General features: G+C 62.1%; 98 protein-coding genes (1 of these 98 running past the window's edge). 63 read left to right on the forward strand and 35 right to left on the reverse strand.

What is annotated here, in order from left to right:
- Positions 1-384 precede the first annotated feature (384 nt).
- Together ACQRBV_RS05775 and ACQRBV_RS05780 are read right to left on the reverse strand one after the other, a co-directional pair.
- Entirely contained in the window at positions 385-1,878 is a 1,494-nt protein-coding gene (locus ACQRBV_RS05775) for a CoA-acylating methylmalonate-semialdehyde dehydrogenase (RefSeq protein WP_060755747.1), read from the reverse strand.
- A 39-nt stretch (positions 1,879-1,917) separates the two neighbouring features.
- Positions 1,918-3,267 (reverse strand): aspartate aminotransferase family protein, encoded by a 1,350-nt coding sequence (locus tag ACQRBV_RS05780; protein ID WP_060755746.1) that lies wholly within the window; start codon positions 3,265-3,267, stop codon positions 1,918-1,920.
- A 126-nt stretch (positions 3,268-3,393) separates the two neighbouring features.
- Between ACQRBV_RS05780 and ACQRBV_RS05785 the strand changes: the two genes are divergently transcribed.
- The 6 genes from ACQRBV_RS05785 (at position 3,394) to ACQRBV_RS05810 (ending at position 9,511) form a co-directional block, all read left to right on the forward strand.
- Positions 3,394-4,314: a LysR family transcriptional regulator gene (locus tag ACQRBV_RS05785; RefSeq protein ID WP_060755745.1), complete on the forward strand. Its 921-nt coding sequence runs from the start codon at positions 3,394-3,396 to the stop codon at positions 4,312-4,314.
- 89 nt (positions 4,315-4,403) lie between these two features.
- Positions 4,404-5,789, forward strand: coding sequence for a uracil-xanthine permease family protein (locus ACQRBV_RS05790; RefSeq protein WP_244697380.1), 1,386 nt, complete (start codon positions 4,404-4,406; stop codon positions 5,787-5,789).
- Between the two features lie 96 nt (positions 5,790-5,885).
- Positions 5,886-6,545: a TetR/AcrR family transcriptional regulator gene (locus ACQRBV_RS05795; protein ID WP_060755744.1), complete on the forward strand. Its 660-nt coding sequence runs from the start codon at positions 5,886-5,888 to the stop codon at positions 6,543-6,545.
- Between the two features lie 12 nt (positions 6,546-6,557).
- Complete coding sequence (locus tag ACQRBV_RS05800) at positions 6,558-7,139, forward strand: IMPACT family protein (protein WP_060755743.1); 582 nt, start codon at positions 6,558-6,560, stop codon at positions 7,137-7,139.
- A 185-nt stretch (positions 7,140-7,324) separates the two neighbouring features.
- Positions 7,325-8,011 (forward strand): SDR family oxidoreductase, encoded by a 687-nt coding sequence (locus ACQRBV_RS05805; RefSeq protein ID WP_060755742.1) that lies wholly within the window; start codon positions 7,325-7,327, stop codon positions 8,009-8,011.
- A gap of 144 nt (positions 8,012-8,155) precedes the next feature.
- Positions 8,156-9,511 (forward strand): 8-oxoguanine deaminase, encoded by a 1,356-nt coding sequence (locus ACQRBV_RS05810; protein ID WP_060755741.1) that lies wholly within the window; start codon positions 8,156-8,158, stop codon positions 9,509-9,511.
- Here ACQRBV_RS05810 and ACQRBV_RS05815 read toward each other — a convergent pair whose 3' ends face one another.
- A complete protein-coding gene (locus ACQRBV_RS05815) occupies positions 9,512-10,603 on the reverse strand; it encodes a calcium:proton antiporter (protein ID WP_060755740.1) in 1,092 nt (363 codons plus the stop codon).
- A gap of 192 nt (positions 10,604-10,795) precedes the next feature.
- On the opposite strand from ACQRBV_RS05815, the gene ACQRBV_RS05820 reads away from it, so the two are divergent.
- Complete coding sequence (locus tag ACQRBV_RS05820; RefSeq protein WP_411985127.1) at positions 10,796-11,749, forward strand: adenosine deaminase; 954 nt, start codon at positions 10,796-10,798, stop codon at positions 11,747-11,749.
- A gap of 65 nt (positions 11,750-11,814) precedes the next feature.
- Here the strand turns inward: ACQRBV_RS05820 and ACQRBV_RS05825 are convergent, their stop codons facing one another.
- From ACQRBV_RS05825 to ACQRBV_RS05835, 3 genes are all read right to left on the reverse strand, one after another.
- Positions 11,815-13,185, reverse strand: coding sequence for an MFS transporter (locus ACQRBV_RS05825; protein WP_411985126.1), 1,371 nt, complete (start codon positions 13,183-13,185; stop codon positions 11,815-11,817).
- Between the two features lie 109 nt (positions 13,186-13,294).
- Positions 13,295-13,990: an ArsR/SmtB family transcription factor gene (locus tag ACQRBV_RS05830; RefSeq protein ID WP_411985125.1), complete on the reverse strand. Its 696-nt coding sequence runs from the start codon at positions 13,988-13,990 to the stop codon at positions 13,295-13,297.
- 134 nt (positions 13,991-14,124) lie between these two features.
- A complete protein-coding gene (locus ACQRBV_RS05835; RefSeq protein ID WP_411985124.1) occupies positions 14,125-15,054 on the reverse strand; it encodes a LysR family transcriptional regulator in 930 nt (309 codons plus the stop codon).
- A 116-nt stretch (positions 15,055-15,170) separates the two neighbouring features.
- On the opposite strand from ACQRBV_RS05835, the gene ACQRBV_RS05840 reads away from it, so the two are divergent.
- The 3 genes from ACQRBV_RS05840 (at position 15,171) to ACQRBV_RS05850 (ending at position 16,821) form a co-directional block, all read left to right on the forward strand.
- Complete coding sequence (locus tag ACQRBV_RS05840) at positions 15,171-15,464, forward strand: putative quinol monooxygenase (RefSeq protein ID WP_060755735.1); 294 nt, start codon at positions 15,171-15,173, stop codon at positions 15,462-15,464.
- Positions 15,465-15,488: 24 nt separating this feature from the next.
- The gene (locus ACQRBV_RS05845) at positions 15,489-16,502 is read left to right on the forward strand and encodes a zinc-binding alcohol dehydrogenase family protein (RefSeq protein WP_060755734.1); all 1,014 of its coding nucleotides are present in this window, start codon (positions 15,489-15,491) and stop codon (positions 16,500-16,502) included.
- A 145-nt stretch (positions 16,503-16,647) separates the two neighbouring features.
- The gene (locus ACQRBV_RS05850; protein WP_162843517.1) at positions 16,648-16,821 is read left to right on the forward strand and encodes a hypothetical protein; all 174 of its coding nucleotides are present in this window, start codon (positions 16,648-16,650) and stop codon (positions 16,819-16,821) included.
- 7 nt (positions 16,822-16,828) lie between these two features.
- On the opposite strand, the gene ACQRBV_RS05855 is transcribed toward ACQRBV_RS05850, so the two are convergent.
- The gene (locus tag ACQRBV_RS05855; protein WP_090366998.1) at positions 16,829-18,022 is read right to left on the reverse strand and encodes a multidrug effflux MFS transporter; all 1,194 of its coding nucleotides are present in this window, start codon (positions 18,020-18,022) and stop codon (positions 16,829-16,831) included.
- An 87-nt stretch (positions 18,023-18,109) separates the two neighbouring features.
- Positions 18,110-18,307 (reverse strand): heavy-metal-associated domain-containing protein, encoded by a 198-nt coding sequence (locus ACQRBV_RS05860; protein WP_060755732.1) that lies wholly within the window; start codon positions 18,305-18,307, stop codon positions 18,110-18,112.
- Between the two features lie 289 nt (positions 18,308-18,596).
- Here ACQRBV_RS05860 and ACQRBV_RS05865 point away from each other — a divergent pair, with 289 nt between their 5' ends.
- From ACQRBV_RS05865 to cueR, 3 genes are all read left to right on the forward strand, one after another.
- Positions 18,597-18,977, forward strand: a complete 381-nt coding sequence (locus tag ACQRBV_RS05865) for a hypothetical protein (protein ID WP_411985123.1) — start codon at positions 18,597-18,599, stop codon at positions 18,975-18,977.
- 67 nt (positions 18,978-19,044) lie between these two features.
- A complete protein-coding gene (locus tag ACQRBV_RS05870; RefSeq protein ID WP_411985122.1) occupies positions 19,045-21,246 on the forward strand; it encodes a heavy metal translocating P-type ATPase in 2,202 nt (733 codons plus the stop codon).
- Positions 21,243-21,644, forward strand: coding sequence for a Cu(I)-responsive transcriptional regulator (cueR, locus tag ACQRBV_RS05875; RefSeq protein ID WP_060755729.1), 402 nt, complete (start codon positions 21,243-21,245; stop codon positions 21,642-21,644). The genes ACQRBV_RS05870 and cueR overlap by 4 nt, the downstream gene beginning before the upstream one ends.
- Before the next feature lie 142 nt (positions 21,645-21,786).
- Here cueR and ACQRBV_RS05880 read toward each other — a convergent pair whose 3' ends face one another.
- A complete protein-coding gene (locus ACQRBV_RS05880) occupies positions 21,787-22,686 on the reverse strand; it encodes a PA4780 family RIO1-like protein kinase (protein WP_060755728.1) in 900 nt (299 codons plus the stop codon).
- Between the two features lie 124 nt (positions 22,687-22,810).
- Positions 22,811-24,088, reverse strand: a complete 1,278-nt coding sequence (locus tag ACQRBV_RS05885; RefSeq protein ID WP_060755727.1) for an acetyl-CoA C-acetyltransferase — start codon at positions 24,086-24,088, stop codon at positions 22,811-22,813.
- Positions 24,089-24,202: 114 nt separating this feature from the next.
- Between ACQRBV_RS05885 and ACQRBV_RS05890 the strand changes: the two genes are divergently transcribed.
- From ACQRBV_RS05890 to ACQRBV_RS05905, 4 genes are all read left to right on the forward strand, one after another.
- Complete coding sequence (locus ACQRBV_RS05890; RefSeq protein ID WP_411985121.1) at positions 24,203-25,546, forward strand: 3-oxoacyl-ACP reductase; 1,344 nt, start codon at positions 24,203-24,205, stop codon at positions 25,544-25,546.
- 2 nt (positions 25,547-25,548) lie between these two features.
- Positions 25,549-26,397: a MaoC family dehydratase gene (locus ACQRBV_RS05895; RefSeq protein WP_104995415.1), complete on the forward strand. Its 849-nt coding sequence runs from the start codon at positions 25,549-25,551 to the stop codon at positions 26,395-26,397.
- A 300-nt stretch (positions 26,398-26,697) separates the two neighbouring features.
- Positions 26,698-28,425: a collagen-like triple helix repeat-containing protein gene (locus ACQRBV_RS05900; RefSeq protein ID WP_411985120.1), complete on the forward strand. Its 1,728-nt coding sequence runs from the start codon at positions 26,698-26,700 to the stop codon at positions 28,423-28,425.
- Positions 28,426-28,610: 185 nt separating this feature from the next.
- Positions 28,611-30,293, forward strand: a complete 1,683-nt coding sequence (locus ACQRBV_RS05905; protein WP_104995414.1) for a ShlB/FhaC/HecB family hemolysin secretion/activation protein — start codon at positions 28,611-28,613, stop codon at positions 30,291-30,293.
- A gap of 500 nt (positions 30,294-30,793) precedes the next feature.
- Here the strand turns inward: ACQRBV_RS05905 and ACQRBV_RS05910 are convergent, their stop codons facing one another.
- The 3 genes from ACQRBV_RS05910 to ACQRBV_RS05920 are packed head-to-tail and all read right to left on the reverse strand — an operon-like array spanning position 30,794 to position 31,673.
- Positions 30,794-31,201 (reverse strand): response regulator, encoded by a 408-nt coding sequence (locus ACQRBV_RS05910; RefSeq protein ID WP_060755723.1) that lies wholly within the window; start codon positions 31,199-31,201, stop codon positions 30,794-30,796.
- Between the two features lie 58 nt (positions 31,202-31,259).
- Entirely contained in the window at positions 31,260-31,448 is a 189-nt protein-coding gene (locus ACQRBV_RS05915) for a Flp family type IVb pilin (RefSeq protein ID WP_060755722.1), read from the reverse strand.
- Positions 31,449-31,484: 36 nt separating this feature from the next.
- Positions 31,485-31,673 carry a Flp family type IVb pilin gene (locus ACQRBV_RS05920; RefSeq protein WP_060755721.1) on the reverse strand — a complete coding sequence of 63 codons (189 nt, stop codon included), beginning with the start codon at positions 31,671-31,673 and terminating at the stop codon, positions 31,485-31,487.
- A gap of 333 nt (positions 31,674-32,006) precedes the next feature.
- On the opposite strand from ACQRBV_RS05920, the gene cpaB reads away from it, so the two are divergent.
- The 8 genes from cpaB to ACQRBV_RS05960 are packed head-to-tail and all read left to right on the forward strand — an operon-like array spanning position 32,007 to position 39,425.
- Positions 32,007-32,936, forward strand: a complete 930-nt coding sequence (gene cpaB, locus ACQRBV_RS05925) for a Flp pilus assembly protein CpaB (protein WP_411985119.1) — start codon at positions 32,007-32,009, stop codon at positions 32,934-32,936.
- A 15-nt stretch (positions 32,937-32,951) separates the two neighbouring features.
- Entirely contained in the window at positions 32,952-34,172 is a 1,221-nt protein-coding gene (locus tag ACQRBV_RS05930; RefSeq protein WP_411985118.1) for a type II and III secretion system protein family protein, read from the forward strand.
- Positions 34,169-35,362: a pilus assembly protein gene (locus tag ACQRBV_RS05935; protein WP_060755718.1), complete on the forward strand. Its 1,194-nt coding sequence runs from the start codon at positions 34,169-34,171 to the stop codon at positions 35,360-35,362. Before ACQRBV_RS05930 ends, ACQRBV_RS05935 begins: the two co-directional genes overlap by 4 nt.
- Positions 35,359-36,627 carry a CpaF family protein gene (locus ACQRBV_RS05940; protein WP_198760959.1) on the forward strand — a complete coding sequence of 423 codons (1,269 nt, stop codon included), beginning with the start codon at positions 35,359-35,361 and terminating at the stop codon, positions 36,625-36,627. The genes ACQRBV_RS05935 and ACQRBV_RS05940 overlap by 4 nt, the downstream gene beginning before the upstream one ends.
- 13 nt (positions 36,628-36,640) lie before the next feature.
- Positions 36,641-37,522 carry a type II secretion system F family protein gene (locus tag ACQRBV_RS05945; RefSeq protein WP_060755716.1) on the forward strand — a complete coding sequence of 294 codons (882 nt, stop codon included), beginning with the start codon at positions 36,641-36,643 and terminating at the stop codon, positions 37,520-37,522.
- Between the two features lies 1 nt (position 37,523).
- The gene (locus tag ACQRBV_RS05950) at positions 37,524-38,417 is read left to right on the forward strand and encodes a type II secretion system F family protein (RefSeq protein WP_081087050.1); all 894 of its coding nucleotides are present in this window, start codon (positions 37,524-37,526) and stop codon (positions 38,415-38,417) included.
- Positions 38,418-38,427: 10 nt separating this feature from the next.
- Positions 38,428-39,150: a tetratricopeptide repeat protein gene (locus ACQRBV_RS05955; RefSeq protein WP_411985117.1), complete on the forward strand. Its 723-nt coding sequence runs from the start codon at positions 38,428-38,430 to the stop codon at positions 39,148-39,150.
- Between the two features lie 2 nt (positions 39,151-39,152).
- Positions 39,153-39,425, forward strand: coding sequence for a DUF3613 domain-containing protein (locus ACQRBV_RS05960; protein WP_060755714.1), 273 nt, complete (start codon positions 39,153-39,155; stop codon positions 39,423-39,425).
- A gap of 27 nt (positions 39,426-39,452) precedes the next feature.
- Here the strand turns inward: ACQRBV_RS05960 and ACQRBV_RS05965 are convergent, their stop codons facing one another.
- Both ACQRBV_RS05965 and ACQRBV_RS05970 read right to left on the reverse strand, forming a co-directional pair.
- Positions 39,453-40,226 (reverse strand): response regulator transcription factor, encoded by a 774-nt coding sequence (locus ACQRBV_RS05965; RefSeq protein ID WP_060755713.1) that lies wholly within the window; start codon positions 40,224-40,226, stop codon positions 39,453-39,455.
- 143 nt (positions 40,227-40,369) lie between these two features.
- The gene (locus ACQRBV_RS05970; RefSeq protein ID WP_205344205.1) at positions 40,370-40,843 is read right to left on the reverse strand and encodes a prepilin peptidase; all 474 of its coding nucleotides are present in this window, start codon (positions 40,841-40,843) and stop codon (positions 40,370-40,372) included.
- Positions 40,844-40,915: 72 nt separating this feature from the next.
- Between ACQRBV_RS05970 and ACQRBV_RS05975 the strand changes: the two genes are divergently transcribed.
- Together ACQRBV_RS05975 and ACQRBV_RS05980 are read left to right on the forward strand one after the other, a co-directional pair.
- The gene (locus ACQRBV_RS05975; RefSeq protein WP_205344204.1) at positions 40,916-41,356 is read left to right on the forward strand and encodes a TadE/TadG family type IV pilus assembly protein; all 441 of its coding nucleotides are present in this window, start codon (positions 40,916-40,918) and stop codon (positions 41,354-41,356) included.
- A complete protein-coding gene (locus ACQRBV_RS05980; protein WP_411985116.1) occupies positions 41,353-44,073 on the forward strand; it encodes an ATP-binding protein in 2,721 nt (906 codons plus the stop codon). The genes ACQRBV_RS05975 and ACQRBV_RS05980 overlap by 4 nt, the downstream gene beginning before the upstream one ends.
- Here the strand turns inward: ACQRBV_RS05980 and ACQRBV_RS05985 are convergent.
- From ACQRBV_RS05985 to ACQRBV_RS06005, 5 genes are all read right to left on the reverse strand, one after another.
- Positions 44,070-46,046, reverse strand: coding sequence for a pilus assembly protein TadG-related protein (locus tag ACQRBV_RS05985; RefSeq protein WP_244384467.1), 1,977 nt, complete (start codon positions 46,044-46,046; stop codon positions 44,070-44,072). The two genes, ACQRBV_RS05980 and ACQRBV_RS05985, sit on opposite strands and share 4 nt — an antisense overlap.
- A gap of 213 nt (positions 46,047-46,259) precedes the next feature.
- Positions 46,260-46,817, reverse strand: coding sequence for a DUF4136 domain-containing protein (locus ACQRBV_RS05990; RefSeq protein ID WP_060755009.1), 558 nt, complete (start codon positions 46,815-46,817; stop codon positions 46,260-46,262).
- Positions 46,818-46,861: 44 nt separating this feature from the next.
- Positions 46,862-47,464 (reverse strand): DUF4136 domain-containing protein, encoded by a 603-nt coding sequence (locus tag ACQRBV_RS05995; RefSeq protein WP_161547816.1) that lies wholly within the window; start codon positions 47,462-47,464, stop codon positions 46,862-46,864.
- Positions 47,465-47,487: 23 nt separating this feature from the next.
- Entirely contained in the window at positions 47,488-48,237 is a 750-nt protein-coding gene (locus ACQRBV_RS06000) for a methyltransferase (protein ID WP_161547815.1), read from the reverse strand.
- On the reverse strand, positions 48,230-48,538 hold the full coding sequence (locus ACQRBV_RS06005) for a MazG-like family protein (RefSeq protein ID WP_003188211.1): 309 nt from the start codon (positions 48,536-48,538) through the stop codon (positions 48,230-48,232). Before ACQRBV_RS06005 ends, ACQRBV_RS06000 begins: the two co-directional genes overlap by 8 nt.
- Before the next feature lie 179 nt (positions 48,539-48,717).
- Between ACQRBV_RS06005 and ACQRBV_RS06010 the strand changes: the two genes are divergently transcribed.
- Both ACQRBV_RS06010 and ACQRBV_RS06015 read left to right on the forward strand, forming a co-directional pair.
- Complete coding sequence (locus tag ACQRBV_RS06010) at positions 48,718-49,011, forward strand: hypothetical protein (RefSeq protein ID WP_060755012.1); 294 nt, start codon at positions 48,718-48,720, stop codon at positions 49,009-49,011.
- Between the two features lie 3 nt (positions 49,012-49,014).
- Positions 49,015-50,358 carry an MATE family efflux transporter gene (locus ACQRBV_RS06015; protein WP_411985115.1) on the forward strand — a complete coding sequence of 448 codons (1,344 nt, stop codon included), beginning with the start codon at positions 49,015-49,017 and terminating at the stop codon, positions 50,356-50,358.
- Between the two features lie 48 nt (positions 50,359-50,406).
- Here the strand turns inward: ACQRBV_RS06015 and speA are convergent, their stop codons facing one another.
- The 4 genes from speA to ACQRBV_RS06035 all read right to left on the reverse strand — a co-directional run bounded on the left by speA (position 50,407) and on the right by ACQRBV_RS06035 (position 54,533).
- Positions 50,407-52,320 carry an arginine decarboxylase gene (gene speA, locus ACQRBV_RS06020; protein WP_060755014.1) on the reverse strand — a complete coding sequence of 638 codons (1,914 nt, stop codon included), beginning with the start codon at positions 52,318-52,320 and terminating at the stop codon, positions 50,407-50,409.
- A 142-nt stretch (positions 52,321-52,462) separates the two neighbouring features.
- Complete coding sequence (locus ACQRBV_RS06025) at positions 52,463-52,834, reverse strand: translation initiation factor Sui1 (protein WP_411985114.1); 372 nt, start codon at positions 52,832-52,834, stop codon at positions 52,463-52,465.
- 182 nt (positions 52,835-53,016) lie between these two features.
- Complete coding sequence (locus tag ACQRBV_RS06030) at positions 53,017-53,553, reverse strand: NUDIX hydrolase (RefSeq protein ID WP_161547813.1); 537 nt, start codon at positions 53,551-53,553, stop codon at positions 53,017-53,019.
- Between the two features lie 2 nt (positions 53,554-53,555).
- On the reverse strand, positions 53,556-54,533 hold the full coding sequence (locus ACQRBV_RS06035) for a DUF2333 family protein (RefSeq protein ID WP_372241630.1): 978 nt from the start codon (positions 54,531-54,533) through the stop codon (positions 53,556-53,558).
- Positions 54,534-54,921: 388 nt separating this feature from the next.
- On the opposite strand from ACQRBV_RS06035, the gene ACQRBV_RS06040 reads away from it, so the two are divergent.
- The 13 genes from ACQRBV_RS06040 to ACQRBV_RS06100 all read left to right on the forward strand — a co-directional run bounded on the left by ACQRBV_RS06040 (position 54,922) and on the right by ACQRBV_RS06100 (position 71,915).
- Positions 54,922-56,592 carry a response regulator gene (locus ACQRBV_RS06040; protein WP_060755018.1) on the forward strand — a complete coding sequence of 557 codons (1,671 nt, stop codon included), beginning with the start codon at positions 54,922-54,924 and terminating at the stop codon, positions 56,590-56,592.
- Positions 56,593-56,645: 53 nt separating this feature from the next.
- Entirely contained in the window at positions 56,646-58,607 is a 1,962-nt protein-coding gene (locus ACQRBV_RS06045; protein ID WP_411985113.1) for a methyl-accepting chemotaxis protein, read from the forward strand.
- A 293-nt stretch (positions 58,608-58,900) separates the two neighbouring features.
- Positions 58,901-59,356 (forward strand): type II 3-dehydroquinate dehydratase, encoded by a 456-nt coding sequence (gene aroQ, locus ACQRBV_RS06050; protein ID WP_411985112.1) that lies wholly within the window; start codon positions 58,901-58,903, stop codon positions 59,354-59,356.
- Positions 59,357-59,380: 24 nt separating this feature from the next.
- Positions 59,381-59,845, forward strand: a complete 465-nt coding sequence (gene accB / locus ACQRBV_RS06055) for an acetyl-CoA carboxylase biotin carboxyl carrier protein (RefSeq protein WP_060755020.1) — start codon at positions 59,381-59,383, stop codon at positions 59,843-59,845.
- Positions 59,846-59,862: 17 nt separating this feature from the next.
- Positions 59,863-61,224 (forward strand): acetyl-CoA carboxylase biotin carboxylase subunit, encoded by a 1,362-nt coding sequence (gene accC / locus ACQRBV_RS06060; protein ID WP_060755021.1) that lies wholly within the window; start codon positions 59,863-59,865, stop codon positions 61,222-61,224.
- A 219-nt stretch (positions 61,225-61,443) separates the two neighbouring features.
- Entirely contained in the window at positions 61,444-62,322 is an 879-nt protein-coding gene (gene prmA, locus ACQRBV_RS06065) for a 50S ribosomal protein L11 methyltransferase (protein WP_090367037.1), read from the forward strand.
- 30 nt (positions 62,323-62,352) lie between these two features.
- Entirely contained in the window at positions 62,353-63,588 is a 1,236-nt protein-coding gene (locus ACQRBV_RS06070; RefSeq protein WP_411985111.1) for a DUF3426 domain-containing protein, read from the forward strand.
- 185 nt (positions 63,589-63,773) lie between these two features.
- Positions 63,774-64,787, forward strand: a complete 1,014-nt coding sequence (gene dusB / locus ACQRBV_RS06075) for a tRNA dihydrouridine synthase DusB (RefSeq protein ID WP_161547810.1) — start codon at positions 63,774-63,776, stop codon at positions 64,785-64,787.
- The gene (gene fis / locus ACQRBV_RS06080; protein WP_002555375.1) at positions 64,784-65,104 is read left to right on the forward strand and encodes a DNA-binding transcriptional regulator Fis; all 321 of its coding nucleotides are present in this window, start codon (positions 64,784-64,786) and stop codon (positions 65,102-65,104) included. Before dusB ends, fis begins: the two co-directional genes overlap by 4 nt.
- A gap of 81 nt (positions 65,105-65,185) precedes the next feature.
- Positions 65,186-66,793, forward strand: a complete 1,608-nt coding sequence (purH, locus tag ACQRBV_RS06085; RefSeq protein WP_060755025.1) for a bifunctional phosphoribosylaminoimidazolecarboxamide formyltransferase/IMP cyclohydrolase — start codon at positions 65,186-65,188, stop codon at positions 66,791-66,793.
- 129 nt (positions 66,794-66,922) lie between these two features.
- Positions 66,923-68,215, forward strand: coding sequence for a phosphoribosylamine--glycine ligase (purD, locus tag ACQRBV_RS06090; RefSeq protein ID WP_060755026.1), 1,293 nt, complete (start codon positions 66,923-66,925; stop codon positions 68,213-68,215).
- 124 nt (positions 68,216-68,339) lie between these two features.
- Positions 68,340-71,111 carry a hybrid sensor histidine kinase/response regulator gene (locus tag ACQRBV_RS06095; protein ID WP_060755027.1) on the forward strand — a complete coding sequence of 924 codons (2,772 nt, stop codon included), beginning with the start codon at positions 68,340-68,342 and terminating at the stop codon, positions 71,109-71,111.
- A gap of 207 nt (positions 71,112-71,318) precedes the next feature.
- Positions 71,319-71,915, forward strand: a complete 597-nt coding sequence (locus tag ACQRBV_RS06100) for a MarC family protein (protein ID WP_060755028.1) — start codon at positions 71,319-71,321, stop codon at positions 71,913-71,915.
- Here ACQRBV_RS06100 and ACQRBV_RS06105 read toward each other — a convergent pair.
- From ACQRBV_RS06105 to cobG, 5 genes are all read right to left on the reverse strand, one after another.
- The gene (locus tag ACQRBV_RS06105; protein WP_161547809.1) at positions 71,912-72,691 is read right to left on the reverse strand and encodes a hypothetical protein; all 780 of its coding nucleotides are present in this window, start codon (positions 72,689-72,691) and stop codon (positions 71,912-71,914) included. The genes ACQRBV_RS06100 and ACQRBV_RS06105 overlap by 4 nt on opposite strands.
- A gap of 236 nt (positions 72,692-72,927) precedes the next feature.
- Positions 72,928-74,565 (reverse strand): precorrin-3B C(17)-methyltransferase, encoded by a 1,638-nt coding sequence (gene cobJ, locus ACQRBV_RS06110; protein ID WP_060755030.1) that lies wholly within the window; start codon positions 74,563-74,565, stop codon positions 72,928-72,930.
- Positions 74,565-75,296, reverse strand: a complete 732-nt coding sequence (locus tag ACQRBV_RS06115; RefSeq protein WP_205344195.1) for a precorrin-2 C(20)-methyltransferase — start codon at positions 75,294-75,296, stop codon at positions 74,565-74,567. Before ACQRBV_RS06115 ends, cobJ begins: the two co-directional genes overlap by 1 nt.
- On the reverse strand, positions 75,296-75,922 hold the full coding sequence (locus ACQRBV_RS06120) for a precorrin-8X methylmutase (protein ID WP_090367047.1): 627 nt from the start codon (positions 75,920-75,922) through the stop codon (positions 75,296-75,298). The genes ACQRBV_RS06115 and ACQRBV_RS06120 overlap by 1 nt, the downstream gene beginning before the upstream one ends.
- A complete protein-coding gene (cobG, locus tag ACQRBV_RS06125; RefSeq protein ID WP_411985110.1) occupies positions 75,915-77,261 on the reverse strand; it encodes a precorrin-3B synthase in 1,347 nt (448 codons plus the stop codon). Before cobG ends, ACQRBV_RS06120 begins: the two co-directional genes overlap by 8 nt.
- Before the next feature lie 38 nt (positions 77,262-77,299).
- Between cobG and cbiE the strand changes: the two genes are divergently transcribed.
- Genes cbiE through ACQRBV_RS06145 form a run of 4 tightly spaced genes read left to right on the forward strand, consistent with a single transcriptional unit; the run spans position 77,300 to position 79,945 of the window.
- Complete coding sequence (gene cbiE, locus ACQRBV_RS06130; protein ID WP_411985109.1) at positions 77,300-78,505, forward strand: precorrin-6y C5,15-methyltransferase (decarboxylating) subunit CbiE; 1,206 nt, start codon at positions 77,300-77,302, stop codon at positions 78,503-78,505.
- Positions 78,502-79,227, forward strand: a complete 726-nt coding sequence (locus ACQRBV_RS06135) for a cobalt-precorrin-6A reductase (protein WP_411985108.1) — start codon at positions 78,502-78,504, stop codon at positions 79,225-79,227. The genes cbiE and ACQRBV_RS06135 overlap by 4 nt, the downstream gene beginning before the upstream one ends.
- A gap of 56 nt (positions 79,228-79,283) precedes the next feature.
- Positions 79,284-79,616, forward strand: a complete 333-nt coding sequence (locus ACQRBV_RS06140; protein ID WP_104995393.1) for a type II toxin-antitoxin system RelE/ParE family toxin — start codon at positions 79,284-79,286, stop codon at positions 79,614-79,616.
- Positions 79,617-79,621: 5 nt separating this feature from the next.
- Positions 79,622-79,945 (forward strand): DNA-binding protein, encoded by a 324-nt coding sequence (locus tag ACQRBV_RS06145; RefSeq protein ID WP_046485680.1) that lies wholly within the window; start codon positions 79,622-79,624, stop codon positions 79,943-79,945.
- 64 nt (positions 79,946-80,009) lie between these two features.
- On the opposite strand, the gene ACQRBV_RS06150 is transcribed toward ACQRBV_RS06145, so the two are convergent.
- Positions 80,010-80,261 (reverse strand): DUF6124 family protein, encoded by a 252-nt coding sequence (locus tag ACQRBV_RS06150; protein ID WP_104995392.1) that lies wholly within the window; start codon positions 80,259-80,261, stop codon positions 80,010-80,012.
- A 515-nt stretch (positions 80,262-80,776) separates the two neighbouring features.
- Between ACQRBV_RS06150 and ACQRBV_RS06155 the strand changes: the two genes are divergently transcribed.
- The 5 genes from ACQRBV_RS06155 (at position 80,777) to ACQRBV_RS06175 (ending at position 85,747) form a co-directional block, all read left to right on the forward strand.
- The gene (locus tag ACQRBV_RS06155) at positions 80,777-81,172 is read left to right on the forward strand and encodes a DUF2946 domain-containing protein (protein ID WP_244701804.1); all 396 of its coding nucleotides are present in this window, start codon (positions 80,777-80,779) and stop codon (positions 81,170-81,172) included.
- Positions 81,173-81,218: 46 nt separating this feature from the next.
- A complete protein-coding gene (locus ACQRBV_RS06160) occupies positions 81,219-81,701 on the forward strand; it encodes a copper chaperone PCu(A)C (RefSeq protein WP_060755042.1) in 483 nt (160 codons plus the stop codon).
- An 11-nt stretch (positions 81,702-81,712) separates the two neighbouring features.
- Complete coding sequence (locus ACQRBV_RS06165) at positions 81,713-82,102, forward strand: DUF2946 domain-containing protein (protein ID WP_411985107.1); 390 nt, start codon at positions 81,713-81,715, stop codon at positions 82,100-82,102.
- Between the two features lie 95 nt (positions 82,103-82,197).
- A complete protein-coding gene (locus ACQRBV_RS06170; protein WP_411985106.1) occupies positions 82,198-84,258 on the forward strand; it encodes a TonB-dependent copper receptor in 2,061 nt (686 codons plus the stop codon).
- A gap of 115 nt (positions 84,259-84,373) precedes the next feature.
- Positions 84,374-85,747 carry a PepSY-associated TM helix domain-containing protein gene (locus ACQRBV_RS06175; RefSeq protein ID WP_411985105.1) on the forward strand — a complete coding sequence of 458 codons (1,374 nt, stop codon included), beginning with the start codon at positions 84,374-84,376 and terminating at the stop codon, positions 85,745-85,747.
- Here ACQRBV_RS06175 and ACQRBV_RS06180 read toward each other — a convergent pair.
- Complete coding sequence (locus ACQRBV_RS06180; protein WP_411985104.1) at positions 85,742-90,328, reverse strand: DUF4329 domain-containing protein; 4,587 nt, start codon at positions 90,326-90,328, stop codon at positions 85,742-85,744. The genes ACQRBV_RS06175 and ACQRBV_RS06180 overlap by 6 nt on opposite strands.
- A 260-nt stretch (positions 90,329-90,588) precedes the next feature.
- Here ACQRBV_RS06180 and urtA point away from each other — a divergent pair, with 260 nt between their 5' ends.
- The 11 genes from urtA to ureC all read left to right on the forward strand — a co-directional run bounded on the left by urtA (position 90,589) and on the right by ureC (position 100,613).
- Positions 90,589-91,854 carry an urea ABC transporter substrate-binding protein gene (gene urtA, locus ACQRBV_RS06185; RefSeq protein WP_104995386.1) on the forward strand — a complete coding sequence of 422 codons (1,266 nt, stop codon included), beginning with the start codon at positions 90,589-90,591 and terminating at the stop codon, positions 91,852-91,854.
- A 134-nt stretch (positions 91,855-91,988) separates the two neighbouring features.
- A complete protein-coding gene (urtB, locus tag ACQRBV_RS06190; protein WP_411985103.1) occupies positions 91,989-93,491 on the forward strand; it encodes an urea ABC transporter permease subunit UrtB in 1,503 nt (500 codons plus the stop codon).
- Positions 93,491-94,558 (forward strand): urea ABC transporter permease subunit UrtC, encoded by a 1,068-nt coding sequence (gene urtC / locus ACQRBV_RS06195; protein ID WP_161547795.1) that lies wholly within the window; start codon positions 93,491-93,493, stop codon positions 94,556-94,558. The genes urtB and urtC overlap by 1 nt, the downstream gene beginning before the upstream one ends.
- Positions 94,555-95,388, forward strand: a complete 834-nt coding sequence (gene urtD / locus ACQRBV_RS06200; RefSeq protein WP_411985102.1) for an urea ABC transporter ATP-binding protein UrtD — start codon at positions 94,555-94,557, stop codon at positions 95,386-95,388. Before urtC ends, urtD begins: the two co-directional genes overlap by 4 nt.
- A 149-nt stretch (positions 95,389-95,537) precedes the next feature.
- Complete coding sequence (gene urtE, locus ACQRBV_RS06205) at positions 95,538-96,236, forward strand: urea ABC transporter ATP-binding subunit UrtE (protein ID WP_411985101.1); 699 nt, start codon at positions 95,538-95,540, stop codon at positions 96,234-96,236.
- Positions 96,237-96,267: 31 nt separating this feature from the next.
- Positions 96,268-97,107 (forward strand): urease accessory protein UreD, encoded by an 840-nt coding sequence (locus ACQRBV_RS06210; protein ID WP_060755052.1) that lies wholly within the window; start codon positions 96,268-96,270, stop codon positions 97,105-97,107.
- 3 nt (positions 97,108-97,110) lie between these two features.
- Positions 97,111-97,413: an urease subunit gamma gene (gene ureA, locus ACQRBV_RS06215; RefSeq protein WP_003171437.1), complete on the forward strand. Its 303-nt coding sequence runs from the start codon at positions 97,111-97,113 to the stop codon at positions 97,411-97,413.
- Between the two features lie 8 nt (positions 97,414-97,421).
- A complete protein-coding gene (locus tag ACQRBV_RS06220; protein ID WP_090367084.1) occupies positions 97,422-97,934 on the forward strand; it encodes a GNAT family N-acetyltransferase in 513 nt (170 codons plus the stop codon).
- Positions 97,935-97,939: 5 nt separating this feature from the next.
- Positions 97,940-98,473, forward strand: a complete 534-nt coding sequence (locus tag ACQRBV_RS06225; RefSeq protein ID WP_060755054.1) for a GNAT family N-acetyltransferase — start codon at positions 97,940-97,942, stop codon at positions 98,471-98,473.
- The gene (locus ACQRBV_RS06230; RefSeq protein ID WP_060755055.1) at positions 98,470-98,775 is read left to right on the forward strand and encodes an urease subunit beta; all 306 of its coding nucleotides are present in this window, start codon (positions 98,470-98,472) and stop codon (positions 98,773-98,775) included. Before ACQRBV_RS06225 ends, ACQRBV_RS06230 begins: the two co-directional genes overlap by 4 nt.
- 137 nt (positions 98,776-98,912) lie before the next feature.
- Positions 98,913-100,613, forward strand: coding sequence for an urease subunit alpha (gene ureC / locus ACQRBV_RS06235; RefSeq protein ID WP_411985100.1), 1,701 nt, complete (start codon positions 98,913-98,915; stop codon positions 100,611-100,613).
- Here ureC and ACQRBV_RS06240 read toward each other — a convergent pair.
- The 3 genes from ACQRBV_RS06240 to ACQRBV_RS06250 all read right to left on the reverse strand — a co-directional run bounded on the left by ACQRBV_RS06240 (position 100,610) and on the right by ACQRBV_RS06250 (position 113,195).
- Entirely contained in the window at positions 100,610-106,498 is a 5,889-nt protein-coding gene (locus tag ACQRBV_RS06240; RefSeq protein WP_411985099.1) for an NEL-type E3 ubiquitin ligase domain-containing protein, read from the reverse strand. The genes ureC and ACQRBV_RS06240 overlap by 4 nt on opposite strands.
- Before the next feature lie 97 nt (positions 106,499-106,595).
- The gene (locus ACQRBV_RS06245) at positions 106,596-112,148 is read right to left on the reverse strand and encodes an NEL-type E3 ubiquitin ligase domain-containing protein (RefSeq protein ID WP_411985098.1); all 5,553 of its coding nucleotides are present in this window, start codon (positions 112,146-112,148) and stop codon (positions 106,596-106,598) included.
- Between the two features lie 108 nt (positions 112,149-112,256).
- The gene (locus tag ACQRBV_RS06250) at positions 112,257-113,195 is read right to left on the reverse strand and encodes a DnaJ C-terminal domain-containing protein (RefSeq protein ID WP_090367094.1); all 939 of its coding nucleotides are present in this window, start codon (positions 113,193-113,195) and stop codon (positions 112,257-112,259) included.
- A 239-nt stretch (positions 113,196-113,434) separates the two neighbouring features.
- On the opposite strand from ACQRBV_RS06250, the gene ACQRBV_RS06255 reads away from it, so the two are divergent.
- On the forward strand, positions 113,435-114,703 hold the full coding sequence (locus ACQRBV_RS06255; RefSeq protein WP_161547790.1) for an Hsp70 family protein: 1,269 nt from the start codon (positions 113,435-113,437) through the stop codon (positions 114,701-114,703).
- Between the two features lie 125 nt (positions 114,704-114,828).
- On the opposite strand, the gene ACQRBV_RS06260 is transcribed toward ACQRBV_RS06255, so the two are convergent.
- Positions 114,829-115,343, reverse strand: partial view of an AI-2E family transporter gene (locus ACQRBV_RS06260; RefSeq protein ID WP_090367095.1) — the 3' portion only. Its footprint extends 499 nt past the window's final position; 515 of the gene's 1,014 nt are visible here — the last part of the coding sequence; its start codon lies beyond the right edge, outside the window — the gene reads right to left on this strand; its stop codon occupies positions 114,829-114,831.

The raw sequence follows: 115,343 nt of genomic DNA on the forward strand, positions 1-115,343 counted from the left end.
AAGCTTTCGAAGATTTCTTCAACAACTTCAACCACTTGCGCTTCCGATCTCTCGTTAGCGGGAGGCGAATTCTACAGCGTTACACGCTGCTGTCAACACCTCTTTTTCTCCGCTTTCGACCGAGAAGATCGAACCGTTGATAGAGCCAAACAACACCGCCCTATCAACTCCTTCTGGGCTTCGATGAACTGAAGCTATTCGCTGCCTGAATCTTCGTAACTTCTTGTTTACCAAGGAGTTTTCAGTTTCGACTGCGCCGGAAGTGGGGCGAATTATAGACAGATACAATTTGCCGTCAACCGCTTTTTTTCACATTTCTGTCATATCAGCCAAAAAAGCCCCAAAAACACAAAGCCGGCCCAAAGGGCCGGCTTTCCGTTCACCTTACAAACTAGGGAAGGCAAACTGCGACGCTTCATGGCTGGCACGTTGCGGCCAACGCTGGGTGATCGCCTTGCGACGGGTATAGAAACGCACCCCGTCCGGCCCATAGGCATGCAAGTCGCCAAACAGCGAACGCTTCCAGCCTCCGAAGCTGTGATAGGCCACCGGCACCGGCAGTGGAACGTTTACGCCAACCATACCCACTTCAATCTCATCACAGAACAAGCGTGCTGCTTCCCCGTCACGGGTGAAGATGCAGGTGCCATTACCGTATTCGTGATCGTTGATCAGTTGCATCGCGGCTTCCAGGCTGTTCACCCGGACCACACACAACACAGGCCCAAAGATCTCTTCTTTATAGATCCGCATCTCGGGGGTCACACGGTCAAACAGGCTGCCGCCCAGGAAGAAGCCTTCTTCATGCCCGGAAACACTCAGGCCACGACCATCCACCACCAGCTCGGCACCCGACGCCACACCGTCTTCTATATAACCACTGACCTTATCCCGTGCCTGGCCTGTCACCAACGGCCCCATATCCAGGCCACAAGAAGTGCCCGCACCAATCTTCAGCGCCTTGACCTGCGGCACCAACTTGGCAATCAACGCGTCCGCCACCTGGTCGCCCACGCATACGGCCACCGAGATAGCCATGCAACGCTCGCCACAGGAACCATACGCCGCTCCCATCAAAGCACTGACGGCGTTGTCCAGATCGGCATCCGGCATCAGAACCGCATGGTTCTTCGCCCCACCCAGCGCTTGCACGCGCTTGCCACGCTTGGTGGCTTCGGCATAGATGTACTCGGCAATCGGAGTCGAGCCAACAAAGCTCAGGGCTTTTACTTCGGGTGCTTCGATCAGCGCATCCACTGCCCCCTTGTCCCCGTGCACCACGTTCAGCACGCCTTTTGGCAGACCCGCTTCTTGCAGCAGTTGCGCGATCAGCAACGTTGAACTCGGATCACGCTCCGACGGTTTCAGGATAAAACAGTTACCGCAGACGATCGCCAGCGGATACATCCACAATGGCACCATCGCAGGGAAGTTGAACGGGGTGATACCCGCGACCACACCCAGCGGCTGGAAGTCCGACCATGCATCAATGTTCGGCCCCACGTTGCGGCTGTATTCACCCTTGAGAATCTCCGGCGCCGAGCAGGCGTACTCGACGTTCTCGATCCCGCGCTTCAGCTCACCTGCGGCGTCCTCCAGAGTCTTGCCGTGCTCTTCACTGATCAACTGCGAGATACGCGCCTCGTTCTGCTCCAGCAATTGCTTGAAACGAAACATCACCTGGGCACGCCTGGCTGGCGGGGTATTACGCCAGGCCGGAAACGCAGCCTTGGCCGAGTCGATCGCCTGTTGAATGGTTTCGCGACTGGCCAATGGCACTTGGTGGATCACCTGGCCGGTAGACGGGTTGTACACATCGGCGCTACGACCGCTGTCATTGACCAGTTCACCGTTGATCAAGTGTTGGATAAGGCTCATGCAAGGCTCCTGAAACGTTGTTCTATATAGAAGGAGAAATCAGTCGATCTTGTTCAGCACTTCGCCGACCGCGTCGAACAAGCGATCCAGATCCTGCGGCTTACTGTTGAAGGTTGGCCCGAACTGCAGGGTGTCCCCGCCAAAGCGCACATAGAAACCAGCCTTCCACAAGGCCATACCGGCTTCGAATGGACGCACGATCGCATCACCGTCACGCGCGGCAATCTGGATAGCGCCGGCCAGGCCATAGTTGCGAATATCGATCACATTCTTGCTGCCCTTCAAACCATGCAGCGCATTCTCAAAGTGCGGGGCGACTTCAGCCACGCTCTGCACCAGGTTTTCCTTCTGCAACAAGTCCAGTGCCGCCAGGCCGGCTGCACAAGCCACCGGGTGCGCCGAGTAGGTGTAGCCGTGCGGGAACTCCACGGCGTACTCAGGCGTCGCCTGATTCATGAAGGTCTGATAGATCTCGCTGCTGGCAATCACTGCGCCCATCGGGATTGCGCCGTTGGTGACCTGTTTGGCGATGCACATCAGGTCCGGGGTCACTCCAAAGCTCTGCGCACCGAACATCGAGCCGGTACGACCGAAACCGGTGATCACTTCATCGAACACCAACAGGATGTTGTGCTGATCACAGATTTCACGCAGACGCTTCAGATACCCCTGAGGCGGCACCAGTACGCCAGCGGAGCCAGCCATCGGCTCGACAAATACAGCAGCGATGTTCGAGGCGTCGTGCAACTCGATCAATTTGAGCAGCTCATCGGCCAGCGCAATCCCACCCTGCTCCGGCATGCCACGGGAAAAAGCATTGCTCGCCAGCAAGGTGTGCGGCAGATGGTCAACATCCATCATTGCCTGGCCAAACATCTTACGGTTGCCGTTGACACCACCCAGGCTGGTGCCGGCGATGTTCACACCGTGATAGCCACGGGCGCGGCCGATCATCTTGGTCTTGGTCGCCTGGCCCTTCAGGCGCCAGTAGGCGCGCACCATCTTCACCGCCGTATCGGCACACTCGGAGCCGGAGTCGGTGAAGAACACGTGGTTCAGGTTGCCCGGGGTCAGATCGGTGATCTTTTCCGCCAACTGAAAGGACAGTGGATGACCATATTGGAAGCCTGGGGAGTAATCAAGGGTACTCAATTGCTTGGCGACCGCCTCCTGAATCTCCTTGCGGGTGTGCCCTGCGCCGCAGGTCCACAAGCCCGACAACGAGTCGTACACCTTGCGGCCCTTGTCATCGGTCAACCAACTGCCTTCGGCAGCCACGATCAGGCGCGGGTCACGCTGGAAGTTACGGTTGGCGGTGTAAGGCATCCAGTGGGCATCCAACTTCAGTTGGCTGGCCAGGGACGAAGGGGCGTTTTCGGGCATGTTCATCAGCAAAACCTCGCAGGGCAAAAGGCAGCGTCGGGATTGGAAAGCACAGGTTGCAGCTAAGTTGCCACGGCGATAAAGTCGGTGAAATCCAACTCTTCTAACCTTCAGTCAGGCTTTTACTAAACTATGAGCAGCCGTCGCCCCGATCCCCTGGCCCAAGTCAGCGACTTCGATATTCGCCTGCTGCGCATTTTTCGCAGCGTGGTGGAATGCGGTGGCTTCTCGGCAGCTGAAACCGTGCTGGGCATTGGGCGCTCAGCCATCAGCCAACAAATGAGCGACCTGGAGCAACGCCTCGGCTTGAGGTTGTGCCAGCGCGGACGTGCCGGTTTTTCCCTGACGGAAGAAGGCCGCGAGGTTTATCAGTCGGCCCTGCAACTTTTGAGTGCCCTGGAAAGTTTCCGCACCGAGGTCAACGGCCTGCACCAGCATTTGCGCGGCGAGCTGATCATCGGTCTCACCGACAACCTGGTCACCCTGCCGCACATGCGCATCACCCATGCCCTGGCGCAGTTGAAAGAACGCGGCCCGGACGTGCAGATCCAGATCCGCATGATCGCGCCCAATGAGGTCGAACAAGGCGTGCTCGACGGCCGCCTGCATGTCGGCGTAGTCCCCCAGGCCAGCGCCCTCTCGGGGCTTGAATACCAACCGCTGTACAGCGAACGGTCGCTGCTTTACTGCGCGGTCGGCCACCCGCTGTTTTATGCCGACGACACGCTGCTGGACGACGCCCGCATCGACAGCCAGGACGCCATCGCCCCCACCTTCCGCCTGCCCGCCGAGATCCAGGCCCATTATCAGGCCCTCAACTGCACCGCCAGCGCATCGGACCGCGAAGGCATGGCGTTCCTGATCCTCACCGGGCGTTACATCGGTTATCTGCCCGACCACTACGCCAGCCTCTGGGTACAACAAGGCCGACTACGTGCGCTGAAACCGGCTACACGCTTTTACGATTTAAGCCTGGCATCGGTCACGCGCAAGGGCCGGCGCCCTCATTTGGTGCTCGAAAGCTTCCTCGAAAGCCTGGCCGCAACGCGCTAACTCGGGCCTCGCACAAAAAAGCTGAGCAACTGGACAGCTTTTTGCAAGAGAGCCAGGACCTTGAACCGTCCGCCTTGAGTTTGCCCGCCATGCCACCAGATTCCGCCAACACCAATGACCTGATCTACGGCCTCAACGACCGGCCAAAACCCGCCGCCGCCTGCCTGGCCGCCTTGCAACACGTGCTGGCCGCCTTCGTCGGCATCATTACCCCGCCGCTGATCATCGGTTCCACATTGGGCCTGACCGCCCATTTGCCCTACCTGATCAGCATGGCGCTCATGGTCTCCGGTGTAGGGACCTTCATCCAGGCGCGTAGGCCGTTTGGGATAGGCGCCGGCATGATCTGCCTGCAAGGCACCAGTTTTGCGTTTCTCGGTGCGGTGCTGTCGGCGGGTTTCCTGGTCAAACAACGCGGCGGCAGCCCGGAGGACATCATGGCGATGATCTTCGGCGTGTGCTTTTTCGGCGCCGCGGTGCAGATTCTGTTGAGCCGTTTCATCGGCCAGTTGCGCCGGGTAATCACGCCGTTGGTGACCGGGATTGTCATCACGCTGATCGGCATCAGCCTGATCAAAGTGGGCATCACCGACCTGGGCGGAGGTTTCAACGCGCCGGACTTCGGCGCTCCCGGCAATCTGGCCCTGGGCCTGTTCGTGGTACTGACGATCATCCTGCTCAATCGCTCGAACACGCCGTGGGTGCGTCTCTCGGCGATCATCATCGGCCTGGCCCTCGGCAGCCTTGCGGCGTGGCTGAGCGGCAAACTGGTCCCTCAAGCCCTGCCCGACTTGCCCGTAATCAGCTTGCCGATCCCGTTTCGCTTTGGTTTCAATTTCGACTGGAGCGCTTTCCTGCCGATCGCGCTGATTTACCTGATCAGCAGCATCGAAACCGTTGGCGACCTCACCGCCAATTGCATGATTGCCCGTCAACCTATCAGCGGCCCTTCTTACATAAGCCGACTCAAGGGCGGCGTCCTGGGCGATGGTGTCAGTTGCATGATCGCCGCCACGTTCAGCGCCTTTCCCAACACCACCTTTGCGCAGAACAACGGCGTCATCCAGCTCACCGGCGTGGCCAGCCGCTACGTCGGTTTATACATAGGCGTCTTGCTGTTCTGTCTCGGTTTGTTTCCGCTGGTGGGTGCCATCCTGCAGCAAATCCCCAAGCCGGTGCTGGGCGGTGCAACCCTGGTGATGTTCGGCAGCGTGGCCGCCGCCGGCGTGCGCATCCTCGCCCAGGCGCCGCTGGACCGGCGCAGCATGCTGATCATCGCCACCTCGTTTGGCGTGGGCCTGGGTATCGCCGCCCAACCCAACCTGCTGCATTTGATGCCACCCCTGGTGCAGAACCTGTTCGACTCGGCCATCACCAGCGGCGGCCTGACCGCCATCCTGTTGTGCCTGTTATTGCCCGAAGCCAAAGCCACGCACATTGCCGCAAATCACACGGCGCAAAGCGACACGCTGTAACCGCTTTAAGGGTTTTATTGCATCGGGACTTGTCTGAGGCTTGAGGGTGGGTTATCTGTGCACACGTCGCCTCTATCGATCAGCACGGAAACCTCCATGAGCCTCGAAGTTCCTGCCCACAGCCACCACGCCGGCAAGCCCGCCAGCCGCATTCGACAAAAGAACGAACAAGCGATTCTTCAAGCAGCTGAAGATGAGTTCGCGCGCCACGGCTACAAAGGCACCAGCATGAACACCATCGCCTCGAGTGCCGGGCTGCCCAAGGCCAACCTGCATTACTACTTCACCAACAAACTGGGCCTGTATATCGCCGTGCTCAGCAACATCCTCGAACTGTGGGACAGCACCTTCAACGCGCTGACCGCCGAGGACGACCCAGCGGTGGCCCTTACCCGCTACATCCGCACCAAGATGGAGTTTTCCCGGCGACACCCACAAGCTTCGCGGATCTTCGCCATGGAGATCATCAGCGGCGGTGAATGCCTGACCGAATACTTCAGCCAAGACTACCGCGCCTGGTTCAGCGGCCGGGCGGCGGTGTTCCAGGCCTGGATCGAGGCTGGCAAGATGGACCCCATCGACCCCGTGCACCTGATCTTCCTGCTATGGGGCAGCACCCAGCACTATGCCGACTTCGCAACGCAAATCTGCCGCGTCACCGGCCGTACCAAGCTGACCAAACAGGATATGGAAGACGCCGGTACCAACCTGATCCATATCATTCTCAAAGGCTGTGGCATCAAGCCGGCCCTCTGAACGAAGCGACTTATGCCTTTCACGCTCACCGGCCTTTGCGAATTTCGTGAAGAAATCCGCAAAAGCCGCTTCATCACTCTCGCCGCGCCGATCACCAGCCCGCAGGACGCCCAGGCGTTCTTCGAGCAACACAGCGACCTCAACGCCACGCACAACTGTTGGGCCTGGAAGCTCGCCGATCAGTACCGTAGCAATGACGATGGCGAACCAGGCGGCACGGCCGGGCGGCCGATCCTGGCGGCTATCGAAGCCCAGGGGTTTGATCAGGTCGCCGTGCTGGTGATTCGCTGGTACGGCGGTATCCAGCTGGGTACGGGCGGTTTGGCCCGTGCCTATGGGGGTGGCGCGAACAAATGCCTGCAGAATGCCGAGCGTATCGAACTGATCAGCCGTGTACCGCTGAGCTGTGCCTGCGGGTTCTCCGAGTTGAACCTGGTGAAACTACGCGTCGCCGAACTGGGCGGCTTGGTGGTGGACGAACACTTCACCGCCAATGGCGTCGAACTACAACTCGCACTGGGCGAGGCTCACATCGATACCCTGCAAACCCAACTCGCCGACCTCAGCCGTGGGCGCATCCTGCTACAACGTTGAAACTGCCCACATGTACTGTGCACCTGCCTGTGGATAACCTGAGCACATCGGTCTGTAACCCTTCTGTCACAAGGGGTTGCGAGCACTGTTCGTTTTTTGCTCAACAACACTTGACCCCATTTGCCCAAGCCTGGGGTAATGTGGTCAGCCGAATTCACTGAACCGCGACTCCAAAGGAAGCCTTCATGTCTACGCCAAAAACCGCATTGATCATCGGCGCCTCGCGCGGGCTGGGCCTTGGCCTGGTCAAGCAATTGCTTCAGGACGGCTGGGACGTGACCGCCACCGTGCGTGATCCGAACAAGGCCGATGCCCTGAAAGCATTGGGCCCGGTGCATATCGAGAAGCTGGATATGGATGATCAACAAGCCGTGATCGCCTTGAGCCAGCGCCTCAAGGACCGCACTTTCGACCTGCTGTTCGTCAATGCCGGCGTCAAGGGCCCGGCCAATCAGGAGCCGGGCCACGCCACACTGGCGGAAGTCGGCCAATTGTTCTTCACCAACGCGGTGGCGCCGATCAACCTGGCCCAACGCTTCGTGGGGCGGATCCGTCAGGACAGTGGCGTATTGGCGTTCATGAGTTCGGTGCTGGGCAGCGTGACCATTCCCGACGGCTCGGACCTGGCGCTGTACAAGGCCAGCAAAGCCGCGCTCAACTCCATGACCAACAGCTTCATCACTCAACTCGGCGATCACAAGCTCACCGTGCTGTCGCTGCACCCGGGCTGGGTGAAGACCGACATGGGCGGGGAAGAAGCGCACATCGATGTCGACACCAGCGTACGCGGCCTGGTGGACCAGGTGAACGCCTACACCGGCAAAGGCGGCCATCACTTCATCGACTACAAGGGCGATACCATCGCCTGGTAAACCCTGTGGAGCGTTATCGATCGATTGCGGTCGATAACGCCCCACGCGTAGACTGCCCCCTCGCCTTCACCGGCGACCCTGGATCAGCAGACAGGGCAACACTGAGCTGGCAAACCTGAACCCATCATTCAGAGGAGCCGGCCAATGCCTGCGACCCGTATCTGGTTAAAAAACCCCCTCGCAATTTTCACTGCCAACGGCCTCGACGCCCGTGGCGGCCTGGTGCTGCAAGACGGCGTGATTGCCGAACTGCTGGCCCCAGGGCAAGAACCCGCGCAGCCCTGTGCACAGGTGTTCGATGCTCGCGAACATGTCGTTCTTCCCGGGTTGATCAACACCCACCACCACTTCTACCAGACCCTGACCCGCGCCTGGGCGCCCGTGGTCAACCAGCCGTTGTTCCCGTGGCTGAAAACCCTCTACCCGGTCTGGGCGCGACTGACCCCGGAAAAACTCGCGCTGGCGTCCAAGGTGGCGCTGGCCGAATTGCTGCTCTCGGGCTGCACCACGGCAGCGGATCACCACTACCTGTTCCCCGACGGCCTGGAAAACGCCATCGACGTGCAAGTGCAGAGCGTGCGTGAACTGGGGATGCGCGCCATGCTGACCCGCGGCTCCATGAGCCTGGGCGAAGCCGACGGTGGGCTGCCACCGCAGCAGACCGTCCAACAAGGCCAAGTGATTCTCGAAGACAGCCAACGCCTGATCCACACCTACCACGAGCGTGGCGAGGGCGCGCAGATCCAGATAGCCCTGGCGCCCTGCTCGCCGTTTTCCGTCACCCCGCAAATCATGCAAGCCAGCGCCGAACTGGCCGACACGCTCGACGTCCGCCTGCATACGCACCTGGCGGAAACCCTCGATGAAGAAGACTTCTGCCTGCAACGTTTCGGCCTGCGCACCGTGGACTATCTCGACAGTGTCGGTTGGCTCGGCCCGCGCACGTGGCTGGCCCACGGCATCCATTTCAACCCCGACGAGATCGCACGCCTGGGTGCCGCCGGCACCGGTATTTGCCATTGCCCCAGTTCGAATATGCGCCTGGCCTCGGGTATCTGCCCCACCCTGGACCTGCTCGCCGCCGGCGCGCCCATTGGCCTGGGCGTGGACGGTTCTGCGTCCAACGATGCGTCGAACATGATCCTTGAGGCCCGTCAGGCCCTGTATATCCAACGCCTGCGTTATGGTGCGGAAAAAATCACCCCTGAAGGCGTGCTGGGCTGGGCCACCAAAGGCTCGGCGCAATTGCTTGGGCGTACGGATATCGGTGAGTTGGCGGTCGGGAAGCAGGCCGACCTGGCGCTGTTCAAGCTCGATGAACTGCGTTTTTCCGGCAGCCACGACCCGATCTCGGCGCTGCTGTTGTGCGGCGCGGATCGTGCGGATCGGGTCATGGTCGGCGGCCAATGGCGGGTCATCGACGGCCAGGTCGAGGGCCTGGATCTGAAAGGCTTGATTGCCGATCACACCCAGGCGGCACGGCAGTTGATCGCCGGCTGATTACAAACCCAACAGCGACAACATGATAAAGGTCGCGAACAACACGAAATGGGTCATCCCTTCGATGGCGTTGGTTTCGCCATCGTTGAGGTTGATCGCGCTGACGATCAGCGTGATAAACACCATCACCGTTTGCACCGGCGTCATCGCCATCTGAAACGGCTGGCCGGTGTAGAGCGCCATGGCCTCCATCACCGGCACGGTCAGGATCACCGTCGATAACGAAGCGCCCAACGCGATGTTCACCACCGACTGCATGCGGTTGGCCAAGGCGGCGCGCAACGCGGTGAGGATTTCCGGTGCGGCCGAAATGGCCGCGACCACGATCGCCGTAATCACCGGCGGCGCGCCCGTGCCTTCCAGGCCCAGGTCGAGGGTCTTGGACATCACCTCGGCCAATGCGCCAATCACAATCACCCCAAACACCAACGTCGCGATGGAAAACGCCAGGTTGATCGGCGGCTCCTGGTGTTCTTCCGGCTGTTTCTTACGACGCTTTTCCGGGTAGCTGTAGCTGAAGAAATAACTGTGCGGCCCCACCTGCATGCGCAGGAACAAGGTGTAGAGCAACACCATCGCACCGATGGTAAACGCCGAGTAGATTTTCCAGTCAGCTTCAGGGATAAATTCCGGCACCACCATCGACACCCCCATGGCGGTGAGGATCATCACGCTGTAGGTGCGCGCCGAATCGTCATTGTAGGACTGTTCCCCATGCTTGATACCGCCCATCAGCGCGGCCAGGCCGAGGATGCCGTTGATATCGAGCATCACCGCCGAATAGATGGTGTCGCGCACCAGGGTGGGCGACGGCTCATTGCTCATCATGATCGCCAGGATCACCACTTCCACCAGCACGGCGGCCAGGGTCAGGATCATGGTGCCGTAGGGGTCGCCGACCTTTTCCGCCAATTGTTCGGCGTGATGGGCCACGCGCATCGAAGCCATCACGATAAAAACGATCAGCGCCAGGCCGGCGAGCAACGCGACCATTTGTCCGCTGTGGAGCATCCAGTGCTCCAGCGGGTAGGCGGCGATGGCGGCAACCAGCGCCAGGAGCATGAATTTTTCTTGCTTGAGGGATGTGAGCATTCCGGGCCTTATCAAACAGCTAATCAGTCATTGATGGGGTACAGACTACGGCACATCGCTAACGTTTCGTTACACCTTAGTTCACGCTGCTCTCGCGTGAACCAAGCAAAACTCTCCTGCTGGTCAGGTTTTGCCAAATATTTCGTCCATGGCCTGTAGAATGCCGCCATTGCACCTGATGAGAAACTAGACATGTACGATTGGCTCAACGCCCTGCCCAAGGCTGAACTGCACCTGCACCTGGAAGGCTCGCTGGAGCCTGAGTTGCTGTTCGCCCTGGCCGAGCGCAACAAGATTGCGCTGCCGTGGAACGACGTCGAAACCCTGCGCAAGGCTTACGCCTTCAACAACCTGCAGGAATTTCTCGACCTGTATTACAAGGGCGCCGACGTGCTGCGCACCTCCCAGGACTTCTACGACCTGACCTGGGCCTACCTGCTGCGCTGCAAAGCACAGAACGTGATCCACACCGAACCCTTCTTCGACCCGCAAACTCATACCGACCGTGGTGTGCCGTTCGAAGTGGTGCTCAACGGCATCGCCGCCGCACTGAAAGATGGCGAGCAGCAACTGGGGATCACCAGCGGTTTGATCTTGAGTTTCCTGCGCCACCTGAGCGAAGCCGAGGCCGAGAAAACCCTCGACCAGGCCCTGCCGTTCCGTGATGCATTCGTGGCTGTGGGCCTGGACAGTTCGGAGATGGGTCACCCGCCGAGCAAGTTCCAGCGCGTGTTCGACCGTGCCCGCCACGAAGGCTTCCTCACCGTGGCCCACGCGGGTGAAGAAGGCCCGCCCGAGTACATCTGGGAAGCCATCGACCTGCTGAAAATCCAGCGTATCGACCATGGCGTGCGGGCCATCGAAGACGAGCGCCTGATGCAGCGCATCATCGACGAGCAGATCCCATTGACCGTGTGCCCGCTGTCCAACACCAAACTGTGCGTGTTCGACGACATGGCCCAGCACAACATCCTCGACATGCTTGAGCGTGGCGTGAAGGTGACGGTGAACTCGGATGACCCGGCGTACTTCGGCGGTTATGTCACCGAGAACTTCCACGCGCTGTACACCTCGCTGGACATGACCCAGGACCAGGCCAAGCGCCTGGCGCAGAACAGCCTGGATGCGCGCCTGGTAAAGCCATAACGCAATAAATGCAGCTCGACAGGTGAGAGGGGGGCTGACCCCCTCTCACACTGTGCTCGTCAACTTCAGGCTTGCGTCAGTTCTTCCAGAGTCTTGCCCTTCGTCTCCATCCCGAATACCCACACCACTAGTGCCGCCACTGCAAAGCACAGCGCGCCCAAGGCAAACACCCCGCCCTGCCCGGTAACCGGGAACACCAACCCCGTCACCAACGGCCCCAGCAATGAGCCGACCCGACCAATCGCCGAGGCGAACCCCGAGCCGGTCGCCCGTGCCGAGGTGGGATACAACTCCGGCGTGTAGGTGTACAGCACCGCCCACATGCCAAACAGAAAGAACTGCATCAATAAACCCGAGGTGATCAGCAAACCGACATTGCCGCCGAACACCGCGCTCTGCCCATACACAAACGCCATCACCCCGCCGCCGAGCAAGGTCACCACGCACACCGGCTTACGCCCCCAGCGCTCCACCAACCAGGCGGCCATCAGGAACCCGGGGATGCCACCCAGGGAAATGATCACGGTGTAATACACCGACTGGGTCACCGCAAAACCTGACTGCTGCAGCAATGCACTCAGCCACGAAGTCAGGCCGTAAAAACCGAGCAAGGCAAAGAACCAGACGCACCAGATCATCATCGTGCGCTGGCGATACTGCGCCGACCACAATTGCTGGAATGCCGAAAAAAACGTCCCCGGCGTGCCTTCCACCCGTGGCAGGCGGATCGGCTCCGGCAAATCGACGCGGCCCAATGAAGCACGCACCTTCTGTTCGATACCCTGCAAGACCTGGTCGGCAGCCGCATGCCGCCCGGCCTGCTCCAGCCAGCGCGGCGACTCCGGGATAAAAAACCGAATCGCCAATACAAACACCGCCGGCACCGCCAGCACCAGGAAGATGTCACGCCAGCCAATCACCGGCAGCAGGAAGTAAGACAGCACACCCGCCGCCACAAACCCCAGCGGCCAGAAGCCATCCATCAACGCAATGTACCGACCACGCCCCTTGGCCGGAATCAGTTCCGACAGCATCGACTGGGCAATCGGGAACTCCATGCCCATGCCGATCCCCAGCAAGATACGAAACAACGTCAGCATCTCCAGCGTCTGCGCCGTGGAACACAGGTAGCTGGCAATGCCCCATAACACGATGCTCCACTGGAACACCGGCTTACGGCCAAAGCGATCAGCCAACATGCCCGACAACGAAGCGCCGACCACCATGCCGAAAAAGCTCGAACTGGCCAGTAACCCGGCCTGGGCCGTGCTCAGGCCAAACTCGGTTTTGATGGAACCTAACAGGAAGGTCATCATCGCCAAGTCCATGGAGTCGAAGAAAAACGCCAGGGCGATAATGATAAAGATGATTCGGTGGTAGCCGCTGATGGGCAACCGTTCCAGACGCTCCGCCGCGCTATAGCCCTGTAAACCCATGCCGCACCCCCAGTGTGAAAATCCCCTCGGTCAGTGTGCGGCATCATTGGCGCGGGTTATTGCTGGATGCGACCTGGTCGAAACCCTGAACGACGCCGGCCGACGGGCGTCAGGGTTGCTCGGGCGCCGCGATCGACAGGATGTGTGCAAGCCCGACGTCGTTCACTAACAAGGCCCGAAACTCGTTGATCACACTGATCCAGTTCGACTGCAGGAACAGTTGCAGCAGCCCCACGCCCAAGGCGCCACCCAAGTGGGGTTGTGGCTGGCTCCAGTCGAAACAGTCGCAGACCAGCGGCGACGCCAGCGCCTGAGTAAAAATACCCAGGTCTGCCAGGCATTGCGCGCCCTTGACCGTGACTTCGATACGTTGTTCGTGACGCTCAATCCAACCCGCCGCCAACATGCGCTGATACAACCCCGCCGCCAACTCCCCGCCGAGGTGCCCATGGCACAACCGGGCACGGCGCAACAACGGCGGTGCCACCAACGCCGGTGGCGAAACAGCGGGGCGGCTACGGGCAGCGCTGGCCATGGTGGTACTGGCCAGCGCGTCGATGGCGGCACTCACATCGGCGGCCGCCACACGAAACAGGCGCTTGCCGCGTCGGGCCTCGGTGAGCAGCAGGCCGCTTGCGGTCAGCCGAGCCAAATGGGCGTTGGCCGACGCGGCGGACAACCCGGTGAGCAGCGCCAACTCCTCTGAAGATTTCACGGAACCGTCCATCAAGGCCCAGAGCATGGCCGTACGTTTAGGCTCGGCGAGCAAGCTGGCGATCTGACTGATGCAAGGTGCTTCTTCCACGTATTCACTCCCTGTTGAATCATTTATCTGCTGCGGTTGGCGCCAAAGTATAGGTGCGCACCCCGCACGCACCGCCGGGTCTGACGCTGCAGATAGGGACAGGATCTGAGTGAAATTTCCTGCTGTGGTGGAAGCTATTGCCCAGGGTTCAAGCGCTCCGACCATTGCGCAGTCAATGTCGCACACCGGGATACCAGCATTTCCCGCAGCAAGTTGATCGGCTTGCTCAATTGCGCACGGTGGGCACATAGCAGATTGAGCGGTGTGCGCTCCCCGCGCAGATCAGGCAGGATCACCCGCAAACGCCCGGCCAGCACATCCGTGCTCACGTCCAACCAGGACTTGTAGGCAATGCCGACACCCGCGACAGCCCAGCGACGAACGACGTCGGCATCGTCACTGAAACGGTCACCGGCCACCGTCAGGCTCACTTCACGCCGGCCGTCGTGAAAACTCCAGCGATCGTGGACTCGGCTGCCGAGCATATAGAGCAGGCAATTATGCTGGGCCAGTTGCTCCAGGTGCCGGGGCTCGCCATACCGGGCGAGGTAGCTGGGGGCGGCACACAGCACGCGAACATTGTCCGGGGCGATGGGCAGTGCAATCAGGCTCGAGTCCTCGGGCTCGCCGTAGCGCAAGGCAATATCGACAGGCTGGCGGAACAGGTCGGCAATGCGATCGCCCAGCAACAGGCGCACCGCCAGTTGCGGGTATTCACGCTGGAACTCATCCAGCCATGGCAACAGCTGGTTACGCCCGAAGTCCGAGGGCGCCGACAATTGCAACACGCCGCTGACATGGTCCTGGCCACTGGCCAATAAGCGCCGTCCTTCGTCCAGCGAACTCAATGCGGCACGGGCGTATTCCAGGAAACCTTCACCTTCGGCAGTCAACCGCAGGCTGCGCGTCGAGCGCGCCAATAAGCGCGTACCCAGTTGCTGTTCGATGCGCTTGAGCGCAGCGCTGGCCACCGCGGGCGACAGGTCCATGACCCTCGCCGCGGCAGACAGGCTGCCCAGGTCCGCCGCGCGCACAAACAGCTGCAAATCATCGAAGCGCAGCATGTGTTCTCGCTCATTATCAAAAATTTATTGAAACAGCCTGCTGTTTTAGCCGCTTTTTCCTTCACGGGAAATAGCCAATCATCTATCCACCGCTTATCACGTGCCAGGAGTTGAGTATGTCTGCTGCCTTTAATGTCATTGCCACGCTGGTTGCCAAACCCGGCCAACAGGCCACGCTGGAAACCCTGCTGCGCGGCCTGCTGGAACCGACCCGCCTCGAAGCCGGTTGCGAGCAGTACGACCTGCACCAGGACCTGCAACACCCCGAAACTTTCTACATGCTCGAACGTTGGAGCGACGATGCGGCGCTGGCCGACCACGACCAGAGTGCACATATCCAGAGTTTCCGCGCCAAAGCCGCGGATGTCCTCGAACACTTCGAACTCAAGCGCCTGAAATTTCTCGCCTGATTACCGCCCTTTTCCGGAGCCCCCATGAAAGCCATTGCCTACTACGCCTCACTGCCGATCAACGATCCCCAATCCCTGCAAGACATCGAACTGCCGGAGCCCGTCGCCGGCCCACGCGACTTGCTGGTAGAAGTCAAAGCCATCTCGGTCAACCCGGTGGACACCAAGGTGCGCCACAACGTCGCCCCGGAAAATGGCGCCGCCAAGGTGCTGGGCTGGGACGTGGCCGGTGTGGTCAAGGCGGTCGGCAGCGACGTGACGCTGTTCAAGGCCGGCGACAAAGTGTTCTACGCCGGTTCGCTGGTGCGCCCGGGTGGCAACAGTGAGCTGCACACGGTGGATGAGCGTATCGTCGGGCATATGCCCAAGAGCCTGGGTTTCGCCGAAGCGGCCGCCCTGCCGCTGACCGCCATCACCGCCTGGGAGCTGCTGTTCGAGCGCCTGCAAATCCGTGAAGGTCAGGAAGACCAGGGCCAGAGCTTGCTGATCGTTGGCGCGGCCGGTGGCGTAGGTTCGATCCTGACCCAACTGGCCAGCCGGCTCACCGCGCTGAAAGTCATCGGCACGGCCTCGCGCCCCGAGACTCAGGAATGGGCCAAGGCACTGGGCGCCGATCTGGTGGTCGACCACAGCCAACCACTGAGCGAAGCCTTGAAAGCCGCCGGCCACCCGCAGGTGACCCACGTTGCCAGCCTGACCCAGACCGACCATCACCTGGACCAACTGGTTGAAGCCCTGCTACCTCAAGGCAAGCTGGCACTGATCGACGATCCCAAGGCGCTGGACGTGAGCAAACTCAAGCGCAAGAGCCTGTCGCTGCATTGGGAGTTCATGTACACCCGCTCGATGTTCGAGACCCCTGACATGATCGAACAGCACAACCTGCTCAATCGCGTCGCTCAACTGATCGACGCCGGCACCTTGAAAACCACGGTCGGCGAGCACTTCGGCGTGATCAACGCAGCGAACCTGCGACGCGCCCACGCCCTGCTGGAAAGCGGCAAGGCCAAGGGCAAGATCGTGCTTGAAGGGTTCTGAATAACAGCGGTCGGAGGCGTCCATTATTCATGTGGGTAATGGACGACACCATTAGTCCGAGAGTTGATCTTTGTCATATTTACGCGCGCATTCGGGTTTATATTGGCCGCCTTTGCCACGATTCTTTTACGTGAGGAAGTCAGCAATGAAGATCCTGATAAAAGCGTTAGCAAAATCCCAATGGGAAGTCCGCCTGGACCAAAAAGCCATTACCTTTCGCAGTGAGGCCGAAGCCCGAGCTTTTGCCGACACCCTGAAAGCCCGAATCCAGGCGCCCCACCACATTCCCCTCAGCCAGCAGCACTACGCCGCCGGCTGATCGCGCGTCAGACCTGCGCCTGCATGGCCCTGGCCCGTTGCAGGCGCTGGGTCGACACCGCCACCGTCACCGCCAAGACACCGCACAAGCTGATGACCATTGCCATCGGCATGGCCGTGCCGTCGTGCAACACGCCGACCAACGAAGCAGCCCCTGCCGCCACACCAAACTGAATGCAACCGAGCAACGCCGACGCACTGCCGGCCCGTGCCCCCTGCCCGGCCATGGCACAGGCCGAGGTGTTGGGCAAAATGCAGCCCAGGCTTGCGATGCAAATGAACAGCGGCACCAGCAATGGCCACAACGCTTCGGTGCGCAACGCGGCGATACCGAGCAAAGTCAACGCCGCCAGCACGTACACCCACACCGTGCGCGACAGCAGAAACGCCGGGCCGCGCTTGGACAGCAGCCGTGCATTGAGTTGCGCCACCAGAATGAAACCTGCGGCATTGGAACCGAACAGCCAGCCGTAATGCTCCGGGGCCACGCCATAGAGCTTGATGAACACGAACGGTGAACCGGCGATGTAGGCAAACATCCCGGCAATCGAGATCCCCCCGGTGAGGGCGTAGCCGAGGTAGACCCGATCCGACAGCAGCGCACCGTAGCGGCGCAGCGAGCCGGAGAGCGGCTGGCGCGGCTTGTCGGCCGGAAAGGTTTCCGGCAATCCGACCGCGACAGCCAGGGCCGCCATCACGCTGAACATCGATAGCGCCAAAAAGATCGACTGCCAGCCCCACAGGCCGACCATCACCCCGCCCGCCAACGGCGCGAGGATGGGTGCCAGGCCGGTCACCAGCATCAGTTGCGAATACACCTTGGCCGAGCCCACGGCATCACATTTGTCGCTGACCACCGCACGGGAAATCACCATGCCCGCACATCCGCCGAGGGCTTGGACGAAACGCGCACCGATCAGCCACTCCAGCGACGGCGCATAGGCGCACGCGAATGAGGCCAGGGTGAACAAGGTCACACCGCTGAGCAGTGGGCCGCGTCGGCCAAACCGGTCCGCCAGCGGGCCGTAGATCAATTGGCCGATGGCCAAGCCGCCGAAATACACCGCCAGGGTCAACTGGATATGCTTCTCGTCGGTCGCGAAGGCCGTGGCCATGGCCGGAAAGCCGGGCAAGTAGAAATCGATCGCCAACGGCGCAAAGGCGCTCAAGGCGCCCAGAATCAGGATTATGCGGAGGTTCATCAGACACCCAAGTGAGTCGGCAGCTCGACAGTCTAGCCGCGCTTGGGTGTCATGAACATTAAGTTAGCTCGCTAACTATCAGAAAATTCAAGCGAGCCTGGCGCTGTAGCCTTCCTCACTGATCAGGCTGATCACCTGCTCGGCAGACAGACGGCTTTCAACCCCGACTTCCTTGGCCGCCAGGTCGACCTTCACACTCGCCGCCGGGTCCTGGCTTTGCACCGCCTGGGTCACGGCCCGGACGCAATGGCCGCAGGTCATTCCTTCAACACTGAATACTTGCATGATATTTCTCCTTGAACGAGGTAGGGAGTAGTGAGCGGGCTTGCCCCGCGCTGGGGGGCGAAGCCGCCCTATAACCAGGCGCCGCAGTTTTCCTGGAACACGGCGGCGGCCTTGTTGGGGCGGCTTCGCCACCCAGCGCGGGGCAAGCCCGCTCACTACAAGGTTGGAGGCAGTCTTGGGCTTGCCACGATGGCAAGGTCAAGTTCTGAAAATTTCTGCCGGGCTGGTATTCGGCGGCTTCAAAGGCCAAGCTTCACCCATCGTTGATTCAAACCACGGAGCATTCGCCATGCGCTGGTTGTTTTTTGCCCTTGCCGGCCTGATGGGCTTATCTGTCGCTGCGCCACAAGCCATAGCCGCTGAAGACTATGCGGTGTTGATCATTTCCCGAGAGCGCCTGGAAGTACCGACCAATTGTGAAATCGGCTTGTACCTGAACGACCAACTGGCGGGCCGACTGTTCCAGGAGCAGGCCACGTCCTTCAACCTGCCGGCGGGGTACCTGTCATTACGCCTGAAGCTGCTGCCGGGCCAGGCTCCAGGTTGCCTGCCGGGCCTGCTGGCGCCACCGGCGCAGAACATCACGCTGAAGGCCGGGGATGTACGCAAGTTGCGTATCGCTCAGGGTCCGGACGGCATGTACCTGAAACCCGCCGCACTGGAATACTGATCGGCCCTTGACCTTCCCCACAGGTCAAGGTTGATCCTAGGGGCAACTTCTTCTGGAGGACTGCCCCATGAATGGATCCACCGCCTTAGACCTGCCCATCAGCGGCATGACCTGTGCCAGCTGTGCCGGCCGCGTCGAACGCGCCCTGAGCAAGGTGCCGGGGGTAAAAAGCGTCAGCGTCAACCTGGCCAATGAACGTGCGCATGTCGAAGTCCTGGGGCAGCTGGACCCCGGCATGTTGATCGCTGCCGTCGACAAAGCCGGCTACAGCGCCAGCCTGCCCCAGAGTGAAACCGCTACGGACGCCAACCAGGCCCAGCGCCTGCATCGCGAACGCTGGTCGTTGTTGCTGGCAATTCTATTGGCGCTGCCGTTGGTGTTGCCCATGCTGGTGGAGCCCTTCGGCCTGCACTGGATGTTGCCCGGCTGGATGCAGTTCGCCCTGGCCACGCCAGTGCAGTTCATCTTTGGTGCACGCTTTTATATCGCCGCCTGGAAAGCCGTACGCGCCGGCGCCGGGAATATGGACCTGCTGGTGGCCATCGGCACCAGCGCCGGTTACGGCTTGAGTATCTATGAATGGCTCACCACCCCGGCAGGCGGCATGCCGCACCTGTACTTCGAAGCCTCGGCGGTAGTGATCGCCCTGGTACTGCTCGGCAAATACCTCGAAAGCCGCGCCAAACGCCAGACCGCCAGCGCCATCCGCGCCCTCGAAGCCTTGCGTCCGGAACGTGCGGTGCGGGTGCTCGATGGCCGTGAAGAAGAGGTGGCGATCAACGCGTTGAAGCTCGACGACCTGGTGCTGGTCAAGCCCGGCGAACGTTTCCCGGTGGACGGCGAAGTGGTGGACGGCCAGAGCCATGCCGACGAAGCGCTGATCAGCGGCGAAAGCCTGCCGGTGCCGAAACAGCCAGGCGACAAAGTCACCGGCGGCGCCATCAACGGTGAAGGCCGCTTGCTGGTGCGGACCCAGGCCCTGGGCGCGGAAAGTGTGCTGGCGCGAATCATCCGCCTGGTGGAAGAGGCGCAGGCGGCCAAGGCGCCGATCCAGAAACTGGTGGATAAAGTCAGCCAAGTATTCGTGCCCGCCGTGCTGGTGCTGGCGTTGATCACGCTGGTGGGCTGGTGGTGGTACGGCGCATCCCTGGAGACGGCAATCATCAATGCCGTCGCCGTCCTGGTGATCGCCTGCCCCTGCGCCCTGGGCCTGGCGACACCGACGGCGATCATGGCCGGTACCGGCGTGGCCGCGCGTAATGGCATCTTGATCAAGGACGCCGAAGCCCTGGAACGTGCGCATGAAGTCAGCGCCGTGGTGTTCGACAAGACCGGCACCCTCACTTCCGGTGCTCCGAAAATTGCCCATATGGCGGCGGTGGATGGCAATCAAGCCTTGTTGCTGCAACAGGCCGGCGCCTTGCAACGCGGCAGCGAACACCCCCTGGCCAAGGCCGTGCTGGACGCCTGCCACGAGCAGGGGCTGAACGTGGCGGATGTGAGTGCCAGCCAAGCCCTGACCGGTCGCGGTATCGCCGGCACGCTCGACGGCCGGCAACTGGCCCTGGGCAATCGCCGTCTGCTGGAAGAGGCCGGTTTGAACGCGGGTGACTTGGCCGCATCCGCCAAGGCCTGGGAGGCCGAAGGCCGCACCTTATCCTGGCTGATCGAGCAAGGCTCCCAACCCCGTGTGCTCGGGCTGTTCGCGTTCGGCGACACACTCAAGCCCGGCGCGCTGGAAGCGGTGGAGCGGCTCAAGACGCAACACATCAGCAGCCACTTGCTGACCGGCGATAATCGCGGCAGCGCCCGGGTGGTTGCGCAAGCGCTGGGCATCGAGGATGTGCACGCCGAAGTGCTGCCGGCGGACAAAGCCGCCACGGTCGCCGAGCTGAAAAGAACTGGGGTGGTGGCCATGGTTGGCGACGGTATCAACGATGCTCCAGCCCTGGCCGCGGCCGATATCGGCATCGCCATGGGCGGCGGCACCGACGTGGCCATGCACGCCGCCGGCATCACCCTGATGCGTGGCGATCCGCGCCTGGTGCCCGCGGCACTGGACATCAGCCGCAAGACCTACGCAAAAATCCGCCAGAACCTGTTCTGGGCCTTTGTGTATAACCTGATTGGCATTCCCCTCGCGGCTTTCGGCCTGCTTAACCCGGTACTGGCGGGCGCGGCGATGGCCTTGTCCAGCGTCAGCGTGGTGAGCAATGCGTTACTGTTGAAGACGTGGAAACCCAAGGACCTGGAGGATCAACGCCCATGAACATCGGCCAAGCCGCTCGCCAAAGCGGGCTGAGCGCAAAGATGATTCGCTACTACGAATCCATCGGCCTGCTCAAAGCCGCGCACCGCACCGACAGCGGCTACCGTGTATATGGCCCCGACGACCTGCACACGCTGGCGTTTATCAAGCGCTCGCGGGATCTGGGGTTTTCATTGGAAGAGGTCGGCAAGCTGCTGACCCTGTGGCAGGACCGGCAACGGGCCAGCGCTGATGTGAAAGCCTTGGCGCGCCAGCATATCGATGAGCTGAACCAGAAGATTCTGGAGCTGGGACAACTGCGCGATACGCTGCAGGACCTGGTGGAACATTGCCAGGGCGATCATCGGCCGGATTGCCCGATCCTCAAGGAATTGGCCTCAGGCAGTTGCTGTACCTGATGCCTGACTGACTCCACACATCAAAATGTGGGAGGGGGCTTGCTCCCGATTGCAGTGGGTCAGCTACAGATAAGTTGACTGATCCACCGCTATCGGGAGCAAGCCCCCTCCCACATTTTTCAGATCTTCATTTGTTGCAAGATCACTGCATCCAGGGCGGTGGCGGGGGTTCGTCAGACGCTTTGCCGGGTGGCGCATCATCCGCCGCACGAATTGCCTGGCGACGTTCTTCATCCCGCCGTGCCGCTTCGATTTCGCGCATCACGCCACCCACATCCGCCTGCTCTTCCGGTTCGTCGAACTCGCCGGTCAAGACGCTGGCCGGGTGCAGCGTACCGGCTTCGTACAACGCCCACATTTCCTTGGCGTACTTGGTCTTTTTCAACTCCGGGGCAAAGCGCCCGAAGTAGGACGCCATGTTGCCCACGTCCCGCTCCAGCATGCTGAACGCGTGGTTGTTGCCCGCCGCATCCACCGCCTGGGGCAGGTCGATGATCACCGGGCCGGTCGGGGTGAGCAGCACGTTGAACTCGGACAAGTCACCGTGCACCAGGCCGGTACACAGCATCAGCACGATCTGGGAGATCAGGAAGGCGTGGTACTCGCGCGCCTGGTCCGGCTCCAGCACCACGTCATTCAGACGCGGCGCCGCATCGCCGTACTCGTCGGCCACCAGCTCCATCAACAGCACGCCTTCGAGGAAATCGTAGGGTTTAGGCACGCGCACACCGGCACCGGCCAGGCGGAACAACGCCGCCACTTCGGCGTTTTGCCAAGCATCTTCGGTTTCTTTACGGCCAAACTTGGAACCCTTGGCCATGGCGCGGGCTTGCCGGCTGTTGCGGACCTTGCGGCCCTCCTGGTATTCGGACGCCTGACGAAAACTTCGTTTATTCGCCTCCTTGTAAACCTTGGCGCAACGTAATTCGTTACCGCAGCGCACCACATAAACAGCTGCTTCTTTACCACTCATGAGTGGGCGCAGCACTTCGTCGACCAGACCGTCTTCGATCAGGGGTTCAATGCGTTTAGGAGTCTTCATCAGCTTTTATTGTGGGTCCTGTATTACCAAACACGCGTGTGGCACTCGTTATACGGCAATCGGCTCGCCGGTGGGAGGGGCTACCGACCGTTGATCACTTAAGAATGCATCCAATATGCCAGTTTCATCGCTCAATGATCGCGGTAACCCCCTGCCCACCGGCTGCACAGATGGAAATCAGGCCGCGCCCCTTGCCCGCCGCATCCAACAATTTGGCCAGGTTGGCGACGATACGCCCGCCTGTGGCGGCGAACGGGTGCCCGGCGGCCAGCGAACTGCCCTTGACGTTGAGCCGACTGCGGTCGATGGCACCCAACGGCGCATCCAGCCCCAGGCGTGTTTTGCAGTAATCCGCATCTTCCCAGGCTTTGAGCGTGCACAACACCTGGGCAGCAAAGGCTTCGTGGATTTCGTAGTAATCGAAGTCCTGCAGCGTCAGGCCATTCCTTGCCAGCAAACGCGGCACCGCATACACGGGCGCCATCAACAAGCCTTCGGCGCCGTTGACGAAATCCACCGCCGCCGCCTCGCCATCGCGCAAGTACGCCAAAATCGGCAAGCCACGCTCCTTGGCCCAGGCTTCACTGCCCAGCAATACCAATGACGCACCGTCGGTGAGCGGCGTGGAATTACCGGCGGTCAGCGTGCCCTTGTCGCTGCGCTCGAATACCGGCTTGAGGCTGGCGAGTTTTTCCAGGGTCAGGTCGGCGCGCAGGTTGTTGTCGCGGGTCAGGCCCAAAAACGGTGTCAGCAGATCGTTGTGCCAGCCTTCAGCGTAGGACGCGGCCATTTTCTGGTGGCTTTCAAGTGCCAGCTGATCTTGCTCGGCACGCGGAATCTGCCAGGTTTGCGCCATCAGCTCACAGTGCTGGCCCATGGACAAACCCGTGCGCGGTTCACCGTTGCGCGGCAGCTCGGGCTTGAGGTGATGAGGGCGGAGTTGTAACAGCAGTTTTAATTTATCTGCCATGGATTTGCTGCGGTTGGCCTGCAGCAGAATCTTGCGCAGTCCTTCATTCACGCCGATCGGCGCGTCGGAAGTGGTATCCACCCCACCGGCAATCCCGCATTCGATCTGGCCCAGGGCGATCTTGTTGGCCACCAGCAATGCCGCCTCAAGCCCCGTGCCGCAAGCCTGTTGAATATCGTACGCCGGGGTTTGCGGCGACAGGCGTGAGCCCAGCACACATTCGCGGGTGAGGTTGAAGTCGCGGGAATGTTTGAGCACCGCTCCGGCCGCCACCTCACCGATCCGCAGGCCGTGCAGGTTGTAGCGTTCGATCAGGCCCTCCAGGGCAGCGGTCAGCATGGCCTGGTTGCTCGCCGTGGCATAGGGGCCGTTGGAGCGGGCGAAGGGAATGCGATTACCGCCAATGATCGCTACACGGCGCAATTGAGTCATGGAAAGCTCCCTGATGGTGGTGGGTGGAATCATCAAGCCTAGCCTAGGCTCAATCGAACGACCGTTACCCATTGATGGTCCACCGTTTGAACCCCAGCACTCGGAGAGCGTTCCATGTCTGACCGTTATATCGACTTCGCCAACTCAAGCCTCGGCCATCGCCTGGTCGCCGCCATTGGCCTGCCGTCACCGGTACGCCTGGAACGCTGGCAGGCCGGACGCCTGCGCCCGGTCGAAGGCGCCCTGCTGCTCGGCGCCGGCGCGCTGGCGAACCAGGTGCACACCTTCGCCCATAAACTCACCGACGCCATCTACAGCTACGGCACCACGACGTCGACGTGGATTCCGGGCCACGGCCCCAAGCTCAAGGCGGTGGTGTTCGATGCCAGTGACCTGCAACACACCGACCAGCTCAAGCAGTTGCGTGAGTTCTTCCAGCCCCTGTTGAAAAACCTGGATAACAGCGCGCACCTGGTGATTCTCGGCCGTGCGCCGGAGAGCCTCAGCGACCCGTTCGCCGCCAGCGCACAACGGGCCCTGGAGGGTTTCAGCCGCTCGTTGGCCAAGGAACTGCGCAACGGCGGTGTGGCGCAGTTGCTGTATGTCGGCGACGGTGCCGAGGAGCAGTTGGAAGGCGCATTGCGGTTTTTCCTCTCGCCTAAAAGCGCCTATATCTCCGGCCAGGTCATTCGCCTGCAAGCCTGCGCCACTGCGGTCGAGGATTGGACTCGCCCTCTCGCCGGGCGCAAGGCCCTGGTGACCGGTGCCGCCCGAGGTATTGGCGCGTCCATTGCTGAAACCCTCGCCCGCGACGGTGCAGAGGTGATTCTGCTCGACGTGCCCCAGGCCAAGGCTGATCTCGAAGCCCTCGCCGCCCGTCTCGGGGCACGTACCCTCGTGCTGGATATCTGCGCAGAAGACGCCGCCACGCGGCTGATCGAACAGTTGCCGGATGGCCTCGATATCCTGGTGCACAATGCCGGTATCACCCGCGACAAGACCCTGGCGAACATGACCCCGGAATATTGGGACGCGGTACTGGCGGTCAATCTCACTGCCCCCCAGGTGCTGACCAAGGCGTTGCTCGACAGCGGCACCCTGCACGACAACGCCCGCGTGGTGCTGCTGGCCTCCATCAGTGGCATTGCCGGCAACCGTGGGCAAACCAACTATGCCGCGAGCAAGGCCGGCTTGATCGGGTTGGCGCAGGCGTGGGCGCCATTGCTGAAGGAACGCGGGATCAGCATCAACGCAGTGGCGCCCGGGTTTATCGAAACCCAGATGACCGCGCATATTCCCTTCGCCCTGCGTGAAGCCGGGCGGCGCATGAGTTCGTTGGGCCAGGGCGGCCTGCCCCAAGACGTGGCTGAGGCCGTGGCCTGGCTTGGCCAACCGGGCTCTGGTGCGGTCAGCGGCCAAGCCTTGCGCGTGTGTGGGCAAAGCCTGCTGGGAGCCTGAACATGGAATGGCAGACACTCGACCGCACCCCGCCTCTGCCGCCGCTGTACTGGCGGGCCGCGCTCAAGCGCAAGATCACCGGCGAAACCCTGCCCGATGCAGGACTGCGCTGTCACATTCGCCTGAACCCCACGGAGGTGGCCGCCTATCGCCAGGTCTGCGGGTTCGCTGACAGCTCGGTCCTGCCAGGGACTTATCCGCATATCCTGGCGTTTGGTTTGCAGATGCAATTACTCACCGACAAACAGTTTCCCTTTCCTTTGCTGGGGCTGATTCACCTGAGCAATCGGATCCGTATCCATCGTCCGCTGGGAGGCGTGAGCAATGTGCTGATCAGCGTGTACGCGCACAACCTGCGGCCCCATGCCAAGGGGGCGACCTTTGATATTGTGACCACAGTCGAGGATTCACTGGGACTGTTGTGGGAGGCGGATAGCCGTATGCTCTGCCGCGCAGTGAAACTCGAAGGCGACGCCCAGGAAGAGCATTTGTCGGTAACCGATAACGTCAGCGAACTGGCCCGCTGGAAGGCGCCCGCCGATATTGGCCGCCGATACGCTCGGGTATCCGGCGATTACAACCCGATCCACCTGAGCGCATTGACGGCCAGGCTCTTCGGGTTCCCCCAGGCTATCGCCCATGGGCTGTGGAATACCGCCCGGACACTGGCCGCATTGCACGAGCATTTGCCCGCCGCCAATGTCGAGATAGACGTCGAATTCAAAAAGCCGGTGCGCCTGCCCAGTGAAGTTGTATTACTCACCACGGCTGCGGGTTCCAGTGGCGAGTTGCAACTCAAGGGGGCCGGCGACATTCAACATATGCTCGGCAAGTGGCGACCTATTGCGTGAACCACAGGAATTAATTGTATATAAACCCTAAGTTATAGCGGACGCTTCGACGTCCGCTTTTTTACTTAACTCATTGTTCTTCATGAAAGAACACTATCCAAAAGCCCTCTCTTTTACACACTTGGTATTAGTCATTAAGCCAACTAATGCCGCGCCTATATAAATCGTTAATACCAAGTTGAGCATTGCGATAAAGAGCACTCAGGTCTGTGATTAGCCCACGGACAAACGTATGCCTATCCCTAGAAATAGTCGACGTTTGAAACAACCAAGGTTGTACAGGTGCAAGGGAACTCAATCATGAAAACTCAAACTCAAGTAGTGCTATGGAAAGCAAGTACCGCGCTGGCCCTGGTCATGGCGATGAGCCTTGGCGGCTGCAGCAGCGGTGGCGGCGGCCATCACAGCAGTGTGGCGGCGTCTTCCCCGGATGCGGGTGCGGGAAGTGGTAGTGGAGGCACAGGTGGCGGTAGTGGGACTGGAAGCGGCACTGGCGGTACCGGCGGTGGCACTGCTGGCACTGGCGGCGGCACTGACGGCACCGGCGGTGGCACTGCTGGCACTGGCGGCGGCACTGACGGCACCGGCGGTGGCACTGGCGGCACCGGCGGCGGTACTGGCGGCATCGGCGGTGGCACTGCTGGTACTGGCGACGGCACTGGCGGCACCGGCGGTGGCACTGGCGGCACCGGCGGTGGTACTGGCGGCACCGGTTCGACAACCACCCCGCTGGTCACAGGCCAGATCGCAGGCACGCTGGGCACTACCGTCGGTAACGTCGGTGCTGCCGTCGGCGATCTTGGCTCGACACTCAACGGCGTTCCCGTCGTCGGTGTCACGGCCGGTGGCCTCGTCACCGCGACCGGCAATGCCGTCACCAGCATCGGCAGCGGCGTGACCAATGGCCTGGGTACCCTGGGCACCAACAGCAATGCGCTGGGCACCACCGTCGCCGGCATCGGTACTGGCGTGGCCAACCTCGGCACCGGCGTATCGAACACCGGCAGCACCCTGGGCACCACGTTGGGTGGCGTGCCAGTCGTCGGCGGGTTGACCGGCGGCGTCGGCACCGCAGCGGGGGGGCTGGTGAGTAACGTTGGCCAAGCCGTGACCATGCTCGGCGATACCCTGAGTACCGCCAGCACCACCGGACCACTGGGCAGCGCAACCAACACCCTGAGCAGGAGTGCACTGGTACCGGTGGTTTCCCTGGTGGAAAACACTACTGGCAACCTCGGTAGAGCTACCGGCCTGGGCACTCCGCTCAACGGCCTGCTGAATCAAGTCGGCTCGACCGTTACTGGCGTAGGCGGCCAAGTCGCCGGTGCCGGCGGCGCAGGCAACCCTGTCACCACGGCGGCCGGCGGCGCGCTGGCCAGCGTCGGTGGCGTGCTCAACCAGTCGGGTGGCTATGTTGCGCCCGCCGGCGGTGCCGCTGCTCCCGGCTTGCCGGAACTGGTCGGCGGTGTAGTCGCCAACGTAGGTAACGGCCTGACGGCCGGCAGTACTAACGGCACAGTCGGTACTGCGGGTGTCACCGGTGGGGCACTGGGCAATACCGTGGCCTCGCTGGGCACTGTCATCGGCGGCACCGGCGTCGCCAATACCGCCCCCACGACGCCAGTCGCAGGCTTGGCGACCAACGTCGGCACAGCGCTGGCCCCGGTCACCAACGGCGTCACCAGCCTGACGCAAAACGTCGGCACCACCACCGGCATCGGCGCTCCGGTCAACGGTCTGGTCACCCAGGTCGGCGGCGCTGTCAGCAGCCTGGGCACCAACCTGACCACCGCCAACGCCAACCCGGTCACCAACGCCGTGGGCACGACGGTAACGTCGCTCGGCAACACCGTAGGCTCAGTGGGTGGCTTGGTCACCGGCGGAACCGGCAGCACGGGTGGCGGCCTGCTCGGTGGCTTGAACGTCGGCGCCAGCACCACGACCAACACCTCGGTCAACGGCAGTGCCAGCACCGGGACAACAGGTGGCCTGGGAGGCTTGCTGAACGGCCTGACAGGCCCTAATTAGAATTGCACCTGGCCGATTAGACGGCCTCCCCTCCAGCGCCTACGCTTGGTTGAGACGAGAGACCCTGAGTAAGTCTCTCGTCTTTTTTATGGGCCGGCCTTGTCGAACAACGCCTGGTCCTCCCGAACCGAGTCCCAGAACCCGGCGGGCCCGAGACGCTGCTGCAGTTGACCATGGAGTGTCCTATGCGCGTGTTCACACCGTTGTTAGTCCTTTCCCTCAGTGCTTACGCCCAAGCCGAGAGCCTGCCCAACTTTCTCAACAGCAACGACACCATCCGCAACCTGCCGGTGCCTAACCTGCCCGCCGACGCCTACCGACCGGTCACGCCCAAGACCCAGGTGCCGGAGGCCCCCGCTTCCCAGGGCCAGCCTCTGTTGATGGGCACCAAAATCACCATCCGCAAGCTGCAGATCGAGGGCGGCACGATCTACCCGCTCGGCGAGACCGCCAAAGCCTACTCGGCGTTGATCGGTCATGAGACCAACCTGGCGCAATTGATCGAAGCCACCCGCAGCATCACCCGTCGTTATCAAGAGGACGGTTACCTGCTGTCCTACGCCTTCCTGCCGCAACAGAACTTTGAAAACGGCCTGGTACGCGTAGTGCTGGTGGAGGGCTACATCAAGGACTACCAACAGAGCGGCGACATCGGTTCGGTGTCGGCCTATGTCGATAAACTGGCGAACAAACTCCTCGCCGAACGCCCGCTCACGCGCAAGACGTTCGAGCGCTATACCACGCTTATGGGCCGTATCCCCGGCGTGACGCTGCAAGCGCAAGTACCGCCGCCGGGGACCACCGATGGCGCCGCGCACATGGTGATCCAGGCCAGCCGCAAACCCTTCACCACCAGCATGAGCCTGGAGGAAGACAACCGCAGCGGCACCCAAGCGTTGCTCACCGCCACCAGCAATGCCCAGACATCCATGGGCGAACAGCTCAACGTCAGCGGCCTGTTTCCACCCGGCGACGACAAAAAGCATTATTACCGCGTGGGCTACAGCCAGTTCATCAATGCCGAAGGCAGCCAGCTTGTGCTGGGGGCCGAACGTTATCGCGCGGACCCCAAAAGCAATATTCAGCTGGACGGCGGCTTCGAACTCAAGCCGCACCAGTCGATCGATCGCTACACCATCGGCCTCAGCCACCCGCTGATCGCCTCGCCCACCGAATCCTTGACCCTGGGCGCGCGCCTGTATGCGGTGGACCAAACCACACGCTATCAACTGGTGGGCTACCCCAACCGCTTCGATATCGAAACCAACCTGCGCGCGCTGGCGTTCGAAGGTGACTGGCGCAAGGCCGACGCCCGGCAATTGCGCATCCTCAGCGCCGGTCTGTATCAGGGTATCAACGGCCTGGGCGCCAGGACGCACAGTGATCTGACCAGTACCACGCCTGACCTCGACTTCTTCCGCCTGCGCCTCTCCGGCGTGCAGAGCGACAAGTTCTTCGATAACTGGCAAGGGGTACTGTCGGGCGCGTTCTACTGGAGCGATGCCACCCTGCCCGACAGCGAACGCGCCACCTTCGGCGGGCAGAACTTCGGCCGTGGCTACCCTGACGACCAGGCTTCCGGTGACAAGGGTTGGGGCGTGGCGTACGAGGTCAACTACAGCTTCAACCGCGCCGGTGACTGGGTGAAGGTGCTGCAACCCTACGTTGTGCTTGATCGTGCCAAGACCTGGTTCAACACGCTGCCGGTCAAGGGCAACGACATGTCATCGGCGGCCGTGGGCCTGCGTTTTGGCGATAACAAGTACTACAACATCGCGCTGGAAGCCTCCAAACCCATGTCGGATATCGCCCTCGACAGCCTCAACCGGCGGCCGCGGTATACGCTGAGCTTCAGCTACCAGCTCTGACGATCGTAGTGAGCGGGCTTGCCCCGCGCTGGGTGGCGAAGCCGCCCCAAACCGGCCAACTCCGGCTTTTCTGAAAGACCGTGGTGTTCTTGTTGGGGCTGCTACGCAGCCCAGCGCGGGGCGAGCCCGCTCACTACAAGGCGAGGGGACCGACCAAGCGCACCCGGACAGAGCTCTGGTGATAACTTGTAGTGAGCGGGCTTGTCCCGCGCTGGGTGGCGAAGCCGCCCCAAAGCCGGCCAACTCCGGTTTTTCTGAAAGACCGTGGTGTTCTTGTTGGGGCTGCTTCGCAGCCCAGCGCGGGGCGAGCCCGCTCACTACTGGGCGAGGGGACCGACCAAGCGCACCCGGACAAAGCTCTGGCAATAATTGTAGTGAGCGGACTTGTCCCGCGCTGGGTGGCGAAGCCGCCCCAAAGCCGGCCAACTCCGGTTTTTCTGTAACACCGTGGTGTTCTTGTTGGGGCTGCTGCGCAGCCCAGCGCGGGGCGAGCCCGCTCACTACAAGGGGTGTTTGATCAGGGGGAAGAGGTTGTTGAGGGTATCGATCAAGCGCACCAGGTAGATGGGCTTGCGAAACAGATCCAGCACCTGCAAACGCAGCATATCGCTGACATCATCCATCTGAGCATGCCCCGACATCACGATCACCGGCAAGTGCTGGCGCTCAGTGTGTTCGCGCAGGCGCTTGATCAGTGAGATACCGCTTTCCTCGGGCATGCTCAGGTCGGTGATCACCAGGGCGATGTCCGGGTTCAGGGTCAACTCCTGCAAGGCGAGGGTGACGGAGGTGGCGGTAAAGCAAACGAAGCCCTCGTTCTCCAGCGACTCGGCCAGTTCTACGAGGGCATCTTCTTCGTCGTCCACCAACAGGATTTGTTGGCGAAAAGGTGCAGTTGCAGCATTCATGGGTACTACCTAGCGTTGCCAAACAATGACGTGTGTACTCACCGATGCTGTCTGAAGCTCAGGTTATAGCGGTCGTGATTTTAGCAATGAACGTCGTGATCTGCGGCCCCAGGGTCGCCCCCGCCGCCAGTACGACCAGCGCCACGATAGCCACGAGAATGAGGTATTCAATCGCCGTAGCGCCGTCTTTGCGATACAACAGCAATAGTAGCTGGTCACGCACTTTCATCAACAGATCAAGGACCATAGCACTTCTCCTCAGTCGCAGGATACGGTCTGGAACTCAGGTCAGGGCAGTGTTGATTTTACCGAAGAAGGTCGTGATTTTAGGTCCCAGGGTTGTCCCGGCAGCCAGGATCACCAGGGCCACGATGGCTACCAGAATCAGGTACTCAATCGCCGTAGCGCCGTCTTTGCGCTGAAAAAGCAACTGAAGTTGAATATGAAGTTTTACCAACAACTCAAGGATCATCGTACTTCTCCTCAGGCGCTGGGCGCCTTATCAGCACGCCGCACAGTAATTGCGATGTGCCATCTGAGCATTGTCAACAAACCCCAGCCTCACAACTGTAAGAACTGATTAATCACAAAGTAGGGGGTTACTTTATTGACGCCTTAATTCCGTGGTTTTCAACGTCATCCCGCCCTTCGCACAAGAAAACTTGCTGTCAGTAATGGCATTTTGTCCTAGCTGAACTACCTTCAAATAGCGAAATAGTTAGTCACAGGTTCATAGCAGCCGCGTTGCGAAATTAGCCCGCTCGGAGAGACGGGTGTGTCGTGCAACAGCAAAGGGAGCGCCGTCATGAACACGCGTCTGAGCATGGTGTTGGCCGGGGTGCTTCTGCTCGGTGCGCTGTTTGCCGGTTATTGGGGATTGGTCCTGAGCCGGGCGCCTGTACCGGCACCGCCTCCCCCGGTCCCCCAGGCAGCACCTGTCGAAAAAGCCGTTACCGTGGTGGAAGACCAGACCCGCCAACCGGTGGTGGTACTGGCCCGCGACGTCCCACCCTTTGTGCCCCTGAGCGCCGCCGATCTCGCGGTGGAAAAACTGCGTACCGTACCGGCCGGCAGCATGAGCAGCGTCGACCAGGCCATCGGCCGCACGCCTTGGCGAGCCCTGCGGGCAGGCACCTGGTTGAATGAAGACAGTTTCACCCCAGGTGGCCCGCTGGCGCGAATGATTCGCCCCGACGAACGCGCACTGGCCGTAGCCGTGGATGAAGTGATTGGCGCGGCCGGCCAACTGAGCCCCGGTGATTATGTGGACGTATTGCTGTACCTGCGCCAGGACGCCGCCAACCTCGAACAATCGGCCCAGGTGGTGGTGCCCGCCATGCGTTTGCTCAGCGTCGGCGATCAAATGGGCTTGAGCAATGATGGCACCCCAGTCTCCCCGCCTGCGCTCACCGCCGAGGAACGAGCCCAGCGTCGCGGCCCGCCACGCACCGTGGTGTTGGCGGTGCCCGAGGCCCTGCTGAGCCGCCTGATGCTCGCCACTCAAGCCGGCACTTTACGCCTGGCAGTACGCAGTGCCGACGAACGTTTACTGGGCCAATACTGGGCCGGCGAAAGCGATGTGCCGGGCAAGGTGCAAAGCGCCAACCGCGACCTCTATCAGTTCACGCAACTGGCCTTCGCCCAAGCGCCGAAAAAACTCGTCCAGGGCAGCCCGCGTCGCACCGGTATCGAGGTGATCCGCGGCAATCAAGCCACCCAACAAACGCCTGACTGAACAAGGATGCCCTGCATGAACCGACGTTTCGCACCCGTGTTCACGCTGAAAATCGCCTGTGCCCTGCTGCTGTCGAGCCTGTCCGTGGAACTGGCCGTGGCTGCCCCCGGCAATTGCGCCAGCCTGGGTCAACTACCCGCCGCCCTGTCGGTGGGTGAAGGCTTGCAACAGGAACTGCAATCACCGGTAGCCATCACCCGCCTGGCGATTGGTGACCCGAAAATTGCCGACGTCCACCTCAACGGCGACCGGGGTTTCCTGCTGACCGGCGTCGCCTCCGGCACCACCAGCCTGATGGTCTGGACCGCCTGTTCGAACACGCCACGCCAGAGCATGGTGTTCGTCAAGGGCAAGGCCATCTCGGCGCTGACCAGCCTGTCGTTGTCGCCATCGGAAGACCCCTTGCTGCCCAGCCAGGTACAGACCGATATCCGTTTTGTCGAGGTCAGCCGCACCAAGCTCAAGGAGGCCAGCACCAAGATTCTGGGCAATGGTAAAAACTTCTTCCTGGGCAGCCCTAGCCTGGTATCGCCTTCCGAAGGGGTCTTCAAACTGCCGGTGAGCCCCGACAACTTCAATATCGGGTTTGGCGGGGGGCGCGTATCCGCGATGATCAATGCCCTGGAAAGCAGCGGGTTCGCCTATACCCTGGCACGTCCAAGCCTGGTGGCCATGAGCGGCCAGAGTGCGACCTTCCTGGCGGGCGGCGAGGTGCCGATCCCGGTGCCGAGCAGCGCCAGCAACAATATCTCGATCGAATACAAAGAGTTCGGCATCCGCCTGACCTTGACCCCGACCGTGATCGACCGTAACCGGATCTCCCTCAAAGTCGCACCGGAAGTCAGTGAGCTGGACTACACCAACGCGGTGGTCATCGACAATATCAAGGTCCCGGCCCTGACCATTCGCCGCACGGACACCAGCGTGTCCCTGGCAGACGGTGAAAGCTTCGTGATCAGCGGGCTGATCAGCAGCAGCAACACCACCAGCATCAGCAAGTTTCCCGGCCTGGGTGACATCCCGATCCTGGGCGCGTTCTTTCGCGATTCCAACATCAATCGCCAGGACAAGGAACTGCTGATGATCGTCACCCCGCACCTGGTGCAGCCGTTGGCGGCCAATGCCCAGTTGCCGTCCTTGCCAGGCGAGAAACTGCGTAATTACGACCCGAACTGGTATCGCCTGTACTTCCTGGAAAACGGCAACTTCGACCGACTCAACGGACTGTCCCAATGAGCGATAGCCTGAGCCAGACGTTCCTGGCAATCACGCGCAACACCACCGACCTGGAATGGCTGCAGGGCGCGCTGGCCCCACTTGGCCAAGTGGTCAGCGCCGGCAGCGGCACCCTGGACGAACTGCTTGCCTTGGTCGATGTGACCTTCGCCGGCTTGGTGTTTATCGGCCTTGACCGCGAACACGTGGTGGCCCAAAGCGCGTTGATCGAAGGCGCCCTGGAAGCCAAACCGATGCTCGCCATCGTCGCCCTCGGTGACGGCATGGACAACCAGCTGGTACTCAATGCCATGCGCGCCGGCGCGCGGGATTTTGTCGCCTACGGCTCGCGCTCCAGCGAAGTGGCCGGGCTGGTAAGGCGCCTGAGCAAACGCCTGCCGCCGGTCACCACCAACACCCAGCTGGGTGGCCTCAGCGTGCTGTATGGCACCCAAGGCAATGCCGATGGCGCACTGTTGGCCAGCCACCTGGCGCTGGTCGTACAAAAGAGTGGTCAGCACACCTTGCTGCTGGACTTGGGCCTGCCCCGAGGTGACAGCCTGGCGCTGCTGGGGCTGGAAAGCTCGTTCCATTTCGGCGATGCCCTGCGCCACCTGCGACGGCTGGACACGACCCTGATCAACAGCGCGTTCACCAGCGCGCAAGACGGCCTGCGCATTCTGGCCTACGCCCCCAACGATGAGCCCCTGGAGCGCACCAGCGCCGCCGAGTTGTACATGCTGCTCAGCGCGTTGCGCCAACATTTCCAGCACATTGTGGTGAACCTGGTTGGCCAACCGGACAGCGAAGCCCTGCGCACCTTCGTCAGCCATTGCGACAAGCTGTTGTGGTACACCGACCAGAGCGTGCTGGACTGCCGACGCAACCTCGCGGTGCTGAACCTGTGGCGCGAAAAGGGCATGAAGCTGGAGCACGCCAAACTGTTGGTCGACAGCTACCTCAAGAGCTGTGCACCGGACGCCGAAACCCTGGGCAAAAGCTTTGGCCTGGAGGTGATTGCCGTGCTGCCGCTGAGCCCGGACGTGCGCCTGAATGCAAAAAACCAGGGCCAGACCTTGTTCGCCCTGGCGCCACGCGAACCCCTGACCCAGGGTCTGAAAACCCTCGGGGAGCGCCTGGCAAAACGTTCGGCAGGCAACGAACAACCCTCCAACAAATGGCTTGATCGCCTGTTGAGAGCCGGCAAATGAACAGTGAAAAACTTTTCGGTGCCCCTACCGCAGGCTTCGGTAGCAACACCGAGCACGACGGGCTCAAGCTGGTGTTCCATCGCTACATCATCGATGCCATCGAGGAGTCGGGGAAAAACCTGCTGGAAGGTTCTCGCCAGTTACTGGCGCAGTTTGTCATCGACAAAGTGGCCGAATACAGCAACCGCATGCACTTGGCGATCTCCCGCTATGAGATGGAACGCCTGGCCGAAGAAATCGTCGACGAGCTGACCGGCTTCGGCCCGCTGGAAGTGCTGCTGCGCGACCCGTCCGTTACCGAGATCCTGGTCAACGGCCCGCACCGGGTGTTTATAGAACGCGACGGCCTGCTGCACCAGAGCGACCTGCGGTTCATCGACTCGCACCATGTGGAGCGTGTGATGCAGCGCATCCTCGCGCCCCTCGGGCGACGCCTGGACGAGTCCTCGCCCATGGTCGATGCGCGCCTGCCCGATGGCAGCCGGGTCAACGCGATCATCCCGCCGATCGCCCTGGACGGGCCATGCCTGTCGATTCGCAAGTTTCGCAAGGACATGCTCAAGAGCAGCGACCTGGTGGCCATGCAGACCATCGACCAGAACATCTTCGACTTCTTCCAGGAGGCCGTGGGCAAGCGCTGCAACATCCTCATCAGCGGCGGCACCGGCACCGGCAAAACCACATTGCTGAACATCCTCAGCCAACTGATCAACCCCCATGAACGGCTGGTGACCATCGAAGACGTGGCCGAACTGCAACTGGGCCACCCCCATGTGGTGCGCCTGGAAACCCGCCCGCCGAATGCCGAGGGCCATGGCGAGGTCAAGGCCAGCGACCTGATCCGCAACGCCCTGCGGATGCGCCCCGACCGCATCATCCTGGGTGAGATCCGTGGCGTGGAAGTGCTCGATGTCCTCACCGCCATGAACACCGGCCACGACGGTTCCATGAGTACCGTGCATGCCAACAACGCCGCCGATGCCCTGCTGCGCCTGGAAACACTGGTGGGCCTGACTGGCCGGACGGTGGCGGAAAAAACCCTGCGCCAAATGATCTGTGCGGCGCTGGATGTGGTGATTCAACTGACCCGCCTGCCCGACGGCCGCCGCTGTGTGAGCGAAGTGGTCGAGGTGGTGGGCATTCGCGAAGACGTGTACGTGACCAACACGCTGTTCCGCCATGACCGGCGAACCGGCTTCGGCTTCCTGCGCGAGGCGGTCAACCCGGCCGGTGAAAAGCTGCGCCGCGAACCGGCATTGCCGTGAAAGGGATTCGACCATGACTGGGGCCATCCTGCTGCTGATTTGCCTGATCCTGACCGGCCTGTCGATTCGATCGTTTTACCATGGCCTGCGCCGCGCCCAGACCGAACGCGTTTTGGACCGTCTTGCCGAAGGCCAGCCCAAGCTCGCCGAAGAGGCCAGCCACTGGAACGGCCTGGAGCGCATGTTCCTGCGCGCAGGCTTGGGCAAACCCAGTGACAGCCTGGGGCTGTGGCTGGCGTTGTGGGCCCTGGGCGTCGCGTTGGGGTTGATGGTTGCCGGCTGGTTTGGCCTGGTGATGATGCTGCTGGTGCCACCGCTGTTGCTGCGTTTGTACCTCGCCTGGCGGTATCAGCGGCTCATCAAGCGCATGATCGAACAGCTGCCGCAGTTGCTCGATCACACCGTACGCAGCCTCAAGGCCGGGCGCACCTTGACCGACGCGGTGCTGGGCGGCATCGAGGTCAGCGAAGACCCACTGAAAAAAGCCATGGGCCGCATCCAGCGCAACGTGCAGTTGGGCGTCAGCCTGCCGGAGTCGACGCATGACTTTGCCGAATTCTATGAGCGCGACGAATTTCGCCTGTTCGCGTTGGGCTTGAAGGTCAACCACCGCTATGGCGGCAACGCCAGCGAGCTGTTGGAAAACCTGATCAAGATGATCCGCGAACGCGAGCAAGCCGCCCGTCAGCTGCGCGCCCTGACCGGCGAAACTCGGGTGACCGCCTATGTCCTCACCGCCCTGCCGATTTCCATGGTGGGCTACTTCCTGGCAGTGAACCCCGCGTACCTGATGACCATGTGGAACGACGACACGGGTCGCCTGTTGCTGTTCGTGGCCCTGGCCATGCAGCTCATGGGTTGCTTCACCTTATGGCGTATGTTGCGGAGTGTATGACATGGCGATTGCCCTGCTGATCAGCGCCGTCCTGTTCCTTGCCGCCCTGGCGCTGGTGCTCGCCAACCTGGTCAGGCAGCGACGCGGCCAACGCCTGGTTGCCCAGCGCCTGCAGGGCCAGCTGGCCCGCAAAGACAAATTCGGCAGCCTGATGCAGCAACTGGGCAGCAGCCCGCTGGCGCAACGTTCGCTCAGCCTGGACCATGAAACCCAGGTCCTGCTCAACCGGGTCGGCTGGCGTAAAGCCAGCCAACGCTCGATGTTCGCCGCCTTCCAGATCGGCACGCCGCTGGTGCTGATGGGCCTTGTGGGGGTGGCCCAGGGCGTGTTGTTTGGCCACAGCGACTCGCCCTGGCTCGCGCCCCTGATCGCCTTGGGCATTGGCTACCTGCTGCCCAAGCGCGTGTTGTCCAGCCTCGCCAAAAGTCGGCAGCAGCAGATCGCCCGCGAGGTGGCAACCTTCATCCCGCTGCTGCGCATCCTGTTCGAATCAGGCATGGCCGTCGAACAGACACTGCGCGTGCTCAGCCTTGAAGCGCAGCGCCTGCTGCCGGCCTTGACCCATGAGCTGCGCCTGATCCTGACACGGGTCGACTCCGGCCTGGAACTCAGCGAGGAGCTGGGTAAGACCGCCCGGCTGCTGGCCGTGGATGAGTTCACCGATACCTGCACCATCCTCCAGCAACTGGTCCAGCAAGGGGGCGGCGCGATGAAGTCGTTGCTGGCGCTCAAGCAATTGCTCGACGACCGCCGCCTGACCCGCATCCAGGAATTCGTTTCGAAGATGTCGGCGAAGATGTCGGTGGTGATGATGGTTTTTCTGTTTCCCGCCTTGCTGATCGTGCTCGGAGGGCCTGCGTTCATCGGCATCTCCCGAGCCTTGAGTAACCTATGAGGAGCGCCCGATGAAAGCCTTGATAGCCGGTTTGAGCCTGTTATTGCTCGGCGGTTGTGCCACCAATGGTCAAACCCCGTGGAGCGCACTCACGGCCGCCGGCAGTTGCCCCAAGCCCGCTTCCGACCAGGAGCTGGCATTGAACCTGGCCGATGAAATGGCCAACGACGGCAAGCTGCACGCCAGCCTGGCCAACCTGCAGAACCTGCCCTCGCACTTGCCCCAGGTGCGCCTGCGCCAGGCCAAGGCCTATCGTTTGCTGGGCCGCGGCGAGGCCGAGCCGTTGTACCGCAGCCTGCTCGGTACCTGCATGGCCGCCGAAGGAGAGCACGGCCTGGGCCAACTGGCCTCGGCCAAGGGCGACAACGGGCAAGCCATGGCGCACTTGCAACGTGCGGCACGCTTGGCACCCACCGACGAAAAAATCCGCAATGACCTGGGCGTGGTGTACCTCAACCAACTGCGCCTGGAAGACGCCCGTTTCGAATTCATGACCGCCATGGAACTCAAGCAGAGCGACCCGCTGGCGGCGATCAACCTGGTGACCTTGCTGATCTATCAGGACAACTGGAAGCAGGCCGCACAAGTGGTCGGCCAGATGGGCCTGAGCCCGGAACAAGTCACCGAGGCCCAGGCCAGGGCCGAGAAACTCAAAGGCTCCGGCGCTCCCGTCGCCAAGGCCAGCGATCAGCTCGCCACGGTCCGTGAGACCAACGGCAACTCGAGGAATTGATGATGAAACGACCCTATCTCACCAGTCTGGCAGTGCTGACATTACCCATGAGTGTCCTGGCCATAGAGCCCGGGCCCTCATCCCCGCAACAGGCCGCCACTGAAAATTGGCTGACGTTGCAGGTCAGCGGCAAGCTCGCATCCAGCACCCAGCAAAAAGCCACCGCCGCCGAACGCGAACAGGCTGCCCAGCGGTTGCTGGACAGCTACAAGCATCCGATCCCGGAGTTTTTCGAACAGAAAGTCGGCGGGCAAACCGGCGGCAATCATCAGTAGTTTGTGGGAGGGGGGATGGTGTTGTGATCAGTGAGCCGTCACCTGCTGGTGCGGCGCCAATTTGCCAGGCGACAGCGCCAGTGCCAGTTGCGTGCGGTTATGCATGTGGGTCAGGCGCAACACCTGGGAGACGTACAACTTCACGGTGTTTTCGGTAATGCCCAATTCGCAGGCAATCTGATAGTTGGTCTGGCCTGTGCCCACCAGCCGCGCCACATCCCACTGGCGCGGTGACAGCGGTTTGAAGATCGCCGGAATTTCCGACGGCCCCGCCGGGACCGCTTCGCCCTGCGCCCCTGGCGGGCTGCGGCGGACTTTATCGATGTCCTGATACAGCTCGTTGATGGACTCGGACAGAAATTGCAGCTTCTGATTCAAGTGCCCCAGTTGCAGATCCTTCCTGCGCTCTTGCAATGCGGCGTCCTGGCGCTGCAAGCCTTCGAGCAATTCATCCAGGTTGATCGGCTTCTGATAGTAGTCGGCGAAGCCGGCCCGCAGGGCCTTGATCACATCCTGCTTGTCGGCGCGCCCGGTCAACATGATGGCTTCGAAAGCCCGCTGCTTACCGGCGACCTTTTGCAACGCCTGGACCAATTCGATGCCGTCCATGTCCGGCATATGCAGGTCGCACAACACCAGGCCGATCTCGGCGTCTTCGCTGAAACACGTCAAGGCCTGCTGGCTGGACTGACAAGGGACGCAACGATAGCCGCTGCTTTCGAGAAACTCACAGAGCTCCTCCACGATCAGTGGCTGATCGTCGACCACGAGCACTTTAACCGCAGAGGTAAGCTTGTTCACACGCTACTCCATGCCAGGCACGCCAAAAGATTGGCCCATCTTTTACGACGAATATCCCTACACAACTTAAACAAAATTCCTACACAACTTAAACGTAGACGTACTTTCCGACTATGTACATAGCGTTAATACCCCCATGACGACTAATGGATCCAAAACCACGTAAGTACGAATCCCACCAGCAAAAACGGCGCGAACGGCAGTTTTTTTGACGATTGCGGCGCCAAACCGGCCATTTGGTCTTTAAACACCGGCCCCAGAAGCGCCCACACTTTTGGCGCAAGCATCAGCCAGAGCACACTGGCGAATGCCGCCCCGATAAAAGCCCCCAGCAAATACTCGGCATTTGAGGCCAGCGCCAACGCCGCGAGCAACTTCACATCGCCCGCGCCCAGGCGGCCCAGGGCGTAACCCGGCAGGGTCAGCAGCAGCGCCAGCACCAACGCCAGCGCGCCCTGCCCGGCCGGCGCGCCCAGCCATGTGCTGCCCGTGCCCAGCAGGTAGATCAATGCCAACAGGGCCGCCCCCAGCGTCAGGCGGTTAGCCAGCAACCGCTGCCGAGCGTCCTGCGCCGCACACAGCCCCAACCACACCAATACCACGGCACCCTGGATCACGTAAAAAACATCCCTTTTTGCTGATTGATTCTATGCTGATATCAAGTAGTAGCCGTCAGGGTAGACGCGGTGATGAGAACAAGCCTCCCCAAAAAGCAAAAGGGTACGGCGGCGATCGAATTCGTCGCCGTGTTCATGATTTTTTTCGGCGTGTTCTACGCAATGGTCAGCTATAGCCTGCCACTGCTGTTAAAACAGTCGTTCAACCAGGCGACCGCTGAAGCCGTGCGCCTGGTCGTGGGCCTGGACCCCACGATGCAAGGCTATGACGCGGCGGTGATCAACATGGCCAATACCACCGTTGCGACACGCCTGGGGTGGCTTCCCGCAGCCTTCAATTTCAACGCAGCGACACAGGTCAACACCACCTTGGTCAGCGGCCTGGTAACGGTAAAAATCAACTACCCCACGGCCAATCTGCAGAATGTGATGCCCTTTATCGTGTTGCCCGGCATTGGCAGCGTGCCGCAGTTGCCGGCGACGCTGCAGGCCCAGTCGAGCCTGCAGTTTTGACCGCCGGGGACAAACTCTTCGGGCGTCTGCTCGGCCGCAGCGGCGCGCTGGCCCTCGACACGCCGGCGCCACCTAGCGCCGGGCTGCACCTGCACCTGGATGCCCAGGGGCGCGTGCTCGATATCAGCGGCACCTTGCGCCAATACCTCGCGCCGCATGCGATCGCGTTACCGTTGCAAGACTTGCTATGCGCCGACAGCGCCCTGGCGGTGGAAGGTATTCCCGCCGACTGGCAACGCCACAGCCTCGACCTGGATTTCCAGGGGGCCGCCGGGCAGCCCTTGCACACCCGTGGCACGCTGGAGCCGCACGCCAACGGCTGGTTGCTGCATGCGGTGGATATCGGCGATTTACTCGGCGGCCGGCAATTGGCCGAGCAACGCGAACAGAACCACCAGCTCACCAGCCTGGTCAGCGCGCAACTGCGGGTGTGCAGCCTCAGCCGTTTGTCCGAGGTGTTCAACGAACAGTTGTGCAGTGTGGCGCAGCGCTGGCGCATTCCCTGTGTGGCTCTCGCATTGCTCGATCAGGAAGACCAAGGCTGGCAGATCTATAGCCAGTACGCCAACCATGATGCGCCGCAGCTCTGGCACACCGGGCAGCGCCTCGGCACCTGCCTGGACAACCTCAACGGCACCACCCCACTGGCGCTCAAAGCACCCTATGGGCGTGGCGAGCACCCGCGTTTACACAGTGTGTTCGGCAACGCCGATGGCTTCCTGGTGCCCTATCGCGACGGCCAGGGCGTCGCCGCGTGGCTACTGTGCGGCCCCTACAACGGCCATCCCCACTGCACGGATCGCGACTGGCTGAACCTCGCCGCCGCCCTCGCCGCGCCGTTGCTCAGCCGCGTGCGCGAACAGCACCACCACCAGCAGTTGGAGCGCCTGGAAGCCCTGCAAGGCTTGCTGGGTACCGGCTGGTGGGAGCTGTTGCCCAGCAGCGACGAGATCCAGCTTGCCCCGCAATTGATGCGCAACCTGGGCCAGGCAGAAGAACCGACCCGGCAAGCCCTGGACACCTGGCTGCACCTGATCCACCCCGCCGACCGTCTTGAACTGCAGAGCCGTCTGCGGGATCTGCATCACCTTGGCAAACCTCTGCTCGCCAGCGTGCGCTTAAGCCGCAGCGACAGCACCTGGTATCGCGTCCAGGGCCAAGTGCTGGGCACCGGTGAGCAACGCCGTTGCATCGGTTTCATGCTCGACATCAGCGACATCAAAAACCAGCAGTTGCAGGCCGACGTCGCCCATTCGCGCCTGGAAAACCTGATCGCCAGCTCGCCCGCGATCATCTACGTGCAACGCTATGTGGATGGCGCGCTGCAACCGGTTTTTTTCAGCGACAGCCTGCTGCCGCTGCTGGGCCGTACCCTGGCCGAATGCAACCACGAAAGCCTGGTGCAATGGGTGCACCCGGATGATCGTGACCTGTACTTCCAACGCACCCGCCAGTTGCTGCGCGAAGGCAGCGTACGCAGCCGTTATCGGGTACAAGACAAACAGGGCGGTTACCACTGGCTGCTCGATGAAGCCAAGCTGCTGCGCGACGACCTCGGCCTGCCGGTGGAGGCGGTCGGCCTATGGCTGGACGTCACCGAGGCGACCTTGACCGCGCAGCAAGTCAAGGACAGCGAGGAGCGCTACCGAATTCTGGTGGAGGACTCCCCGGCGATGATCTGCCGCTACCGCCCGGACCTGACCCTGACCTTCGGCAACACGCCATTGGCCAACTACCTGGAATGCCTGCCGGCCCAACTGCCGGGCCTGAACCTGGGCGGCTGGTTGTCGGACGAACAACGCCAGGCGTTTTTACAACGCATCCACCAATTGACCCCCGAATTTCCGGTCAGTACCGCGGAAATCAGCCTGCAACTGCCGGGGCGCGAGCATGCCTGGTGGGTATGGTCGGACCGTGGGGTGTTTGATGAGCAGGGCGCGTTGCTGGAAGTGCAGGCCGTGGGCCGCGACAACACGGAAGTCCGCCGCTCCCAGCAACAACTGACCCAAAGCGCGAAAATGGCCACCCTCGGCGAAATGGCCACGGGCCTGGCCCATGAGATCAACCAGCCGCTGAACGTGATGCGCATGGCGATCGTCAACGTGCTCAAGCGCCTGAGCACCGGCAACGCACAGGTGGATTACCTCACTGAAAAACTCCAGCGCATCGACGCCCAGGTGCAGCGCGCGGCACGGGTGGTGGACCATATGCGCGTGTTCGGCCGCCGCTCGGAAGTCGAGCAGCAACCGTTCGACCCGGCGCAGGCGGTCGAAGGCACCCTGTCGTTGCTCAGCGAAGGCCTGCGCGGCAAAGGCGTCGAGGTGCGCGTGAGCCAGGCGGATATCCCGGTGCAAGTCAAAGGCCACATCGATCAGCTTGAACAGGTGCTGATCAACCTGATGGTCAACGCCCGTGATGCGCTGCTCGGCCAGCGCGAGAGAAACCCCGAGTTGCGCCCGTGGATCGCCCTACACACCGAGCACGATAGCCAGCACGTACGCCTCTGGGTCGAAGACAACGGGGGTGGCATCGACCCTCGCTTGCTGGAGCGCATCTTCGAACCCTTTTTCACCACCAAGCCGATAGGCGTAGGCACCGGGCTGGGCTTGTCGGTGAGCTATGGCATTGTGGAAAACATGGGCGGGCGCCTGAGCGTCAGCAACGGTGAGCACGGCGCACGCTTTTGCGTGGAATTGCCCAGGGCCACCGACGCTTAAATCACCAGGTAGGCTTCCCCGGTCTGGCCACAGCTCAGGTTGGCGCCGACATTCACGTTCGCCAGGCTGATCCCCAAGCTGTTCAACAGGTTGTTGAGGATCGGGTTCAACAGCGAGCCCAACAGGCCATCCACCGCCGGTGTGACGATAGCGCTGACGCCACTGAGCAGCGACACGGTATTGGTGATCAGGCTGCCCAGCGGGTTACTGCCCACCGGCTGGTAGGCCGTGAGACCGACGCCGCTGAGGGTCGCGGAAAGGCTGCTGACCACATTGGTGGCCGGCGTGGCGGCTTGATAGGTCGGTGCAAGGCCGACGTTAGGCGGCGTGGCAAATGGCGCGGTACTGGAGAACACCTGGGTCTGGTTGCTTCCGGCGATCGGGCTTTGCACCTTGATCCCGATGCCACCGCCGGCAAACGGCACACGGCTGTCACAGCTGCCAATGAAGGCAATCATATGGCAGGTCTTGGTGCCGATATCGATCAGCGCCAGCGGCGCCACCGTCATCGGCTGGGTGGTCGAAAAAGCATTGGTGATGCTGCCGATATTCAGCGAGGCCAGCGAGGTAGTGGTGCTGGCCGTCAGGCTCTTGGTGCCCGTGCCGCCCGTTGGGCAACTGTAGGCGGTGACATAACTGCTGGCGCCACCGGCATCCAACACGACATTGAGCGGCAGGTTGCCCGGCATCACCAGCAAATCCAATTGCTGGCAACCAGCCCCCAGCAAGCACAAGGCCGAATTGATCGAGGTCACCAGGTTCAAGCTCAGCAGGCCATTGACCACGGGGGTCAGTGGCCCCAGCAAGTTATCCACCGCCGTAGTCAACCCCGACAAACTGTTCAACACCGGCAAACTCACCGTCACTTCGGTGCGTACCTGGGCCGTACGCACGTAGATCGCATTCGGCCCCTGTGGGTTGGCCGCCGCCAGCGCCGGGTTGCCGACGGCCGACAGTTGCGGCGGCTGGGTGACTTTGACCTGGGTGGTGATGTTGGCCAGCCCCAGCAGGCTGACCGGCAAGGTCGCCGCCACCGCGCTCTGGCTGTTGGACAGTTGCACAATGCCCTGGACCAGTTGGAAGACTTGAAGGTTGGCGTTCAGCGCCGACGCCGTGGTGCCGGTCTGCACCTGCAGGATCTGCCCAAGCGTCAGCGGTGCCTGGTTGATTGCGGCCAATTGCAGGTTGCCCAGGGCGGTCAACACATCCACCGAGGCGCCGTTGGCGGTCAACACATTGATCGCGGCCTGGATCAACTGCGTCGCGGTGACGTTGGTGTTGAGCAACTGCGTGTAATTGCCAGCGGTCAGGTTCAGGTTGATCGCCAATTGGTTAAGGTAACTGAGCAGGTTGATATTGGTATTGATCAGGCCATTCCAACCGGCGACCGTCAGGTTGACGTTGCCGCCGAGCAGCCCGGAAAACAGCGGGTTCAACAGGCCGGCATTGGCCGTATTGACGCTGGCCAGCGTGCTGTTGATGGTGAGCTGGGCCAATGCCGGCGTGGGTATCGCCGCCACGGCCGTGGCGGTCAAGACGGTACTGAGGCTGAGAGGGTTGCCGGAGGTCAGTGCCCAGACGCCTGCCGCGATGCTGGTTGGCACGGTATTGCTGACCACCACTTGAATCGCTGACGACAGCGCCGGGTTGGCACTGAAGGTGCGCATGCCCGAAGCGCCGGTGGTCACCGAACCGCAGCGGGCCACCAAGGTATTGCCATTGCCCAGTACAAAATTATTGCGCGCCACACTCTGCGCAGCAAAAGCCGCAGCGCTCAAACCGGCCTGGCACGTCCCCCCGCGGCTGACGGCCTCCAACGCGGCCGTGTCCGCCACGCCTTGCAACTGGCGCTTGGCCAAGTACAAACGGCCGCTGTCGATCACCAGTAATGTGCACATCAACGCCAATGCCAACACACCTACCGTCATCAGACCCACGGCGCCACGCTGCTTGTCATGAAATCGGGGAGACATCGAGCACTCCTGTGCCGGCGAGTCGCCGAGCGCTTACTCTCCTGGAGTGTAGATGAGGGCTCATGCAAACGCAGGCGTCAGGGTACCGAAGGTCTTGTGTGGGGGGCTTGCTCCGCTATCGGGAGCAAGCCCTAACGCCAGTCAGTTAAAGGTTGGGCTGTGGAACACATCATCTGTAGTGAGCGGCCCCCTCACACAGGATTTGCGCTGTCTTTACCGGGGTGGGTAGTTGGACAGGATCTTGCCCACGGTGGAGCGAATCGCATTGCTGCGGTCCTGCGGGTTCGGCGAGCTGGCCATGATCTGTTCGTCACTGCCCCGCCATACCAGTTTGCCGTCCTTGCCGTCGAGCAGGTCGATCTGGATAGTCGCCACTTTGTAGGTGATGTTGCGCGTTTCGTTGTACATCGGCGCCCCCCAGTAACCATTCCATGGGCCGCCCCAGGCGCCGCCGTAATTGGTGGTGACTTGCTGCTGGCGGTCCTCGACGATCAGGTAGGCCTGCACCTTCAGGTCGGCATGCCCACCCGCCGCCGCAGGGCGCAAGCCGCGTTGGTCGAGTTGTTCGCCCACAGCCTGGCGGATGCGTTGTTCGGTAAGGTCACTCTTGATCCGTGGATCATCCGGGCGGTATTGCAGCGCCGGGTCTTTCCAGGCCCAGCTGCGGTAGGCGCCAAAGTCGCGGCTGGCATCGAAGTCATGGTTGACCTGACTGGTCTGGCAGCCGCCCAACAATACAACAACGGCAAGTGCAGCAATGCGACGAAACATGGAGGTTCTCCAAAAGACGTTCGAGCCTGAAATGAGAATAGCGGCTAACTGGGCGGATAGGCGGACATTGCCTTCTGCATCGCCTCGCGCAATGCATCAGCTCGCTCACTCAGGCTGCCCTGGCTGCTGGTTTCGGCGCTGGTGCTCCAGACCGGCTGGCGGGTGCGCGCATCGAACAGGCTGATCCGCGCCACCGCGACGGTGACTTCATAGGTGCGCACCACCGGCACCGTGTTGTACATGCCGTAGCCATTGCCATAGCGGTTATAGCCGCCATAGCCGTAGCCATAGTCGTCCTGCACCTGCCGCAGGCGCTTTTCCAGGCGCACGTCGGCACTGACCAGCAGGTCTGGCGCACGGTTGTCATGCAACAGGCGCAGGCCGCGCTGATCGAGGGCACCATTCACCGCCTCGGCAATCTGTGCCGAGTCGACCCAGGCAGAGCCCGCCGGCAGTTGGCCGTTGAGCCAGGCCCAACTGCGGTAGGCACCGTAGTCACGCACCGGCGCCGGGTAGGCGCTGGCATCGAAAATCTTGGCCGCCTGGGCCGGTGCCGGCGGCATTGGCGCCGAAGCCGCCACATAGGGGTTGGGGCTGGAACAGGCGCCCAGACCGAGGGACAACAGGATCAAACACAGACGACGCATTTCGACCTCCGCAACTGGGCCGCTCAAACCGGACGGCAGATCCAGTGTAAATAACGCCCAAGTCCGGCAAAGCTTGGGTGACGACGATGAGCGAGTTCCATCTCCAACAAATCCTGCAGGTCGGCACGGGCCTGGAACTCCACGGGCATATAGTCGTGGAACACCCGCACGCCACTTTGACTTTCGACTTGCCACAGCCCCTCAAGTTGCGCCGCCAACTCCCGTGGATCAAGCGGCTGTTGCGGGGTGAGGCTCTGCTTTTCGCCGGCCATGTCGTTCTTGCGCATCTTGCGGAAGTGGCCTTTGAGCAGGTTGCGATAAATCAGCGCATCGCGGTTGTAGAACGCCAGCGACAGCCAGCCGTCAGCCACGGTGAGTTGGTGCAGCACCGGCAGGATCGCGTGGGGTTCGGCCAGCCATTCCAGCACGGCGTGGCACAGCACCAGGTCATAGGGCTCGGTGAGTTGCCCGAGCAAGTCCTGCCAGGGCGCATGGATAAAAGTCGCGGCCTGCCCGGCCTCGGCAAAACGTTGACGGGCGCCCTCGAGCATCGGCTCGGCAGGTTCGGCCAACGTCACGTCATGGCCGCGCTCGGCCAACCACAGCGACATGTGCCCCAGGCCCGCACCGATGTCCAATACGCGCAACGGACGATCCGGCAGCGCTTCACTCAGGTCGGCCTGCAGCACGGCCAGGCGAATGGCGCCCTTGGCACCGCCATAAATCTTCTCGGCGAACCGTGTGGCCAGTTGGTCGAAATGACGGTCACTCATGGGCAAACCGCCGTTCGCTATCGGCCAGCTTGGCGCGCACCACCTCGTTCATGTCCAGGCCCAACTCACTGCACAGCAACAACAGGTACAGTACGATGTCGCCGACTTCCTGGCCGGCGTGGGCGAGTTTGTCCGCGGGCAACTGGCGCGACTGGTCTTCGGTCAGCCACTGGAAAATTTCCACCAGCTCGGCCATTTCCACACTGGCGGCCATGGCCAGGTTTTTCGGACTGTGAAATTGCTTCCAATCGTTGGTATCGCGGATGCGATGCAAGCGTTCGGTGAGGTGTTCGAGGTTCATGCGCGGGCTCCTGAAGGCGTATAGCTTCGGGCGGATAAGCCATCAAGGCAAGTGAATCCAGCGACGCCCAACACAGCCCATGATTACCACGCGGCAAACCTCTATGCTTATAGGGAACTCGCCGGGCGCAATCGCAACCCAAGGCACAGCAACGTCCACTCTCTCATCAGGGCACACACATGCAGGTAGAAAGCTTTTTCGGATGGTTGGGCCAGGCGCTCGGTTCCATCATCCGCTTTATCGTCGACGGACTCAGCGGGCTATTCGGTGCCTTGACCAACGCCGGTGGCAACTTCGTCGATGGACTGTCACGCACCTTGGGCATGGACACCTCGATCATCAGCATCATTACCCTGATCATCGGCCTGATGCTGTTGTACTCGGCGGTGCGCGCATTTATGCGGGCGTCGATCATCGTCGGGATCATCTGGCTGATGCTGGGCCTTTGGCTGCTCAGCTGGGTCGTGCATTAATAATTGAATACCCTACTCACCGACTGGCGCCACCGTTCCACCCATCGTCGCGTCTGGGCCCTGGCCGCACCGATGATCCTGTCCAATATCTCCGTGCCGCTGGTGGCCCTGGTGGACAGCATGGTCATCGGTCACCTGCCCCACGCCCATCAATTGGGCGCCGTGGCCGTTGGCGCCAGCCTGTATACCTTTCTCGCCTGGGCCATGGGGTTCTTGCGCATGGGCTCCACCGGGTTTGCCGCGCAAGCCGCCGGGCGCGGCGATGGCGCGGCGTTGCGGCAAATCCTGCTGCAAGGTCTGTCGCTCGCGCTGGGCCTGGCGATAGTGCTGGGCACAGTCGGCATTCCCCTCAGCCATCTGGCCCTGGAATGGATGCAACCGTCCCCCGAACTGACTGAGCTGACCCGCGAATTCTTCCACACCCGCCTGTTCGGCCTGCCCGCCGCACTGGCCAGCTATGCGCTGGTGGGCTGGTTCCTCGGCACCCAGAACGCCCGTGCACCGCTGGCGATCCTGCTGACCACCAACCTGGTCAACATCGCCTTGAACCTGTGGTTCGTGCTTGGCCTGGATTGGGGGGTAGTCGGTTCGGCGCGAGCGTCGGTGGTGGCCGAGTGGGCCGGCGCCCTGCTCGGCCTGGCGATGACGCACAAAGCCCTGCGCGCCTACCCCGGGCATATCGCCTGGGCGGCGTTGACGCGGTGGAAAAGCTGGCGCCCGCTGCTGGCGGTCAACCGCGACATTTTCATCCGCAGCCTCACGTTGCAATCGGTGTTTTTCATGATCACGGTGCAAGGTGCGCGCCTGGGTGACGCCACCGTGGCGGCCAATGCACTGCTGCTCAACGGCCTGCTGCTGACGGCTCACGCGCTGGACGGCCTGGCACACGCGGTGGAAGCGCTGTGCGGTCACGCCATTGGTGCGCATGATCGCCAGGCCTTGCGTCGCTCACTGGTGGTAGCCGGCGGCTGGTCACTGATCGCCAGTACGGGGTTCGCCGTACTGTTCACCTTCGGCGGCCACCTGTTTATCGCCATGCAAACCGATATCACCAGTGTGCGCGAAACCGCCGACCGCTACCTGCCCTACCTGGCCGTGCTGCCGTTGATCGCCGTCTGGAGTTACCTGCTGGACGGCCTGTTCATCGGCGCAACGCGGGCACGGGAAATGCGCAATGGCATGCTGCTGACGGTCTTGCTGACATTCCCATTCGCCTGGGCGTTGCAGGGCATGGGTAACCACGGCCTGTGGATAACCTTCCTGCTCTTCATGGCGCTGCGCAGCCTGACCCTGGCATTCATCGGCTGGCGCCTGAACACGCAGAATCGCTGGTTGGTCGGGTCATGAAATAAAAAACCCACCTGAGAAGGTGGGTTTTGCTCAACCGCTATCGCCTCACGACGACAGGTAAGACGAGCGAGTCAACCCGAGGCGCAATGCGTCGAGGAACTGGGTACGTTCACTCGCACTGATCTTCGCGCTGGCGCACTTGTCACGGTAGTGCGTCATCAACTCCTCCGGCGACAAGTGCACGTAGCGCAGCATGTCTTCGATGGTGTCATGGGTCTCGATCCCGGCGCTGTACACCGAACCGTCTTCGCGCTGGTAGATGTTCACCGAATCGGTATCGCCGAACAGGTTGTGCATGTCTCCCAGGATTTCCTGGTAGGCGCCCACCAGGAAGATACCCAGCAGGTAGTCCTCACCTTCATTCAGGGCGTGCACGGGCAGGCTGGTCTCGATGGACTGCTCATCGACGTACTGCTTGATCTTGCCGTCGGAGTCGCAGGTCAGGTCCTGCAATACCGCACGGCGCAGCGGCTCTTCGTCGAGGCGGTGCAGCGGCAGGATCGGCAGCACCTGGCCGATAGCCCAGGTGTCCGGCAGGCTCTGGAACACCGAGAAGTTGCAGATGTACTTGTCGGCCAGCTTGTCGTTGAGTTCGTCCAGCACCTGGCGGTGCGAGCGCTGACGCGCCTTCAACGAGTTGTGCAGGCGGCGGCACACGGCGAAGTAGCATTGTTCGGCCAGGGCTTTCTCGGCCAGGGTCAGCTTGCCGTCGGCGTACTGGGCGGCCACGTCGCTCATGTAATGCGTGGCGCGCCAGTAGGTTTCGGTGACCATTTCGATGTCGGTCGGGCCGAGCAGGTCGACCAGCCACTGCACGGTCTCCGGCAGCGCTTCCTTGTTCTCGATCTGCGGCACGTCGTCGTTGTGTTTCTCGACGTCGGTGACCTGTACCACCAGCATGGCGTGGTGCGCGGTCAGCGAGCGGCCGCTTTCGGAGAAGATGTGCGGGTGCGGCAGGCTCTGCGCATCGCAGAATTCCTTGAGCATCCCCACTACCACGCCGGCGTAATCGTCCATGTCGTAGTTGATCGAGCTGGCGTTACGCGAGTGCGTACCGTCGTAGTCCACGCCCAGGCCGCCGCCGACGTCAATGTGGTCCACCGGCAGGCCGAGGTTGCGCAGCTCGCCGTAGTAACGGATGGCTTCCTTGAACCCATGCTGGTAGTCGGCCAGGTTGGCGATCTGCGAGCCCATGTGGAAGTGCAGCAGGCGGATGCCCTGGTCCAGGCCGGCAGCGCGGAAGCGCTCGACCACCGACAGCAACTGCGCCGCCGACAAACCGAACTTGGATTTCTCGCCGCCGGTGTCCGCCCATTTGCTCGACGCCAGCGACGACAAACGCACGCGCAAGCCAACCTGTGGCTTGACCTTGAGGCTCGCGGCCTCTTCGATCACCAGGCCGACTTCGGACTCTTTCTCGATCACGATAAATACATTGTGGCCCAGCTTCTGGCCCATCAGCGCGAGGCGGATGAACTCACGGTCCTTGTAACCGTTGCAGACGATGGTGCCGCCCTTCGGTGCCAGGGCCAGCACGGCCAGCAGCTCAGGCTTGGAACCGGCTTCCAGGCCGATGGACACGTTCTGGGTGGCGATGATGTTTTCGATCACCGCTTCCTGCTGGTTCACCTTGATCGGATACAGCGCGGTGTACTTGCTCTGGTATTCCAGGCGCTCGATGTTCGAATCGAACGCGCCGGTCAGTTGGCGCACGCGGTCTTGCAGGATGTCAGGAAAGCGCACCAGCAGCGGCAAGGACAAGCCGCTTTTGCGCAACTCGTCGACTTGCTCGTACAAGTCGACGGGTGTGCTGTTCGGGCCGTTCGGACGGACTTCAACGCGACCGGCATCATTGATCGCGAAATACCCGGCCCCCCAATGGCGAATCCCGTAAACACTGCGGCTGTCCGCAACTGTCCATTGGCTGCCATCGTCTTTGCGTGTGCGTCGTACGGACATCGAAGTCCCCTATAAATGAAGTCGAAGGCACCGCCCCCATCTGAGGCTGGCGCAGTCTAAAGAATTAAAATGACGATTTGCCTGTAAGAGAGGTAGACCCCGCTCGCAGGACAGAGTTTAGACACAGGTCGGGAAGAGGCTTTCAGCCGCCGGACTTCTTGGCCTTGTACCCGAGCTTGATCAGCTCGGCCAACAGCAACTCGACGTGATCGCCCTGGACCTCGATGACGCCGTCTTTCAACGCGCCACCGGTGCCACAGCGCTTTTTCAGCGTCGTGGCCAGCTCCTTCAGGGCATCTTCGGCCAGCGGTACGCCGGTGATGGTCGTCACCGTCTTGCCGCCACGGCCTTTGCTCTCGCGTCGCACGCGGGCAATGCCGTCGCCTTCAGGGATCAGGGTCTGTTTGCAGGTGCAAGCGGCCACGGGCTGACGACAGTCCGGGCAGTGTCGACCTGCGTCGGTGGAAAATACCAGGCCACCAAGGGCGGCGAAGGATGCGGCTTTTTTGGCCACCGGCAATCCTCTTGGGAGGACAAAGACAGATCGGTACCTGCGAAGAGGTCACCGACCGCGAAGCCCCACTCAGGCAGGGGCAGCGCTACCGAACCGCACAGGGTGGTTCGGGTGAAAAGTCGCGCAGTGTAACCACAAAAAGCCGACTTGCTAAGAGCCAAATGGCGCCAATTTATACAACTTTAGCGACGCGAGGCCAGATAGCGCCGCAGGCCCTCTTGAGCGTCCGGGCAATAAGGCTTTTGCTCAGCCTCCAGCAGCACGGTTTCAATGGGTAAAAAGCGTGCTTCCATGACCTCCTCGGGCTGCAACCGCAGGGGGCCATCCCACACGGCGGAGTAGGATTTGCACCAAAGCCGGCTGTCGCCGTCTTCAAAGAAGAAGTGATCGTGCTCGGTCAGTACCGCCCCGGCGACGCCCAGTTCTTCTTCCAGCTCCCGCGCCGCCGATTCAGCGTAGGACTCGCCTGCCGCCACCATGCCACCCGCCGCCGTGTCCCAGAACCCGGGATACAACGCCTTGCTCAGGGTGCGTCGGTGCACACACAGCAAACCTGCCGAATTGAACAGGAAGATAAAGGTGCAACGGCCGATCAGGCCGCGCTGGCGCAGGTCAGACCTGACGAGGTGGCCGAGCAGGTTGTCTTGCCTGTCGACCCAGCAGATCAGTTCAGCATCAGAGGCCGCGCGGTGCGCGGCCTCGTTTGGAATAGCGTCCATCATCAACCCTGGTTGAGGAGCTGACGCAAATCGATCACTGCAGCGTTTGCCCGGGAAATATAGTTGGCCATCACCAACGAGTGGTTGGCGAGAACGCCGAAACCACTGCCATTAAGGATCATAGGACTCCAAACGGTTTCCTGCGAGGCCTCCAGCTCACGAATGATCTGACGCACGCTGACGGTGGCGTTCTTCTTGGCCAGCACATCGGCAAAGTCGACTTCAATGGCGCGCAGCAAATGGGACAATGCCCACGCCTGGCCACGGGCTTCGTAGAACACGTTGTCGATCTGCATCCACGGCGTTTCCACCACTTCTTCATCGACCTGCGGCACCTCACCTGGAGCCAGGGCTTCAGTTTTCAGTGCAGTGTTCAGCTTGACCCGGCCCACGCTGGCCGACAGGCGTTGCGACAGCGAACCCAGGCGGGTGGCGACATCCCCCAGCCAGTTGTTCAGGTTGTCGGCACGCGCATAGAACAGCGCGCCGCGCTGGTTCGGATCAGACAGGCGCGCTTCATAGCGGCTCAGGGAGTTGATACCTTCCTGGTATTCCGACTCACTGGACGGGAGCACCCAACTCTTGTTGTCGAAGTTGAAGCGCGGCTCGGCCTTGGCCAGATCGGCGTCTTCAGCCGACTGCGACTGGGATCGGGCAAAATCCTTACGCAGGGCGCGGGTCAGGTCACGCACCTGTACCAGTACGCCGTACTCCCAGCTCGGCATGTTGTCCATCCACAGGCCAGGCGGGAAACGATCGTTGGAAATGTAGCCACCGGGCTTGTTCAGCAACGTGCCGACCACGGTCTTGAGGGTTTCAACGGTGGTGTAGCCCACCACCATCTGCTTGCCTTCCTTCTCGGCGGCAAGCTGGGCGTTTTGCTGGACCGGGAACAGCGCCGGCTCTTCGCTCCAGTACCAACCCAGGGCACCGGTGACCAACAGGTACAAGCCCAACACGCTGAGCAAGGCTTTGCTCATCAGCAGGTTGCGAAAGTAGCCACGATTGGCCGACTTGGGCTCAGGGGCGGGGCCTTTGGCACTGCCTTCACGGTTTTTCCAGTCCAGCATGGCGATATCCTTTCAATCACTTGAGTTCATGCACATCAATTGTCCGGGTGCGTTCAAACACTCCGACCACAACCCTACCCCATCGTGCCCGCCGGTGCGGGCCTTTTAAACGAAAGTGGCACACAGGCAGATTCGACTATAAAGGATGCACGCTTTTTACGCTGCGCGACCACTCGGTCAAAAACTGAATGGCAGAGACTTGCACTTAATTGACGTATGACACTCATGCAACATAAAAGAGGTGCTAGCATAGAGCCATCAGTCGACCTCAGCATGCACCCTCACTAGTAGTCAGGATATGACCGAGCCAGAAGACCCCAGCCGTGAGCGTCTCAAGCACCATTTTGCCCAGCGGGTAATTCATCAGGCACGTCAAATTCTTGAGATCTGGCAACGCCTGCAACGCAGTGAATGGTCGAACGCCGATTTTTCCGAACTCAGCGAAGCCAACCTGCGCCTGCTGCGCTTTGCCGAGCGCTTCGAGCAGCCGGAGCACGGTCAACTGGCACGGCATATCGGCGAGTCCCTGCAGGCTGTGGACGAAAATCGCGGGCGCTTGAGCAGCCAACTGATCACCGAACTCAACCGCCTGATGCAACGCCTGTCACGCACCGGTCTGCGCCAGGGCGACCAGTTGGAACAAACCTTCCTGCCACCGATGCGCAAGCCGATCTACGTGATGTTGGCCGATCACGACCGCGCCGAGCGCTTGGCCAAGCAGCTGGAATTCTTTGGCATGAGCGCCCAGTCCCTGGACAGCATCGCGGCTTTTCGGGCGTCCATGGCCGAGCGCCTGCCGTCCGCCATCGTGATGGATGTGGACTTCTGCGGCGAAGGCCAGGGCCTCAAGCTCGCAGCCGAAGCCCAGGAGGGCCTGGAGCAAAAGCTGCCGCTGCTGTTCTTCAGCTTGCATGAAACCGACACCCCGACCCGCCTGGCCGCCGTGCGCGCCGGCGGCCAGGAGTTCCTCACCGGCACGCTGGAAGCCTCAAGCCTGCTGGAAAAGATCGAAGTGCTGACCTGCGTTGCCCAGTACGAACCCTATAAAGTCCTGATCATCGATGACTCACGCGCCCAGGCATTGCACACCGAGCGGCTGCTCAACAGTGCCGGTATCGTCACCCGCACCCTGATCGAACCGATCCAGGCCATGGCTGAACTGGCGGATTTCCAGCCAGACCTGATCATCCTCGACATGTACATGCCCGCCTGCACCGGCACCGAACTGGCCAAGGTGATCCGCCACAACGACCGCTACGTCAGCGTGCCGATCATTTACCTGTCGGCCGAGGATGACCTGGACAAACAGCTGGACGCCATGAGCGAAGGCGGTGACGACTTCCTCACCAAACCAATCAAGCCGCGCCACCTGATCACCACCGTGCGCAACCGCGCCGCGCGTGCGCGCAACTTGAAGGCGCGGATGGTGCGCGACAGCCTGACCGGCCTGTATAACCACACCCATATCCTGCAACTGCTCGAAGACTGCAGCTTCCGCGCGCGCCGCGAGAACAAGCCGTTGAGCTTCGCCATGCTCGATATCGACCATTTCAAACGGGTCAATGACAGCCACGGCCACCCTATGGGCGACCGCGTGATCAAGAGCCTGGCGCTGTTTCTCAAGCAGCGCTTGCGCAAGACCGACTATATCGGGCGCTACGGCGGTGAAGAGTTCGCCATCGTGATGCCCGACACCGACCTGGAATCGGCCTGCAAGGTGCTGGATGAAATCCGCGGGCGCTTTGCCGAAATTCATTACCCGGCCCAACCCCAGGATTTGTGGTGCACCTTCAGCGCCGGCCTGGTGGAATTGTGTGATGGCTCCGACAGTTTGATGATGGCCGCCCAGGCCGACGAGGCGCTGTACCGCGCCAAGGATGCCGGACGCAACCGCGTACTGGCCGCACGCACAACAAGGCAAAGTGCCACTTTTTCACCGGAATCCACTGATTCCGTCATAACTATGTAATAGAAACGCAATAACTTCAGGCACTTATCTTTCGCCGTCGGTTGAAACCCCGCATGCGCCTGAAGCTGCTGACCAATCTCAATACCCTTCTATTGGTGGCCGTGTGCCTGGCCCTGGGTGCGACACTCTGGTGGTCGCAACGGGCGCTGGAACGACCTTACCTGTTGATGGAGCGTTATCTGGGTTTGTCCCAGACCTTTCAGAACCAGGCCGCGCGCAATATCGACGATTACCTGGCCAGCGGTGATGCCTTGCGCCTGAGCAGTGCCGGCCAGAGCCTGGAAAGCCTGTTGCAACATCTGGATGAACTACCAGCGGACCTCGCGCAGAACCTGCGCCCCAGCCTCGTTGACCTTGATGCGTTCAGCAAAACCGACCTGCTGGCCGCCGGCAAACTGGCGGGTGACCCGCAAGCGCTGTTGCTGCAAGCCGAACGTGAAGTGGGGGCGAACCTGGAACAACTGAGCCAGTACGCCATGGGCGTCAACTCGCCGGAGGCGGCGCGATACCTGCCGCCGCTGCTGGACGCGTCCCAGCACCTGGGCAAATTATCCCTGGCCCGCGATAAGCTGGTCAGCAGCGGGCGCGCCGAATTGGCCGACGATGTAGAGCGAGAGCTGGCCAGCATCCGCACCCAGGCCGAACGGTTGGCGCAATTGCCCTTGCTGGGCGTCAAGGCCAGTAGCGAATCCAGCGCCGATGACTTCTCCGCCATGATGGGCCTGGAAAACAACGAAAAGACCGAAGCGCAAGACACCGGCGTCGACCTCAAGCGCGAACTCAACAGCCTGCTGACCCGCTACCCCGCCGAACTTAAGCGCACCCGCGAGCAGATCCAGCAACGGGCCGACCTCGCCACGGCCACCCATCTGAAAATCGCCGCCGTGCAGCAAGCCATCGCCGGCCTGGAGCCCGTGGTGCGTGCGCAACACGGCAAGATCCAAGGCGAAGTACGCTTGATGCAGGGCGTGATGATCGGCCTGATCCTGCTGATCGCCTTGTTGATCGATACCCTGCAACGGCGCCTGGCGCGGGTGCTGACCCATCTTGCCCCGGCGCTTTCGACCTGGGCCGAAGGCGACTTCGGCCAACCGATCGCCCTGGGCAAGACCAACCGCGAACTGCACGACATCGAAGCCTCCCTGAACCGCCTGCGCGCCTACCTGGTGGACTTGGTCGGCACCATTCGCGGCAATGCCGAGGAAGTTGCCGGCACCAGCCGTACCCTCGCCGAGCTGAGCAGCGGCCTGCACGACGGCGCCGAGCGTCAGGCGGGCGATACGGCGCAGATTCGTGACTCCCTGGGCGAGCTGGAAGCCACCATCCAGCAAGTGGCGGGTGATGCAAGCCAGGCCGCCGACGCCAGCCGCAGCGCGGGCCAGGCTGTGGAACAGGGTCAACGGGTGATCGGCTTGAGCCTCACCGGGCTGCATTCGCTGGTCGGCGAAGTGCAGCAAAATGCGCAGATGATCGAAAAACTTGCCGAGGAGTCCGCCACGATTGGCGGCGTGCTGACGGTGATCCGCTCGATTGCCGACCAGACCAACCTGCTCGCGCTCAACGCTGCCATCGAGGCCGCCCGCGCGGGTGAGGCCGGGCGCGGGTTTGCCGTGGTCGCCGATGAGGTGCGCTCCCTGGCCCAACGCACGGCGGGCGCCACGGCGCAAATCCAGGACCTGATCGCCGGCCTGCAAACCGCCGCCCACCAATCGGTGCAAGGCATGCGCGCCCAGGTCGAACACGCCGAAGCCACAGCCCAGCAAGCCCAGGCGGCGGATGGCGCGCTGGATGAAATCGTCGGGGCGATCCAGACCATCTCCGACACGGCAGTGCGCATCGCCGATGTGACGGCACAACAGAGCGGCGCCGTCAGCGAGATTCGCGATAACAGCGAGCGGATTCACCAGCTGGGTGAGGACAACCTGCAGCGCATCGGCCAAGGGCGCAGTCAGGGCGAGCACCTGCTGGTGCTGGGAGGCCAGCTCAATACGGCAGTCAAAGCCTTCCGCGTCTGAGCCGTTCCAACGCCATATGAGGATAAATTTGGGAGGGGGCTTGCTCCCGATTGCGGAGTGTCAGTCTCAGTATCCATGACTGATCCACCGCTATCGGGAGCGAGCCCCCTCCCACAGTTGATGTTCGTTGGATTCGGAGTGTGTCGCCAATGACCGGATCCTGCGGCGCAGTCACAAACTTTGCGCTATCCTCGCTAATCGTGCCGCCTACTGCATAGAACTGGACAGTCACAAAGGCTTTGCGGCATAGTCGCCGGGTTCTGCCGTACCCCATCCATAACAAGGAACAGCCGATGGCGACCTTACTGGTTCTTCACGGACCCAACCTGAACCTGCTCGGCACCCGCGAACCGGGCGTCTATGGGGCAGTGACCCTGGATCAGATCAACCTTGATCTTGAGCGACGGGCCCGTGATGCCGGCCACCATCTGCTCTACCTGCAAAGCAATGCCGAGTACGAATTGATTGATCGCATCCATGCCGCACGCGGTGAAGGCGTGGACTTTATCCTGATCAATCCCGCCGCTTTTACACACACAAGCGTTGCATTACGTGACGCATTGCTGGCGGTGAGCATCCCATTCATCGAAGTGCATTTGTCCAACGTGCATAAACGCGAAGCTTTCCGCCATCACTCTTATTTCTCCGACGTAGCGGTAGGAGTGATCTGCGGCCTTGGCGCCAGCGGTTACCGACTGGCCCTGGAGGCCGCCCTGGAACAACTTGAACAACCGGCCAAGCGCCCCTGACCGACCCTTGGGAGTTGATGATTCATGGATATCCGTAAAGTTAAGAAACTGATCGAACTGCTGGAAGAATCCGGTATCGACGAGCTGGAAATCAAGGAAGGCGAAGAGTCCGTACGCATCAGCCGTCACAGCAAGACTCCGGCCCAACCCTACTACGCACCACAAATGCAGGCACCGGCTCCCGCCGCACCTGCTCCGGCCGCCGCACCCGCTGCCGCTGCTGCACCTGCCGCCCCAGCCGCACCTGCGCTGAACGGTTTCGTGGTCAAGTCGCCAATGGTCGGTACTTTCTACCGTACCCCGGCACCGGGTTCGCCATCCTTCGTTGAAGTCGGCAAAACCGTGAAAGTGGGCGACACCATCTGCATCGTTGAAGCGATGAAGATGATGAACCACATCACCGCTGAAAAAGCCGGCGTCATTGAATCCATCCTGGTAGAAAACGGTCAGCCGGTTGAGTACGACCAGCCGCTGTTCACCATCGTTTGAACCGCGGAGCGCCTTCGATGTTGAAACCTGCGAAGAAACTGCAAAAAGTCCTGATCGCCAACCGCGGCGAGATCGCGCTGCGTATCCTGCGCGCCTGTAAGGAAGAGGGCATCAAGACCGTCGCTGTTTACTCGACGGCCGATACCGAATTGATGCACGTGAAGCTGGCGGACGAAAGCATTTGCATCGGCCCGCCACTGGCCTCGAACTCGTACCTGAAAGTCTCCAACATCATCGCGGCCGCGGAAGTGACCGGCGCTGATGGCATCCACCCGGGCTACGGCTTCCTCGCGGAAAACGCCGACTTCGCCGAACAGGTGGAAAAATCCGGCTTCGCCTTCATTGGCCCCAAAGCCGACACCATCCGTCTGATGGGCGACAAGGTGTCGGCCAAGGACGCGATGATTGCGACCGGCGTGCCAACCGTTCCAGGTTCTGATGGCCCGCTGCCTGAAGACGAGGAAACCGCCCTGCGCATCGGTCGCGAAGTCGGTTACCCGGTGATCATCAAAGCCGCTGGTGGTGGTGGTGGTCGCGGCATGCGTGTGGTGCACAAGGAAGAAGATCTGATCGAAGCGGCCAAACAGACCCGCGCCGAAGCCGGTGCCTGGTTCGGCAACTCGATGGTCTACCTGGAAAAGTACCTGACCAACCCACGTCACGTGGAAGTGCAGGTGCTCTCCGACGGCCAGGGCAACGCCGTCCATTTGGGCGACCGCGATTGCTCGCTGCAACGTCGTCACCAGAAGGTACTGGAAGAAGCTCCGGCACCGGGCCTGGACGAAAAGGCTCGCCAGGAAGTGCTGGCTCGCTGCGTCAAGGCGTGCATCGACATCAACTACCGTGGCGCCGGCACCTTCGAGTTCCTCTACGAGAACGGCCGCTTCTACTTCATCGAGATGAACACTCGTGTGCAGGTAGAGCATCCGGTCACGGAGATGGTCACCGGTGTCGACATCGTCAAGGAGATGCTCAGCATCGCCGCTGGCAACAAGCTGTCCTTCACCCAGGACGACGTGAAGATCCACGGTCACTCCCTGGAGTGCCGGATCAACGCCGAAGACCCGAAAACCTTTATCCCAAGTCCAGGCCTGGTCAAGCATTTCCATGCTCCCGGCGGCAACGGCGTTCGCGTCGACTCGCACCTGTACAGCGGCTACAAGGTTCCGTCCAACTACGACTCGCTGATCGGCAAGCTGATCACCTGGGGCGCGACCCGCGACGAGGCCATGGCCCGCATGCGTAACGCCCTGGACGAAATCGTGGTCGACGGCATCAAGACCAACGTCCCCCTGCATCGGGACCTGGTTCGTGATGAAGGCTTCTGCGAAGGTGGTGTAAACATTCACTACCTGGAACACAAGCTGGCCAACCAGTAAGTGCTCTACCCAACAAAGCCGCCTTCGGGCGGCTTTGTTGTTTCTGGCCTGCTGATGTGATCGTTCCCACGCTCCGCGTGGGAATGCATCTTGTGACGCTCCGCGTCACGAACGCGGGATCGATCGTCGGCGCAGTCGTCTTCTGCCCGCCTCTCGCGTAAACTTGCGCGCTTTCGCGACACATGTAGTCGTACACTCATTTTTTCAAAGGTGCCCGCCATGCCTTGGCTGCAAGTCCGTCTCGCCATCAGCCCAGAACAAGCCGAAACCTATGAAGACGCTTTCCTCGAAGTAGGCGCCGTTTCGGTCACGTTCATGGACGCCGAAGACCAGCCGATCTTCGAACCCGAACTCAACACCACGCCGCTGTGGTCCCACACCCACCTGCTGGCCCTGTTCGAAGACGGCACCGATGCCGCCAGCGTGCTGGCCCATATGGAATTGCTCACCGGTAGCCCGCTGCCGGAGCATCACAGCGAAGTGATCGAAGACCAGGATTGGGAACGCAGCTGGATGGACAACTTCCAGCCGATGCGTTTCGGCCAGCGCCTGTGGATCGTGCCGAGCTGGCACGCCGCACCGGAGCCTGGCGCCGTCAACCTGCTGCTGGACCCGGGCCTGGCGTTCGGCACCGGCACCCACCCCACCACTGCGCTGTGCCTGGAATGGCTGGACGGCCAGGACCTCACCGACTGCAACGTACTGGACTTCGGCTGCGGCTCGGGGATTCTGGCGATTGCCGCGCTGTTGCTGGGCGCCAAGCAAGCCGTGGGCACCGACATCGACGTGCAAGCCCTGGAAGCCTCCCGCGATAACGCGGGGCGCAACCACATTGCCGAGGACAAATTCCCGCTCTACCTGCCGGAGCAATTGCCCCAGGTGCAGGCCGACGTGCTGGTGGCCAACATCCTCGCCGGGCCGCTGGTTGCCTTGGCGCCGCAACTGTCGAGCCTGGTCAAGCCGGGCGGCCGCCTGGCGCTGTCGGGCATCCTGGCCGAGCAAGGCGAGGATGTCGCCGCCGCTTACGCCGAGGATTTCGAACTGGACCCGATCGCCAATCGTGATGGTTGGGTACGCATCAGCGGTCGTCGGCGCTAGAATGAGCGCTTGCCTGAATCGGATGGCCGCATGACCGACAGTTTCGTCACCCAGTGCCCGCATTGCCAAGCCCGCTTTCGCGTCAGCCACGCCCAGTTGAGCGTGGCCCGTGGCGTGGTGCGCTGCGGCTCGTGCCTGCAAGTGTTCAACGCGGCTCGCCAGCTGCTGGAGCAGCGCGCTCAAGCACCTGTACCCGCACCTGCGCCGGAACCTGAACAACCGACCGCCGTCGAGGCAGCACCCGCGACGCCACGGGCCATCAGCCAGAAGCAGTGGACCGCCGAAGTACTGGACCTGGATAACCTGGACCTGGACGAAGAACTGGCCAAGCTGGAACGCCGTGAGATTCAGCATACTCAGCCATTGAACGCAGAGCGCCGCCAGGCGGGCGCTGACCGCCGGCAAAAAGACGCCCTCAGCGCCAGCCGCGACACCGCCAAGGCGGAGGAAGAAAAATGGGCCGCCAGCCTGTTCAGCGAACCGCCGGAAGAACGCGCCCAGGCCAATGACGCCGAACCACCCTCTGCGACCCGGCAGCGCACCGAACCGTCCATGTCGCATCCTATCGACGATCTGGATGATGAACCGCCGCTGAGTTCAGGCCCTGAGGATGAGGTTTTCGACCCGCCCGTGACGCCGGTCATCGACGAAGTGGAAGAGCCCGCTCCCGAAGAATCACAGCCGCGCCGCAAACAGGCACGGCCGCAGGCAAGCGTTCACGACGACGTCCTCCAGGACCTGGAAGACGATCCGCTGCACCTTTATTCACAAAAACGTCCGTCAGGCTGGGGCCGTCGACTGCTCTGGCTGCTGCTGGTAGTAATCGCCGCCGGCGGCCTCGCCGGCCAGTACATCGCCTACCAATTCGACGACCTGTCGCGCCAGGATGCCTACCGCCCCTGGTTCCAGCAGTTGTGCCCGAAATTGGGATGTACGGTGCCATCACGGGTCGACATTGCTCATATCAAGAGCAGCAACCTGGTGGTGCGCAGCCACCCGGAATTCGCCGGAGCATTGGTGGTGGATGCGATCATCTATAACCGTGCGACGTTCTCCCAGCCGTTTCCGCTGCTGGAACTGCGTTTCGCGGACCTGAACGGCAACCTGATCGCCAGTCGTCGCTTCAAACCCGCCGAATACCTGAGCGGCGAGCTGGCCGGCGTGAGCGAAATGCCCTCGCAAACCCCCATCCACATCTCCCTGGACATCCTCGACCCGGGCAATAAAGCCGTGAATTACAGCCTGAGCTTTCACTCGCCCGAGTGAAGCGGTGCACAACCGAAGGTTTGGCGACGGATTATTGACTGCATCGCCGCCGACCAAACCGACGGCGATAAAGAAATAGCTGCTCAGATTTTATCCAATTCAGCCTTTATCCAGTCATCGAGAGCGGGTATCATGCCAACCCTTTTTCGAACTCTAATGATCCGGCCCCACAACAGGGAAGTCCTATGTCGGCGGTACGCATCGGCCCATACACATTGCAGAACGGCTTGATTCTCGCCCCAATGGCGGGCGTCACCGACCAGCCCTTTCGTCAGTTGTGCAAGCGTTTGGGCGCTGGTCTAGTAGTCTCGGAAATGGTCACCAGCGACATGAGTTTGTGGAATACCCGCAAATCGCGGATGCGCATGATCCACGAAGGTGATCCCGAGCCCCGCTCGGTACAGATCGCCGGTGGTGATGCACAGATGCTGGCGGATGCGGCCCGGGCCAATGTGGAACTGGGTGCGCAGATCATCGATATCAACATGGGTTGCCCGGCCAAGAAGGTCTGCAACAAGGCCGCCGGTTCCGCGCTGTTGAAAGATGAGCAGTTGGTTGCCGAGATCCTGCAGGCCGTTGTTGGCGCAGTGGATGTGCCGGTCACGTTAAAGATTCGCACCGGCTGGGACCGGGACAACAAGAACGGCCTGACGGTGGCGAAGATCGCCGAACAGGCAGGAATTACAGCGCTGGCAGTGCATGGTCGCACCCGCGCCGACCTTTACACCGGTGAAGCCGAGTACGACACCATTGCCGCGATCAAGCAGGCGGTGTCGATGCCGGTCTTTGCCAACGGCGATATCGACTCAGCCGAGAAAGCCCGGCGCGTGCTGCACGCAACCGGTGCCGATGGCTTGTTGATTGGCCGGGCTGCCCAGGGGCGGCCGTGGATTTTCCGTGAGGTCGATCACTTTCTGCGTACCGGCGAAGTCTTGCCGGCACCGGAGCTGATCGAGGTGGAACGTATTCTGCTAGAGCATCTGGCCGCCCTGCACGCCTTCTATGGGGACGTGATGGGTGTACGCATTGCTCGCAAGCATGTCGGCTGGTATCTCGCAACCCTGCCGGGCGCCAGGGAGTTTCGCGCCCACTTCAATCGTTTGGAAGATACGCAAGCACAGGTCACCACCGTTCGAGAGTACTTCAGCGAGCGCGAAAAGAGCCTGAGGACAGGGAACGGAGAGGGGGTGGCCGCATGACGATGATGACCGAGACTTTAGTGAGTGGAACAACACCCGTGAGCGACAACGTCAATTTGAAACAGCACCTCAACACACCGAGCGAAGAAGGCCAGACCCTTCGCGGGAGTGTCGAGAAGGCGCTGCACAATTATTTCGCCCACCTTGAGGGCGCTTCCGTCACGGACGTGTACAACCTGGTCCTCTCGGAAGTCGAGGCGCCCTTGCTCGAAAGCGTGATGAACTACGTCAAGGGCAACCAGACCAAAGCCAGTGAGCTGCTGGGCCTCAACCGGGGCACCTTGCGCAAAAAGCTCAAGCAGTACGATTTGCTGTAAGCATTCAATCAACCCAGAAAGGCGCCCGCGTAAAAACGGTCGCCTTTTTTGCTGACTCCTTTGCTTTTGATGGAAATTGAAATGACCGACCAGACTACCCGCCTTCCGATCCGCCGCGCCTTGATCAGTGTTTCTGACAAGACCGGGATCCTCGAATTTGCCCGGGAGCTGGAAGCTCTGGGTGTGGAAATCCTCTCCACGGGCGGGACCTTCAAACTGCTGCAGGACAACGGCGTGGCCGCAGTAGAAGTCGCGGACTACACCGGTTTCGCGGAAATGATGGACGGTCGGGTCAAGACCCTGCATCCGAAAATCCATGGCGGCATCCTCGGCCGTCGCGGTATCGATGACGCCATCATGAGCGAGCACGGCATCAAGCCGATCGACCTGGTCGCCGTCAACCTGTACCCGTTCGAAGCCACCATCAACAAGCCAGGCTGCGACCTGCCGACCGCCATCGAAAACATCGATATCGGCGGCCCGACCATGGTGCGCTCGGCGGCCAAGAACCACAAAGACGTGGCCATCGTGGTCAACGCCGGCGACTACGGCCAAGTGCTGGAAAGCCTGAAAGCCGGTGGCCTGACCTACGCCCAGCGCTTTGACCTGATGCTCAAGGCGTTCGAACACACCGCCGCCTACGACGGCATGATCGCCAACTACATGGGCACCGTGAACCAGGCCGCGCAAACCCTGAGTACAGAAGGCCGCAGCCAGTTCCCGCGGACCTTCAACAGCCAGTTCATCAAGGCCCAGGAAATGCGCTACGGCGAGAACCCGCACCAGAGCGCGGCGTTCTACGTGGAAGCCAAGCCGGCCGAAGTGGGCATCGCCACCGCGACCCAACTGCAAGGCAAAGAGCTTTCCTACAACAACGTGGCCGATACCGACGCCGCGCTGGAATGCGTGAAGAGCTTCGTCAAGCCCGCCTGTGTAATCGTCAAACACGCCAACCCATGCGGCGTGGCCGTGAGCCCGGACGCAGAAGGCGGGATTCGCCAGGCGTATGAGCTGGCCTACGCCACCGATACCGAATCGGCCTTCGGCGGCATCATCGCCTTCAACCGTGAACTGGATGCCGAAACCGCCAAGGCGATCGTTGATCGTCAGTTCGTCGAAGTGATCATCGCGCCAAGCGTGAGCGAAGAGGCACGTGCCATCGTTGCCGCCAAAGCCAACGTGCGCCTGCTGGCCTGCGGCGAATGGTCGGCCGAGCGAGCCGCTGCCTGGGACTACAAGCGCGTCAACGGCGGCTTGCTGGTACAGAGCCGCGACATCGGCATGATCAGCAGCGCCGACCTGAAAGTGGTGACCCAGCGCGCCCCGACCGAACACGAGATCAACGACCTGATCTTCGCCTGGAAAGTGGCCAAGTACGTCAAGTCCAATGCCATCGTCTACGCCAAGAACCGCCAGACCATCGGTGTCGGCGCCGGCCAGATGAGCCGTGTGAACTCGGCGCGTATCGCCGCGATCAAGGCCGAACACGCTGGCCTGCAGGTTGCCGGTTCGGTGATGGCCTCCGACGCATTCTTCCCGTTCCGTGACGGTTTGGACAACGCCGCGAAAGCCGGCGTAACCGCCGTGATCCAACCGGGCGGCTCGATGCGCGATGCCGAGGTGATCGCCGCGGCCGATGAAGCCGGCATTGCCATGGTCTTCACCGGCATGCGCCACTTCCGTCACTGATCGATCGTTCCCACGCTCCGCGTGGGAACGCAGCCTGGGACGCAGAGCGTCCCAAAGCGTGACGCAGAGCGTCACAAGAGGCATTCCCACGCAGAGCGTGGGAACGATGACCCAAACGAGGTTTTTGAAATGAATGTTTTGATCATTGGCAGCGGTGGCCGTGAACACGCCCTGGCCTGGAAAGTTGCCCAGGACCCACGCGTTCAGAAAGTCTTCGTGGCCCCCGGCAACGCCGGCACCGCGATTGAAGCCAAGTGTGAAAACGTCGCCATCGACGTGCTGGCCCTTGAGCAACTGGCCGACTTCGCCGAAAAGAACGTCGCCCTGACCATCGTCGGCCCGGAAGTCCCGCTGGTTGCAGGCGTCGTGGACCTGTTCCGCAGCCGTGGCCTGGATTGCTTCGGCCCAACCGCCGGCGCGGCCCAACTGGAAGGCTCCAAGGCGTTCACCAAGGATTTTCTGGCTCGCCACAAGATCCCGACCGCCGACTACCAGAACTTCACCGAGATCGAGCCGGCCCTGGCTTACCTGCGTGAAAAAGGTGCACCGATCGTGATCAAGGCCGATGGCCTGGCCGCCGGCAAAGGCGTGATCGTTGCCATGACCCTGCAAGAAGCCGAAGACGCCGTGCGCGACATGCTCGCCGGCAACGCCTTTGGTGAGGCCGGCTCGCGCGTCGTCATCGAAGAATTCCTCGATGGCGAAGAAGCCAGCTTCATTGTGATGGTCGACGGCAAGAACGTACTGCCAATGGCCACCAGCCAGGACCACAAACGCGTCGGCGACGGCGACACTGGCCCGAACACCGGCGGCATGGGTGCGTACTCCCCTGCCCCAGTGGTCACCAGCGAGGTGCACCAGCGTGTCATGGACCAGGTGATCTGGCCGACCGTGCGCGGCATGGCCGACGAAGGCAACGTGTACACCGGTTTCCTGTACGCCGGCCTGATGATCGACAAAGCCGGCAACCCGAAAGTCATCGAGTTCAACTGCCGTTTCGGCGACCCGGAAACCCAGCCGGTGATGCTGCGCCTGCAATCGAGCCTGGTGCTGCTGGTGGAAGCCGCCCTGGCCCAGGCGCTGGACAAGGTTGAAGCGCAGTGGGACCCTCGCCCGAGCGTCGGCATTGTGCTGGCGGCCGGTGGCTATCCTGCGGACTACGCCAAGGGCGATGTGATTGAAGGCCTGGACGCGGCAGCTGCGCTGGAAGGCAAGGTGTTCCACGCGGGCACCGCGCTCAAGGATGGCAAAGTCGTGACCGCAGGTGGCCGCGTGCTGTGCGCCACGGCAATGGGCGCCAGTGTCGACGCGGCGCAACAACAGGCATACAAGCTGGCGGCGAAAATCGACTGGAAAGGCTGTTTCTACCGTACGGACATCGGCTATCGCGCCATTGCCCGTGAACGTGGCCAGAACAGCTGAGCCGCTACTCTCCAGTAGCTATCCGTTCGGTTAGGTAAGGGCCTTCGGCCCTTGCCCTACACATGTCGCCCCGCGCATAGTTAACCCATGCATCACGTGCATCAACCTACGAAGGGATTTCGCCGTGCGCTGGCTCAGGATCGCCATAGGTTTCACCGTCAGCCTGCTGACACTGCTCTGCTTGTTCCCGGCCCAGGCCGCGGCGCAAGGCAGTGGTTGGGCGGTATTACTTGATGAACAGGCCGACCTGCAACTGAGCGACATCCGCTCCTCACGCTACACCAATCAATTCAGCCCCATCGAACTGGACCGGATTACCGCTGCGCAACCGGACGGCGCGTTGTGGGTGCGCTTCAGGCTGCAACCCGGCAAGCACGAACAAGTGCTGCGGGTGTTTGCCCCGGACTTGTCCCATCTGAGCCTGTATGTGCTGGACGGCGACACCCTGGTGGAACAACAGACCACCGGCACCCGCCAACCCCAGGTTGAAAGGCCGCTACCGAGCAGCGACTTCATGCTGCCGATGCCCCAGAGCCCCAAACCACTCGACGTCTACCTGCGCCTGGTGTCGGAGCATGAGCTGCGCCCCTATATCACCCTGGAGCCGGCCGTACTGGCGGCGGCCGACCAGCACCAGACGCTGATCTACGGGCTGCTGTTCGGCGTCCTCTTGATGCTGATCCTGCACAACCTCACGCGCTTCGCCTACCACCGCTCGCGGAGCAGCCTATGGCTGGCCGCCTGCGAGTTCCTGTTGATGCTCAGCCTGCTGCTGTTGCTCAACCTGATCGGGCCCTGGCTGCCGAACTGGCAAGCCATCCAGACGCCCGGCGCCTACCTCGCGCTATTGCTGACCGCCCCCTGCGGACTGATGTTTGCCTACCGCTTCTTCATGCCGCTGGGCCCGCATCCGCTGAACAAACTGTTGATGGCGGACATCCTGTTCATCGTGCTGTGCGGTCTGCTGCTGTTGTTCGTCAACACCTTGCCGCTGAACATCATCACCTATGCCCTGGTCGCCCTGGCCGGGTTGAGCATGCTGTTCATCTCGGCCTACCACTGGCAGAAAGGCTATCGCCCGGCACGCTTGTTCGTGGCGGCCATGGTGGTGTTCAACCTCGGCACGCTGATCATCCTGCCGGCCCTGCTCGGCCTGACACTGGTAGCACCGCAGGGTTTGATCGTCACCCTGCTGAGCTTTATCTGCCTCAGTGGCCTACTGATGAGCCTGGCCCTGGGCGAGCGCCAGCGTGCAATTGTTGAAACCCGCTTCAGCCTCAGCCGCGACCTGGCCGCCAGCAACGCCGAGATCGCGGCCAAGGCCGAGTTCCTGGCGAAGATCAGCCACGAAATCCGCACCCCAATGAACGGCGTGCTGGGCATGACCGAATTGCTGCTGGGAACGCCGTTGTCGGTCAAACAGCGGGACTACGTGCAGACCATCCACAGCGCCGGGAATGAGCTGCTCACGCTGATCAACGAGATCCTCGATATCTCCAAGCTGGAGTCCGGGCAGATCGAGCTCGATGATGTGCAGTTCGACCTCAACGCACTGATTGAAGACTGCTTGAGTATCTTCCGCGCCAAGGCCGAGCAGCAAAACGTCGAACTGATCAGTTTTATCCAGCCCCAGGTGCCTCGTGTGATCAGTGGCGACCCGACACGTCTGCGCCAGGCACTGTTGAGCCTGCTGGAAAACGCCCTGCAGAAAACCGACGAAGGCGAAGTGCTGATCGTCGTCGCCCTGGACGAGCGCAGCCCCAAGCCGCGCCTGCGCATTGCCGTGCAAGACAGTGGCGTCCCCATGGACGCCATCGAGCGCGATGCCCTGCTGCACAGCGAACTGCACAGCAAGAACTTCCTCTCGGCCACCCGTTTGAGTGGCCATCTGGGCCTGGTCATCGCCCGCCAACTGATCCTGCTGATGAACGGCGAGTTCGGCATCAAGAGCAGCAGCCATCAGGGCAGCACCCTGTGGTTGACCCTGCCGCTGGACCCGGAACGTCTGGAACACCCGACCTCCGACCTCGATGGCCCGCTCAAGGGCGCACGGGTGCTGGTAGTGGACGACAACGACACCTGTCGCAAAGTGCTGGTGCAGCAATGCTCGGCCTGGGGCCTGAACGTGAGTGCCGCGCCCTCCGGCAAAGAGGCCCTGGCCTTGTTGCGCACCAAGGCGCACCTGCGCGATTACTTCGATGTGGTGCTGCTGGACCAGAACATGCCGGGCATGACCGGCATGCAGCTGGCGGCAAAGATCAAGGAAGACCCGAGCCTGAACCACGACATCCTGCTGATCATGCTCACCGGCATCAGCAACGCGCCGAGCAAGATCATCGCGCGCAATTGCGGGATCAAGCGCATTCTCGCCAAGCCAGTGGCCGGGTATACGCTCAAGACCACCCTGGCCGACGAGCTGACGCAGCGCAGCAAAGGCAACGTGCCGCCACGCCCCGTCCTCAGTGCACCGGCAGCCATCACCGTACCTGCCGATTTCCGCATCCTGGTGGCTGAAGACAACAGCATCTCCACCAAGGTGATCCGTGGCATGCTCGGCAAGCTCAACCTCAACCCAGACACCGCCAGCAACGGCGAAGAAGCGCTGGAGGCCATGAAAGCCCAGCGTTACGACCTGGTCCTGATGGACTGTGAGATGCCGATCCTCGATGGCTTCTCGGCGACCCAGCAACTGCGTGCATGGGAAGTCAGCCACCAGCGCATCCGTACGCCGGTCGTGGCGCTGACGGCGCACATTCTGTCGGAACACAAAGAACGCGCACGCCTGGCCGGGATGGATGGGCATATGGCCAAGCCGGTGGAATTGTCGCAGTTACGTGAGTTGGTGGAATACTGGGTGGCGCAGCGTCAACAGCGCCCGGAACACGCCCCCTCCTGAGAACTTGTAGTGAGCGGGCTTGCCCCGCGCTGGGGGCGGAGCCGCCCCAATAACAACGCCGCAGTGTTTCAGAAAGACCGAGGTGTCTGGTTTTAGGGCGGCTTCGCCACCCAGCGCGGGCAAGCCCGCTCACTACAAAGCCCCTTGCAGATTTGGTGTGTGCCGCCTGATAGACTCCACACACTTTATCCACCACGAGCCACTCACATGCTCCACGTGTTATTCAGCGTCTACCTGAAAATGCTGGTGCTCTACAGCCCGTTCTTCGTGCTGTCCTGTTTTATCAGCCTTACCCGGGGTTATTCCAGCAAGGAGCGTCGGCGCCTGGCGTGGAAAGTGGCGCTGGCCACACTGGTGTCGAGCGTGCTGCTCTACCTGTTCGGCCGCGTGATTTTCAGTGTCTTCGGCATCACGGTGGATGCCTTCCGCATCGGCGCCGGTAGCGTACTGTTCATTTCCGCCCTGGGCATGGCCCAGGGCAAGTCGGCGGTACAGGCCGACAATGTGCAGCAGGACGTGACCATCGTACCGCTGACCATCCCCCTCACGGTCGGCCCCGGTACGATCGGCGCCCTGCTGGTGATGGGCGTGAGCCAGCCGCATTGGGATGACAAGATCATGGCCATCCTCAGCATCGCCCTGGCCAGCCTCACGGTCGGTGTGGTGCTGTATTTGTCCAACCGCATTGAACGCATTCTTGGCGACCAGGGCTTGCAGATTGTCAGCCGGCTGATGGGGTTGTTCGTCTGCGCGCTGGCCGCGCAGATCATCTTTACCGGCGTGCGCGGTTACCTGGTGCCCTAGATGCGGTACTTGGCGATCGCCAGTTGCACCTTGTCTCCCGCACTCTCGCGCATCAGCTGAAGGGTCTTTTCGTTGACCACCGTGGTGTTCAGCACCAGGCAGGTCTGCCCGCTGAAAGCCTCGAACGAGGAGCTGTCCCACTCCAGGAAGGGCAAGCCCACCTGTTTATCCACGCCACGGGTGCTGTAGGTCACCAGCACCATCATCAATCCACCCTCGGTTTGCGCACAAGACGCCAGGCCAAAATCACCGCCCTGATGCACCGAGCTATTGCGTTTGAACAACTCGAACGACGCCGGCGTCTGCTTCAACGCCTCCAATGCATCGGCCGCCAGTTTCGGCAGCGCAGTGAGCAGCGGCCCGGACAAGGCACTCGACGCCAGCATGCCGGCGATGAGGTTCAGCGCCGCCAATTGCACGGTCAGGCCCTTGCCCATACGTGAGACCCGCTCGAAGCTGCTGCGCACCGGCAACCACCCCAGGCTGACCATCACCTTGATGAATTCGTCGTACCAATCCTCGGTTCCACGGTGCACTTTCAGCACATCGCTGACGTAGCTGCTGGCCAGCAAATAGCTTTTACGCACGTACTCCCTGTTCAGGCCGGACAAGCCTTCGGCAAACGAGATGACGCCATTGTTGACCACGGCTGCATTGAAGTCGTCCTCGGCGTCCTGCGGTAAAACCGCCTGCCTGGCTGATGCTCCCGGCAGCTTATAGGCAGCAATCAACTTGCGCCGTTTTGTACTGCTGATCCCTCTGTGATGTCGCTCCATTTTGATTCTCCACAAGCACCCCAACTCGGGGCTTATGTCCACCCTAGTCCACGGGCTGATGGGCTTTCCAGACGCTATAAATCCCTTGGCCCAACCCGGCGAAGCGCGCTGCCCAGCAATCACGCCGCGTGACGGGCAGGCTGGCGGATTTCGTCGCAGAAAAAAGAAAAAGCCCCGAACGACGCCAGGAAAATCCCTGGGTCATTCGGAGCTTTCCGGCGACCAATGAAGCGTTTTCAGGACGCAGGCTTTTCGCCGTACCAGCGCGGTGTATATACCCATTGACCGCCACCGGCACGCGGGAATGTGCAGGTAGTGGACGAGCCGATCAACACCATGGTGCGCATGTCCACCTGCTCCGGCGTCAGTTGCCCCAACGTAGTGACACGCAGGGTCTGGCCCGGACGACCGATATCGCGCCCCAGCACCACGGGCGTTTCAGGCGTGCGGTGCAGTGCCACGATTTCCAGTGCACGCCCCAGCTGCCACGGGCGTGAGCGGGAGATCGGATTGTAGAACGCCAGCGCCAGATCGGCCTGGGACGCGAGGTCCAGGCGTTTTTCGATGATCGACCACGGCTTGAGGTTGTCCGACAGCGACATCACACAGAAGTCATGGCCCAACGGCGCCCCCGCCTGGGCGGCGGTGGCGAGCGAGGCCGAGACACCCGGCAGGATTTGCAGGTCGACCTGATGCCACGTCGGGTCGGTGGACTCGTGCAAAGCCTCGATCACCGCGGCGGCCATGGCGAACACGCCCGGGTCGCCGGACGACACCACCACCACCGAGCGCCCCTGGGCCGCCAGCTCGAAAGCGTGGCGCGCGCGCTGCATTTCTTCGCGGTTATCGGTGCAGTGCTGCACCTGATCGTCACGAAACGGGCCGGCCATGCGCACGTAGGTTTCATAACCCAGCACGTCGGTGCAACGCGCCAGTTCAGCCTTGACCGCCGGCACCATCAACTCGGCTGCGCCAGGGCCCAGGCCGATCACGGCAAGGCGGCCACGCACCCGGCCGACTTGCGACAGGTCCAATGGTTGCTCGGCGACATCGATGACGATATCGGCATCGCGGCCGGCACTGACGAAACGCAGCGGTACACCCAGCTCCAACGCCGCTGCGTGCAACGACGCTTCAGCCATGTGCGTATCGCTGGCCAGCAGGCACGCCAGGGATTGCACGGCGATACCCGCCTCACGCAGCGCCGTGCGCACACGCTCAGCCAGTTGTGCACCTGGCTTGCAGGTCACGCTCACGTTCTTCGGATAAATCAGCAACTCATCGGGCGCTGGGCTGCGCTCGGCATTGCCCACGTGAATCGCCAGGCGTGCCTGTGCGTCCTGGGGCAGGTTGGCCTGGTCCAACCACGGCGCTACGCCCTCGATGCGTACCCTTTCACCGGCCAGCAGGTCGGAAACGAAGCGCTTGCCCAGCTCCAGATCCGCCAACTCATAGCCCTTGGGCGGGTTGAGCAGGCAAGTGCCGAAACGCAGCTCGCCACTGGTGGTAATCGCAGCGGCCACCTGCAGCGCAGCGCCAATGTCGCGTGCCATGACGTTCACGCCGCCCAGCCCGCCGAGCAGCGGCACCACGGCGCTACCGTCTTCGGCAACCGCCAGCACGGCGGGTTCTTCGCCCTTTTCCAGCAGCAGCGGCGCCAGGGTGCGGATCACAATGCCGGCGGCGCACAGCGCAATCAGCGGCGTGCCTTGTTGATAGAGCTGGCGCAGGGTCGTACCGAACTCACTGTAGACCCTGTCGGCGCCGTCGACCCGAGCCGCCAGGCCGTAGATCAAGGCGCCGGGGTACACCTGCTGGATCTTGCGCGCAGTGGCCAGGCTGCCCTGGCCGAGGATGACAATCGCCGGGCTCATCAACCTTGCCACCGTTCACCGGGTACGATTATCAACGAAAAGTACGGCGACGAAGCAGGATCAACCTGATCCAGCGGTACGATCTTCTGGTTGGCCATGGTCGCGCGCTCCACATACAGCGCACGCTTGGCCAAGCCGAGCTCTTCGAGCACCTGGCGCACCTTGGGAAAGTTGCGCCCCAGCTTCATGATCACCGCGGCATCGGCGTCCGCCAGGCGGCGCTTGAGATCGTCGTGGGGCAACACGCCCGAAAGCACCGACAAGCTCTGGTTGCGATACACCAACGGCGCGCCGAGCACCGACGCACCACCGAGCATCGAACACACCCCCGGAATGACCTGGGCTTCATAGCGTTCGGCCAGGCGGTCGTGCAGGTACATGTAGGAGCCATAGAAGAACGGGTCGCCTTCGCAGATCACCGCCACGTCGCGGCCGGCGTCCAAGTGCGCGGCCACGTCGACACTGGCGGCGTCGTAGAAATCGCTGATGACCTGTTCATAGGACATCGGTGCCGGCAACACCTCGGTGGTCACCGGGTACACCAGCGGCATCAGGGTCTGTTGCGGCACCAGGTGGTCTTCGATGATGCCGAAGGCGTTGCCCTTCTTGCCCTTGGCCACGAAGTACGCCACCACCGGCGATTCGCGCAGCAGGCGCAGGGCCTTGAGGGTGATGAGTTCCGGGTCACCGGGGCCGACGCCCAGGCCGATCAAACGTCCGCGTGCCTGCATTATTCGACCTCCGTGGCCAAGGCGTTGACCGCAGCGGCAGCCATCGCACTGCCGCCCAGGCGGCCCTGCATGATCACAAAGGGCACGCCACGGCTATCGGCTGCAAGCATGGCCTTGGATTCGGCAGCGCCGACAAACCCCACCGGGAAACCCAGGATCAATGCCGGTTTCGGGGCGCCGGCGTCGAGCATTTCCAGCAAGTAGAACAAGGCCGTCGGCGCGTTGCCGATCACCACCACGCTACCTTCCAGGTGCGGGCGCCACAGCTCCAGGGCGGCGGCGGAACGGGTGTTGCCCAACTCCCGCGCCAATTGCGGCACGCTGTCGTCGCGCAGGGTGCAGATCACGGGGTTATTGGCCGGCAGGCGTGCTCGGGTCACGCCTTCGGAGACCATTCGCGCATCACACAGAATCGGCGCGCCAGCGGCCAACGCAGCGCGCCCGGCCTGGCCCGCGCCTTCGGAAAACTGCAGGCCGTCGATTGCCTCGACCATGCCGCACGCATGAATCACGCGCACCGCGAGTTTTTCCAGGTCGGCCGGGATGCGGTCCAACTTGGCTTCCGCGCGAATAATGGCAAAGGAGTTGCGATAGATCTCCTGACCGTCGCGGATGTAATCAATCATCGGTGTTGCTCCGTGGGCGGGCGCGTAGCAAGGCGCCCGTCGCTTCAATGGAAAGGTTGTGCGCGTGCAGCCGGCCGAAACCGGGTTGGGCTGGATCACGAAAATAGAGGTCGTAGTGGCCCGGGCTTACCGCCAGCAGCGTGACCGGCGCGGTGTGCGCGGCGGCGCAGGAACGCGGGCAGCCGGACAGGTGCACGTCATGGCCGGGGTGCAACGCGGCGAGTTGCACCGCGTCAGCCTTGGTGTCGGCCAGGGCTTTGCCGCAGCCGCTGGAGCCGGTGCAGGCGATCATGCGCGCCAGGGGCTGCTCGATAGAACAGAGAAAGCCCAACTGCGCCAGGCGTTGGGTCACTGCGTGCGGCTTTTCGACGTAGGGCAGCAGCACGCCTTGCCAAGGCGTGAAACGCAAGGTGCCGTCGCCGTACTCGTCGGCCAGTTGCGCAGCGCCTTTGAGCATCGTCGAATCCAGGCGGCCCAACGGGGCGATAGCGGCGACGTAGAACTGGTTCTTTTGCTCCTGTGGATAGGTTCCGAGGTGCAGCAACGCACCGCTGGGCGGACGTTTGAAGCCGTCGGTGGGCAGCAGCGGCAGGTTGAGACGGCCCAACACACTCTCCACGGGCAGATGGCGCATGCGGGTTTGCGCAGGGCTCGCCAGATCGAGGAACGCTTCCAGGACCGCCACCGCCAGGGCATGGCCCTGCTCCAGCGGTACGGCGCCCAACGGTGCATTCAGCCCAGGGCAACCGGCCAGGCCGAACGCGAGCAGCGTCTGGCCGTCGCGTACAAACGCCGACAGCCACAGATCGTGATGATGTTCGAGCATCGCCAGGGCTTCGCCACCATCCAGCTGCACCGCGAACTTGGCCGACAGCTCATGGAAGCGCGGATGGCTTTGCAAGGTGGCGAGAATCTGGTCGGCCAACGGGCGAGTGTCGAACAGCATTTGCGGGTCGATACCGGCGCTGGGGCTGAGCATCAGGTTGCGCACGTCGTCGCCGCCGGCGTTGCGGGGGCCAAGACCTGCGGCCAGCAGCGTCGCAATCAGCGCTTCCTGGTCGGCACCGATTCCGCGAATCTGCAGGTTGGCGCGGTTGGTCGCCTCGATCACCCCACCGGCATAGGCCTGGGCCGCGTCTGCCACGGCGCCGGCTTGGGCGGCGGTGATTGAACCGCCCGCCAGTTTGACCCGGCAAATGCCGCCATCCAGCGCCTGGACGATACGCAGCAACCCCGGACAAGCCGAGGGGCGCAAGGTATTCACAGCGGGCGTTGGGTTCACGGGGCTACCGGTTGACGGGTCAAGGCGCGGTATTATGCCTGCTTTGTCCGGCGGCATGAAAAGCCTGCCCGTCGGATGTCGTTCAAGGAATTCATATGTCGCCCTGGCTGACGGTTGTAGGCATCGGTGAAGACGGTTTCAAGGGGCTGGGCAGGAATGCCCGGCATGCCCTGTTGCGCGCCACGCGGATCATAGGCGGCCAGCGCCAGCTGGACCTGTTGCCGGTATGCATTCGGGGTGAGCGCCAAGCGTGGCCAAGCCCGTTTTCCCTGGAGCCGGTGCTGGCTCGGCGTGGCGAACCGGTGTGCGTGCTGGCCAGCGGTGATCCGATGTTCTATGGCGTGGGCGCCAGCCTGGCGCGGCAGGTGCCGGCGGCAGAGTTGCTGATAGTGCCGGCGCCGTCGTCGGTGTCGCTGGCGGCGGCGCGATTGGGCTGGCCATTGCAGGAAGTGGTGACGTTATCCGTGGTGGCCCGGCCCTTGGCGGCGCTGAATATGCACTTGGCCAGCGGCGCGCGGTTGCTGGTGTTGAGCAACGACGGTCGCAGCCCTGCTGCGATCGCCTCGTTGCTGGCTGAATCCGGGTTCGGGCCCAGCCGGTTGAGCGTGTTTGAACACCTGGGCGGCGCGGACGAGCGGCGTATCGACGGTTTGGCGGCTGATTGGCAACAGGCTTCAGTCGCCGATTTGAACCTGGTCGCCATCGACTGCGTAGCCTCCTGCGCAACACCCCGCCTGTCACGCCTGGCGGGCCTGCCCGATTCCGCCTTCAAGCACGACGGTCAATTGACCAAGCGCGACGTGCGCGCCATGACCCTCGCCCGCCTCGCGCCGATGCCCGGTGAACTGCTGTGGGATGTGGGCGCGGGCAGCGGCTCCATTGGTATCGAATGGATGCGTGCGCACCCCAGTTGCCGTGCGCTGGCGATTGAAGCGGATGAAGGTCGCCAGGGCCTGATCGAACACAACCGCGATGCGCTGGGCGTGCCTGGGCTGCAACTGGTTCGCGGCAAGGCGCCCGAGGCGTTACGCGGCCTGGAGGCACCGGACGCGATCTTCATCGGCGGCGGCGTCACTCGCGACGGCGTGCTCGAGACCTGCTGGCAACACCTGCGCCCCGGCGGGCGACTGGTGGCCAACGCAGTGACCCTGCAAAGCGAAATGACCTTGATGAACTGGCGCGCCCAGCATGGCGGCGAGCTGACCCGCGTCCATGTGGCGCAGGCGCAGCCGCTGGGCGAGTTCGATACCTGGCGCCAGGCATTGCCGATTACCTTGCTGGACGTGGTCAAGCCGCTATGAAACGCATCTTGCTGCTGGGCGGCGTGACCGAGGCGCTGGCAATTGCGCGGACTCTGGGGCCAGAGCATATCTACAGTCTGGCCGGAGTGGGCCGCGTGCCGACGGACCTCACGTGCCAGGTGCGGGTTGGCGGCTACGGCGGGGCCGAGGGCTTGACGACGTTTGTTCGGGACGAGGGAATTGGTCTGATTCTCGACGCGACCCATCCCTACGCGGCACAGATCAGCCGCAATGCCGCCGAGGCTGCACAGTTGAGTGGCATCCCTTGCTGGGCGCTGCGGCGTCCGGCATGGCAGCCGCAGGCCGGGGATGATTGGCGTGAGGTCAGCGATTGGGCCGACTTGATCACCGCCCTGAAACCCTTCAAGCGCCCCCTATTCACATTGGGCCGCGAACCGTTGCAGCACCTCGATGAAATCCCGGTTGACCAGTTCTGGACACTGCGCGCGCTGGACGTGTATCCGGGGAATGAGCGGTGTGAAGTGATCGGCGCGCGTGGGCCGTTTTTGATCGAAGACGAACGCGCGTTGTTTGAACGGCGCGCGATTGATGTGTTGATCAGCAAGAACAGCGGTAGCGCAGCGACGGAGCCGAAGCTGGAAGTAGCGCGGGAGCGAGGTGTGCCGGTGCTGGTGTTGAAGCGGCCGGTGTTGGCTCTAGTAGAGCGCGAATTCTTGTCGCCTGAAGAAACACTCATCGCATTGGCAAATTTCATTCGATAAGTCAGGATTGCTCGCTTGCTTGATTAGTAACCTATTTGTTACCTTCAGGACGGCTGATGATTGAGATTGAAGAATACCGACGCGATAACCAGTCGAGCCCGTTCGATGAATGGTTTTCATCTTTGAGTGTATCGGCGGCAAGCAGGGTTTCCACGGCGTTGGTTCGACTTGAAATGGGTAACACCAGCAACATCAAGTGGTTCGATGGGATCGGCGAATACCGCATCGACTGGGGGCCTGGCCTAAGAATCTATCTCATACAAGAAGGTCAACGACTAATCATCCTGTTCGGTGGTGGAGACAAGTCCACTCAGAAGCGCGATATCAAAGCCGTAAAGTCGCTGGTTATTGAGCATCAGCGTTGCAAGAAACTGGAACAAAAGAGGTGACCCGCATGGCGCTAACCCGCAGCTACAAACACACCATCGCCGAACGTGCTCAGCGCGACCCTGAATTTGCCCAAGCGCTCCTTGACGAGGCAGCTACGCTGTTTCTCAATGGTGAACCGGAAATTTCACGCGTGATTCTGCGTGATCTAGTTAACGCAACGGTGGGTTTCGAGGGACTTGCGAAAGAAACCGCCAAACCGAGTAAAAGCCTGCACCGAATGCTGTCAGCCAGTGGCAACCCAAGCATGGATAACCTTGCGGCGATTTTTGCGGTGATTAGAAAAGCCTTGGGCGTTGATATGCAGGTCCACGGAGTTCCAACTGCATAATTTACAGCTCCACGTCACTAATCGTTCCTCCGGGTGAACGCAGGAACGATTTGACATAAGGCTTCTAACTCATCGTAGGCATTGTTTGTCCAACACCGTCGTGCACGCGATGCGCAAGCAACTGCGCCAACTCAATCAACTGCGCAACGCCCAGCAACTCCTCTCGTTTCGAGCCTTCCAGGTTAAACGCAATATCGCAACTCAGTGCATTGGCCGAGGCGAGTGTTTCGCTGAGGTTGACCAACAGGTCTTCGGTGCTGATTTCATCGGCCACGGTGAAGAGCCGGATGGGGGGATTTGGGGTGGGTTTAATCATTGTGAAGCTCCTTAGAAAAGTGGAGCTGCCACTGATTCGCCGCGACGCGAGGGGGTGGCAGCTGTACGCAGGTTCGCGGACCGGTCCTAAGGCAACCCGGCATACCCGAAGGTATCCCGCGCACAGCCACCATTGCGCCGCACAGTAGACGATAAAAAAGCATCAACTGAAAGCAGACGATAGTGCTTTTGCTCTTAGAAAATCCGGGCCGCGACGCCCGACCGCTGAGTTCACAGCGGTGTACGGAGACTAGAGATCGAGTGTCCTAGGGGCAACCTCAAAGACTTGTCGGATATTCCCGCGAAAGACGTTCAAATTCAGGCCCAGAGCCTGAGGCGCACCAAACACCGCAAGTCCCACATTCAAACTGCGCAGCTTAGAAAATCGGCGTCCAATCGATTCCCCGTCTATCCTCAAACCCGGCACTGCGACACCAAACCACACCGCCCCTTTTTACTTATCCCCCCCGATCAGGCTAAATACCCTGATCGTTAAACCCCTACGGATTGTCCGCCATGGCCCGTCAACGCTTTGCAATTGTGTGGATCGCCTGCCTTGCAGTGCTGTTCAACGCCTTTGCCATGCCGATGGCCGGGGCGATGCAACAGTCCCAGGACCCCGTGCAGCAATTGCTGTGGGGCAGTTTCTGCTCCTCCAATGGCGCCAGCCTGAAGACCATTGCCCTGGGCAAACTGGAGATTCCGGCGCCGCAGCAGGACGATCACTCCGCCATGCAGCACTGCTGGTGTTGCTCGGGCTCGGCGCCGTTGGTGGCGCTGCCGGGGCATGTGCCGCAGTTGTATGTCACCCGGTTCGACGCCGCGCAGAGCTTGCCGGCGCCTCGGCTGCAAACCCCAACCCCGCGCCAGCAATGGCCCAGCCTCAACCCTCGCGCCTCTCCAACGGCCTGATGTCTTCGCAAGTGAACTGCGTTTAGAACCGTTCTGGAGAACTGCCATGCTCAAATCTTCCCTGCTTCTGGCTGCGTTGCTGTTGCCGGTGTTCAGTGCTGCCAACGCCGAGGACTACAAGGCCGGCGACTTGCTGGTCAGCCAACCCTGGTCCCAGGAGTTGCCGCCCAATGCGCCGACCGTCGCGGCGTACTTTGTGATTCATAACACCGGTGAAACGCCGGACCGCCTGCTCAGCGTGCAAACGCCGGTGGCGGACAAGGCCGAGTTGCATGAGCATGTGATGCAGGGCGACTTGATGAAGATGCAGCAAGTACCCAGCGTGGCGGTGCCGGCCAAGGGCGAGCTGACCTTCGCACCGATGGCCTATCACGTGATGTTGCTGGGGCTCAAAGACCGCAGCCTGTTGACCGATGGCAAGCAGTTCCCACTGGTATTGACCTTCGAAAAAGCCGGCAAGGTGCAGGTACAGGTCTCGGTGCAGAAAGCACCGCCGATGGCCGGCCACGAGCATAAGCACGCCCAATAGGCTGACACGCAATGGGCGCTCCTCGCGCCAGGCTATCGGTACACCGCCGCGTGAAGCGCGGCAGTTGGATCAGCCTGTTCGCCATGTTGATGATCTTTATCGGTCCGCTGATCTCTCAAGCGATGCCGATGGATCATCACGCCGGTATGTCGATGAGCATGCCGATGGAGCATGGCCAAGCCCATCACAAAAAAGCACCTGACGAACACCACGCACTCTGGGCCAAGTGCGGCTATTGCGACCTGCTCTTCAGCTGCCCGGCGCTGCCCGGCAGCGTTTCGCCGGTGCTGCTCGATCCCCCGCCGCCCGCCAACGCCCTCACCCCCGCCACGCGCCTGGGCCATGCCCGGCAGAACATCTTCCCCGGCGCCCGCAGCCGCGCCCCACCCGTCCCTGCGTAAGCGCACCAAGCACCGTTACTTCACCCCGGCCGACTTTAGACAGACAGCCGCAGGCTGCTGGCCGTGTTGTTTACGAATGATTGATGGAATTTTTCATGTCCAGGTTTTCTGCTGACTCCCGTTTGGGACGCTCCCCCGTTTTCGCCGTTCTGTGCGGCGCACTGCTGGTTCCACAGGCCCATGCCGACGAGCACGAGTTGAGCCCTACCGTGATCACCGCGATCGCGCCGAGCTCGCCGCTGACGGTCATCACCAACCCGAAAGACCCGCGCCAACCGGTGCCCGCCAGCGACGGTGGCGACTACCTCAAGACCATCCCCGGCTTTGCCCTGGTGCGCAATGGCGGCACCAATGGCGACCCGGTGCTGCGCGGCATGTTCGGCTCGCGCCTGAACATCCTCACCAACGGCGGCATGATGCTCGGCGCCTGCCCCGGGCGGATGGATGCGCCCACCTCGTACATCTCGCCGGAGACCTACGACAAGCTGACCGTGATCAAAGGCCCGCAAACCGTGCTCTGGGGCCCAGGCGCATCGGCCGGCACGATCCTGTTCGACCGCGAACCCGAGCAGTTCGGTGAGCTGGGCACGCGGGTCAACGCCAGCGTGCTGGCCGGTTCGAATGGGCGTTTCGACAAGGTCATCGATGCAGCCGCCGGCGGGCCGCTGGGCTATGTGCGGGTGATCGGCAACCAGGCCCACGCCGATGATTACAAGGACGGCAACAACAAAACGGTCGCCTCGCGCTACGACAAGTGGAACGGCGACGTGGCCGTCGGTTTCACGCCCGACGCCGACACCCTGCTGGAACTCACTGCCGGGCGCGGTGATGGGGAAGCGCGTTACGCCGGGCGCGGCATGGACGGCTCGCAGTTCCTGCGCGAAAGCCTGGGCCTGCGTTTCGAGAAATCCAACATCGGCGAAGTGCTGGACAAGGTCGAAGCCCAGGTCTACTACAACTATGCCGACCACGTGATGGACAACTACAGCCTGCGCGTACCGTCGGGCACCGGAATGATGGCCGGGCCGATGGCCTCCAACGTCGACCGTCGCACCCTCGGCGCCCGCATCAAGGCCACCTGGCGCTGGGCCGATGTGCAATTGATCAGCGGCCTGGACGCGCAAACCAATGAACACCGCCAGCGCAGCAGCATGGGCATCGACACGTACAAGGATCTGCCGCGCAACAAGGACGCCAACTTCCACAACTACGGCGTGTTCGGCGAACTGACCTGGTACGCCGCCGACCGCGACCGCCTGATCACCGGGGCACGCCTGGACCGCGCCTCGGCCAAGGATTTCCGCCAGACCACCGGCTCGGGCATGATGTCCCGCCCCAACCCCACCGCCGACGACACGCGCGCCGATACCCTGCCCTCGGGCTTTGTGCGCTACGAGCACGATCTGGCTGACACACCCACCACCGTCTATGCTGGCTTGGGCCACGCCGAACGTTTCCCGGACTACTGGGAACTGTTTTCCCCCAACACCGGCGCGGCCGGCTCGGTCAACGCCTTCGATGGCGTCAAGCCTGAGAAAACTACCCAACTCGACTTCGGCGCGCAATACAAAACCGCCGATCTGGAAGCCTGGGCCTCGGGTTACATCGGCCGGGTGCAGGACTTCATTCTGTTCGACTACAGGCCGGGCATGATGGGCACCACCTCCCAGGCACGTAATATCGATGCACGCATCATGGGCGGTGAACTGGGCGCAGCCTACAAGCTGACGCGTAACTGGAAGGCCGACGCCACCCTCGCCTACGCCTGGGGCAAGAACAGCAGCGATGGCAAGGCACTGCCGCAAATGCCACCGCTCGATGCCCGTTTCGGCCTGACCTACAGCGAAGATGACTGGAGCGCCGGCGCCTTGTGGCGGGTGGTCGCGGCGCAGAATCGCATCGCCCCGAACCAGGGCAACGTGGTCGGCAAGGACTTCGACAAGAGCGGCGGCTTTGGTGTGTTCTCGCTGAACGCCGCATACCGCATCAATAAGAATTTCAAGGTCAGCACCGGCGTCGACAACCTGTTCGGCAAGGCTTATGCCGAGCACCTGAACCTGGCCGGTAATGCCGGGTTCGGCTACCCGGCCAACGACCCGCAAGCCCTCAAGGAGCCGGGGCGCACCCTCTGGACCAAAGTCGACATGAGCTTCTGACCGCCTCGCGGCCAGCCCCCTCCCACATTTGCAATGCATTCCAATGTGGGAGGGGGCTGGCCCCCGATTAGCGGCCTACCTGACACAAAAAAACCAAAGCCTTGCGGAGCCCCTGATGTCCACTCAAAAAGTTTCCTTCTACAACCTGGCCTGGCGCTGGCACTTCTACGCCGGCCTGTTCGTCGCCCCGTTCATGGTGTTGCTGGCCCTCACCGGCATCATCTACCTGTTCAAACCCCAGCTCGACCCGCTGATGTATGGCGACCTGCTGACCGTGCCCAGCGCCGAGCATGCCCTGAGTGCCGATGAGCAATTGCAACGAGCCCAGGCCGCGTTCCCCCAGGCCCGGATCAGCAAATACCTGCCACCGGCCGACGCCACCCGCAGCGCACAGTTCGTCATGCACAACGACGGCCGCGAAGTGACGGTATTCGTCGACCCGTATCGTGGCACCGTGCTCGGCCAACAGGACGCCAAATACAACCTGCAAGCCATCGCCCGTGCCCTGCACGGTGAGCTGATGATCGGCACCGTCGGCGATCGCCTGGTGGAACTCGCCGCCGGCTGGGGCGTAATGCTAGTGGTGTCGGGCCTGTACCTGTGGTGGCCGCGCGGCAAGTCGGCGGCCGGTGTGTTGTGGCCTCGGTTGAATGCACGCGGCCGGGTGTTCTGGCGCGATATGCATGCCGTGGTCGGTTTCTGGGGCGCCGCGTTTCTGCTGGTGATGTTGCTCAGCGGCATGACCTGGACCGGCTTCTGGGGCAAGCAGTATGCGCAGCTGTGGAACCGCTTCCCGGACGCAATGTGGAACAACGTACCGCAGTCCGACCAGCAGGCACACACCCTCAATACCGCCAGCCAACAGACCGTGCCGTGGGCCGTGGAAAACACCCCCATGCCGATGTCCGGCGACCATGCCGAACACATGAACCACGGCGCCATGCATACAGGCCCAGCCGCACCGGCGCTGCGCCTGCAACAAGTGGTCGACCTGGCCAGCGCACGCAAGGTCGAGCCCGGCTACAGCATCACCTTCCCCACCACGGCCACCGGCGTGTTCACGGTCGCGGTATTCGCCGACGACCCGCGCAACGACGCCACCCTGCATGTGGATCAATACACCGGCAAGGTCCTGGCCGATGTGCGCTGGGAACACTACAACAACGTCGCACGCGCCACCGAGACCGGCGTGATGCTGCACGAGGGCAAGATGTTCGGCGTGGTGAACCAGATCATCGTCTTGCTGATCTGCCTGATGATTCTGCTCAGCGCGGTCAGCGGCCTGGTGATCTGGTGGAAGCGCCGCCCAGCAGGCGGTTTAGGGGTTCCGCCGCTGCGCCATGACCTGCCCAGGTGGAAAACCGCAATGGTGATTATGTTCGGCCTGGCGCTCCTGTTCCCGCTGGTGGGGGTTTCACTGGTATTGATGTGGGCCCTGGACCGGCTGGTGCTGTCACGGTTTTTCTGGCAAAGCGCGAGCGGCTCATAGCTCGTCTTTGGTCGGTACCAGCACCACCTCGCCGACCGAGGAGGCCAGGTCCGCGCCGAGTTTTCCGCGCAGACGCCAGAACGCCGACGGGTGAATCACCCGCAACTCACCGAGGCGCGCCAGTTCCAGAACCACATGGGAGGGCGCTGGCGCATAAGCGGTGTAGCCGCCGGCCTGGGACCATTTGAGGCCGGCGTCCAACAGGTTGTACTCATCGTTGCTGAAACTCGGCAGGTAGCTCAACAGGGCACCATCGCGTGTGGTCAGGTACAGCGCGTTGATCGCCACCCCGGCACTCTTCAAGGTGTGGACGTAGAAACCCACTTCACGCCACGAGACGAAGGACCTGCGGTAATTGTCTTCACTCGCCCTTTCAGGCTGGTCGAGCCCGTCGTGAAACACCAGGTGCGCGGCGCAGAACCGGTAGCCATCAGGCAGCTGCGGCACCCTGCGGGCCGGGCCGATGCCCTTGAAAGCCTGGGGGAACAAGCGCTCGGCGACCAGGGAAGGGTAACCCTGGTCCTGCGTTGAGAGGACCGGTTGGTAGCCACTGCCCGCCGTGTTTTTCAGCTGCGCCCCCAGGTACTGTTTGCCGGCAAACTGCCCCGCCAGTTCATGGATATGCAGCGCCGCATCTTCAGTATGGATGTACACCGGCCCCAGGCTCAGGGTGTGTTCGTCGGGTGCCGGCACACCCTGCGAACGTCCCGGTTGCCACTGGCTGTCCACCACGCCAAGGCCCGGCCAGTTGTCACTGGAGCGCAGGATGCGCAAGTCGCCGGCCGCCGCCATGCGCCGGATGAAATCGCGCGGGCTCAGCACCCGTGCGTGCAAATCCGACAGGTCGCGGTACTGAACAAACCGATCGTTGACCACCACGAACTTAAGCAAGGCGCCGTCGGCACAGAAGATGTACAACGGCAGGCTGGCACGCTCTCGGGTGCCACGGACCTGATACAGCGCATCCTTGAGGTCGTAGGGCGAAAACAGCCCCTGAAAAATCTCGTCGCCACTGATGGTGACGCCACGGGGACGCAACTCGACAGGCTGCGAAACGCAAAAGTACAGCCCGGCCATGGCGTAGCCACGCGGGTAACCCGCGTCACTGAACACCCGTTGATGGGCGAACCGCGCACCACTGTCCTTGATTGGCAAGGTCGCGACGAAGTGACCGTCCTGGGACTTGAGCAGATAACCGATCTGCAGCTCGTCGCACGTCGTCAGCGCCTGGGACAACGACCGCGCAGCATCGTCCAATTGAGTACAGAGCGGGCCAAACGCCGGGTCATGCCGCGCTCGTACATAACCGCGCTCGGCGCTCTGCGGCGTGGCGTAAGGCACCCAACCCGACACCGGCCCTGGCGCGCCCCACAGCGCGCTACCCAGCACCACGTCCAGGGAGAACGAGGCGGCGACCCGATTGACGTACTCCACAGGCGTCAACTCGCCGGAACGCAACGCGCATTCAGTCTCGCCATAGAGCCAGTCGCGACGGTTGTGCGGGCGCTTGACCAGGTTGGCCTGAGTGATCAGCGGGTATTTGACCCGGGCCGTCGCCAGCAGGCGGATCAGCGAGCCGTCCTGGCCCAGCGAATAGTGCGTGATGCCCTTGTGGCCCTCGCTCATCGCGTGGGCCAGCAGCCGGGTGGAAAACATGTTGCTGTACACCGTGGCCTGCTCGCTCGTCAGCAGGAACGGCATCCGCATCACCGGACGCGAAGAGTAATAGGCCACCAGCTTGCAGCGCTCAGGGTAAAGCCCACGGGCCACCAGCTCATCGGGAAACAGCCAGCTCTGCTCCAACGCCTCATCGGCAAGCCACAGGGGTTCGCTGGCGATGAACCAGCCGTCATCGCGACGCAGAATCGCCCCGCCATAGCTTCTTGTGCCGCCCCCTCGTGACATTCTGCTGCACACGTAGCGGGCGGCATCGTCCATCGACAGGAACGCCGCGCTCATGTGCCGACGCGGCAGATGCGCATAAGCCTCCCAGGTGGCCGAGACGATACCCGGGCGGTCCCAGCAGGGGCTGGCGGCAACCACCCGCAACTCACCGGCGGCAGCCACCTTGCGCACGAACCCAAGCCCGTCCAGGGTACCGAAACTCAACTTGGCCTTGATCTGCTCGACGCTGTCACCGCTGCTCTCGGCCTCGAACAGACCACGGGGCGAGGACGAGCGGTAACTCAACAAGGCACCTTCCGGCGGCGCGATATAAATCGTCGCACCACGGCTCGATGAAGGAATCGCGGTGCGCCCCTCGATGATGGCCGTGCTCAAATCATCGGGCAGGATAAACAGCCGCTCCAGCCATGCCGTCGAACCGCTACCAGGCGTTTGCCGGGTGTAGTACAAACCCTGGCAGGCAAAGCCTTCAGGCACCGGGTTGGCGGACACGCCCGGCAGCGACAGCAGCGGGGTTTTCTGCGTGACCGGCACCCACTCGCTGGCGACATATTCCTCACGGCTCTGGTGTTTGAAGATGAACGCAAAGAACACGTTGGCATAGCGCGGGTAGGCGCGCTCCGGTTGCCGATGCTGCAGGTCCAGGGCCGCAGCGTCGGCGCTGGCGAACACGGCGCCATAACTCAACGCGTCGGGCCGTTGAAACTCCAGCACCCGCACGAACGGCGCCCAATCCGTCTCGACCTTTTCCGCCGGCCCCCACAGCTTGCTGGCGGTCATCACGCGCAGAGTGCCAGGCTCGGCCAGGATGCGCACAATATCGGCAGGCTTGATCGCGCCGCTGTCCAGACGTTGGGCGATCGGGCTCATGCCGCCGGAAGCCGGTGTCTGCCACTGCTGGCGCCAGGCCGCCGTCGCCTCGCCCGGCTGGAACGCGATCAGGCTGTCCTGCGTTCCCGAGAGGTAGCCCGGACAATGGGATTGCAGGATGGCCTGTATATCCAGGTCGCTGAACATCTGCGCATGCAGCTCGGCTTCCTGGTGGCTCCACTTGAGTCGTGTGCCCTGGGCGCGGTCAGTTTTCCACAATGCCTCGCGCGACCCATATCGCGCATGCAGGCGATGGCCGGCGTGCAGAACGATCAGGCCACCTTGGCGGTCCTTCGGGTAGCCGCCATCCAGCGTGAACGGGCTGCCCTGAGCCCGTACCGGGTCAGTGGCCACGAAACGCCCGTCGCTGCGCTGCAGGATCAACCCGCCATAGGTCGGACCGCGTTGCTCGTCAATGTGCAGGTGCACATGCCGGGCGGCGTCGTCGGCCGATAGAAAAGCCTGCTTGAGCGGCATCAGTACGCGGTTCGAATAGGGGCGCCAGTGTGCGTCGACCACTCCGGGGCGATCCCACAGGGCACTGGTTTTTTCCACCGTCAGCTCGCCGGCCCTGGCCACGCGCAGCACATAGTCGCGCGTCAGCAAAGCGCCGCCGGCCAACTGCGCCTGCAAGCCCTGATCACGAACCGCACCATCGGCCTCAGTCGCAAACAGCAGTGACTCGTCCGCCGAGCCGGAGAAGCGATAACGCAACAGCGCCTCATCACGCAAGCGAATAAACAGCGAGGCGCCCAGGGTCGAAGGCTGTGCCAGCGCATAGCCACGAAACTGGGCAATGCACTGCGCCAGCTCCAGCGGGCTGATGAAGTTCTTGTACAACCAGGCTTCCAGCTCGGGATAGTTGCCAGGCAAGGGTCGCGAATGCAGGTACACACCGTGCAGGTGAAAGCCTTCCGGCAGGGGCGGCAGCTGCTTGAGCTGAGCGGGCGGTTGCGGTTCGGCGGCGGTATACAGGCCTTTGACGCTGTGCTGTAACACCAGCACCTGCTGTCGTACGGTGGGTTGGCGCTGGATACGCGTCCAGGCGTGTGCCAGCGCCTGCTCCTGGCGGGTGAAGACCGGGCCACACGGCATGGGCAGCGGCGCCGCGCTGAAGGGCTGATAGGGTTGCCAATCGGCAGGCACGTCCCCTACCGATCCCCCCCAGTTGGGGCTGGAAAGCAGAAATCGCAGGGTGCCGACCGCGGCGAGTTTTTTGAACACCCCTTCGAGGCTGCCGTCATGGGCATGCGGCGAGTCCCACGGGCCGCTCTCGGACAACCACCGCGCATACTGCGCCTCCTCCTCCGAGTGGCTGACCTGATAGCGCAGCAACGTGCCGTCCGGGCCGGACAGATATGCATAGGGCAGCGTCAGCCGGTCTTGCTGGGTAAGGATCACATCCGGAATGGAATAGAAGCTCATGAAGGCCTTGACCTGCTGCACCGTAAAGCGCGGGTTCTTCTTCTGGGTGTCGGCCTGGGTGTCGGGGTGCGAATGCAACGTCGCAACCAGCGTATAGCCGTCCGGCTGGCGGTATTCGCCATCGGCACTGATGCGGTCGAGCAACAGCGTGAAGTCGAACGTCGTCGGCCGATCCGCCCGGGGCTCGGTGCCGACATACAACTGGTCCGCTTGACGCTGCAGGATTACGCAACCGTACTCCTTGTCGTGCTGGTTGCCGATACGCTCATGAAGATAGCGCGCCACGTCGTCAGCGCTGATGAACGCCGGGGTCAAGGCACCCAGCTTGGCGTGCCCCTGGGGCAACGCGGCGCGTTTATCGCGTGAAAAAGAATCGTCCATGGGGGCTCCTTGGGTGTGTGTTCGAATGTCCCGACATCCTGAACACCCCAACCTGACCAAGGCGTTAGATAGTTAATCGTCCCGCACCATCACTGTGCAACGCGTGAACCCGCCTTGAAAGCGAGCGCCGATATAGTGCACGCCCTGCGCAGCGAACCCGCGCCCGAGACGTTGATTGTGCAGGCGGACAAAGCGGGCATGCCCCTTGCAAAAGCCCTGTCATCTGTCCAACAAAAACTCGGGTTCACGGAGAACGCACCATGAAGCGTCGCAGCTTGATCAAGGCTTTCACTCTTTCGGCATCCATTGCCGCCATGGGCCTGACCTGGACCGTACAGGCCGCCGAGACCATCAAGGTCGGCATCCTGCACTCTCTGTCCGGCACCATGGCCATCTCCGAGACGTCGCTCAAAGACATGGCGCTGATGACCATCGATGAGATCAACGCCAAGGGCGGTGTGAACGGCAAGATGCTCGAACCGGTGGTCGTCGATCCGGCGTCGAACTGGCCGCTGTTCGCCGAGAAAGGCCGACAGTTGCTGACCCAGGACAAGGTCGCCGTGGTGTTCGGCTGCTGGACTTCGGTGTCGCGTAAATCCGTGTTGCCGGTGTTCGAAGAACTCAACGGCCTGCTGTTCTACCCGGTGCAATATGAAGGCGAAGAGATGTCGCCCAACGTGTTCTATACCGGTGCGGCGCCGAACCAGCAGGCGATCCCGGCCGTGGAATACCTGATGAGCGAAGAAGGCGGCAGCGCCAAGCGCTTCTTCCTGCTGGGCACCGACTACGTCTACCCGCGCACCACCAACAAGATCCTGCGCTCGTTCCTGCATTCCAAAGGTGTCGCCGACAAAGACATCGAAGAGGTCTACACACCGTTTGGCCATGCCGACTACCAGACCATCGTAGCCAACATCAAGAAGTTCTCCGCCGGCGGCAAGACTGCGGTGATCTCCACGGTCAACGGCGACTCCAACGTGCCGTTCTACAAGGAACTGGCCAACCAGGGCCTGAAAGCCACCGAGGTGCCTGTGGTCGCGTTCTCCGTCGGTGAAGAAGAACTGCGCGGTATCGACACCAAACCGCTGGTGGGCAACCTCGCTGCCTGGAACTACTTCCAGTCGGTGGAAAACCCGGTGAACAAGAAATTCGTCGCCGACTGGAAAGCCTATGCCAAGGCCCACAACCTGCCGGGCGCGGATAAAGCAGTGACCAACGACCCGATGGAAGCCACCTACGTGGGCATCCATATGTGGGCGCAGGCCGCGGAGAAAGCCAAGTCCACTGACGTCGATAAAGTGCGCGAAGCCCTGGCCGGCCAGACCTTCGCCGCGCCGTCGGGCTTCACCCTGACCATGGACAAGACCAACCACCACCTGCACAAGCCGGTGATGATCGGCGAAATCCAGGCCGATGGGCAGTTCTCCGTAGTGTGGCAAACCAATGAGCCAATCCGTGCTCAACCGTGGAGCCCGTACATCCCGGGGAATGACAAGAAGCCGGATTACGCCGTCAAGAGCAACTAAGCCCGCGGTACTGATCGCTCCCACGCTCTGCGTGGGAATGCATCGCGTGACGCTCTGCGTCACAACGCGGACGCAGAGCGTCCAAGGCGGCATTCCCACGCAGAGCGTGGGAACGATCTATAGGAAACTTGTTTATGCCCACTGCCCTTTACCGCTTCATCCTGACGGCCCTGCTGTTGCTGCCCTTTGCCGCACACGCCAACGACGCCGAAGACTTCCTTGCCGCCAACCCGGCCCAACAAGCCAAGCTGCTCCAGGACTGGGCTGCCCAGCCCGACCCTGCGCGCATCGAGTTGGTGGACGCCCTGCAACAAGGCCAGCTCACGGTCAACGGCGAAACCAAAACCGTGCGCCTGAACAACCGCCTGCGGGGTCTGATCGATAACGTACAGGCCAGCCAGCAATTGCTCGCCGCCGATCCCAAGCTGCGCTTGGCCGCTGCACAGACCTTGCAAAAAAGCGCACAGCCCACGCAACTGAAATTTCTCGACCAGCAACTCGCCGCCGAAACCGACGAAGGCGTGCACGCCGCCCTCAGCTTGGCGTTGGCCAACCTGCAATTGGTGGACACCGACCCCGTTGTTCGCCTCGCCGCCGTACGCCTATTGGGTGGCACCGGCGACCCGCTGGCGCGCACCCGCCTTGAAGCCCTGCTCGCCCCCGGCGTGGAAACCGATGCGGCCGTGCACACAGCCGCCGAAACCAGCCTGGCCCAGGTCAAGCGTAAATTGATGTTGGGTGAACTGCTCGGCCAGGCGTTCAGCGGCCTGTCGCTGGGCTCGATCCTGTTGCTTGCGGCGCTCGGCCTGGCGATTACCTTTGGCCTGCTCGGCGTGATCAACATGGCCCACGGCGAGATGCTGATGCTCGGCGCCTACTCGACCTACGTGGTGCAATTGATGATGCAGCGCTATGTGCCGCAAGCCATCGAGTTCTACCCGCTGGTTGCGCTGCCGGTGGCGTTTTTCGTCACCGCCGCCATCGGCATGGCCCTGGAACGCACAGTGATTCGTCACCTCTATGGCCGCCCGCTGGAAACCCTGCTCGCCACCTGGGGCATCAGCCTGATGCTGATCCAGCTGGTACGTCTGGTATTCGGCGCCCAGAACGTCGAGGTGTCCAACCCCGCGTGGCTGTCCGGGGGTATTCAAGTGCTGCCCAACCTGGTGCTGCCCTATAACCGCATCGTGATCATCGCCTTCGCCCTGTGCGTGGTGATGCTGACCTGGTTGCTGCTGAACAAGACGCGCCTGGGCCTGAACGTGCGCGCCGTCACCCAGAACCGCAACATGGCCGCCTGCTGTGGCGTGCCCACCGGGCGTGTGGACATGCTTGCCTTTGGCCTGGGCTCCGGCATCGCAGGCTTGGGCGGCGTGGCGCTGAGCCAGATCGGCAACGTCGGCCCGGATCTGGGCCAGAGCTACATCATCGATTCGTTCCTGGTGGTGGTGCTCGGCGGTGTCGGCCAGTTGGCCGGCAGCGTGACGGCGGCCTTCGGGCTGGGCATCGCCAACAAGATCCTGGAACCGCAGATCGGTGCGGTGCTGGGCAAGATCCTGATCCTCGCGCTGATCATTCTGTTTATCCAGAAACGCCCGCAGGGACTCTTCGCACTGAAAGGACGGGTGATCGACTGATGAACCAACCATTGATGCTGACGGCCACGCAGAAGGCCGGCCCCAAGCTGACGATTGCGCTGGGCGCGCTGGTCCTCGTGGTGTTGCTCGCCCTGCCGCTGCTGTCATTGTTGCCGCCGGACAACGCATTGCATGTCTCGGCCTACACCCTGACCCTGGTGGGCAAGATCCTTTGCTACGCCATCGTCGCCCTCGCGCTGGACCTGGTGTGGGGTTATGCGGGCATGTTGTCCCTCGGGCACGGCCTGTTCTTTGCGCTGGGCGGTTACGCCATGGGCATGTACCTGATGCGCCAGGCGGCCGGGGATGAATTGCCGGCGTTCATGACCTTTTTGTCGTGGACCGAATTGCCCTGGTACTGGTTCGGCACCCAACACTTTCTCTGGGCGTTGTGCCTGGTGGTCCTGGCGCCCGGCCTGCTGGCGCTGGTGTTCGGGTTCTTCGCCTTTCGTTCGCGGATCAAGGGCGTGTACTTCTCGATCATGACCCAGGCCCTGACCTTTGCCGGGATGCTGTTGTTCTTTCGCAACGAGACCGGCTTTGGCGGCAACAACGGCTTCACCAATTTTCGCAGCATCCTCGGGTTCGGCATTACCGAGCCTGGCACGCGAGCGGTGTTGTTCGTCGCGACGGTGCTGCTGCTGGTCGCGAGTCTGTTGATCGGCTGGCGGCTGGCCAAGAGCAAGTTCGGCCGGGTGCTCACGGCCCTGCGTGACGCGGAAAACCGCCTGATGTTCTGCGGCTACGACCCGCGTGGCTTCAAGCTGTTCGTGTGGGTATTGAGCGCGGTGTTGTGTGGGTTGGCCGGGGCCTTGTATGTGCCGCAAGTGGGCATTATCAACCCCAGCGAAATGTCGCCGACCAACTCCATCGAAGCGGCCGTGTGGGTGGCCTTGGGCGGGCGCGGCACGTTGATCGGCCCGCTGCTCGGCGCCGGTGTGGTCAACGGCATGAAAAGCTGGTTCACCGTGGCGTTCCCGGAATACTGGCTGTTCTTCCTCGGGGCGCTGTTCATCATCGTCACCCTGTACCTGCCCAAGGGCGTTATCGGGCTGCTGAAGAAATGAGGAACGTCATGCTTGAACCTATTTTTGATGCCGGCATCGCCCGCGACGCCATCGGCCTGGGCCAGGCCGCCGGCAAGGGCCTGAATACCCGCCACGGCACCATTTTGACCCTTGAGAGCATCAGTGTGAGCTTCGATGGCTTCAAGGCGCTCAACGACTTGAACCTGTACATCGGCGTCGGTGAACTGCGCTGCATCATCGGCCCCAACGGGGCAGGCAAGACGACGCTGATGGATGTGATCACCGGCAAGACCCGCCCCAGCCAGGGCCACGCCTGGTTCGGCGAAACCCTGGACTTGACCGGTATGAGCGAAGTCCAGATCGCCCAGGCCGGGATTGGCCGCAAGTTCCAGAAACCCACGGTGTTCGAAGCCCTCAGTGTGTTCGAAAACCTGGAGCTGGCGCAGAAGACCGACAAGTCGGTATGGGCCAGCTTGCGCGCGCGCCTGAACGGCGAACAGAAAGACCGCATTGCCGAGGTACTCGACACCATCCGCCTCAGCGCCTCGGCGCAGCGCCCGGCCGGCCTCTTGTCCCATGGCCAGAAGCAGTTCCTGGAAATCGGCATGCTGCTGATGCAAGACCCTCAGTTGTTACTGCTGGACGAACCGGTAGCGGGCATGACCGACGCCGAAACCGAATTTACCGCCGAACTGTTCAAGCGCCTGGCGGGCAAGCATTCGTTGATGGTGGTGGAGCACGACATGGGCTTTGTCGGCTCGATTGCCGACCACGTCACCGTATTGCACCAGGGCAGCGTGCTGGCCGAAGGGTCGCTTGCGCAGGTACAGGAAAACGAGCGGGTGATCGAAGTCTATCTCGGTCGCTAAACCTGCGACGGACCGCTGATCGTTCCCACGCTCCGCGTGGGAACGCATCCAGTGACGCTCCGCGTCACGACTTTAAGAGCGGACGCGGAGCGTCCTAAGCGGCATTCCCACGCAGAGCGTGGGAACGATCGATTGAGGAGAGTTTGAACATGCTGCAAGTCGACAAGCTGCACCAATACTACGGCGGTAGCCACATTCTGCGCGGGCTGTCCTTTGACGTGAAAGTTGGCGAAGTCACCTGCCTGCTCGGCCGTAACGGCGTGGGCAAGACCACCCTGCTCAAGTGCCTGATGGGCCTGTTGCCGGCCAAGGAAGGCGCAGTCAATTGGGAGGGCAAGGCCATCACTGGATTCAAGCCGCACCAGCGCGTACAGGCCGGTATCGCCTATGTGCCCCAGGGCCGTGAAATTTTCGGGCGGCTGACGGTGGAAGAAAACCTGTTGATGGGGCTTTCGCGTTTTCCGGGTTCAGAAGCCAAGGAAGTACCCGCTTTCATCTACGAATTGTTCCCGGTGCTACTGCAAATGAAGCATCGGCGTGGCGGCGACCTGTCCGGCGGCCAGCAGCAACAGCTCGCTATCGGCCGGGCGTTGGCCAGTCGACCGAGGTTGCTGATCCTGGATGAACCCACCGAAGGCATCCAGCCGTCGGTGATCAAGGAGATCGGCGCGGTGATCAAGAAACTCGCTGAGCGCGGGGATATGGCCATCCTGCTGGTAGAGCAGTTCTACGACTTTGCCGCCGATCTGGCCGACCAGTACCTGGTAATGTCTCGCGGTGAAATCCTGCAGCAAGGCCGTGGTGAAAATATGGAACGCGAGGGTGTACGCGGCTTGGTAACCATCTAATCTGTAGCCTTCTAACGATAAGCACTCTGCCATGAACCTGCCCGTTTCCCCTGCCCTGTTCACCCCCAGCTGGCATGCCGCGCTGGAACTCGGCTACGCGCGTTTCGGCGACACGACGCGCCCGGTGATGCGTCGCCACCTCGGCCCGCTACGGGTGCAGAAGCACTTGTACGCTGAAGGCCCCGAGGTGTGCCAACACATCATCGTGCACCCGCCCGGCGGAATCGCCGGCGGCGACCGCCTGGCGATCAGCGCACGGGTGGGCGAAGGCGCCTGGGCCCAGTTGACCAGCCCCGGCGCGGCCAAGTGGTACCGCGCCCAGAGCCCGGCCTTCCAGCACCTGGACTTGACCGTCGAAGCCGGCGCCACCCTGGAGTGGCTGCCCCAGGAAACCATCGTGTTCAGCGCCGCTCAAGCCGAGCTCAGCACCCGTATTGAGCTGCACGGCGACGCACGGCTGTTCTACTGGGATGTGGTCGCCCTGGGCCGCCCGGCCAGCGACGAACGCTTCGACCTCGGCCACTTTCAATCACACCTGGACATCCGCCGCGACGGCCGGTTGCTCTGGCATGAGCGCCAGCGCATTGTGGGTGCCGACGGTTTGCTCGACTCGCCCATCGGCCTGGACGGGCAGCCGGTCTTTGCGACGTTGCTGCTGACGGCCGACATCGAGCCTGAACTGCTGGACACCTGCCGCGCCCTACCCCACGCCGTGCGCGGCGACCTGACCCAACTGCCCGGCCTGCTGGTCGCCCGCTGCCTGGCCGGCGAAGCGCTGCTGGCACGCGCCTGGCTGATCGATTTATGGCGGCTGCTGCGCCCGGCGACGCTGGGCCGGGAAGCCGTTTCACCCCGAATCTGGAGCACCTGAACCATGGACCTGACCCCACGGGAAAAAGACAAGCTGTTGATCTTCACAGCAGGCTTGGTCGCCGAGCGGCGCCTGGCGCGCGGCGTGAAGCTCAACTACCCGGAAACCATCGCCTACATTTCCGCCGCCTTGATGGAGGGTGCCCGCGATGGCCGCACCGTGGCCGACCTGATGCACTACGGCACCACCTTGCTCAGCCGTGAACAAGTGATGGAGGGCATCCCGGAAATGATCCCGGACATCCAGGTGGAAGCCACCTTCCCCGACGGCACCAAGCTGGTCACCGTCCACCAACCCATCGCCTGAGGCCCCCCATGATTCGTGATGCAACCGAACAGGATCTGCCGGCGATCCGCGATATCTATAACGACGCGGTGCGCAACACCACGGCGATCTGGAACGAACAACCGGTGGACCTGGCCAACCGCCTGGCCTGGTTCAGTGCGCGTCAGGCACAGGGTTATCCGGTGCTGGTGTCCACCGAAAACAATGAAGTCACCGGCTACGCCTCGTTCGGTGACTGGCGACCGTTCGAAGGCTTTCGCTACAGCGTCGAGCACTCGGTGTATGTGCGCAGCGACCAACGCGGTAAAGGGGTCGGTCCACGCTTGATGGAGGCCCTGATCGAACGCGCGCGGGCTTGCGGCAAACACGTCATGGTCGCCGCCATCGAAAGCGGCAACCAGGCCTCGATCCGCCTGCATGAGCGCCAAGGTTTTATAACGACCGGGCAGATGCCCCGAGTAGGTATCAAGTTTGGCCGCTGGCTGGACTTGACCTTCATGCAACTGGCCCTGAACCCGGGTGCCGAGCCACCCCAGGAGTGACCCCGATGAGCGCCACGCACCTGCGTCGAGTGAATGCTGAAAGTTTTGCCCATTACCGTCTGGGCCTGGTCGAGCTGTTGCTGGACGCGGTCAAGCATGGCGCCAGCGTCGGGTTCATGGCCGACTTTGATGAGGCCCAGGCCCGCGCCTATCTGAGCGGCGTGCAGGCCAGCATCGAGGATGGCAGCCTGTTGCTGTGGGTGGTAGTCCGTGAGGAGCAGGTGATCGCCAGCGTGCAATTGGCGCTGTGCCAGAAGGCCAACGGCCTGAACCGCGCCGAGGTGCAGAAGCTGTTGGTGCACAGCAGCGCGCGGCGTCATGGCCTGGGCCAACAATTGATGCATACCCTGGAACTCGCCGCCCGCCAGCACAAGCGTGGCCTGCTGTACCTGGACACCGAGGCCGGTTCGGCCGCCGAAGCCTTCTACCAGGCGCTGCGCTACACCAAGCTCGGCGAGCTGCCCGACTACTGCCAAAGCCCGGACGGGCGCTACACCCCGACCGCCATCTACTTCAAGACACTGGGGCAACCTGCATGATTCCTGGCGAATATCAGATCCAGCCTGGCGACATCGAACTCAACGTGGGCCGGCGTACCGTCAGCCTGAGCGTGGCCAACAGCGGCGACCGGCCGATCCAGGTCGGCTCGCATTACCATTTTTTCGAGACCAACGACGCACTGACCTTCGACCGCGCCGCCAGCCGTGGCATGCGCTTGAATATTCCGGCGGGCACGGCGGTGCGGTTTGAGCCGGGGCAAAGTCGTGAAATCGAGTTGGTGGATTTGAGCGGTGGACGGCGGGTATTTGGCTTCGCCGGGAAAATCATGGGTGATCTTTAGGGCTTCACTGATCGTTCCCACGCTCCGCGTGGGAATACATCCGGTGACGCTCTGCGTCACGACTTTAAGAGCGGACGCAGAGCGTCCAGGGCTGCATTTCCACGCAGAGCGTGGGAACGATCGAGGAACAACGTGCGATGAAAATTTCCAGACAAGCCTATGCCGACATGTACGGCCCCACCGTCGGTGACAAGGTCCGCCTGGCCGACACGGAGCTGTTCGTCGAAGTGGAGAAAGACTTCACGGTCTATGGCGAAGAAGTAAAATTCGGCGGCGGCAAGGTGATCCGCGACGGCCAGGGCCAAAGCCAGTTGCTCGCCCATGAAGTCGTCGACACGGTCATCACCAACGCGCTGATCATTGACCACTGGGGCATAGTAAAAGCCGACGTCGGTTTGAAGAACGGCCGCATCGCCGCCATAGGCAAGGCCGGTAACCCGGACATCCAACCCGGCGTGACCCTCGCCATCGGCGCCAGCACCGAAGTGATCGCCGGCGAAGGCATGATCCTCACCGCCGGCGGTATCGACAGTCACGTGCACTTCATCTGCCCGCAGCAGATCGAAGAGGCACTGACCAGCGGCGTGACTACCATGATCGGCGGCGGCACCGGGCCTGCCACCGGCACCAACGCCACCACCTGCACCTCCGGGCCCTGGCACCTGGCGCGCATGCTCCAGGCCAGCGATTCGTTCCCAATGAACATCGGTTTTACCGGCAAGGGCAACGCCAGCTTGCCCGAGCCGCTGATCGAGCAGGTCAAGGCCGGCGCCATCGGCTTGAAGTTGCATGAAGACTGGGGCACCACCCCGGCGAGTATCGACAACTGCCTGAGCGTGGCCGATGAGTACGACGTGCAGGTGGCGATCCACAGCGACACCCTGAACGAGTCCGGCTTCGTTGAAACTACCCTCGCCGCGCTCAAGGGGCGCACCATCCACACCTATCACACCGAAGGTGCCGGGGGCGGCCATGCGCCGGATATCATCAAGGCCTGTGGTTTCCCCAACGTGCTGCCCAGCTCCACCAACCCGACACGGCCGTTCACCCGCAACACCATCGACGAACACCTCGACATGCTGATGGTCTGCCATCACCTGGACCCGAGCATTGCCGAAGACGTGGCGTTTGCCGAAAGCCGCATCCGTCGCGAAACCATCGCCGCCGAAGACATCCTTCACGACCTCGGCGCGTTCTCCATGATCAGCTCCGACAGCCAGGCCATGGGCCGTGTCGGCGAAGTCATCACGCGCACCTGGCAGACCGCCGACAAGATGAAGAAACAGCGCGGCGCCCTGCCCGGCGATGGCGCCGGTAACGACAACTTCCGCATCAAGCGCTACATCGCCAAGTACACCATCAACCCGGCGATCACCCACGGTATCAGCCATGAGGTGGGCTCGATCGAAGTGGGTAAGTGGGCCGACCTGGTGCTGTGGCGCCCGGCGTTTTTCGGGGTCAAGCCGACGTTGATTCTCAAGGGCGGGGCGATTGCATCGAGCCTGATGGGCGATGCCAACGCGTCGATTCCCACCCCGCAACCGGTGCACTACCGCCCCATGTTCGCCAGCTTCGGCAGCTCGCTACAGGCCACCAGCCTGACGTTTATCAGCCAGGCGGCGTTTGCCGCCGGGCTGCCCGAAGCCTTGGGTTTGAAAAAGCAGATCGGAGTGGTCAAGGGCTGCCGCTCGGTACAGAAAACCGATCTGATCCATAACGACTACCTGCCGCAGATCGACGTCGACCCGCAAACCTACCAGGTCAAGGCCGACGGCGTGTTGTTGTGGTGCGAGCCGGCAGAAACGCTGCCGATGGCGCAGCGCTATTTTCTGTTTTAACTCGCGGCCAGCTCCTCACGGGTCAACGCTTCGATCAGGTTGGCCTCTTCGATCGCCAGTTGGGCCTGCAAGTCCTTGGCCTGTGCCGCATATTCATCGCCGGTCAGCAGGCCGCTCGCGAACTGCTCGTACAGTACCGCCAGGCGCTCCTGGTACGGCTTGCTCAGGGCATCGAACTGCGTGCGGTATTTATGCGTCACGTAGTCGAGCCAGAAGTCCCGGGACAGCAGCGCTTCGAACGCCTGCGGCGAATTGTCGAGTGCGAGCACCCGCGTGCGAGCGCTGTCGAGCATCGCCTGGGTGACACTCCCCATGTGGGTGAATCGCACCTGTTCCGGTTGGCCGGGCAAGTCGAGTTGGTCGGCGCCCTTGAGGCCGAAGCGATAAGCCAGGCGGATTTCGACCTCCTCCAGGCGGCTGATGCGCCGGGCTTTCTCGGCATCGCTCAAATGCGGCGTGGCGTTGATGGCAGCGGTCCGTTCGGCAATGTCGTTGAGGGCGATTTTTTCCACCTCATCCAAGCGGAACAACCCCCGCGACAGTTTGCGCAATGCCGCGCCCTGGGTCGCGTCGGTGGCGGCTGCCCGTGCCTTGTAGACCATCGCCATGACTTCGACGTTGCTGAACGACAACGCCGCCCGATCACAACACGCCGGCCGGCCGGCCCATTCGAACATCTGCTCGCGCAGGCGCTCCGACTCGCTGCTGTTTTGCGTGATGCAGTCGATCACCTCCCAGACGCGGCCTTGCAGGTCGGTGTGCTGCTCGCTGACCACCTGCAAATCGCTGAGCATCCGGAAAAACCCCGCGCTCCCCGGCCGTTCCCGCAGTGCCAGCCACTGAGCCCTGCGCGTCGCCAATTGCTCCTCGGCAAAACCCAGGCTCCAGCGCTCGAACACCAACCCTGGGGCCGTATTCAAGAGTTCACGGTGAGCAATGCGCAAGGCCGAGACCACCAACAGGTTCGGGCTGCCCGGCTCACTCAACGCGTTCTGCTCGAGGCGTTCGGAATACACCCGCACCTGCGCCAGCGTCACTTCGCTCAGCGGGTTGTTGCTCATGTTGGCCACCCGGCTCAGGCGCACCGATTGCGCCCGTTGCTCGGGCAGCGGCGCGACCAGGAAGTCCGGTAGCGTGGTGATCTGGTTGCCACTCAAGTCGACCATGTCCAGCAACGGCTGCTCACCCAACCCCGGCGGCCAGGTGTCGATATTGACGTTTTTCAGGCTCAGCGAACGCATGTCGGGAATCCGGCTGAAATCCGGCGCGATGCCCAACGGGTTGTTGTCCAGCCACAATGCCCGCAGGCTGCTGCGACCGGCCAGGACCTCGGCGGTCTGCGTGGTCAACTGGATCTGGTTTTTCTGCAAGAACAAGCGCGTCAAACCGTGCATCTCGCCCAGGGCCGGTGGCAGTTCACGCAGTTGGTTGTTCGACAGATCCAGCCAGCGCACGCTGCGATAACGTGACAGGAAACCTTCGGGAGAGGCGCTCAGTGCCATCCCGCTGAGCTTGAGCGAACCGACATGCGAGAAATCCGCCTCCAGGTCCGGCAGGCTGGGCAGCCGCAGATTGCCCAGGTCCAGCTCGAGGCCGATAGGAGTACCGTCATGGGCCAGTTTCATCGGCGCCTCGCGACGCCAGCATTGCAGGATGCGTGACTTGGCGATGTAGCGGTCATCCCGCGTCGTCGCGTTGCTGCGCAGTTGATCGGAGCGAATATAGCGTTCACTGGCGCCGCCACCGGAGAAAGCCCAGGCGTTGAGCTGTTCGGTCAGCCTGTCGAACTCGGTCGCACGCCGCGCCAACTCTGCTTCGGCGCCCTCGCCCAGGCTCCAGATCAGCTCTCTGGCGGCCTTGATGGTCTTGTCCGGGTACATGCGCTGCACCGTCAAAATGGCGGGGGACTCGACGGAAAACGCATCGGCAATCCCACTCTGCGCCAACTCCGGTACGACCTCGCCCAAACGCTTCCAATAGTTGTCCACCTCCAGCATGCAGCCTTCGGAGAACGGGTTGCCGCCGATCACCGTCACACCATTGATCTGTATCGTGCGTTGGAAATGTTCGGCCTGCGGGTAGAGGTGTTCTCGCGGGATCTCGCTCAGTTGGTTGTTGCGCAGGTCCACGCGCAGCAGGTCGGCCTGGCTCAGCAGGCCCCGGGGCCACTGGGAGATGCCGGTATTGCTCAGGTCGAGGAATTTGAGACGCTGCAGGGCAGTGAAATCCGGCGTTATGTGCAGGGGGTTGCCGGCCAGGTCAAGGCTTTGCAGTTGATCCAGCCCGGCGAGTTTTTCAGCACTGGCGTCGGTCAGGCGAATGCGGTTGCCGCGCAAGCGCAGATGAGTCAGCTGGTGCAGGTCGCCGACGATATCGGGCAGTTCGGTCATGCCGGTATCGCTGATGCGCAGTTCGCGGATGTGCGTGAAGTTTTTCAGGAAGACCTGGGTGTCGGCATTCCAGACGATTTTGCCGAGGGCCAGTTCCTGCACGTGGCTGAAATCGGCGGTCAGCGCCGGCAGGCTGCGCGGGGCGATGGCCGACAGCGACAGTTCGCTGCCGGTTTCGCGGCGCCAGCAACGTCGGATGTCCATGGCGAACCGTGCGCCACTGGCATCGGACGGCGTATCGGTGGCGCGCACCCACGCCTTGAGGCTGCGATCCAGGTTGGCGTAGTCGGCTTCCAGTTGCGTCAACCGGACCCGCACATCGGCCCCCAGGAACTGGATATACACGCTGACATCGGCATCGGAAAACGAAGGGTACAAGCGCCGCACCCGCGCCTCATTGCTGCGCAGTGTGTTCACCAGTTGCTTGAAACCGCGCCCTCCCCCGAGCAGGCGCATCGTGGGATCAATGACCGGGCGGCGTAATGGGTGGTCGAGCAACACCGTACGCAAGGGTTCGCGTGGCAAGGGGTTGCGCAGTATCGCCGACTTGAGCTGCGTCACGCTGGTGAAATTCATCGCCTGTTGTTCGGCCGGCGTGAGCACTTGCCACAGCGCCGTGTAAAAGTCCTCGCCCTGAAACTGCCCATCGGCGTCCTGCACCAGGATACGCCGCGCAGTGGCCTCGGGATGGCCGATGGCATCCAGCACCTGGCCTTCGGCAAAATGCTCGCGCAGTTCCAGGCGTGTACCGCGTGCCCAGCCCGGCAACAGTTCCAAGGTGCGCAGCGCAAGACGCTGAGTGTCGATATTGCTCATCGAGTCGAGGAACAGGCCCTCATAGGCCCGGGACACACGGACCTCCTGCTCGCTCCAGCGCAGCCGCTCATGGATCGGGCCGGGCAGGCGCCGGCTGCTGCGAAAGACTTGCAGGTCCTCGGCGCTCATCCCATCGAGCAACAGCCTGGCCACCGGCGCGGGCAATTGCGGGTAGGTGTTGAGCACACGCTGCACGTCGACATCGGCGGAGCAGTTCTGCGCCTTATAGCGCTCCTCCAGCAGCGAGCCTTTGAGCTGTTCGGCGGCGTCGGCCAGGTACAGGCGCAACTGGGCGGCGCGCTCACCGAGCGTCTGCGCGGCCATGCCGGGTATGTCCTTGAGCTCCGGGTCGCTGCCTTGCAGGGTGTACAGCACCTGTTCGAGTAATTCACCCCGCGCTTGTTGCACCGCATCCAGTGCGACGACCCGGCGAACCTGGGACGCGGGCGCCGGGTCGTTCCATAGCTCGCGCCCGTCACTGCCGAGCACACGCAGCGAGGGCTCGTTGGAGAGCATGCCACGGCGTTTCATCAGCTCCAGTTGCAGCGTCGCATCGGCCTTGGCGTAGGTCGCAGGATTGCGACTGCGCAATTGCTCGATACTGTTCTCCAGCTCGCGATGCAAGGCAAAGCGCTTGAGGCTGTCGGCCAGCAGCCGCGGCGTGGCGTGCTGGTCGAACAATGCTTCACGCAGCGCCTCGGTCTCGACCCCGCTGGCCAGGCGCGCCTGTTGCAAGCGCTCGGCGCTGAGGTCGGCGGCCGGTTTGCCCAGTCGCCGCAGCAAGGTCGCCTCGCCCCAGGTCAGCGAGTCTTCGCCTTCGTGGGTCCAGGCACCTTCGCCGTTGTGCTCCAGCAGCGGACGATAGGCGTCCGTGCGGTCTGGGTGCTGCACACGGTACTGGCCGGTGCTGGTTTCCTGCTCGACCTGATAGTGCTTGCCTTCAAGGAACAGCACCGGTTTTCCCTCGTGACGGTACAGGCCCAGGCCGTCGGGTTTGGCATCCGTGGCCAGCTGGATATTGGCTTTGTAGCGTGACAAGTCCGGGTTCCACAGCTTCTGCTTGCCGTCGGCCAGGATCACCGGCTTGAGCGCCTCGACCACACCGAACACTTGCACATGGGGCAGCACGGTGGCGCCGGTGCCGAGCATGGCCACGTTCAGCGCGATGCTGGAAAAATGCGCCCACATTTCACGGGTCTCGCCTTGTTCATAGGCATCGATGCCCTCGTACACTTCCTCGCACATCTGCGCGGCGCCCACCACCAGCATGAGTGGCCCCAGGCCCGGCACCACAAAGGCGGCCAGGTTGAACACGCTGAGCACGGCATCTTTGAAACCTTCCAACCGGGCCGCACGGGCCTTGGCGTCCTCGTCATCGGTGGGCACCGCCACGGCGCGGGCGTCGGCGAGGATTTTGTCGACATGGGCCTGGTTGCGGTGCTGCCACAGGTCGCCTTTGATGGTCGATTCGTCCATCGCCAGCTCCGCGGGTTGGACCGACCGCGAAGGCCGGCACAGCGCGTTGATTTTGTCGAAGAACGCTCCTTGCTCGGACACCGGCACGAACCGGCTGAAGAAGCGCCGGTACTCGAGGCTCTTCAAGCGCTCGCCCAAGTCGGCCAGAAACTCGTACAGGTTGGCGTATTCCTTCAGCGGCTGCTGTGGGTCATCGGGCAGGTACACCACCAGGCGCTCGACCCGCGCCGCGCGCTTGCGCCTTGGCCCGATCAACAGCGGCCCGACCAGCTCCACCCCCAGCAATTGCAGGTTGGCGAACGTCACCGGGCGGCTATCCAGCGTCGGGGCAGGCTTGGCGGCGAGCACATGCTTGAGCATCCGGTAGGCATCACTGCTGATCCCGGCACCAACCAGGTAGCTGTTGGGCTTCTTGGCGAATTGCTGCCAGGCGATTTCAGTGCTGAGCGCCAGTTGCTGGCGCTGATGCTCCTGCAGTTGCTTGACCAGCGCCTGGCGTTTTTTCTCGTCCTTGGGTTGCAGGATGTCCTTGATGTGTTGCTGGTACAGGCGACCCAGATCCAGGCTGCGGCACAATTTGGCGAACGCAGAAGGTGCAATGGGTTTGGCCTGGGAGTTGACCGCCGCAAAATCGGCAATGACCTCACCGTCGTAGTTACTCCAACCGGTGATGAGTTCGCAATCGGCGCAGCGCGCCGGGTGTTCTTCTTCGGGCAGGAAGTTGGCCAGCGCCACCTCCAACAACGATACGCCCCGGTACTCCTCATCCAACGGCGATGTGCGGGTGCGGTCAAAGCTGAAAAAACCATAGAAATCATCACGGGCGCCAGGCGCGAACTTGCGCGCCAGGTAGACGTTGCGCACGTCTATATCGAGCTTGAAGCGTTGCTTGATCGCGGCTTTGAGCAAGGGTTCGGCGAACGCTTGCACATCCTGGATCGTTGCAAGGGTGGCATCGACCTGATTGAAGATTGCGCGGTACCGGCTATGGCTGGCGGCCAGCGCTTGCTTCTGGGTGCCCGAGGCCTTGATGTACCACGCGGGCAATACCAGCGCGTGGTCGGCCAGTTCCTGCCGGCGCGGCGCCCGCGCCTGGCTGAACCAGCTCGGTACGCGGGCCTTGATAAAGTCGTAGTGAACACCCCGAAGGTCGGCATGAAACACACCTTCGGGGCGCGGTGCTGGGGTTTTGCGGTCTGACATGAGCGGTCGTCCGTCACTGATGGAAACCTCAGCCTACGCAACGACCGTGCGCCACAGTGCCTGCTTAGTTACCGCACAGCGGCACTGAACTGCCGCCTCAGGCGGCGGCCTCGAGGGCTGCGACTTCCTGGCGTGATAAGGCCAGCAGCCGTTGGTTGCGCGTGGTGTCGAGTTCGATCTGCAGCGCGGTCACCGACGCACCGTAGGCTTCGTCCAGGGCCTGATGCTCATCCTCCAGGCGCGAGCGACGCTGCTCGGACTCGCGCTCGAGGGTGTCGAACGACTCGGGGTATCTGGCCTTGAGGTAATCCACCCAGTAGCTGCGGCTGATCAGGTCTTCGTAAAACGGCTCGCCCTGTTCGGCCTGCTGTACGATTTCAATCGCCTGTTTCAGCACCTGACCCCGGATCGGCAGGCCGGAGAGCATGCCCTGCGGCTGCCCGGGCAAGTCCAGTGGGGCCTTGAGGCCAAGGCGGTATTCAAGGCGCACTTCGGCCTTGTCCACATTCGCTCCCGCCACTCCATCCGCCAGTTTCTCCACCTCGCCCAGGCGAAACAGGCGCCGCGACAGGCGCAGCAATGCCGAGCCTCTGGCCGGTAGGTCATGCGGGTCGATCGCCTGTACCGCCTGGTACTCGAACACCTTCACTTCCAGCTCGCTGAAGGTCAGCATGCGTCCGTCCGCGCAGGTACCGTGCGTGCTCGACAGGCTGAACAGCAATTGACGCAATTCCGTATTGGCAGTGGCGGCCTCGATCACCGTCCATACGCGGCGGGTCAGGTCGGCGGAGTCCGCGCGATAGTCTGCGGATAACCGCAGCTGCGCCAGCAAATGGAAAAACGCCCGGTTGTCGGGCTCGCTTGCCAGTTGCAGCCACTGCTTACTGCGCACGTGAGTTTCGGGCACAGACAAACTGAAGACCCAGGGCAACCTCTCCAAACTATCGGAGTAATCCTCTGCAAGCACCTCGTAGCCTTGAGCAGATGACACATGAGTTCCCAAGGTCTCTTCATCGCTATCCGGTTCAATATCCGGCAGGGTCCTTGCGCGCTGCATCGGTCTCATTATACGAGGGCTGGACAGGGGGCTCCCGAGAGGCGAATCCTCCACGCTGTCAATGTGGTAGTCAGGCCGTGGAATCCCAGTCGCCCAGCCCAAAGGCTCCGATGCCGGGCCGGTATCCAGAGGCGACACACTGGAAAAGCTGTTGCGAAAATCGTAGTTCAACTGCCAAAGAAACCGCTCCGCCCCCATTTCCAACTCAGTCACATGGGAGAAATCACCGCTGAGGACAGGCAGGTCCCGCAGTTCGTCAGTGGGTACGCCGGAGAGGTCCAGGCTCGTGGAACCCCCTGATACGTCGTAGCGTTTCATCAAGCCTTCAACCCAACAAGCCATGAACATCCGTATCGTTTGTTGCCTGCCCAACCTCACCGCCACCGACGTCCCCCTGTCATGCCATTCCTCCAATTCACGCAACTGCGCTGCGTATTCATCGCTGAACGCCTCGACGGCTTCGAAGCGGGTTTGGGCGTCCGGCCAGCGATCGACAATCTTGTCGATCAAGACATACAGACGCGAGCTCGGATAGTACGTGACCGGCGCAATGAACTGGCCCATTCGCTCGATCTGGCCCATGGCATACCCGGCCACCATGTGCTCCAGGTCGACCTCGTGCTGGGGGTGGTTCTTGATGTACTCATAAGCCGGTTTGAAGTTTTCTCGCGTCAACTTCGACCAGTGCAGCGACAGGCCCGACCAAAGCTTTTCATGCCCCGGCTGGAGCAGACGCGCAGGCAATTGCCGCACGGTCGCGTATTGCAAGTTCAGGCGTCCGAGTTGAGGCAGGTCCAACGTGCTTTCTGGAAAGTGGCCCTGGTGGGTGTCGGAAATCGTCAGTTCGCGCAGCTGGGTCAGCGGGCGAACGTCCAGATGATCGAACGAGGTGAGTACGCGATGCAGCTTCAGCGAACGCAGGTTGACCAGGCTCGCCAATTCGGCGGCCGCTTGGGGTTGGAACTCCACGAGGCCGTCGAGGGTCAGCGCCCTCAGCTCAGGCAGGCGATGCAGGCCCGAGGGTAGATGGGGTACACGCTCCGAGGGCACATCCAACCTGAGTTCACGCACATTGGGAAAACGCTCCAGCATCTGGTTGATGTCGCGATCCGTTGGGGTATCCCCGCTAATCCGCAACTTACGCACATGGGAAAAATCGGCATCCAATAACGCCGGCAGTCGATCCTGGGCCGAGATATCCAGTGCCGTATAGCGTGGGTCTTCGGCGGCCAGCGGCGCGTTGCGCCAACTGTCCTTGATGCTCAGGGCTGCGCGTTGCTTGCTTCTGCGGTTACCACCACGTGCGGCAACCCACTGGTCGAGCCTGGCTTCCAGGCGTTGCCATTCGCTCAGGCGATCATCAAGCAGGCTGAGAATTTGCGAGTTGCTCTTACCCGTGCGCAGTTGTTCGAGAATAAACCCGTTGGCCTGCTGCTCCGTCAGTTGCGGGTAAACGTCCCGCACTCGTCTGACCAGTGCCGGCGCTTGCCCTTCCCCACGACCACTGGCCGGGTAACCCACGCGCATCCGGCCGATACGCTGCGGCGGTCGCAAGCGCGGCAGGCGCCTGTCGAGGACCTGCACCGCGTCGGCCGGGTGGGCGAGCGCATACTCGGTGATCGCCTGGCGCAACTCGGCACTGCGGGCCACCTCGGCAATGCCCAGGGCCTGGCGGGCTGCGTCGGGCAAGGCATGCATCAGCGAAGGGTAAAAGTTGTCGTTGTCCCTCGGTACGCTGTTGAGGGTTTCGCCACGCTCGTTGAAGGCCTGGTAGGACGGGCCTTTCTTGACCAGGTATTTGCGCTGCGTGGCACGGATGTCGCCAACGCCTGCAATCAACTGCCCATCGATGCCGCCGTCGCGGATTTCCAGGCGCAGGTTGTCCGGCCAGCCCGGCAATTGACCCAGGGCATGCAGGGCCAGGCGTTTGCTGTCGGTAGCGGCCAGGTTGTCCATATGCAGACCGGCCAGTGCTCGGCTGACGCGCCCCTGGCGTGCATGCCAACGTGATTGTTCCAACAGTGACAGAGGCGCGCGCGCAGTGCGCAGGCGGGTCAACTCTTCAGCAGAGGCGTGGTCCAGCACACTTTGCGCCGCCGGTTCACTTAAACCTGGGGTCAGGCGCTGCAGTTTCTGTACATCGGGGTCCTTGGCCGCTCGGCCTTGGTAGAGGCTTTCGAACAACGCCGGCTGGCGGGTACGGGCAAAGTCGGCCAACTGCTTGCGAAACTCCTCGGGCCGGGCGGCTTCGACACGGGCCGCTTCACCGCCCAGTAAACGGGTGATTTGCGCCTCATCGAGGGACGCCAGAAGACGCACCGGCAGCTGGCCGCCGAGCACGTCGGCGCGCCTGATTTTGATCGGCGCCTTGGCCGAGCTCTCTGAAGGTAAATGCTGGCTGCCGTATTGAATCGAAGGACCGCTCAGCTCGGCGTTCTCGAACACTTGCAGCACTCGCCCCACGGGCCAGCGCGGTAATTCGCAGACCAGTGCCGGGGCGTACAGGTAACGCTCATCGATCGGCTGCTTGCCCTCCAACTGCGCCAAGACCTGCTGCACGCCTCGCTCGGCATCGAACAGACGCAGGGTATCGGCCAACTCAGGCGGCGGCGCGGCGTTGTCCAGATGCATCTTGCGCAGGCTGCTGTCGCTGACCCCGCTGATATCGGCGGCCCTGAGCAACGCGGCGTCACTGTAGCCGTCGACAATCGGCCCCATACGCCGCAGTAACGTCAGGCGGTCCCACGCCAGCGGCTGCTCATGCACCTGGCGCCAGGCACCGGCGCCGTTATGTACCAGTGGCGGTTGATAGGCCAGTGCATCACTGGGGTGTTGGATGCGCCAGCGCTGCGTCGACTCATCGAAGGCGTGCTCGACCACCTTGTCGCCCAGGCGCAGATAATGTTTGCCGGCGACTGCATACTGCCCCAGCGGGTTGGCCTGGCCCTCAAGCTTGAGGTCCTGGTGATACACCGACAGGTCCGCCCGCCACAGCTTTTGCTTGCCGTCGGCCCGGATCACCGGTCTGAGCGCATCCACCACGCCGGACATTTGCACTTGGGGCAATACCGTAGCGCCGGTGGCAAGCATGGCCACGTTCAGCGCAATACTGGAAAAGTGCGCCCACATTTCGCGGATTTCGCTTTGTTCGTAGGCTTCGATGCCTTCATACACTTCTTCGCACATCTGCACCGCGCCCACCGCCAGCATGATCGGCCCCAGGCCCGGCACCACAAAGGAGGCCAGGTTGAACACGCTGACCACGGCGTCCTTGAATCCCGCGATTCGCGCCGCGCGGGTCTTGGCGTCTTCGTCATCGGTGGGCACTGCCACGGCGCGGGCATCAGCGAGGATTTTGTCGACACTGGCCTGGTAGCGGTGCTGCCACAAATCGCCCTTGATGGTCGCTTCGCCCATCCGCCAGTCAGGCGGTTGAGGCAGTCGCGACGACTGATACAACGCATTGAGCTGTCGGAAGAACTCACCTTGTTCAGACACCGGCACGAACCGGCTGAAATAGCGCCGGTACTCAGTGTCTTTCAAGCGGCCACCCAGGTCGGCCAGGAACTCGTACAGGTTGGCGTATTCCTTCAGCGGCTGCTGCGGGTCATCGGGCAGATACACCACCAGGCGCTCGACCCGCGCCGCACGGATGCGCGAGGGGCCGATCAACAGCGGGCCGACCAGCGCCACGCCGAGTAATTGCAGGTTGGCGAACATGACTGGGCGGCCATCCAGCGTCGGCACGGCTTTGGCGGCCAGGACGTGCTTGAGCATCTGATAGACATCGTGGCCGATCCCCGCGCCGACCAGGTAGCTGTTAGGCTTTTTGGCAAATTGCTGCCAGGCAATTTCAACGCTGAGCGCCAGTTGCTGGCGCTCGTGTTCCTGCAATTGGCTGGCGAGTGTCTGACGTTCGATAACACTCCTGGGCAGCAGGATGGCCTTGATGTGTTGCTGGTACAGGCGCCCCAGATCCAGGCTGCGGCACAGTGTGGCGAACGCGGCGGGCGCGATGGGTTTGGCCTGGGAGTTGACCGCCGCGAAATCTGCAATGACCTCGCCGTCGTAATTGCTCCACCCGGTGATGATTTCGCAATCGGCGCAAGCCGCAGGCTTTTCTTCTTCGGGCAGGAAGTTGGTGAGGGCCACCTCCAGTAATGAAACGCCTCGATACTCTTCATCCAGCCGCGAGGTGCGGGTGCGGTCCAGGGTGAAAAACCCATAGAAATCATCACGGGCGCCAGCCGCGAATTTGCGCGCCAGGTAGACGTTGCGCACGTCTATATCGAGCTTGAAACGCTCCTTGATCGCGGCCTTGAGCAGCGGTTCGGCGAATGCCTGGACATCCTGGATCGTCGCAAGCGTAGCGTCGACCTGATTGAAGACCGTGCCGTATTTGGCATGGCTGGCGGCCAAGGCGTTTTTTTGTGCTGCAGTGGCCTTGATGTACCAGGCGGGGATGACCAGGGCATGCTCGGCCAGTGCTTGCTGGCGGGGCAGGCGAGCCTGGGAAAACCAGGGCGGGATGGCGCGCGTGAGGAAAGCGCCGTGAATGCCGGATGAAACGGCAGGGCGGGTGACGTCGGGCATGGTGTCGCTCCAATAGATGGGAGCGCTAGCACATCACGTCAATAGCGGCGGGCGGGCCTAGATAGTTGTCGCCATGCAGCGCCCCCCGCCGGGGCGCTGCGCTGAGGGTCAGAAGTTTTCGCGCGGGTTGAACGCGGCTTTCTGCGCCAGCTCCTGCCACAGCGCCTTGACCTCATCGTCAGCCGCCTTCGGCATCACCGCCTTGAGCTGCACGAACAGGTAACCCCGCTGCCCGGCCTTGTTCAGCAAACCGTGGCCCTTGGCGCGCATGCGCTGGCCATTCTGGCTGCCGGCCGGCACCTTGAGGTTGATCTTGCCGGTGAGGGTCGGCACCGCCACCTCGGCACCCAGCGCCAATTCCCATGGCGCCAGCGGCAGGTTGATCACCAGGTTTTCGCCGTCCACTTCAAACTTGGCGTGCGGTGCAAACTTGATGATCAGGTACAGATCGCCATTGGCCCCGCCGCCAATACCCGGTGCGCCCTGCGCCTTGAGGCGGATGCGCTCGCCGTCGGCCACGCCGGCGGGGATCTTCACATTCAGGCTCTTGGTGGTGTTGCTGACGTGACGGCCCGAGGCGTCGTACTGCGGCACCTGGAAGTTGATCTGCTTGGACTCGGCAGACAGCGTCTCCTCGAGGGACACCGTCAGCTGCATCTCCACGTCCTGGCCTTTACGCCCGGCAGGTCGGCGCTGGCCACCGCCGAAAGCGTCGCCACGCGAGCCGAAGATCGAACTGAAGAAGTCCGAAAAATCGCCCGCATCCTGGCCGCCGCCGAAACCGCCACGGCTCTGCCAGCCCGGCGGCCCCTGAAACGGCTGGCCATGCTGGCCGTATTTGCGCAGTTCATCGTACTCCGCACGTTTGTCGGCGCTTTTGAGCGCCTCGTAGGCTTCGGACGCGTCCTTGAATTTCTCCTCGGCGTCTTTTTCCTTGCTTACATCGGGGTGATATTTGCGCGCGAGCTTGCGATAGGCGGCCTTGATTGCCTTGTCGTCCGCGCTCGGCTCAACGCCCAATATCTTGTAGTAGTCTTTGAAATCCATCGGCGGTTCACCATCCTAAATCGGGATCGCACAGCCCGGGGCACAACGTGCGCTGCTTTGCACCTGTTGAGTCTTGTGGCCTGGGAGTGCGTCAAAGTGTTATCGGCGCTTGCCGTATGCAACAGATGTGGGGGCAAATTGCGCACTTTCAAGCACGATTTAACAGAGCGTTGGCCTACGCATCCGCCTTCGACTGGCATACACTGCGCGGCCGTTTTTTCGACCGGAACCCGATAGCCATGAACAGCCCCTCCCCAGCCCGTGCCTGCGGCATCGACTTCGGCACGTCCAACTCCACCGTCGGCTGGATCCGCCCCGGCATGGAAACGCTCATCGCGCTGGAAGACGACAAGATTACCCTGCCGTCGGTGGTGTTCTTCAACATCGAGGAACGTCGTCCGGTCTACGGCCGCCTGGCCCTGCACGAGTACCTCGAAGGCTACGAAGGCCGTTTGATGCGCTCGCTCAAGAGCCTGCTGGGCTCCAAGCTGATCAAGCACGACACCAGCGTGCTGGGCACTGCGATGCCGTTCAAGGACTTGCTGGGCCTGTTTATCGGCCAGCTCAAGAATCGCGCCGAAGCCACCGCCGGCCGCGAGTTCGAGGAGGTTGTGCTGGGCCGCCCGGTGTTCTTCGTCGATGACGACCCGCTGGCCGACAAAGAAGCCGAAGACACTCTGGTGGAGGTGGCGCGCAAGCTGGGCTTCAAGGAAGTCTCGTTCCAGTACGAACCGATTGCGGCGGCATTCGACTACGAGTCCACCATCGAAAAAGAAGAGTTGGTGCTGATCGTCGACATCGGCGGCGGTACTTCAGACTTTTCCCTGGTGCGCCTGAGTCCCGAGCGCCGCACCGTCGATAATCGCCACGCCGACATCCTCGCCACCGGCGGCGTGCATATCGGCGGCACCGACTTCGACAAGCAACTGTCGCTGGCCGGCATGATGCCGTTGTTCGGCTACGGCAGCCGCATGAAAAGCGGTGCCTATATGCCCACCAGCCATCACATGAACCTGGCGACCTGGCACACCATCAACTCGGTGTACTCGCAAAAATCCCAACTGGCGCTGGGCAGCATGCGCTACGACATCGAAGACACCGGCGGCATCGACCGGCTGTTCAAGCTGATCGAACAGCGCGCCGGCCACTGGTTGGCGATGGAAGTGGAAGAGACCAAGATCCAGCTGACCCACGAAGAAAACCGCCATGTGCCACTGGACCGTATCGAAAAAGGCCTGAGCGTCGACCTCAGCCGGGCCTTGTTCGAGTCGTCCATCGACAGCCTGCTGGAGCGGGTGCGCGGTAGCGTGACGCAGTTGCTCAACGACGCCTGCGTAGGCGTCGAGCAGGTGGACACGGTGTTCTTTACCGGCGGTTCCAGCGGTATTCCGGCACTGCGCCACAGCATCTCGGCGATGCTGCCGAAGGCGCGGCATGTGGAGGGGAATATCTTCGGCAGTATCGGCAGTGGGCTGGCGATTGAAGCCAGCAAGCGGTACGGCTACTGAGTTTCAATTGGAAGACCGTGGCGCCCTCATCGGGAGCAAGCCCCCTCCCACACTTGAATGTGTACACTCGTCAAAGTGTGGGAGGGGGCTTGCTCCCGATGGGGCCGGCCCAGACAGCACAAGTCTTAGACCATCCCCCCGAGCTTCAGCTCACTCTTGAGATACGCATAGTAAATCGGCCCCGCTACAACGCCCGGCAAGCCGAACGCCGCCTCGAATACCAACATCGCCAACAGCAACTCCCACGATTTGGCGCTGATCTGCCCGCCCACAATGCGCGCGTTGAGAAAGTACTCGACCTTGTGGATCACGATCAGATACCCCAACGCCGCGACCGCCACCCAAATCGACAGCGACAACGCCACGATCGTGATCAGGGTGTTGGACAGCAGGTTGCCGATCACCGGCAGCAGGCCCAGCAGGAAGGTCAGTACGATCAGGGTCTTGGTCAACGGCAGGTGGATGCCGCACAAAGGCAGCACCACGGCCAGGAACACGGCGGTGAAGGCGGTGTTGAGCGCGGCGATCTTGATCTGGGCGAAGACGATGTTGCGAAACGCCTGGACCAGCAGGTGCAGACGGTCGAACAGCGCGGCGGCCAGGGGTTTGCGTTTGGTCAGGTCGGGCACGCGCTGCAAGG

It is taken from the genome of Pseudomonas sp. R11F (assembly GCF_050312575.1).
Lineage (GTDB): Bacteria > Pseudomonadota > Gammaproteobacteria > Pseudomonadales > Pseudomonadaceae > Aquipseudomonas > Aquipseudomonas palleroniana.

Bases quoted from the DNA above. Each gene is read 5' to 3' on its own strand.
- ACQRBV_RS05775 (WP_060755747.1), bottom strand. From the start codon at position 1,878: ATGAGCCTTATCCAACACTTGATCAACGGTGAACTGGTCAATGACAGC.
- ACQRBV_RS05780 (WP_060755746.1), bottom strand. From the start codon at position 3,267: ATGAACATGCCCGAAAACGCCCCTTCGTCCCTGGCCAGCCAACTGAAG.
- ACQRBV_RS05785 (WP_060755745.1), top strand. From the start codon at position 3,394: ATGAGCAGCCGTCGCCCCGATCCCCTGGCCCAAGTCAGCGACTTCGAT.
- ACQRBV_RS05790 (WP_244697380.1), top strand. From the start codon at position 4,404: ATGCCACCAGATTCCGCCAACACCAATGACCTGATCTACGGCCTCAAC.
- ACQRBV_RS05795 (WP_060755744.1), top strand. From the start codon at position 5,886: ATGAGCCTCGAAGTTCCTGCCCACAGCCACCACGCCGGCAAGCCCGCC.
- ACQRBV_RS05800 (WP_060755743.1), top strand. From the start codon at position 6,558: ATGCCTTTCACGCTCACCGGCCTTTGCGAATTTCGTGAAGAAATCCGC.
- ACQRBV_RS05805 (WP_060755742.1), top strand. From the start codon at position 7,325: ATGTCTACGCCAAAAACCGCATTGATCATCGGCGCCTCGCGCGGGCTG.
- ACQRBV_RS05810 (WP_060755741.1), top strand. From the start codon at position 8,156: ATGCCTGCGACCCGTATCTGGTTAAAAAACCCCCTCGCAATTTTCACT.
- ACQRBV_RS05815 (WP_060755740.1), bottom strand. From the start codon at position 10,603: ATGCTCACATCCCTCAAGCAAGAAAAATTCATGCTCCTGGCGCTGGTT.
- ACQRBV_RS05820 (WP_411985127.1), top strand. From the start codon at position 10,796: ATGTACGATTGGCTCAACGCCCTGCCCAAGGCTGAACTGCACCTGCAC.
- ACQRBV_RS05825 (WP_411985126.1), bottom strand. From the start codon at position 13,185: ATGGGTTTACAGGGCTATAGCGCGGCGGAGCGTCTGGAACGGTTGCCC.
- ACQRBV_RS05835 (WP_411985124.1), bottom strand. From the start codon at position 15,054: ATGCTGCGCTTCGATGATTTGCAGCTGTTTGTGCGCGCGGCGGACCTG.
- ACQRBV_RS05840 (WP_060755735.1), top strand. From the start codon at position 15,171: ATGTCTGCTGCCTTTAATGTCATTGCCACGCTGGTTGCCAAACCCGGC.
- ACQRBV_RS05845 (WP_060755734.1), top strand. From the start codon at position 15,489: ATGAAAGCCATTGCCTACTACGCCTCACTGCCGATCAACGATCCCCAA.
- ACQRBV_RS05850 (WP_162843517.1), top strand. From the start codon at position 16,648: ATGAAGATCCTGATAAAAGCGTTAGCAAAATCCCAATGGGAAGTCCGC.
- ACQRBV_RS05855 (WP_090366998.1), bottom strand. From the start codon at position 18,022: ATGAACCTCCGCATAATCCTGATTCTGGGCGCCTTGAGCGCCTTTGCG.
- ACQRBV_RS05860 (WP_060755732.1), bottom strand. From the start codon at position 18,307: ATGCAAGTATTCAGTGTTGAAGGAATGACCTGCGGCCATTGCGTCCGG.
- ACQRBV_RS05865 (WP_411985123.1), top strand. From the start codon at position 18,597: ATGCGCTGGTTGTTTTTTGCCCTTGCCGGCCTGATGGGCTTATCTGTC.
- ACQRBV_RS05870 (WP_411985122.1), top strand. From the start codon at position 19,045: ATGAATGGATCCACCGCCTTAGACCTGCCCATCAGCGGCATGACCTGT.
- cueR (WP_060755729.1), top strand. From the start codon at position 21,243: ATGAACATCGGCCAAGCCGCTCGCCAAAGCGGGCTGAGCGCAAAGATG.
- ACQRBV_RS05880 (WP_060755728.1), bottom strand. From the start codon at position 22,686: ATGAAGACTCCTAAACGCATTGAACCCCTGATCGAAGACGGTCTGGTC.
- ACQRBV_RS05885 (WP_060755727.1), bottom strand. From the start codon at position 24,088: ATGACTCAATTGCGCCGTGTAGCGATCATTGGCGGTAATCGCATTCCC.
- ACQRBV_RS05890 (WP_411985121.1), top strand. From the start codon at position 24,203: ATGTCTGACCGTTATATCGACTTCGCCAACTCAAGCCTCGGCCATCGC.
- ACQRBV_RS05895 (WP_104995415.1), top strand. From the start codon at position 25,549: ATGGAATGGCAGACACTCGACCGCACCCCGCCTCTGCCGCCGCTGTAC.
- ACQRBV_RS05900 (WP_411985120.1), top strand. From the start codon at position 26,698: ATGAAAACTCAAACTCAAGTAGTGCTATGGAAAGCAAGTACCGCGCTG.
- ACQRBV_RS05905 (WP_104995414.1), top strand. From the start codon at position 28,611: ATGCGCGTGTTCACACCGTTGTTAGTCCTTTCCCTCAGTGCTTACGCC.
- ACQRBV_RS05910 (WP_060755723.1), bottom strand. From the start codon at position 31,201: ATGAATGCTGCAACTGCACCTTTTCGCCAACAAATCCTGTTGGTGGAC.
- ACQRBV_RS05915 (WP_060755722.1), bottom strand. From the start codon at position 31,448: ATGGTCCTTGATCTGTTGATGAAAGTGCGTGACCAGCTACTATTGCTG.
- ACQRBV_RS05920 (WP_060755721.1), bottom strand. From the start codon at position 31,673: ATGATCCTTGAGTTGTTGGTAAAACTTCATATTCAACTTCAGTTGCTT.
- cpaB (WP_411985119.1), top strand. From the start codon at position 32,007: ATGAACACGCGTCTGAGCATGGTGTTGGCCGGGGTGCTTCTGCTCGGT.
- ACQRBV_RS05930 (WP_411985118.1), top strand. From the start codon at position 32,952: ATGAACCGACGTTTCGCACCCGTGTTCACGCTGAAAATCGCCTGTGCC.
- ACQRBV_RS05935 (WP_060755718.1), top strand. From the start codon at position 34,169: ATGAGCGATAGCCTGAGCCAGACGTTCCTGGCAATCACGCGCAACACC.
- ACQRBV_RS05940 (WP_198760959.1), top strand. From the start codon at position 35,359: ATGAACAGTGAAAAACTTTTCGGTGCCCCTACCGCAGGCTTCGGTAGC.
- ACQRBV_RS05945 (WP_060755716.1), top strand. From the start codon at position 36,641: ATGACTGGGGCCATCCTGCTGCTGATTTGCCTGATCCTGACCGGCCTG.
- ACQRBV_RS05950 (WP_081087050.1), top strand. From the start codon at position 37,524: ATGGCGATTGCCCTGCTGATCAGCGCCGTCCTGTTCCTTGCCGCCCTG.
- ACQRBV_RS05955 (WP_411985117.1), top strand. From the start codon at position 38,428: ATGAAAGCCTTGATAGCCGGTTTGAGCCTGTTATTGCTCGGCGGTTGT.
- ACQRBV_RS05960 (WP_060755714.1), top strand. From the start codon at position 39,153: ATGAAACGACCCTATCTCACCAGTCTGGCAGTGCTGACATTACCCATG.
- ACQRBV_RS05975 (WP_205344204.1), top strand. From the start codon at position 40,916: ATGAGAACAAGCCTCCCCAAAAAGCAAAAGGGTACGGCGGCGATCGAA.
- ACQRBV_RS05985 (WP_244384467.1), bottom strand. From the start codon at position 46,046: ATGTCTCCCCGATTTCATGACAAGCAGCGTGGCGCCGTGGGTCTGATG.
- ACQRBV_RS05990 (WP_060755009.1), bottom strand. From the start codon at position 46,817: ATGTTTCGTCGCATTGCTGCACTTGCCGTTGTTGTATTGTTGGGCGGC.
- ACQRBV_RS05995 (WP_161547816.1), bottom strand. From the start codon at position 47,464: ATGCGTCGTCTGTGTTTGATCCTGTTGTCCCTCGGTCTGGGCGCCTGT.
- ACQRBV_RS06000 (WP_161547815.1), bottom strand. From the start codon at position 48,237: ATGAGTGACCGTCATTTCGACCAACTGGCCACACGGTTCGCCGAGAAG.
- ACQRBV_RS06005 (WP_003188211.1), bottom strand. From the start codon at position 48,538: ATGAACCTCGAACACCTCACCGAACGCTTGCATCGCATCCGCGATACC.
- ACQRBV_RS06010 (WP_060755012.1), top strand. From the start codon at position 48,718: ATGCAGGTAGAAAGCTTTTTCGGATGGTTGGGCCAGGCGCTCGGTTCC.
- speA (WP_060755014.1), bottom strand. From the start codon at position 52,320: ATGTCCGTACGACGCACACGCAAAGACGATGGCAGCCAATGGACAGTT.
- ACQRBV_RS06030 (WP_161547813.1), bottom strand. From the start codon at position 53,553: ATGGACGCTATTCCAAACGAGGCCGCGCACCGCGCGGCCTCTGATGCT.
- ACQRBV_RS06035 (WP_372241630.1), bottom strand. From the start codon at position 54,533: ATGAGCAAAGCCTTGCTCAGCGTGTTGGGCTTGTACCTGTTGGTCACC.
- ACQRBV_RS06040 (WP_060755018.1), top strand. From the start codon at position 54,922: ATGACCGAGCCAGAAGACCCCAGCCGTGAGCGTCTCAAGCACCATTTT.
- ACQRBV_RS06045 (WP_411985113.1), top strand. From the start codon at position 56,646: ATGCGCCTGAAGCTGCTGACCAATCTCAATACCCTTCTATTGGTGGCC.
- aroQ (WP_411985112.1), top strand. From the start codon at position 58,901: ATGGCGACCTTACTGGTTCTTCACGGACCCAACCTGAACCTGCTCGGC.
- accB (WP_060755020.1), top strand. From the start codon at position 59,381: ATGGATATCCGTAAAGTTAAGAAACTGATCGAACTGCTGGAAGAATCC.
- accC (WP_060755021.1), top strand. From the start codon at position 59,863: ATGTTGAAACCTGCGAAGAAACTGCAAAAAGTCCTGATCGCCAACCGC.
- prmA (WP_090367037.1), top strand. From the start codon at position 61,444: ATGCCTTGGCTGCAAGTCCGTCTCGCCATCAGCCCAGAACAAGCCGAA.
- ACQRBV_RS06070 (WP_411985111.1), top strand. From the start codon at position 62,353: ATGACCGACAGTTTCGTCACCCAGTGCCCGCATTGCCAAGCCCGCTTT.
- dusB (WP_161547810.1), top strand. From the start codon at position 63,774: ATGTCGGCGGTACGCATCGGCCCATACACATTGCAGAACGGCTTGATT.
- fis (WP_002555375.1), top strand. From the start codon at position 64,784: ATGACGATGATGACCGAGACTTTAGTGAGTGGAACAACACCCGTGAGC.
- purH (WP_060755025.1), top strand. From the start codon at position 65,186: ATGACCGACCAGACTACCCGCCTTCCGATCCGCCGCGCCTTGATCAGT.
- purD (WP_060755026.1), top strand. From the start codon at position 66,923: ATGAATGTTTTGATCATTGGCAGCGGTGGCCGTGAACACGCCCTGGCC.
- ACQRBV_RS06100 (WP_060755028.1), top strand. From the start codon at position 71,319: ATGCTCCACGTGTTATTCAGCGTCTACCTGAAAATGCTGGTGCTCTAC.
- ACQRBV_RS06105 (WP_161547809.1), bottom strand. From the start codon at position 72,691: ATGGAGCGACATCACAGAGGGATCAGCAGTACAAAACGGCGCAAGTTG.
- cobJ (WP_060755030.1), bottom strand. From the start codon at position 74,565: ATGAGCCCGGCGATTGTCATCCTCGGCCAGGGCAGCCTGGCCACTGCG.
- ACQRBV_RS06115 (WP_205344195.1), bottom strand. From the start codon at position 75,296: ATGCAGGCACGCGGACGTTTGATCGGCCTGGGCGTCGGCCCCGGTGAC.
- ACQRBV_RS06120 (WP_090367047.1), bottom strand. From the start codon at position 75,922: ATGATTGATTACATCCGCGACGGTCAGGAGATCTATCGCAACTCCTTT.
- cobG (WP_411985110.1), bottom strand. From the start codon at position 77,261: ATGCCGCCGGACAAAGCAGGCATAATACCGCGCCTTGACCCGTCAACC.
- cbiE (WP_411985109.1), top strand. From the start codon at position 77,300: ATGTCGCCCTGGCTGACGGTTGTAGGCATCGGTGAAGACGGTTTCAAG.
- ACQRBV_RS06135 (WP_411985108.1), top strand. From the start codon at position 78,502: ATGAAACGCATCTTGCTGCTGGGCGGCGTGACCGAGGCGCTGGCAATT.
- ACQRBV_RS06140 (WP_104995393.1), top strand. From the start codon at position 79,284: ATGATTGAGATTGAAGAATACCGACGCGATAACCAGTCGAGCCCGTTC.
- ACQRBV_RS06145 (WP_046485680.1), top strand. From the start codon at position 79,622: ATGGCGCTAACCCGCAGCTACAAACACACCATCGCCGAACGTGCTCAG.
- ACQRBV_RS06150 (WP_104995392.1), bottom strand. From the start codon at position 80,261: ATGATTAAACCCACCCCAAATCCCCCCATCCGGCTCTTCACCGTGGCC.
- ACQRBV_RS06155 (WP_244701804.1), top strand. From the start codon at position 80,777: ATGGCCCGTCAACGCTTTGCAATTGTGTGGATCGCCTGCCTTGCAGTG.
- ACQRBV_RS06160 (WP_060755042.1), top strand. From the start codon at position 81,219: ATGCTCAAATCTTCCCTGCTTCTGGCTGCGTTGCTGTTGCCGGTGTTC.
- ACQRBV_RS06165 (WP_411985107.1), top strand. From the start codon at position 81,713: ATGGGCGCTCCTCGCGCCAGGCTATCGGTACACCGCCGCGTGAAGCGC.
- ACQRBV_RS06170 (WP_411985106.1), top strand. From the start codon at position 82,198: ATGTCCAGGTTTTCTGCTGACTCCCGTTTGGGACGCTCCCCCGTTTTC.
- ACQRBV_RS06175 (WP_411985105.1), top strand. From the start codon at position 84,374: ATGTCCACTCAAAAAGTTTCCTTCTACAACCTGGCCTGGCGCTGGCAC.
- ACQRBV_RS06180 (WP_411985104.1), bottom strand. From the start codon at position 90,328: ATGGACGATTCTTTTTCACGCGATAAACGCGCCGCGTTGCCCCAGGGG.
- urtA (WP_104995386.1), top strand. From the start codon at position 90,589: ATGAAGCGTCGCAGCTTGATCAAGGCTTTCACTCTTTCGGCATCCATT.
- urtB (WP_411985103.1), top strand. From the start codon at position 91,989: ATGCCCACTGCCCTTTACCGCTTCATCCTGACGGCCCTGCTGTTGCTG.
- urtC (WP_161547795.1), top strand. From the start codon at position 93,491: ATGAACCAACCATTGATGCTGACGGCCACGCAGAAGGCCGGCCCCAAG.
- urtD (WP_411985102.1), top strand. From the start codon at position 94,555: ATGAGGAACGTCATGCTTGAACCTATTTTTGATGCCGGCATCGCCCGC.
- urtE (WP_411985101.1), top strand. From the start codon at position 95,538: ATGCTGCAAGTCGACAAGCTGCACCAATACTACGGCGGTAGCCACATT.
- ACQRBV_RS06210 (WP_060755052.1), top strand. From the start codon at position 96,268: ATGAACCTGCCCGTTTCCCCTGCCCTGTTCACCCCCAGCTGGCATGCC.
- ureA (WP_003171437.1), top strand. From the start codon at position 97,111: ATGGACCTGACCCCACGGGAAAAAGACAAGCTGTTGATCTTCACAGCA.
- ACQRBV_RS06220 (WP_090367084.1), top strand. From the start codon at position 97,422: ATGATTCGTGATGCAACCGAACAGGATCTGCCGGCGATCCGCGATATC.
- ACQRBV_RS06225 (WP_060755054.1), top strand. From the start codon at position 97,940: ATGAGCGCCACGCACCTGCGTCGAGTGAATGCTGAAAGTTTTGCCCAT.
- ACQRBV_RS06230 (WP_060755055.1), top strand. From the start codon at position 98,470: ATGATTCCTGGCGAATATCAGATCCAGCCTGGCGACATCGAACTCAAC.
- ureC (WP_411985100.1), top strand. From the start codon at position 98,913: ATGAAAATTTCCAGACAAGCCTATGCCGACATGTACGGCCCCACCGTC.
- ACQRBV_RS06240 (WP_411985099.1), bottom strand. From the start codon at position 106,498: ATGTCAGACCGCAAAACCCCAGCACCGCGCCCCGAAGGTGTGTTTCAT.
- ACQRBV_RS06245 (WP_411985098.1), bottom strand. From the start codon at position 112,148: ATGCCCGACGTCACCCGCCCTGCCGTTTCATCCGGCATTCACGGCGCT.
- ACQRBV_RS06250 (WP_090367094.1), bottom strand. From the start codon at position 113,195: ATGGATTTCAAAGACTACTACAAGATATTGGGCGTTGAGCCGAGCGCG.
- ACQRBV_RS06255 (WP_161547790.1), top strand. From the start codon at position 113,435: ATGAACAGCCCCTCCCCAGCCCGTGCCTGCGGCATCGACTTCGGCACG.